Source organism: Sediminicola luteus (assembly GCF_040566555.1).
In the GTDB taxonomy this organism is placed as follows: domain Bacteria; phylum Bacteroidota; class Bacteroidia; order Flavobacteriales; family Flavobacteriaceae; genus Sediminicola.
The window spans coordinates 1-114,061 of record NZ_JBEWYP010000010.1 but is presented as its reverse complement, the minus strand read 5'-3'; the positions used below and the strand labels follow the sequence as shown (position 1 = coordinate 114,061).

115 protein-coding genes and 2 tRNA genes are annotated in these 114,061 nt (G+C 39.9%); 49 read left to right on the top strand and 68 right to left on the bottom strand.

Annotation, left to right across the window (positions count from 1 at the left end):
* Window positions 1-9: 9 nt before the first annotated feature.
* From ABXZ32_RS14870 to ABXZ32_RS14855, 4 genes are all read right to left on the bottom strand, one after another.
* On the bottom strand, window positions 10-183 hold the full coding sequence (locus tag ABXZ32_RS14870; RefSeq protein WP_354619474.1) for a DUF4177 domain-containing protein: 174 nt from the start codon (window positions 181-183) through the stop codon (window positions 10-12).
* Complete coding sequence (locus ABXZ32_RS14865) at window positions 170-682, bottom strand: DUF6141 family protein (protein WP_354619473.1); 513 nt, start codon at window positions 680-682, stop codon at window positions 170-172. Before ABXZ32_RS14865 ends, ABXZ32_RS14870 begins: the two co-directional genes overlap by 14 nt.
* A gap of 3 nt (window positions 683-685) precedes the next feature.
* A complete protein-coding gene (locus tag ABXZ32_RS14860; protein WP_354619472.1) occupies window positions 686-1,546 on the bottom strand; it encodes an SPFH domain-containing protein in 861 nt (286 codons plus the stop codon).
* Window positions 1,547-1,641: 95 nt separating this feature from the next.
* Window positions 1,642-3,894 (bottom strand): transglycosylase domain-containing protein, encoded by a 2,253-nt coding sequence (locus ABXZ32_RS14855; RefSeq protein ID WP_354619471.1) that lies wholly within the window; start codon window positions 3,892-3,894, stop codon window positions 1,642-1,644.
* A 164-nt stretch (window positions 3,895-4,058) separates the two neighbouring features.
* Between ABXZ32_RS14855 and ABXZ32_RS14850 the strand changes: the two genes are divergently transcribed.
* Window positions 4,059-4,829, top strand: coding sequence for a S1/P1 nuclease (locus ABXZ32_RS14850; RefSeq protein WP_354619470.1), 771 nt, complete (start codon window positions 4,059-4,061; stop codon window positions 4,827-4,829).
* Window positions 4,830-4,893: 64 nt separating this feature from the next.
* On the opposite strand, the gene ABXZ32_RS14845 is transcribed toward ABXZ32_RS14850, so the two are convergent.
* Window positions 4,894-5,493 carry an alpha-ketoglutarate-dependent dioxygenase AlkB family protein gene (locus tag ABXZ32_RS14845; RefSeq protein ID WP_354619469.1) on the bottom strand — a complete coding sequence of 200 codons (600 nt, stop codon included), beginning with the start codon at window positions 5,491-5,493 and terminating at the stop codon, window positions 4,894-4,896.
* Window positions 5,493-6,365 carry an AraC family transcriptional regulator gene (locus ABXZ32_RS14840; RefSeq protein WP_354619468.1) on the bottom strand — a complete coding sequence of 291 codons (873 nt, stop codon included), beginning with the start codon at window positions 6,363-6,365 and terminating at the stop codon, window positions 5,493-5,495. Before ABXZ32_RS14840 ends, ABXZ32_RS14845 begins: the two co-directional genes overlap by 1 nt.
* 213 nt (window positions 6,366-6,578) lie before the next feature.
* On the opposite strand from ABXZ32_RS14840, the gene ABXZ32_RS14835 reads away from it, so the two are divergent.
* The gene (locus ABXZ32_RS14835) at window positions 6,579-6,959 is read left to right on the top strand and encodes a hypothetical protein (protein ID WP_354619467.1); all 381 of its coding nucleotides are present in this window, start codon (window positions 6,579-6,581) and stop codon (window positions 6,957-6,959) included.
* A gap of 39 nt (window positions 6,960-6,998) precedes the next feature.
* Here the strand turns inward: ABXZ32_RS14835 and ABXZ32_RS14830 are convergent, their stop codons facing one another.
* The 4 genes from ABXZ32_RS14830 to htpG form a co-directional block, all read right to left on the bottom strand.
* Entirely contained in the window at window positions 6,999-8,795 is a 1,797-nt protein-coding gene (locus ABXZ32_RS14830) for a DUF885 domain-containing protein (protein WP_354619466.1), read from the bottom strand.
* Window positions 8,796-8,913: 118 nt separating this feature from the next.
* Window positions 8,914-9,546, bottom strand: a complete 633-nt coding sequence (locus tag ABXZ32_RS14825; protein WP_354619465.1) for an MOSC domain-containing protein — start codon at window positions 9,544-9,546, stop codon at window positions 8,914-8,916.
* A gap of 63 nt (window positions 9,547-9,609) precedes the next feature.
* Window positions 9,610-9,969, bottom strand: a complete 360-nt coding sequence (locus ABXZ32_RS14820) for a DoxX family protein (protein ID WP_354619464.1) — start codon at window positions 9,967-9,969, stop codon at window positions 9,610-9,612.
* A gap of 73 nt (window positions 9,970-10,042) precedes the next feature.
* A complete protein-coding gene (gene htpG, locus ABXZ32_RS14815) occupies window positions 10,043-11,929 on the bottom strand; it encodes a molecular chaperone HtpG (RefSeq protein ID WP_354619463.1) in 1,887 nt (628 codons plus the stop codon).
* Window positions 11,930-12,289: 360 nt separating this feature from the next.
* On the opposite strand from htpG, the gene ABXZ32_RS14810 reads away from it, so the two are divergent.
* Together ABXZ32_RS14810 and ABXZ32_RS14805 are read left to right on the top strand one after the other, a co-directional pair.
* Entirely contained in the window at window positions 12,290-12,949 is a 660-nt protein-coding gene (locus tag ABXZ32_RS14810) for a TetR family transcriptional regulator C-terminal domain-containing protein (protein WP_354619462.1), read from the top strand.
* A 65-nt stretch (window positions 12,950-13,014) separates the two neighbouring features.
* Window positions 13,015-14,322, top strand: coding sequence for an ABC1 kinase family protein (locus tag ABXZ32_RS14805; RefSeq protein WP_354619461.1), 1,308 nt, complete (start codon window positions 13,015-13,017; stop codon window positions 14,320-14,322).
* Window positions 14,323-14,355: 33 nt separating this feature from the next.
* Here ABXZ32_RS14805 and ABXZ32_RS14800 read toward each other — a convergent pair whose 3' ends face one another.
* Window positions 14,356-16,803, bottom strand: coding sequence for an alpha/beta hydrolase family protein (locus tag ABXZ32_RS14800; RefSeq protein WP_354619460.1), 2,448 nt, complete (start codon window positions 16,801-16,803; stop codon window positions 14,356-14,358).
* Window positions 16,804-17,084: 281 nt separating this feature from the next.
* Here ABXZ32_RS14800 and ABXZ32_RS14795 point away from each other — a divergent pair, with 281 nt between their 5' ends.
* Both ABXZ32_RS14795 and ABXZ32_RS14790 read left to right on the top strand, forming a co-directional pair.
* Entirely contained in the window at window positions 17,085-18,092 is a 1,008-nt protein-coding gene (locus tag ABXZ32_RS14795) for a 3-oxoacyl-ACP synthase III family protein (RefSeq protein ID WP_354619459.1), read from the top strand.
* A 213-nt stretch (window positions 18,093-18,305) separates the two neighbouring features.
* The gene (locus ABXZ32_RS14790; RefSeq protein WP_354619458.1) at window positions 18,306-18,665 is read left to right on the top strand and encodes a CoA-binding protein; all 360 of its coding nucleotides are present in this window, start codon (window positions 18,306-18,308) and stop codon (window positions 18,663-18,665) included.
* 19 nt (window positions 18,666-18,684) lie between these two features.
* Here the strand turns inward: ABXZ32_RS14790 and ABXZ32_RS14785 are convergent, their stop codons facing one another.
* On the bottom strand, window positions 18,685-20,145 hold the full coding sequence (locus ABXZ32_RS14785) for a sodium:solute symporter (RefSeq protein ID WP_354619457.1): 1,461 nt from the start codon (window positions 20,143-20,145) through the stop codon (window positions 18,685-18,687).
* A 66-nt stretch (window positions 20,146-20,211) separates the two neighbouring features.
* Between ABXZ32_RS14785 and recR the strand changes: the two genes are divergently transcribed.
* The 14 genes from recR (at window position 20,212) to rimO (ending at window position 32,590) form a co-directional block, all read left to right on the top strand.
* Window positions 20,212-20,832, top strand: a complete 621-nt coding sequence (recR, locus tag ABXZ32_RS14780) for a recombination mediator RecR (RefSeq protein ID WP_354619456.1) — start codon at window positions 20,212-20,214, stop codon at window positions 20,830-20,832.
* A gap of 95 nt (window positions 20,833-20,927) precedes the next feature.
* Complete coding sequence (locus tag ABXZ32_RS14775; RefSeq protein ID WP_354619455.1) at window positions 20,928-22,277, top strand: dihydrolipoamide acetyltransferase family protein; 1,350 nt, start codon at window positions 20,928-20,930, stop codon at window positions 22,275-22,277.
* A 312-nt stretch (window positions 22,278-22,589) separates the two neighbouring features.
* Window positions 22,590-23,735 carry a hypothetical protein gene (locus ABXZ32_RS14770; protein WP_354619454.1) on the top strand — a complete coding sequence of 382 codons (1,146 nt, stop codon included), beginning with the start codon at window positions 22,590-22,592 and terminating at the stop codon, window positions 23,733-23,735.
* Window positions 23,736-23,831: 96 nt separating this feature from the next.
* Entirely contained in the window at window positions 23,832-24,608 is a 777-nt protein-coding gene (locus tag ABXZ32_RS14765; RefSeq protein WP_354619489.1) for an exonuclease domain-containing protein, read from the top strand.
* A gap of 83 nt (window positions 24,609-24,691) precedes the next feature.
* Window positions 24,692-25,303, top strand: a complete 612-nt coding sequence (locus ABXZ32_RS14760) for a fumarylacetoacetate hydrolase family protein (RefSeq protein WP_354619453.1) — start codon at window positions 24,692-24,694, stop codon at window positions 25,301-25,303.
* Window positions 25,303-25,641 carry an Hpt domain-containing protein gene (locus tag ABXZ32_RS14755; protein ID WP_354619452.1) on the top strand — a complete coding sequence of 113 codons (339 nt, stop codon included), beginning with the start codon at window positions 25,303-25,305 and terminating at the stop codon, window positions 25,639-25,641. The genes ABXZ32_RS14760 and ABXZ32_RS14755 overlap by 1 nt, the downstream gene beginning before the upstream one ends.
* Window positions 25,641-26,888 carry a competence/damage-inducible protein A gene (locus tag ABXZ32_RS14750; protein ID WP_354619451.1) on the top strand — a complete coding sequence of 416 codons (1,248 nt, stop codon included), beginning with the start codon at window positions 25,641-25,643 and terminating at the stop codon, window positions 26,886-26,888. The genes ABXZ32_RS14755 and ABXZ32_RS14750 overlap by 1 nt, the downstream gene beginning before the upstream one ends.
* Window positions 26,889-26,961: 73 nt before the next feature.
* Window positions 26,962-27,198 (top strand): 50S ribosomal protein L28, encoded by a 237-nt coding sequence (rpmB, locus tag ABXZ32_RS14745; protein WP_062053089.1) that lies wholly within the window; start codon window positions 26,962-26,964, stop codon window positions 27,196-27,198.
* A 21-nt stretch (window positions 27,199-27,219) separates the two neighbouring features.
* Window positions 27,220-27,402 (top strand): 50S ribosomal protein L33, encoded by a 183-nt coding sequence (gene rpmG, locus ABXZ32_RS14740; protein ID WP_062053091.1) that lies wholly within the window; start codon window positions 27,220-27,222, stop codon window positions 27,400-27,402.
* Window positions 27,403-27,408: 6 nt separating this feature from the next.
* Complete coding sequence (locus tag ABXZ32_RS14735) at window positions 27,409-27,564, top strand: DUF4295 domain-containing protein (RefSeq protein WP_082591049.1); 156 nt, start codon at window positions 27,409-27,411, stop codon at window positions 27,562-27,564.
* An 88-nt stretch (window positions 27,565-27,652) separates the two neighbouring features.
* Entirely contained in the window at window positions 27,653-28,615 is a 963-nt protein-coding gene (ftsY, locus tag ABXZ32_RS14730) for a signal recognition particle-docking protein FtsY (RefSeq protein ID WP_354619450.1), read from the top strand.
* Window positions 28,612-29,466: a DUF2911 domain-containing protein gene (locus ABXZ32_RS14725; RefSeq protein WP_354619449.1), complete on the top strand. Its 855-nt coding sequence runs from the start codon at window positions 28,612-28,614 to the stop codon at window positions 29,464-29,466. Before ftsY ends, ABXZ32_RS14725 begins: the two co-directional genes overlap by 4 nt.
* A gap of 5 nt (window positions 29,467-29,471) precedes the next feature.
* Complete coding sequence (locus tag ABXZ32_RS14720; RefSeq protein ID WP_354619448.1) at window positions 29,472-31,148, top strand: amidase family protein; 1,677 nt, start codon at window positions 29,472-29,474, stop codon at window positions 31,146-31,148.
* Between the two features lie 140 nt (window positions 31,149-31,288).
* On the top strand, window positions 31,289-32,590 hold the full coding sequence (gene rimO, locus ABXZ32_RS14715; protein WP_062053101.1) for a 30S ribosomal protein S12 methylthiotransferase RimO: 1,302 nt from the start codon (window positions 31,289-31,291) through the stop codon (window positions 32,588-32,590).
* 17 nt (window positions 32,591-32,607) lie between these two features.
* Here the strand turns inward: rimO and ABXZ32_RS14710 are convergent, their stop codons facing one another.
* The gene (locus tag ABXZ32_RS14710; protein ID WP_354619447.1) at window positions 32,608-33,525 is read right to left on the bottom strand and encodes a DMT family transporter; all 918 of its coding nucleotides are present in this window, start codon (window positions 33,523-33,525) and stop codon (window positions 32,608-32,610) included.
* A 139-nt stretch (window positions 33,526-33,664) separates the two neighbouring features.
* On the opposite strand from ABXZ32_RS14710, the gene ABXZ32_RS14705 reads away from it, so the two are divergent.
* Window positions 33,665-35,302, top strand: coding sequence for an ABC-F family ATP-binding cassette domain-containing protein (locus ABXZ32_RS14705; protein ID WP_354619446.1), 1,638 nt, complete (start codon window positions 33,665-33,667; stop codon window positions 35,300-35,302).
* A gap of 20 nt (window positions 35,303-35,322) precedes the next feature.
* Here ABXZ32_RS14705 and ABXZ32_RS14700 read toward each other — a convergent pair whose 3' ends face one another.
* The 23 genes from ABXZ32_RS14700 to ABXZ32_RS14590 all read right to left on the bottom strand — a co-directional run bounded on the left by ABXZ32_RS14700 (window position 35,323) and on the right by ABXZ32_RS14590 (window position 56,494).
* Complete coding sequence (locus ABXZ32_RS14700) at window positions 35,323-36,357, bottom strand: hypothetical protein (RefSeq protein WP_354619445.1); 1,035 nt, start codon at window positions 36,355-36,357, stop codon at window positions 35,323-35,325.
* A gap of 210 nt (window positions 36,358-36,567) precedes the next feature.
* Window positions 36,568-37,371: a 4-hydroxy-tetrahydrodipicolinate reductase gene (gene dapB / locus ABXZ32_RS14695; RefSeq protein ID WP_354619444.1), complete on the bottom strand. Its 804-nt coding sequence runs from the start codon at window positions 37,369-37,371 to the stop codon at window positions 36,568-36,570.
* Between the two features lie 17 nt (window positions 37,372-37,388).
* Complete coding sequence (locus ABXZ32_RS14690) at window positions 37,389-37,664, bottom strand: hypothetical protein (RefSeq protein WP_354619443.1); 276 nt, start codon at window positions 37,662-37,664, stop codon at window positions 37,389-37,391.
* Window positions 37,657-38,142, bottom strand: coding sequence for a MarR family winged helix-turn-helix transcriptional regulator (locus ABXZ32_RS14685; RefSeq protein ID WP_354619442.1), 486 nt, complete (start codon window positions 38,140-38,142; stop codon window positions 37,657-37,659). Before ABXZ32_RS14685 ends, ABXZ32_RS14690 begins: the two co-directional genes overlap by 8 nt.
* Window positions 38,143-38,497: 355 nt before the next feature.
* Window positions 38,498-39,397, bottom strand: coding sequence for an ATP synthase subunit B family protein (locus tag ABXZ32_RS14680; RefSeq protein ID WP_354619441.1), 900 nt, complete (start codon window positions 39,395-39,397; stop codon window positions 38,498-38,500).
* Between the two features lie 238 nt (window positions 39,398-39,635).
* On the bottom strand, window positions 39,636-41,570 hold the full coding sequence (locus ABXZ32_RS14675; RefSeq protein WP_354619440.1) for a hypothetical protein: 1,935 nt from the start codon (window positions 41,568-41,570) through the stop codon (window positions 39,636-39,638).
* Window positions 41,571-41,712: 142 nt separating this feature from the next.
* On the bottom strand, window positions 41,713-42,252 hold the full coding sequence (locus tag ABXZ32_RS14670) for a hypothetical protein (protein ID WP_354619439.1): 540 nt from the start codon (window positions 42,250-42,252) through the stop codon (window positions 41,713-41,715).
* Between the two features lie 376 nt (window positions 42,253-42,628).
* Window positions 42,629-42,766, bottom strand: coding sequence for a hypothetical protein (locus ABXZ32_RS14665; RefSeq protein ID WP_354619438.1), 138 nt, complete (start codon window positions 42,764-42,766; stop codon window positions 42,629-42,631).
* 286 nt (window positions 42,767-43,052) lie between these two features.
* Window positions 43,053-44,021 carry a hypothetical protein gene (locus ABXZ32_RS14660; protein ID WP_354619437.1) on the bottom strand — a complete coding sequence of 323 codons (969 nt, stop codon included), beginning with the start codon at window positions 44,019-44,021 and terminating at the stop codon, window positions 43,053-43,055.
* A gap of 339 nt (window positions 44,022-44,360) precedes the next feature.
* Entirely contained in the window at window positions 44,361-44,675 is a 315-nt protein-coding gene (locus ABXZ32_RS14655; RefSeq protein ID WP_354619436.1) for an HPF/RaiA family ribosome-associated protein, read from the bottom strand.
* Between the two features lie 104 nt (window positions 44,676-44,779).
* Window positions 44,780-44,965, bottom strand: a complete 186-nt coding sequence (locus ABXZ32_RS14650) for a hypothetical protein (protein ID WP_062053117.1) — start codon at window positions 44,963-44,965, stop codon at window positions 44,780-44,782.
* A gap of 292 nt (window positions 44,966-45,257) precedes the next feature.
* Window positions 45,258-46,463 carry an MFS transporter gene (locus ABXZ32_RS14645; RefSeq protein ID WP_354619435.1) on the bottom strand — a complete coding sequence of 402 codons (1,206 nt, stop codon included), beginning with the start codon at window positions 46,461-46,463 and terminating at the stop codon, window positions 45,258-45,260.
* A gap of 173 nt (window positions 46,464-46,636) precedes the next feature.
* Window positions 46,637-47,293, bottom strand: a complete 657-nt coding sequence (locus ABXZ32_RS14640; protein ID WP_354619434.1) for a Yip1 family protein — start codon at window positions 47,291-47,293, stop codon at window positions 46,637-46,639.
* A gap of 149 nt (window positions 47,294-47,442) precedes the next feature.
* Window positions 47,443-48,438, bottom strand: a complete 996-nt coding sequence (locus tag ABXZ32_RS14635) for a TolB-like translocation protein (RefSeq protein WP_354619433.1) — start codon at window positions 48,436-48,438, stop codon at window positions 47,443-47,445.
* A gap of 34 nt (window positions 48,439-48,472) precedes the next feature.
* The gene (locus tag ABXZ32_RS14630) at window positions 48,473-48,889 is read right to left on the bottom strand and encodes an SRPBCC family protein (protein ID WP_354619432.1); all 417 of its coding nucleotides are present in this window, start codon (window positions 48,887-48,889) and stop codon (window positions 48,473-48,475) included.
* A gap of 235 nt (window positions 48,890-49,124) precedes the next feature.
* On the bottom strand, window positions 49,125-49,718 hold the full coding sequence (locus ABXZ32_RS14625) for a hypothetical protein (RefSeq protein ID WP_354619431.1): 594 nt from the start codon (window positions 49,716-49,718) through the stop codon (window positions 49,125-49,127).
* Between the two features lie 40 nt (window positions 49,719-49,758).
* Complete coding sequence (locus tag ABXZ32_RS14620) at window positions 49,759-49,998, bottom strand: DUF1059 domain-containing protein (RefSeq protein ID WP_354619430.1); 240 nt, start codon at window positions 49,996-49,998, stop codon at window positions 49,759-49,761.
* Between the two features lie 37 nt (window positions 49,999-50,035).
* Window positions 50,036-50,551: a RidA family protein gene (locus tag ABXZ32_RS14615; protein ID WP_354619429.1), complete on the bottom strand. Its 516-nt coding sequence runs from the start codon at window positions 50,549-50,551 to the stop codon at window positions 50,036-50,038.
* A gap of 383 nt (window positions 50,552-50,934) precedes the next feature.
* Complete coding sequence (locus ABXZ32_RS14610; protein WP_354619428.1) at window positions 50,935-51,819, bottom strand: hypothetical protein; 885 nt, start codon at window positions 51,817-51,819, stop codon at window positions 50,935-50,937.
* Window positions 51,820-52,016: 197 nt separating this feature from the next.
* Window positions 52,017-52,637, bottom strand: a complete 621-nt coding sequence (locus tag ABXZ32_RS14605; protein WP_354619427.1) for a hypothetical protein — start codon at window positions 52,635-52,637, stop codon at window positions 52,017-52,019.
* A 296-nt stretch (window positions 52,638-52,933) separates the two neighbouring features.
* A complete protein-coding gene (locus ABXZ32_RS14600) occupies window positions 52,934-53,578 on the bottom strand; it encodes a VTT domain-containing protein (RefSeq protein WP_354619426.1) in 645 nt (214 codons plus the stop codon).
* Between the two features lie 81 nt (window positions 53,579-53,659).
* Window positions 53,660-55,372, bottom strand: coding sequence for a gamma-glutamyltransferase (ggt, locus tag ABXZ32_RS14595; protein WP_354619425.1), 1,713 nt, complete (start codon window positions 55,370-55,372; stop codon window positions 53,660-53,662).
* Window positions 55,373-55,621: 249 nt separating this feature from the next.
* On the bottom strand, window positions 55,622-56,494 hold the full coding sequence (locus tag ABXZ32_RS14590; RefSeq protein ID WP_354619424.1) for an AraC family transcriptional regulator: 873 nt from the start codon (window positions 56,492-56,494) through the stop codon (window positions 55,622-55,624).
* Between the two features lie 94 nt (window positions 56,495-56,588).
* On the opposite strand from ABXZ32_RS14590, the gene ABXZ32_RS14585 reads away from it, so the two are divergent.
* Window positions 56,589-56,945, top strand: a complete 357-nt coding sequence (locus ABXZ32_RS14585) for a DUF983 domain-containing protein (protein WP_354619423.1) — start codon at window positions 56,589-56,591, stop codon at window positions 56,943-56,945.
* A 267-nt stretch (window positions 56,946-57,212) separates the two neighbouring features.
* On the opposite strand, the gene ABXZ32_RS14580 is transcribed toward ABXZ32_RS14585, so the two are convergent.
* The 11 genes from ABXZ32_RS14580 to ABXZ32_RS14530 all read right to left on the bottom strand — a co-directional run bounded on the left by ABXZ32_RS14580 (window position 57,213) and on the right by ABXZ32_RS14530 (window position 65,681).
* On the bottom strand, window positions 57,213-57,788 hold the full coding sequence (locus ABXZ32_RS14580) for a hypothetical protein (RefSeq protein WP_354619422.1): 576 nt from the start codon (window positions 57,786-57,788) through the stop codon (window positions 57,213-57,215).
* A gap of 437 nt (window positions 57,789-58,225) precedes the next feature.
* Window positions 58,226-59,440 (bottom strand): dioxygenase family protein, encoded by a 1,215-nt coding sequence (locus ABXZ32_RS14575; RefSeq protein ID WP_354619421.1) that lies wholly within the window; start codon window positions 59,438-59,440, stop codon window positions 58,226-58,228.
* A gap of 72 nt (window positions 59,441-59,512) precedes the next feature.
* Window positions 59,513-59,950 (bottom strand): SRPBCC family protein, encoded by a 438-nt coding sequence (locus ABXZ32_RS14570; protein ID WP_354619420.1) that lies wholly within the window; start codon window positions 59,948-59,950, stop codon window positions 59,513-59,515.
* Window positions 59,951-59,955: 5 nt separating this feature from the next.
* A complete protein-coding gene (locus ABXZ32_RS14565) occupies window positions 59,956-60,393 on the bottom strand; it encodes a hypothetical protein (RefSeq protein ID WP_354619419.1) in 438 nt (145 codons plus the stop codon).
* A 38-nt stretch (window positions 60,394-60,431) separates the two neighbouring features.
* A complete protein-coding gene (locus ABXZ32_RS14560; RefSeq protein ID WP_354619418.1) occupies window positions 60,432-62,063 on the bottom strand; it encodes a sensor histidine kinase in 1,632 nt (543 codons plus the stop codon).
* Window positions 62,064-62,275: 212 nt separating this feature from the next.
* Window positions 62,276-62,665, bottom strand: a complete 390-nt coding sequence (locus ABXZ32_RS14555; protein WP_354619417.1) for a hypothetical protein — start codon at window positions 62,663-62,665, stop codon at window positions 62,276-62,278.
* Window positions 62,666-62,799: 134 nt separating this feature from the next.
* Complete coding sequence (locus tag ABXZ32_RS14550) at window positions 62,800-62,994, bottom strand: cold-shock protein (RefSeq protein ID WP_062053153.1); 195 nt, start codon at window positions 62,992-62,994, stop codon at window positions 62,800-62,802.
* 86 nt (window positions 62,995-63,080) lie between these two features.
* The gene (locus ABXZ32_RS14545; protein ID WP_354619416.1) at window positions 63,081-63,521 is read right to left on the bottom strand and encodes a J domain-containing protein; all 441 of its coding nucleotides are present in this window, start codon (window positions 63,519-63,521) and stop codon (window positions 63,081-63,083) included.
* Window positions 63,522-63,725: 204 nt separating this feature from the next.
* Entirely contained in the window at window positions 63,726-64,241 is a 516-nt protein-coding gene (locus tag ABXZ32_RS14540) for an SRPBCC family protein (RefSeq protein WP_354619415.1), read from the bottom strand.
* Window positions 64,222-65,394 (bottom strand): serine hydrolase, encoded by a 1,173-nt coding sequence (locus ABXZ32_RS14535; protein WP_354619414.1) that lies wholly within the window; start codon window positions 65,392-65,394, stop codon window positions 64,222-64,224. The genes ABXZ32_RS14540 and ABXZ32_RS14535 overlap by 20 nt, the downstream gene beginning before the upstream one ends.
* A gap of 44 nt (window positions 65,395-65,438) precedes the next feature.
* Entirely contained in the window at window positions 65,439-65,681 is a 243-nt protein-coding gene (locus tag ABXZ32_RS14530; protein WP_354619413.1) for a hypothetical protein, read from the bottom strand.
* 136 nt (window positions 65,682-65,817) lie between these two features.
* Between ABXZ32_RS14530 and ABXZ32_RS14525 the strand changes: the two genes are divergently transcribed.
* The 7 genes from ABXZ32_RS14525 (at window position 65,818) to ABXZ32_RS14495 (ending at window position 73,494) form a co-directional block, all read left to right on the top strand.
* The gene (locus ABXZ32_RS14525; protein WP_354619412.1) at window positions 65,818-66,711 is read left to right on the top strand and encodes a peptidyl-prolyl cis-trans isomerase; all 894 of its coding nucleotides are present in this window, start codon (window positions 65,818-65,820) and stop codon (window positions 66,709-66,711) included.
* The gene (locus tag ABXZ32_RS14520; protein WP_408017329.1) at window positions 66,704-68,146 is read left to right on the top strand and encodes a peptidylprolyl isomerase; all 1,443 of its coding nucleotides are present in this window, start codon (window positions 66,704-66,706) and stop codon (window positions 68,144-68,146) included. The genes ABXZ32_RS14525 and ABXZ32_RS14520 overlap by 8 nt, the downstream gene beginning before the upstream one ends.
* A gap of 4 nt (window positions 68,147-68,150) precedes the next feature.
* Window positions 68,151-69,104 (top strand): AAA family ATPase, encoded by a 954-nt coding sequence (locus ABXZ32_RS14515; RefSeq protein ID WP_354619410.1) that lies wholly within the window; start codon window positions 68,151-68,153, stop codon window positions 69,102-69,104.
* Window positions 69,105-69,302: 198 nt separating this feature from the next.
* Window positions 69,303-71,570, top strand: a complete 2,268-nt coding sequence (locus ABXZ32_RS14510; RefSeq protein WP_354619409.1) for an aconitate hydratase — start codon at window positions 69,303-69,305, stop codon at window positions 71,568-71,570.
* 79 nt (window positions 71,571-71,649) lie between these two features.
* Entirely contained in the window at window positions 71,650-72,210 is a 561-nt protein-coding gene (locus ABXZ32_RS14505; protein WP_354619408.1) for a TlpA family protein disulfide reductase, read from the top strand.
* A gap of 2 nt (window positions 72,211-72,212) precedes the next feature.
* Window positions 72,213-72,779, top strand: a complete 567-nt coding sequence (locus tag ABXZ32_RS14500) for a TlpA family protein disulfide reductase (RefSeq protein ID WP_354619407.1) — start codon at window positions 72,213-72,215, stop codon at window positions 72,777-72,779.
* A gap of 4 nt (window positions 72,780-72,783) precedes the next feature.
* Window positions 72,784-73,494, top strand: a complete 711-nt coding sequence (locus ABXZ32_RS14495; RefSeq protein WP_354619406.1) for a DUF3291 domain-containing protein — start codon at window positions 72,784-72,786, stop codon at window positions 73,492-73,494.
* On the opposite strand, the gene ABXZ32_RS14490 is transcribed toward ABXZ32_RS14495, so the two are convergent.
* Genes ABXZ32_RS14490 through ABXZ32_RS14465 form a run of 6 tightly spaced genes read right to left on the bottom strand, consistent with a single transcriptional unit; the run spans window position 73,480 to window position 79,281 of the window.
* A complete protein-coding gene (locus ABXZ32_RS14490; protein WP_354619405.1) occupies window positions 73,480-74,124 on the bottom strand; it encodes a carotenoid biosynthesis protein in 645 nt (214 codons plus the stop codon). The genes ABXZ32_RS14495 and ABXZ32_RS14490 overlap by 15 nt on opposite strands.
* A 3-nt stretch (window positions 74,125-74,127) precedes the next feature.
* Complete coding sequence (gene crtD / locus ABXZ32_RS14485) at window positions 74,128-75,594, bottom strand: 1-hydroxycarotenoid 3,4-desaturase CrtD (protein WP_354619404.1); 1,467 nt, start codon at window positions 75,592-75,594, stop codon at window positions 74,128-74,130.
* A 2-nt stretch (window positions 75,595-75,596) separates the two neighbouring features.
* Window positions 75,597-76,046 carry a sterol desaturase family protein gene (locus ABXZ32_RS14480; RefSeq protein ID WP_354619403.1) on the bottom strand — a complete coding sequence of 150 codons (450 nt, stop codon included), beginning with the start codon at window positions 76,044-76,046 and terminating at the stop codon, window positions 75,597-75,599.
* On the bottom strand, window positions 76,046-76,885 hold the full coding sequence (locus ABXZ32_RS14475; RefSeq protein WP_354619402.1) for a phytoene/squalene synthase family protein: 840 nt from the start codon (window positions 76,883-76,885) through the stop codon (window positions 76,046-76,048). Before ABXZ32_RS14475 ends, ABXZ32_RS14480 begins: the two co-directional genes overlap by 1 nt.
* 10 nt (window positions 76,886-76,895) lie before the next feature.
* Window positions 76,896-78,353: a phytoene desaturase family protein gene (locus ABXZ32_RS14470; protein ID WP_354619401.1), complete on the bottom strand. Its 1,458-nt coding sequence runs from the start codon at window positions 78,351-78,353 to the stop codon at window positions 76,896-76,898.
* 28 nt (window positions 78,354-78,381) lie between these two features.
* On the bottom strand, window positions 78,382-79,281 hold the full coding sequence (locus tag ABXZ32_RS14465) for a MerR family transcriptional regulator (RefSeq protein WP_354619488.1): 900 nt from the start codon (window positions 79,279-79,281) through the stop codon (window positions 78,382-78,384).
* Window positions 79,282-79,458: 177 nt separating this feature from the next.
* On the opposite strand from ABXZ32_RS14465, the gene ABXZ32_RS14460 reads away from it, so the two are divergent.
* Both ABXZ32_RS14460 and ABXZ32_RS14455 read left to right on the top strand, forming a co-directional pair.
* Window positions 79,459-80,811: a Gfo/Idh/MocA family protein gene (locus ABXZ32_RS14460; RefSeq protein WP_354619400.1), complete on the top strand. Its 1,353-nt coding sequence runs from the start codon at window positions 79,459-79,461 to the stop codon at window positions 80,809-80,811.
* 11 nt (window positions 80,812-80,822) lie between these two features.
* Window positions 80,823-81,536 carry a 3-keto-disaccharide hydrolase gene (locus tag ABXZ32_RS14455; RefSeq protein ID WP_354619399.1) on the top strand — a complete coding sequence of 238 codons (714 nt, stop codon included), beginning with the start codon at window positions 80,823-80,825 and terminating at the stop codon, window positions 81,534-81,536.
* On the opposite strand, the gene ABXZ32_RS14450 is transcribed toward ABXZ32_RS14455, so the two are convergent.
* A complete protein-coding gene (locus ABXZ32_RS14450; RefSeq protein ID WP_354619398.1) occupies window positions 81,537-82,787 on the bottom strand; it encodes an NAD(P)/FAD-dependent oxidoreductase in 1,251 nt (416 codons plus the stop codon). It abuts the gene before it with no gap.
* Between the two features lie 787 nt (window positions 82,788-83,574).
* A tRNA-Leu gene (locus ABXZ32_RS14445) sits at window positions 83,575-83,658 on the bottom strand.
* 369 nt (window positions 83,659-84,027) lie between these two features.
* Here ABXZ32_RS14445 and ABXZ32_RS14440 point away from each other — a divergent pair.
* On the top strand, window positions 84,028-84,435 hold the full coding sequence (locus ABXZ32_RS14440) for a response regulator (RefSeq protein WP_354619397.1): 408 nt from the start codon (window positions 84,028-84,030) through the stop codon (window positions 84,433-84,435).
* Window positions 84,436-84,548: 113 nt separating this feature from the next.
* Here the strand turns inward: ABXZ32_RS14440 and ABXZ32_RS14435 are convergent.
* Window positions 84,549-84,621, bottom strand: a tRNA-Lys gene (locus tag ABXZ32_RS14435).
* Between the two features lie 138 nt (window positions 84,622-84,759).
* On the opposite strand from ABXZ32_RS14435, the gene ABXZ32_RS14430 reads away from it, so the two are divergent.
* Window positions 84,760-85,272, top strand: coding sequence for a shikimate kinase (locus tag ABXZ32_RS14430; protein WP_354619396.1), 513 nt, complete (start codon window positions 84,760-84,762; stop codon window positions 85,270-85,272).
* Here ABXZ32_RS14430 and ABXZ32_RS14425 read toward each other — a convergent pair.
* Genes ABXZ32_RS14425 through ABXZ32_RS14415 form a run of 3 tightly spaced genes read right to left on the bottom strand, consistent with a single transcriptional unit; the run spans window position 85,264 to window position 86,712 of the window.
* Entirely contained in the window at window positions 85,264-85,761 is a 498-nt protein-coding gene (locus ABXZ32_RS14425) for a phosphoribosyltransferase domain-containing protein (protein ID WP_354619395.1), read from the bottom strand. The two genes, ABXZ32_RS14430 and ABXZ32_RS14425, sit on opposite strands and share 9 nt — an antisense overlap.
* A gap of 11 nt (window positions 85,762-85,772) precedes the next feature.
* Window positions 85,773-86,354: a methyltransferase domain-containing protein gene (locus tag ABXZ32_RS14420; protein WP_354619394.1), complete on the bottom strand. Its 582-nt coding sequence runs from the start codon at window positions 86,352-86,354 to the stop codon at window positions 85,773-85,775.
* Window positions 86,341-86,712 (bottom strand): RNA-binding S4 domain-containing protein, encoded by a 372-nt coding sequence (locus ABXZ32_RS14415; protein ID WP_354619393.1) that lies wholly within the window; start codon window positions 86,710-86,712, stop codon window positions 86,341-86,343. Before ABXZ32_RS14415 ends, ABXZ32_RS14420 begins: the two co-directional genes overlap by 14 nt.
* 78 nt (window positions 86,713-86,790) lie before the next feature.
* On the opposite strand from ABXZ32_RS14415, the gene ABXZ32_RS14410 reads away from it, so the two are divergent.
* On the top strand, window positions 86,791-87,738 hold the full coding sequence (locus ABXZ32_RS14410) for an FKBP-type peptidyl-prolyl cis-trans isomerase (RefSeq protein ID WP_354619392.1): 948 nt from the start codon (window positions 86,791-86,793) through the stop codon (window positions 87,736-87,738).
* A gap of 68 nt (window positions 87,739-87,806) precedes the next feature.
* Here the strand turns inward: ABXZ32_RS14410 and ABXZ32_RS14405 are convergent, their stop codons facing one another.
* The 3 genes from ABXZ32_RS14405 to ABXZ32_RS14395 form a co-directional block, all read right to left on the bottom strand.
* Complete coding sequence (locus tag ABXZ32_RS14405; protein WP_354619391.1) at window positions 87,807-88,391, bottom strand: outer membrane beta-barrel protein; 585 nt, start codon at window positions 88,389-88,391, stop codon at window positions 87,807-87,809.
* Window positions 88,392-88,611: 220 nt separating this feature from the next.
* On the bottom strand, window positions 88,612-89,565 hold the full coding sequence (locus tag ABXZ32_RS14400; RefSeq protein ID WP_354619390.1) for a transketolase family protein: 954 nt from the start codon (window positions 89,563-89,565) through the stop codon (window positions 88,612-88,614).
* A 61-nt stretch (window positions 89,566-89,626) separates the two neighbouring features.
* Window positions 89,627-90,472, bottom strand: coding sequence for a transketolase (locus tag ABXZ32_RS14395; RefSeq protein ID WP_354619389.1), 846 nt, complete (start codon window positions 90,470-90,472; stop codon window positions 89,627-89,629).
* A 162-nt stretch (window positions 90,473-90,634) separates the two neighbouring features.
* Here ABXZ32_RS14395 and tgt point away from each other — a divergent pair, with 162 nt between their 5' ends.
* The 7 genes from tgt (at window position 90,635) to ABXZ32_RS14360 (ending at window position 99,522) form a co-directional block, all read left to right on the top strand.
* A complete protein-coding gene (gene tgt, locus ABXZ32_RS14390; RefSeq protein ID WP_354619388.1) occupies window positions 90,635-91,765 on the top strand; it encodes a tRNA guanosine(34) transglycosylase Tgt in 1,131 nt (376 codons plus the stop codon).
* A complete protein-coding gene (locus tag ABXZ32_RS14385) occupies window positions 91,765-92,847 on the top strand; it encodes an LptF/LptG family permease (RefSeq protein WP_354619387.1) in 1,083 nt (360 codons plus the stop codon). The genes tgt and ABXZ32_RS14385 overlap by 1 nt, the downstream gene beginning before the upstream one ends.
* Window positions 92,834-93,730 (top strand): DMT family transporter, encoded by an 897-nt coding sequence (locus tag ABXZ32_RS14380; protein ID WP_354619386.1) that lies wholly within the window; start codon window positions 92,834-92,836, stop codon window positions 93,728-93,730. Before ABXZ32_RS14385 ends, ABXZ32_RS14380 begins: the two co-directional genes overlap by 14 nt.
* A 55-nt stretch (window positions 93,731-93,785) precedes the next feature.
* Window positions 93,786-94,739, top strand: a complete 954-nt coding sequence (locus ABXZ32_RS14375) for an acetyl-CoA carboxylase carboxyltransferase subunit alpha (protein ID WP_354619385.1) — start codon at window positions 93,786-93,788, stop codon at window positions 94,737-94,739.
* A 169-nt stretch (window positions 94,740-94,908) separates the two neighbouring features.
* The gene (dnaB, locus tag ABXZ32_RS14370; protein WP_354619384.1) at window positions 94,909-96,456 is read left to right on the top strand and encodes a replicative DNA helicase; all 1,548 of its coding nucleotides are present in this window, start codon (window positions 94,909-94,911) and stop codon (window positions 96,454-96,456) included.
* A 139-nt stretch (window positions 96,457-96,595) separates the two neighbouring features.
* A complete protein-coding gene (locus tag ABXZ32_RS14365) occupies window positions 96,596-98,128 on the top strand; it encodes an amidohydrolase (protein ID WP_354619383.1) in 1,533 nt (510 codons plus the stop codon).
* Window positions 98,129-98,259: 131 nt separating this feature from the next.
* A complete protein-coding gene (locus ABXZ32_RS14360; protein ID WP_354619382.1) occupies window positions 98,260-99,522 on the top strand; it encodes an asparagine synthetase B in 1,263 nt (420 codons plus the stop codon).
* On the opposite strand, the gene ABXZ32_RS14355 is transcribed toward ABXZ32_RS14360, so the two are convergent.
* On the bottom strand, window positions 99,519-100,325 hold the full coding sequence (locus ABXZ32_RS14355; protein ID WP_354619381.1) for an HAD family hydrolase: 807 nt from the start codon (window positions 100,323-100,325) through the stop codon (window positions 99,519-99,521). The genes ABXZ32_RS14360 and ABXZ32_RS14355 overlap by 4 nt on opposite strands.
* 133 nt (window positions 100,326-100,458) lie before the next feature.
* Between ABXZ32_RS14355 and ABXZ32_RS14350 the strand changes: the two genes are divergently transcribed.
* Window positions 100,459-100,881 (top strand): secondary thiamine-phosphate synthase enzyme YjbQ, encoded by a 423-nt coding sequence (locus ABXZ32_RS14350; RefSeq protein ID WP_354619380.1) that lies wholly within the window; start codon window positions 100,459-100,461, stop codon window positions 100,879-100,881.
* Between the two features lie 52 nt (window positions 100,882-100,933).
* Window positions 100,934-101,200: an EF-hand domain-containing protein gene (locus ABXZ32_RS14345; protein WP_354619379.1), complete on the top strand. Its 267-nt coding sequence runs from the start codon at window positions 100,934-100,936 to the stop codon at window positions 101,198-101,200.
* Between the two features lie 57 nt (window positions 101,201-101,257).
* On the opposite strand, the gene rplT is transcribed toward ABXZ32_RS14345, so the two are convergent.
* The 4 genes from rplT to thrS all read right to left on the bottom strand — a co-directional run bounded on the left by rplT (window position 101,258) and on the right by thrS (window position 104,542).
* Window positions 101,258-101,602, bottom strand: a complete 345-nt coding sequence (gene rplT, locus ABXZ32_RS14340; protein ID WP_062053226.1) for a 50S ribosomal protein L20 — start codon at window positions 101,600-101,602, stop codon at window positions 101,258-101,260.
* A gap of 95 nt (window positions 101,603-101,697) precedes the next feature.
* On the bottom strand, window positions 101,698-101,895 hold the full coding sequence (rpmI, locus tag ABXZ32_RS14335) for a 50S ribosomal protein L35 (RefSeq protein WP_082591053.1): 198 nt from the start codon (window positions 101,893-101,895) through the stop codon (window positions 101,698-101,700).
* Window positions 101,896-102,015: 120 nt separating this feature from the next.
* Window positions 102,016-102,570, bottom strand: coding sequence for a translation initiation factor IF-3 (gene infC / locus ABXZ32_RS14330; protein WP_082591054.1), 555 nt, complete (start codon window positions 102,568-102,570; stop codon window positions 102,016-102,018).
* 31 nt (window positions 102,571-102,601) lie between these two features.
* Window positions 102,602-104,542 carry a threonine--tRNA ligase gene (thrS, locus tag ABXZ32_RS14325; RefSeq protein ID WP_354619378.1) on the bottom strand — a complete coding sequence of 647 codons (1,941 nt, stop codon included), beginning with the start codon at window positions 104,540-104,542 and terminating at the stop codon, window positions 102,602-102,604.
* Between the two features lie 519 nt (window positions 104,543-105,061).
* On the opposite strand from thrS, the gene ABXZ32_RS14320 reads away from it, so the two are divergent.
* The 5 genes from ABXZ32_RS14320 (at window position 105,062) to ABXZ32_RS14300 (ending at window position 110,980) form a co-directional block, all read left to right on the top strand.
* Window positions 105,062-105,847: a hypothetical protein gene (locus ABXZ32_RS14320; protein ID WP_354619377.1), complete on the top strand. Its 786-nt coding sequence runs from the start codon at window positions 105,062-105,064 to the stop codon at window positions 105,845-105,847.
* 61 nt (window positions 105,848-105,908) lie between these two features.
* On the top strand, window positions 105,909-106,946 hold the full coding sequence (locus tag ABXZ32_RS14315; RefSeq protein WP_354619376.1) for a substrate-binding domain-containing protein: 1,038 nt from the start codon (window positions 105,909-105,911) through the stop codon (window positions 106,944-106,946).
* 18 nt (window positions 106,947-106,964) lie between these two features.
* Window positions 106,965-108,488, top strand: coding sequence for a sugar ABC transporter ATP-binding protein (locus tag ABXZ32_RS14310; RefSeq protein WP_354619375.1), 1,524 nt, complete (start codon window positions 106,965-106,967; stop codon window positions 108,486-108,488).
* 11 nt (window positions 108,489-108,499) lie between these two features.
* Window positions 108,500-109,468: an ABC transporter permease gene (locus ABXZ32_RS14305; RefSeq protein WP_354619374.1), complete on the top strand. Its 969-nt coding sequence runs from the start codon at window positions 108,500-108,502 to the stop codon at window positions 109,466-109,468.
* A gap of 9 nt (window positions 109,469-109,477) precedes the next feature.
* Window positions 109,478-110,980: a mannitol dehydrogenase family protein gene (locus tag ABXZ32_RS14300; protein WP_354619373.1), complete on the top strand. Its 1,503-nt coding sequence runs from the start codon at window positions 109,478-109,480 to the stop codon at window positions 110,978-110,980.
* A gap of 383 nt (window positions 110,981-111,363) precedes the next feature.
* On the opposite strand, the gene ABXZ32_RS14295 is transcribed toward ABXZ32_RS14300, so the two are convergent.
* A complete protein-coding gene (locus tag ABXZ32_RS14295; protein WP_354619372.1) occupies window positions 111,364-112,854 on the bottom strand; it encodes a mannitol dehydrogenase family protein in 1,491 nt (496 codons plus the stop codon).
* A gap of 213 nt (window positions 112,855-113,067) precedes the next feature.
* Here ABXZ32_RS14295 and ABXZ32_RS14290 point away from each other — a divergent pair, with 213 nt between their 5' ends.
* Window positions 113,068-113,793 carry an NUDIX hydrolase gene (locus ABXZ32_RS14290; protein WP_354619371.1) on the top strand — a complete coding sequence of 242 codons (726 nt, stop codon included), beginning with the start codon at window positions 113,068-113,070 and terminating at the stop codon, window positions 113,791-113,793.
* The last annotated feature ends 268 nt before the right edge of the window (window positions 113,794-114,061 follow it).

Sequence of the window (114,061 nt, the reverse complement as noted above, 5' to 3'; positions counted from 1 at the left end):
TATACATATTTATCTGAATTTGTCCCTTTCCAAATAGGCCTTTACCAAGGTAGAATGGGACATGGAGCAGACACTTACGACTCTCCATCCCTCTCTTGCCAGTTTGTTTAGTTCGTCCTCAAATTCCTGGTCAGGGTTGCCAAACACCTTTCCTTTCTGTTTAACGATTTTATATTCCTTCATTTCTCTTTTTTTGATAACGATCAATAATCATCGTGGCCTCAGATTCCTTTTGTGTTCCGATCAATATTTTCTTTCCGGATTTTAAAATAAGCTGTATGCCTCTATTCCCGGAAACGTTATATGCCTTCCCATTTTTAATAGTTATCCTATAGCCCCAGCCCCCATATTCCATAAGCGGACTATAGGTTCTAACGTAACACTCTTTTATAGCTTCCCAGGGGATGGTTTTATTTTTGAAGTGAAAGGGAAGGAATCTATAGTGTATGCCCCTATCATCGATCTCCGTTTTTAATTGAAGTTGGTAGAACAACATAAGGGTAAGTACAAGAACCACTATGACTATCAATTGCTCTAAAGTATCCTCGGGTAAGACATTGCCCACTGCAGTTTTTGCTACAAACCATTGGTACAAAGAATATAATAGGAATGCCAATAGGCCCAAAGATGCGAGTCGCATGGGCCATTGGTTAAATTTTTGTGTCTCTTGAAAAACCCTCATGTATTAATGGTTTAAGGTGCCGGCATTGACAATGGGAGAGGCGTCTTTGTCCGAACATAATACGACCATTAGGTTACTCACCATGGCGGCTTTACGTTCATCGTCCAGATCCACCACTTGTTTTTTGCTCAGCTGATCCAAGGCCATTTCCACCATGCTTACAGCACCTTCCACGATTTTGTGTCTCGCCGCCACAATCGCTGTGGCCTGCTGTCTTTTAAGCATGGCATTGGCTATCTCCTGTGCGTAGGCCAAATACCCAATCCTAGCTTCCAACACTTCTATCCCGGCCATGGCAAGCCTTTCTTGGACTTCCTTTTCAAGTGCCTCGCTCACCTCATTGACACTGGAGCGGAGGGTGATGTCTTCCTTGTGACCTTCATCGGCAAAATTGTCATAGGGATACATACTTGCCAATTTACGTACCGCCGCATCTGTCTGTACACGTACAAAATTTTTATAATCGTCCACATCAAATGCTGCCTTATAAGTATCGGTTACCCGCCAGACCAAAATGGTGCTGATCATGACCGGGTTACCCAACTTGTCATTGACTTTGAGCCGTTCACTATCAAAATTGCTCGCCCTTAAAGAGATGGCTTTTTTTGTGTAGAATGGTATGACCCAAAAAAGGCCATTTTTCTTAATGGTGCCAATGTATTTTCCAAAAAGCAGTAAAACCCTGGAGTTATTGGGGTTGACCAATACAAAACCGGGCAACATAAAAAGGGCTAGGACAATCCCTATGATATAAATAGGGGACTCCTTAGTGATCAATAAGTATGTGCTCCCTGTAGCAAGAATTAAAAATACCAATAGCATGATATAGCCATTGAACGGAACCAAATTTTTTTCGTGAGTCATGCCAGTAATTTTAAAATGATATTATTATGATATCATAAAGATATTATAATTTAATTAATATCAAAATTAAAATACTGAATTACAGTGTTTTATTATTAATTGCTGTTGTTCTTGAACTTTTTCGTTTTTGTTTTATTGGGGTTTTTGAAGAGGCGTTTAAAAAATCCATCCCTTTTGACTGGTTCACAATCCAATTGATCCAATACTGATCGGCTCGGGTTTTCGAAACGAGCCTGTGTAATACTATTAAATTGTTTTTCCTTGTTCAATTTCTGCAACCACAAGGCAAAAATTGGTAATGCCGCATTGGCTCCCTGACCTAAACTGGTGCTTTTAAAGCCAATTTCATAGGTGTCCAATCCTACCCACGTGATACTTACAAGCTTAGGGGTAATTCCAACAAACCAAGCATCCTTATTGTTTTGGGTGGTACCTGTTTTACCGGCTATGGCATTGGGCAAGTTGTATTTTGATCTAATTCTGGCTGCAGTTCCTTTATCAACAGTTGCTTTCATCATTTCCAACAGCAACATGCCGGTTTCTTTTGAGAAGGCAGGTTGCTTTGCGATGACGGGTTGAAAGTTTGCCAAAATAGAGTCTTTGGTATTGGCAATATGGGTAATGGCAAATGGGGTTACGGATTTGCCAGCGTTTACGTAACTGGCATAGGCCCCGATAAGCTCGTTGATTTTTATTTCAGCGGTACCCAGTGCAAGAGACGGAAGGTGAGGCAGGTTGCTCGTTATTCCCATCTTTTTGGCTTGTCCGATAACATTGGGGATGCCGGTTTCTTCCAACACTTTAACAGCCACCGTATTTATGGAATTGCTCAAGGCCTGTTCCATAGAATAATTGAGATAGGTCTCATCTTCCTTTCCCGAATTGCTGGGAGACCAACCTTCCAAATTATCATAGGCAACCTCTTGGGCGGAAAAATAGGTACAAGGCGCAATTCCTTTTTCTATGGCAGCGGTATAGACGATAGGTTTAAAAGTAGACCCTACCTGTCTTTTACTTTGGGAAATATGGTCGTACTTAAAATATTTAAAATTCACACCGCCGATCCAAGTTTTTACCGCTCCGGTAGTCGGATCTATGGACAAGGATCCGGTATTTAGGAATTTCATATAATGCTGAATACTGTCCATGCTACTTGCCTGGAGGGTCTTTTCTCCTTCCCAGTCCATCAACGTCATCGTATGTTTCTTTTTAAGGCTGTCCAGGATTTGTTCTTTACTCAGTCCCATCCGTTCTAAACTTCTGTAGACAGGGGAATTTTGAATTTTTTTCTGGATCAGTTTGGTGTCTTTTAGCCATGGCGCATTGGATCCATAACTTTTTTCAAAGCTTTGTTGTAACGCCTTCATATGTTCTGTCATAGCCTCTTCTGCCAATACCTGCATTTTATAATCCAAGGTGGTGTAAATTTTCAGGCCAGATGTGTAGATATTGTACTCTTCTCCATTGGCGTTTTGTTCTTTTACCCATTGCAGGAGCTGTTTCCTCACCTCTTCCCTAAAATAGGGTGCTATTCCATCGTTGTGGTCAAATTCCCTGTAATCTAATTTTGTGGGAAGTTCTGAGAGGGAATCTTTTTGTGCTTTGGTCAGATAGGAATTGTTGGCCATGGCCTGTAAAACCAAGTTCCGCCTGTTGAGGCTGTTCTCCGGAAATACCCTCGGATTGTACCCATAGGTGGCTTTGAGCATCCCTACAAGGGTGGCAGCCTCCTCTACCTTTAGGTCTTTCGCTTTCTTATTGAAAAATTTTAGGGAGGCACTTTTAATTCCAAATGTATTGTCACCAAAGGAAACGGTATTTAGGTAAAGGGTAATCAATTCCTCCTTAGAGTAAAGATCTTCCAGCCTAGAGGCTACCATCATTTCCTTTACCTTGTCCACTGCTAAACGCACTTTACCGTTGGGGACTCTTGGATAGAGGTTTTTGGCCAGTTGTTGGGTAAGGGTGCTTCCACCACCTGCCGACTGGTCTTGTAATAGTATGGTCTTAAATATAACCCTCAACAAACTGGTGTAGTCAATTCCGTGATGGCCATAAAAACGTTCATCCTCAATGGCTACCAAGGCATCTATCAGGTGTTGGGGCAGGTCATTGTACGTAATCGGTTGCCGATCAAACAAATAATATTTTCCAATAAGCACACTGTCGGCCGTATACACCTCAGAAGCCCTTTGGTAATTAAATTCTGAAAGGTCTTTTTTGGATGCAACTTTTCCCCATGCGCCTACATAGATGCTTAGGAGAAATATAACTAGAACTAGTGCCAGTCCCACTATAATTCGGACGGCAATTTTAAGCACCTTATTTATTATTGGTTTGGAAATCAATCTATTAAATTTTTATGTCGCAAGATGGCGCAAAAAACGCAAAATCCTTAGACTATTAACAATACCTTAATGTATGATTCTCTATTTTTGTCCAAAGGTATAGTGTCACCTCACATAGATGTGCTACTATTACATATTTTCTTAATTCGATAACAAAACAAAGCATGAAAAAACTCACTTTTTTGGTATTCTTGGTAGTCCAATTCTCTTTTGGTAATGATATCTTCTGGGGTAAAACAGGACACAGAACCGTAGGGGAAGTTGCTTCACAACATCTTACCGGGAAGGCAAAGAGAGCTATAAAGGAGATCTTAAAAGGAGAAAGTTTAGCGCTGGTTTCCAACTATGCAGATGATATTAAATCGGATCGTAGCTATTCAAAGTTTGGACCATGGCATTACGTCAATTTTCCAATGGACAAAAAATATACTGATGTGGTCCCAAGCACCTATGGGGATTTGGTTAAGGGTATAGAAACCTGCATAGCTATAGTTAAGGATGAGAACAGTTCGGAGGAAGATAAGGCCTTTTATCTAAAAATGTTGGTACATTTTATTGGTGATCTCCATCAGCCACTACATGTTGGACGGGAAGAGGATAGAGGCGGTAACAATATTCAATTACAATGGTTTGGAAAAGGGACCAACCTGCACAGGGTTTGGGATAGTAATTTGATCGATGAATTTGGAATGAGCTATACAGAACTGGCAGGTAACCTGCATTCACTTTCCAAAAAGGAGCGCAAGGCTATCCAAGAGGGAGATTTATATGATTGGGTGGAAGAATCCCAAGAATTGGCAAAAGAAGTTTATGGCTCTGTTGAGGTAGGCGAGAAGCTGGGATATGAATACAGTTATAAATATACCAATACCGTCCGCATGCAACTTCAAAAGGGCGGACTTCGTTTGGCAAAAGTATTGAACGATCTATTTTAATGTAGTCCAGCGCTGCGTTTCAGGCAGATCTTGATAATCTTTCTAAGAATATACCTTATGTTTCTCAAATGATCACCCTATAGGTAAGGTTGATGCGTTCTGATACAGGTTTGGCCGTTTTTGGTATTTGATGCAACCAGTGGTGTTGTGTTTCCCCTTTCATCAATAGGAGGCTGCCATGCTCCAATAACAATTTATGCTTTAATTCCTTCTGTCGTCTGTGCTTTAAATGGAAATAGCGTTCTTGTCCCAGAGTAATGGATGCTATTACCGGATTTTTTCCCAATTCCTTTTCGTTATCTGCGTGCCAGCCATTGCTATCCTTACCATCCCGGTAAAGATTTAAAAGGCAGGTTGTAAAACTGTTTTTTGTAATAACTTCTATCCTCTCTTTTATATCCAATAATTCCAAGGTAAAATCATGGGGTTGCATGGTGATATTGGAATAGGAATACGGTTTTCCATTTGTGCTGTATAGTGCAGTAAGCCTAGGCTGGGCGTGGGTCTTGCCAAAGATTTTAATTTCGTCCTGTTGCCATGGAACGCTATTTTTGAACACTTCAAAATAGGTGTCCGCTGCTTTGGAATCTAAAAAGTTGGGATAATAGGAGATGTCCGCATCAGGGAGTACCAGTTTCTGTGGCTCTGAAAACAAATTGCGCATTATTGTAATACGGCTTTTAATTGGTTGCGATACTCAGACGGGTTTTGGCCTGTGAAGGCCTTGAATAGTTTGTTGAAATGGGAAAAATTGTTGAATCCGCTTTCAAAACAGACGTCTGTAATGCTAATTGGTTTTTCTGCCAGTAATTTGGAGGCATGTACCAAACGATATTCATTTACAAACTGTGTAAACGTTTTATTGGTGATCTTTTTAAAATATCGGCAAAAGGAAGGCACGGTCATACTGGCCAAATCGGCCACCTCTTCCAAGGTAATCTCCTCTTTAAAATTAGTTTTAACGTGATTGAAGATGATATTGATCCTGTCATTGTCCTTTACCTCGGTCTCCAAAGAAAATCCTGCGGCATTCAACACCTTGAAATCTTGCGAATTCCCTAATTCATTCAAGATATTTAAAATGGAAAGCAAGCGCTGGAAATCTGACTGGTATTCCAGAATTTCCATTTTTTCCCCAATCTTACGTTTCGTATTGCCATTAAATGCAATACCCCCCTTGGCCATTTCAAATAGCTTTTGGATTTTTTTCATCTCAGGAATGCCAAAAAAATCGGTCCCTAAAAAATCAATTTTCATTTGAACAACAGTTTCACTGGTATTGCCAGTGAGTTTATCCGTAAAACCACAGTGTGGAAGATTGGAGCCAATTAATATAAGGTCGCCATCGGTATAATAGGACACGTGGCTACCTATTTGGCGCTTTCCACTACCCCCATTGACATAAACCAGTTCCATTTCAGGATGATAATGCCAGATATGGTTTTTATTGGAAAGATTGGCATCAAATTTCTGATAGGTAAAAGAATGCCCAAAATCAGGTTCAATAGCTTCGAATGCCGGTTTCTGTTTCATCATAGAATTCACTTTCATCGTAAATTTAGAAAAGGTATTAATTTCAAATCCCGACAAAATTACCTAAAATATGTACTAAATTAACATTTGATATGTTATGCTTGTGTTAAAGGGGTAAAATAGCACATAAATAGGAGAAATGAGGTGTAGTGGGGGGAGGAGTATGGGCGTAAGTTTGCTGTATAAGTGATTTAGTAATCTTAAATCTAAAAAATTATGAAAAAAGCATTGAAAATTACAGCAGTATTGGCCTTTTTGTTAACTACAGTAACAGGTATGGCAAAAGAAGTTAAATCTGGTTTAATTCAAGTTAATGAGGTGAAACCTTTAGTTCTTAATTTGAATGCCAGCGAGATCATTAAGCCAACATTCCGCACAAAAGGAAAGATGGTATATATGAACCACTTAAGCCTTGATGGCAAAAGAGTACAAGTAAAGGTTCAAGATGAATTGGGGAATGTAATCTATGAAACTACGTTCAACGAGTCAATAATTGTAGAAAAGGCATTCAATTTTAAAAAAGCAAATGCTGGTCTTTACACAGTAATCCTTAAGGAAGGCAATAAGACCTATTACGAGAATGTCCTTGTAAAATAGTTTAGTTTAGAGTAAGTTAATTTTATTCCAAAAAAGGGGCTATTCAGCCCCTTTTTTATTGGATGATATCCACCCATTAATTTTGTCTTCCAAGAGGGCCAAAGGAACACATCCTGTTTCCAAAACTTGGTTGTGGAATTCTTTGATGTTAAAATCTTTTCCCATTTCCTTTTCTGCCCTGGCTCGTAGTTCCATTATTTTAAGCTGCCCTATCTTATAGGAAAGTGCCTGACCTGGATTGGCCATGTAGCGTTCTATTTCTGACGTAATCGCTTCTTCAGATTCTGCTTCATTATCCAATGAGTATTTGATGGCCTGTTCCCTGGTCCATCCTTTGGCATGAAGTCCTGTGTCCACAACCAACCTTACTGCCCTATGCATTTCAGCTCCCAACATTCCAAAATACTGGTAGGGATCCTGATATAGCCCTAATTCTTTGCCCAAAGACTCTGTGTACAAGGCCCATCCTTCACCATAGGCACTGTACCAAAGTGTTTTTCTAAACTTAGGTAAATCTTCGTTTTCCTGTGTCAGTGAAATTTGAAAGTGGTGTCCAGGAATGGCCTCGTGTAAGAATAGGTCTTCATCGGAGTACAAATTATACGCAGTTACATCTGGGATGGGGACATAGAAAACCCCTGGTCTGCTGCCGTCCAAAGAACCGGGATTGTATTCGGCACTGGCAGAAGCCTCTCTAAATGCCTCGGTACGGCGTATCTCAAATGGGGTTTTGGGTTGATTATCAAATAGCTGATCTACTTGCGGCTTCATTTTCGCATGGATGGCTTTAAAATTGTCTATGACCTGCTGTGGGTCTGTAAATGGCATCAATTCTTTTTTATTCCTGACATAATCAAAGAAAGCCTTAAGGTTGCCATCAAATCCAACTTGCTGCTTTACTTTCTCCATTTCCATAGAGATACGTTTTACTTCATCCAAACCTATTTGGTGGATTTCTTCGGCTGTCATATCCGTTGTTGTATACAGCTTTATGGAATAATCATAGTAGGCCTTTCCATCTGGGGTAGCTTCAATACCACTGGTATTACGGCCAGCAGCCAGATATTCAGAACCCATAAAGTCATAAAGTTTTTGATAGGCGGGAATAATCTTCTCGTTTATCATAACCGAATACGCATCTGTAAGTCTCTTTTTATCCACATCTTTGAAATCGTCCGGGAAATTCTTTACCGGTGAGAAAAATAAATGTTGGTCAAGGTCCTTGGTGGTTAATGTTTTTAATTGAGGTGCCACCTTTTTGATCAAGGATTTGGGAAGCACATACCCTTTTTCTATTCCTTCTCTCATACGCTCTTCAGCGGTGGCCATCCAAACCACATAACTGTCCAGCCTTTTTAGCCAATTCTCGTAATCTTTGACTGTCTTGAATGGCTGTGCACTTGTACCTCCCGCATATTGGCCCATGGTCAATTGTACGGTCCACATTTGATTGATAGGGGTGAGGTCTTCCCTAAACTCCATTCGTTCCAAATTCCTAGCACATTCCCATTCCAAGATGGCCTTGCTCATTTTTTCGCTATCGGAAAGCTCTGTATCCTTAATAGCGGCCAATGCATCCTTATATTTCTGGTAATAGGCTCTTTCCATGGCCTTATAATCCTCGGTCAGGAAGTTCAGGAAAATATCATTGTATCTATTGTCACCTTCCGAGGTGGCTTTAAGGGGGTATAATTTTAAACCATCTTCATGATAGTCGTTCAGTAAAGTTCCAAATGCCTCATTTTTAGCCATAGCATCTTCTTTTAGGGGTTCCGTTTTGTTTTTACAAGCCGTTAAGGCAAGGGCCCCAAAGAGCAGAATTAGATATTTTTTCATTTTACTATATATTTAGCAGTGGTTTCACATCTAAATTTAAGGATTTTTTAAGGTGTCAAATGCCTCAAACCGAACCTACTTTTAATGCAAAAGAATTTAATTCCCGTTATGGGGAAAGCTATACGTACTTTTCTAAACTTTCTCTCTTTTTTAAGGGTAAAGCCGTGTTATTGATGGCAAGGCGTAAGAGCTCACGGGATTTTTCTTTGGCAAACAAAAGGTCGTAAAACTGTTGGGTAGTTAAGCTGTTTTCAGACTGTTCTACCAAGACCATACTGTCGCCTTGAGAAACCAAGCCTTCCTCCAGAATTCTGACATAGGTTCCGGGATGGGATCTATCAATGAACTGTCTTATAATATTCTGGGTATTGAAACGGATCCCAAGCTTATAACAAGGTTCCCTAGGTTGGGAAATTTGCACCAATGCACCACCAAGGCTATAAATATCACCAATTCGTATTTGGGACTCCTCCAATCCTGCTATGGTGAGGTTTTCACCAAACATCCCCCAATCCCAGTCAAGATTGGGATACAATTTTTTCCAATATTCATATTCTTCTGCAGAAAAAAGGTAGCAGGCCTTATCCAGTCCGCCGTGGTACTTTCTATCCACGACAGTATCCTTTTCCACATCCGTTTTCCCGAGAAAAATGGGTTCTGCCGTTGGCGTTTTGAAAATTCCTGTTTTTTCTTCTTTTCCATTCCATGTAATCATGGTGCCCATACTTATATTGGTAGCAATTACTTTCATTGGAAATAAGTATTCATCCTTCTTGTTAAGGATACGTTTTTTTTTAATATGACCTTAAAGTTATTAAAACTGTAGGTACCACAAAGCCCAAAACATTAATACAAATTGCAGTGGGATACGGAAGACCAAAACCCATACCGGAATACCTGCAGCGGCTTTTTTGCCAGTCAGCATATAGAAATGGACCAGTAAGAATACGGCCAGCATAGCTATTATTCCGAAGATAGCGAGGTCTTTGGTTTCTTCAAAACAGAGTCCAATTGCCAAAATAATTTCAGCTAGTCCACTCAAGAACACCAGTAATTTATGGTTCGGGAGATATCTGGGCATTATTCTTAAATACGCCTTGGGTTTTATAAAATGCATGATGCCCGCAAAAAAGTACATTGCGGACATGAGATATAGATGCCATGGATAAATCATGGTATGAATATAATAATAAAAAAGGGACTGCTTTTCAAAGCAGTCCCTTTTTCCTAATAGAATTAAAATCGTGTTATTTGATGATTTCGTAACTTCTTTTGATGAAGTTGGTAAGTTCCTCACCTTTAAGCAATCCTTTTGACAAACGGGCCAGATCCAAAGATTGATTGATCAATCGCTCTTTCTTCTTTGCCGTTTTGGTATTTAGGATCTCATTGACTAGATCGGAATTGGTGTTTACAATCAGATTGTACATTTCTGGCATATTGCTCATCCCGAACATTCCACCACCACCGGTCTGTTGCATTTCTTTCATCCTTCTTAAAAACTCTGGTTCAGTAATAATGAATGGTGCCGCAGCACTGTCCATTGCCTCTAATTGAACGGTATAGCTTTTATTTTGGATGACCTCTTCCAATACAGTCTTTAATTGCTCTTTTTCCTCTTCGGATAATTTAGAGATTTGGGTATCCTCCTTTTTAATCAGGTTGTCCAAATGATCGGCATCAACCCTTGCAAAGGATACATTTTCTTTGGAAGTCTCTAATTTCTGCATCAAGTGCGATACAATTGGAGAATCTAACAACAAGACCTCAAAACCTCTGGCCTTGGCAGTTTCTATATAACTGTGTTGTGCTTCTTTGTTTGATGCATAAAGGATTACCAATTTATCATCCTTATCGGTATGGTTGTCCTTTAATTTTTCCTGTAATTCTTCAAATGTATAGAAGTTGCCATCCACGGTTGGGTAGAGCGCAAATTTGTCTGCCTTTTCGAAGAATTTATCTTCCGATAGCATCCCGTACTCTATCACGATCTTGATATCGTTCCATTTAGCCTCAAAATCCTCTCTATTGTTCTTGAACAGGGAGGATAGCTTATCTGCCACTTTTCTAGTGATGTAAGAAGCTATCTTTTTAACTGCACCATCTGCCTGTAAGTAAGAACGGGAAACGTTCAAAGGAATATCTGGTGAATCGATAACTCCTCTCAACATGGTAAGGAATTCCGGTACGATACCTTCTACATTATCCGTAACAAATACCTGATTTTGGTATAACTGTATACGATCTTTTTGAACGTTGAGGTCGTTTGTCAATTTTGGGAAGTAAAGAATCCCCGTAAGGTTAAAAGGATAATCTACATTCAAATGTATGTGGAAAAGGGGCTCTTCAAATTGCATTGGATAGAGTTCCCTGTAAAATCCTTTATAATCCTCATCTTTAAGATCGGCCGGCATTTTTGTCCAGGCCGGATTTGGATTGTTGATGATGTTGTCCACCTCTTGGGTAGGAGCCTTGTCTTCTTCTTTTGCACCTTCTGGTTTGGGAAGGGTTTCTGTTTTGGTTCCAAATTTAATCGGAACCGGCATAAACTTGTTGTATTTGCTCAAAAGCTCAGAAATCCTATTCTTTTCCAAGAACTCTGTAGAGTCCTCGGCAATATGAAGGATGATCTCAGTTCCGCGTTCTGTTTTATCACTTGGTTCCAAAATAAAGTTCGGAGAACCGTCACATGTCCAATGGGCCGCTGGCTCATCTTTATAGCTCTTGGTGATGATCTCTACTTTTTCTGCCACCATAAAGGCTGAGTAAAAACCTAGACCGAAATGACCAATGATTCCAGAATCCTTTGCAGAATCCTTGTACTTGTCCAAAAATTCCTCGGCACCCGAAAAGGCCACCTCATTGATATATTTCTGAACCTCTTCCTCGGTCATCCCCAAACCTTGATCGATAATATGGAGCTTTTTCCCCTCTTTATCAATTTTGATTTCAATGATTGGGTTGCCATATTCCACTTTCGTCTCACCTATTGTAGTAAGGTGCTTTAACTTTAAAGTTGCATCTGTGGCATTTGACACCAATTCCCGTAAAAATATTTCATGATCGCTGTATAAGAATTTCTTAATCAACGGAAATATGTTTTCAACGGACACATTAATCTTACCTGTAGCCATATTTTGAAATAGTTTTAAATTTTATGTAGAACCTATGTCAAAAAAAATACCATACTGTGCATTAGTGACAAACTGACACATAGCGAAGGATGAATATGGTCATTCTAAAATATTAACAAATTATTTTGTTTAAATATTTGCATCAATAACTAAACAATTATTATATTTGTAGTGTTACAGGGAAAAAATGCTATGAAAAAGAATTATTTCTGTAACAAGTTTGTTTATTTATTGGTTAGGTTGTTTAAAAAGCGTGTTCACTCGAACACGCTTTTTTTTATGAATTCTAATCATTTCATATATGTTTAACACATTTTTGTTTAAATAATAGTATTTTTGTATAAACAAAATAACATCCCTATGCCAGCAAAAGCGAATACTAAGAAAATAACGGAAGATGCCATTATAGGTGCATATATGGATTATGTCCTGGAGCATGAGGTAGTGCCTAAGTCCATCTATAAATTTTGTAAGGCCAATAAGATAAAGGAAGAAGAATTTTATAAATTTTTCGGATCTGTGGAGGGCTTGCAAAAAGCAATTTGGACCACCTTCTATAATAATACAGAAGCGTTGATCAAAAAGAATGAAGATTTTGATTCCTTTTCTAACAAGGACAAAATGCTCACTTTCTTCTTTACCTTTTTCGAATTGTTGACCCTAAATAGGAGTTATGTGCTTTTTTCGTTAAATGAAAATAAGAACATGCTCAAAAATATGGAACAATTAAAAGGTCTCCGCCAGCATATAAAATCGTTCGCAACGGATTTGATAGAAGAGGGGAATGCCAATAAGACTTCTAAACTAACACAACATCCTCCTAAATTATTTTCTGAAGGGGCATGGTTACAGTTCCTTTTCCTATTGAAATTCTGGATGGATGATTCTTCCCCTGCATTTGAAAAAACAGACTTGGCCATTGAAAAGTCGGTCACCACTATTTTTGATCTTTTTGATAACACCCCCCTGGAAAACATCCTGGACTTTGGAAAATTTCTGTACAAAGAGAACTTTTCATAAATGCACCTAGATTGAAAGTTGTATTCCTAACCCCTTGGCTTTAAAAGGCCTTTAAAACATATTGCATGAAAACATTGGATAGAATTCCTACTGGAAAAATAGAAAGAGCTGGAAAATTGGTTAAAACTGGGGTAAAAGTCGGGGGAAACTACGTGAAGTATTACAGCAAGAAATTGGTGGATCCATCAATGACCAAGGACGAGCTAAATGAAGATAATGCGGGTGATATTTACGATGGTTTAAAGAGCCTAAAGGGAAGTGCCCTAAAAGTCGCCCAAATGTTGAGTATGGAGAAAAGCCTATTGCCCAGTGCGTATGTTGAGAAATTCTCCCTATCTCAATTTTCTGTTCCTCCCTTGTCGGCCCCGTTGGTGAGAAAGACTTTTAAAAAATACCAGGGGAAATATCCCGAGGAGATTTTCGACGAATTTGAAAAGGACTCCATTAATGCCGCGAGCATTGGGCAGGTACACAAGGCGGTAAAGGACGGTAGGAAATTGGCTGTGAAAATCCAATATCCTGGCGTAGCCGAAAGTATCAGCAGTGATCTGGCATTGGTGAAACCAGTAGCGATCCGTATGTTCAATTTAAAAGGAAAGGATTCCGATAAATATTTCAAGGAAGTTGAAAACAAATTGATAGAAGAGACAAATTATATATTGGAGCTGAAGCAGAGCAGGGAAATTACGGAAGCCTGTGGCAATATCCCCAATATGGAGTTTCCAAGATATTATGGAGCGCTTTCAAGTGAGCGGATACTTACTATGGATTGGATGCAGGGCAAACACCTGAGTGAGTTTACAAAAACCAATTTTGATGAAGGATTGGGTAATAAATTAGGGCAGGCCCTCTGGGATTTTTATATGTTCCAAATCCATGGCTTGAGAAAAGTACATGCGGACCCGCATCCCGGTAATTTTTTGGTCAGTGAAAGGGAAACCTTGATCGCCATAGATTTTGGCTGTATCAAAGAGGTGCCCAATGAATTTTACATCCCTTATTTTGAGCTTGCCAAAAAGGAAAATATAGAGAATGATGTCATTTTTATGGAGAAGCTCTACGAATTGGAAATCTTATCGGAGACCGATTCTCCAGAGGAATTGAAATTCTTTAAGGCACTGTTCAAGGAATTGTTGACTATTTTTACATTACCCTTTAATGAAGAGCATTTTGATTTTGGGGCTGATGAATTTTGGACGAAGATCGCTAATTTAAGTGAACGCTATTCCAAGGATCCCCAGATACGGAAAATGAACGGCAACCGTGGTTCCAAACATTTTCTATATCTAAATAGAACCTTTTTTGGGCTGTACAATTTACTTCATGATCTCAAGGCCAAGGTAGTGGTCAATAATTTTAGACAATACATATAAAAAAAAGCCCCGAAAGTATTCGGGGCTTTTTTTTTAATCTTTCCCCATCAGAGGGGCTTCTATAATTTCTTCTTTTTGTTTTACGTATTTCTCCAGCCATTGGTCCTGTTCCCATAGTAGGTGCAAGATGCTTTCTTTGGCCCTGTAGCCATGACTTTCCTTTGGTAGCATCACCAACCTTACTGTTGCCCCCAAACCTTTTAAGGCATTAAAATAACGTTCGCTCTGCATAGGGTAAGTCCCGGAATTATTGTCTGCCTCCCCATGGGTCAAAAGCAATGGAGTTTTCATTTTATCGGCATGCATAAAGGGCGACATGGTGTAATACACTTCTGGGGCTTCCCAATAGTTCCGTTCTTCGCTCTGGAACCCAAAAGGGGTGAGCGTTCTATTGTAGGCGCCACTTCTGGCGATCCCCGCCGCAAATAGATCGGAATGGGAAAGTAGATTGGCCACCATAAAGGCACCATAACTGTGTCCGCCAACGGCCACTTTTGTTCTATCAATATATCCCATCTTATCCACGGCATCTATGGCAGCCTTTGCATTGGCTACTAATTGGGTCCTAAATGTGTCATTTGGCTGTGCGTCTCCCTCACCAATGATAGGAAAGGCGGCATCATCCAAAACCACGTAGCCTTTGGTGACCCAGTATATGGGGGAACTCCAGCTTGGATATGTAAATTCATTCGGATTTTGGGTATTCTGTGAAGCGCTGTTTTTGTCCTTAAATTCTCTGGGATAGGCCCATAAAATCATGGGCATTTTTTCCTTTTTTGCCTTGTCGTATCCAACAGGCAGGTATAGGGTCCCTGTTAATTCCAAGCCATCTTCTCTTTTATAGGTTACAACCTCCTTGTGTACATTTTGGATGCTTTTGAAGGGGTTTTCAAAAGCGGTGAGCTGCTGTGGTGCCTTTTTGCGCAACAGGCTTTTATAGTAGTAGTTTGGATATTCGCTTTTAGATTCAATGCGCACAAGAAGCTGGTCCTTTTCCGGGTGGTATTCCACCAAGGTCTCTTTTTTGTCCGTAAGGGTAGACTGGTAAAGTCGGGATGTTTCTTGGGAAACCAAGTTGATTTTGTCTACGAATGGGAACTGACCTTTTTCGGAAAATCCGTCCCCCATCAAAAAAGCGTTGTTCTTGCTGTCCAAGGCCAGAACATTTACCCCATACTCATTCCTTCTGGTCACAAATTCCCCGGGATCGTTGTATACATCTTGGTAATTACGGTCAGAAATTATAATTGGCTTTTCAGAAGGATTCGAAGGATTAAAAACATAGGCCTTTGTATTTCTGGTATTCCACCAACGGTCATAGGCTATAGCTAGTCCATCATTGCCCCATAGAATTCCACCAAACCTGTTGATGGTCTTTAGCAGGCTCTTGCCTTCTCCCTTGAAAGGGGCTTCTAACTGAAATACCTCGTCCCTAAATGCCACTTCGTTTTCAGGATCCCCTCCATCCAATACCTGGGCATAAATTAAGGAGGCAGGTTTGTCGTTTCTCCAGCTGATATCCCTCATCCCGGTACGTTCTGCCATAAATCCTTGGGGTAGATCCTCAATTAAAGGCACTTTTAGTACTTCCTGTACCAAGCTCCCATCGTTCTTATAAATAGTAGTGGTAGATGGGAATCTGTAATAAGGAACCAAATAGGAAAAGGGCCGGTCTATTGTCTCTGCCATAAGATAAGAACCGTCTGGAGAGAAACTTAAAGAACTGTACATATCTGGACCTTTCCATAAAGAGGCATTTCCGTTGAGGTCTACCTTGTGCAATTCTGATAGGGCCAGTTGTTCAAAGTTAAATTCGTCATTCGGATTTTTCAAAAGATCCTGGTAGGTCCTGTTCTGTGCCTTTTTTCCGTCATTTGAAGAAATGGTAGGTCCGACGGGAACGGCCTCGTTAATATTGACCAATGGCTTTCTGGCGGAAGGCAGCATTTTGACCAAGATAGCATTACCATCCTTGAACCAGTTGATAACGTCCCTCATGTTGGCATTTACATTGGCCTGGGTGATTTTTCTAACCGAAGTTTTCTCCAGATCCAAAACCCATACTTCCACGCCGGTTTTTGTGGTATTGGTCACCGCAATTTTTGACTGGTCCGGAGACCAGCTGAAATTTGCCAGCCTTGGGTTTTCGGGCAATCCACTGACCTGGGTTTCTTGGGAAGCGGAAGTAGGCTTTATTTTGATATTATTGTAGTAATTGGTGCGGCTTCCAATATTCGTTTTTGGGTTGATCCGGAGTCCTGCCAATCGTAATTCGTCTTCAGAAAGTTCTTCGATGGTCTTATAGGCATCCCTGTAGAGCATTACCATATGTTTGCCATTATCGGTAATCAGTACGGTAGGTGCCAAAGGGGCGTCAACTAATTTTAATATTTCCTCTGAAGGTTTCTGGTACGTTAAGCTTTCCTGTGAGTATCCCCAGAAAACAAAGAACATTAAAAGTAAGGGTAAGAATTTTTTCATGTACTAAACTTTAGATTAGTGTTAAATTTAAAGATGGTGAACAGCCACAACGTTTTGTGTGTTCCTCCGACAATTTACTAAATACACCTCCTTTTAAATGTTGTGAAAACGTTAAAACAAAGTAATGCGGTTGAATTTAATGATCGGACTGCGAAACAATTGAAATTTTAATCGACTTTATTTTATTTTTGTCTTTTATATGGAATGCCATCAATCTTTATTATATTGACAAACGGATATAGAAAAGCTTCATATTCCCGAAAAAACTAACAAACCTTAAGATGTACAATTCAAAAATAATAGGATTAGGGTACTATGTACCGGAAAATGTAGTGACCAACGATGATCTGTCCAAGCTTATGGATACCAATGACGCTTGGATTCAAGAGCGTACAGGAATCCAAGAGCGCAGACACGTTATAAAGGGAGAGGATACCACCACCTCTATGGGGGTAAAAGCCGCTAAGGTGGCCATTGAAAGGGCGGGAATTGATAAGGATGATATCGATTTTATCATTTTTGCCACCCTAAGTCCGGATTACTATTTTCCTGGTCCAGGAGTTTTGGTTCAGCGCGACCTAGATATTAAAACAGTAGGGGCGTTGGACGTTCGTAACCAATGTTCAGGTTTTGTCTATGCCGTATCCGTAGCAGATCAGTATGTGAAAACAGGGATGTATAAGAATGTTTTGGTCATTGGATCAGAGCTGCACTCCCACGGTTTGGACATGACTACACGGGGCAGGGGAGTTTCCGTAATTTTTGGGGATGGGGCAGGAGCTGCCATCATCAGTAGGGAAGAGGATACATCCAAAGGAATATTATCTACCCACCTACATTCAGAAGGCCAACATGCCGAGGAATTATCATTGATAGCTCCAGGAATGGGGAAACGTTGGGTCAACGATATCATTGCAGATAATGACCCCAATGACGAATCGTATTTTCCATATATGAACGGACAGTTCGTATTTAAAAATGCAGTGGTCCGTTTTAGTGAGGTGATCAAAGAGGGGCTTGAAAAAAACAACCTAAAAACCACAGATATAGATATGTTGGTGCCCCACCAGGCAAACCTTCGTATTTCCCAGTTTATTCAAAAGAAGTTTGGATTATCAGACGATCAGGTTTTCAATAATATTATGAAATATGGGAACACCACTGCTGCTTCCATTCCTATTGCTCTGACCGAGGCTTGGGAACAAGGCAAGATAAAAGAGGGGGATGTAGTTGTCCTTGCCGCTTTTGGTAGTGGATTTACCTGGGGCAGTGTTATTATTAAGTGGTAAGAATGTCATGGACTATTTGCAGAGAGATATTTAAAAGAAAACCCGAAGCAGATGCTCCGGGTTTCTTCATTGATAAGCCATACTAAACACTAACCATTAACTATAAAAATATAGTCTTATCAATGACTTGATTTCGAATTAGTCCCTCCCAAGGGACGAAAATTTTATTAAAAATTAGGTAACGTTAACATTATTTAACACTGATATTAACATATGAAGAAAACACTTGTTTTTGGTGCCTCGTTGAAACCAAATAGGTACAGTCATGTGGCTGTAAAACGCTTATTGGCCAATCAGATTGAAACAGAGGCTTTTGGACTGAAAGAAGGGCGAATCGATTCAGTTTCGATTAAGACCGACCTTAAGAATATCAATAATATACATACGCTGACCCTTTATATAGGACCGGAAAGACAGGTATCTTACTATGATGGTATTTTGGCCCTTTCCCCAAAAAGGGTGATTTTTAATCCGGGCACGGAAAATCCAGAACTATACGATCTTTTGGAAAAAGAGGGGATAGAGGTGGAAGTGGCCTGTACCTTGGTGCTATTGGGAACTGGTCAGTATTAATTTGAAATACTTGAATCAGTTATTCCTTGATTCGAATCAGCCACAACCCGAAAAAGGTCAATAGGCCATTTATGGGCAGTAATTCGTAACCTACCGCATAGCCTCCCAGGTATTCCATGGGAACATTGGCGATTCCTACAATGATCAGGACAGAGGCAATAGCTACCATCCAAACATACTGATCCATGATTTTGTACTTGGTAAAGATGCCAAAAGCGAATAAGCCCAGAAGAGGGCCATAAGTATAAGTGGCAACCGTAAGCAAGCCGTCTATAACATTTTTATCAAGGACATACTTGAAGATAATGATCACGATGATCAAAAGGATACTCATCCCAATATGGGTTTTCTTACGGATGCTTTTTTGAACGGCTTCCGGACGCTTCTCAATGTTCAAGAAATCCACACAGAAAGAGGTGGTCAAAGCGGTCAGGGCACTGTCGGCACTACTGTACGCCGCTGCAATAAGCCCTAGCATAAATGTGACGGCCACGGTAATTCCCAGGCCGTTGTTGAGCGCTATTTCCGGAAACAGTAAGTCGGACTTAGGAGAGCCGTCCATCAAAGGAATGGCGATGTTGAATTTGGCTGCGTATATAAAAAGAAGGGCACCCAATAGCAAAAATATAAAGTTCACGATAACAAGGACCACCGTAAAGGAGATCATATTCTTCTGTGCGTCCTTCAGGGATTTGCAGGTGAGGTTTTTTTGCATCATGTCCTGATCCAGTCCCGTCATACAAATGGTAATGAACATACCGCCAATGAACGATTTTACAAAGTGGGTCTTATTGAATAATGAGTCGGTAAAGAATATTTTATTGTACTGTTTCAATTCATCCGAAGCAAGGAATTCAGTGAAGGTCCACCCCATTTCCTGATTGATGAAATAGATGCACAATCCCACAGAAACAAGCATAAATAAGGTCTGCAAGGTATCGGTCCAAACAATGGTCTTGATCCCGCCTCTAAAGGTGTAGATCCAGATCAAGAGAATGGATAGGATCACGGTCACTTCAAATGGCACGTTCAGCTCATCAAAAACAAACTGTTGTAGCACAATGGCCACCAAAAAAAGTCGGAATGCCGAGCCAAGTACCCTGGATATAAAGAAAAAGAATGCCCCGGTCTTATAACTCACCTGTCCAAAACGTTGCCCCAAATACTCATAAATAGAGGTGACATTAAGTTTATAATAGATGGGCAGGAGGACATAGGCTATTACAAAATACCCTACGAGATACCCAAATACCACTTGCATATAGCTGAATTGGGAGGCTTCTACCCAACCTGGAACCGAAATAAAAGTAACCCCCGATAAGGAGGCTCCGACCATCCCAAAGGCCACCAAGAACCAAGGGGATTGCTTGCCAGCTTTAAAAAAGTCATTATTGGAATCATTTTTTCCGGTAAGATAGGAGATGAGTAAAAGCACTAAAAAATAACACCCAATGAGGATCAGGATATGCGTGGCGGTCATAAAAATAAATTTGCATCGCAAAGTACAAAAAGATAAAACATAAATCTAAAATCGTAATTTTGTCCTATGGAATTTTCTTCTAAACTTTTGGAAAATGCAGTTTATGAAATGTCACAATTGCCAGGTATTGGTAAACGGACTGCATTACGCCTTGTGTTACATATGTTAAAGCAGCCCAGTGAACAGACCTTAAGACTCACCTCTGCCCTGCAACGTGTAAGGAATGATATTAAGTTTTGTTCCAACTGTCATAACATTTCCGATGTGGTTTTGTGCGAGATTTGTGCCAATCCAAAAAGGGATGAAAGCCTGGTCTGTGTGGTAGAGGATATCAGGGATGTCATGGCCATAGAGAATACAGGACAGTATAAGGGACTCTACCATGTTTTGGGGGGGAAGATCTCTCCAATGGAGGGGATAGGACCACAGAATCTGACCATTTCATCTTTATTGACCAAAGTAAAGGAGGGCATCATAAAGGAGCTGATCTTTGCGCTGAGTTCTACTATGGAAGGCGATACAACCAATTTTTATATTTACAAACAGTTGGAAGGGACAGAGGTAAAAACATCTACTATTGCCCGAGGTATCGCTGTAGGCGATGAATTGGAATATGCAGATGAGGTCACCTTGGGGAGAAGTATTATAAACCGCATCCCTTTTGAGAATTCGTTAAAATCGTCCTAAGAAACAAACTAAAAAATAGGATTAATATAATTGTAAGGTCTTTTTTTTAGTATTTTTGCAAATTATTAAACCAAATAAGCATACAAAGTATCAATATGTCAAGATTCGAATTAAAATTGCCGCAGATGGGCGAAAGTGTTGCAGAGGCAACCCTGACCTCATGGTTAAAGGAAGTTGGTGATACCATTGAAATGGATGAAGCCGTTTTTGAGATAGCTACCGATAAGGTAGATTCCGAGGTTCCTAGTGAAGTGGATGGTGTTTTGGTAGAGAAATTGTTTAATATAGATGATGTGATCAAGGTGGGACAGACTGTCGCCATCATAGAGATCGCTGGGGACGGCCCGGATGATGATGAGGATGGCTCCGCAGCAAGCAAGGAGGAAGAAGTACCGCAACAAGTGGTGGAAGAATTGGAAGACCAAATGGTAGGGGCAAAGGAAACTACGGCCTCTCCTGCAATGGCTTTTGATGAGTCCGATAAATTTTATTCCCCTTTGGTAAAAAACATAGCTAAGCAAGAGGGGATTTCTGTTTCCGAACTGGATACCATAAATGGTACCGGGAAGGACAATAGGGTCACCAAAAATGATATTTTGGAATATGTAGAGAATAGGGCATCGGGCAAACAAGCCCCTGTTTCGGCTCCACAGCCTACAGCTACCAAACAAGAACAACCAGTTGCGGCCAAAATGGCCGAGGAGAAACCAAAAGCCGCCCCAGTACATGTTGGCAGTGGCGATGAGGTCATCCCAATGTCCCGTATGGGGAAACTTATTGCGCAGTATATGACCGCGAGTATTTCTACTTCGGCCCATGTGCAGAGTTTTGTGGAGGTAGACGTTACCAATGTGGTGAACTGGAGAAATAAAATGAAGAATGCTTTTGAAAAGAGGGAAGGAGAGAAACTTACGTTTACTCCTATCTTTATGGAAGCTATTGCCACGGCATTGAAGAAGTATCCAATGATGAATATTTCTTTGGATGGGGACAATGTTATTAAAAAGAAAAACATCAATTTGGGAATGGCAGCTGCCTTGCCAGATGGGAACCTTATTGTTCCGGTGATAAAAAATGCCGACCAATTGAATTTGGTGGGGATGGCGAAAGCGGTAAATGATTTGGCCAATAGAGCCAGGAACAATGCTTTAAAGCCAGACGAGATCAAGGAAGGCACATATACCGTAACCAATGTGGGGACGTTCGGCAGTGTATTTGGAACGCCAATTATCAATCAACCACAGGTAGGGATCATGGCCTTGGGAGCAATTCGCAAAATTCCTTCGGTTATTGAAACTCCAGAAGGGGATTTAATAGGTATCAGGAGTAAGATGTACCTTTCCCATAGTTATGACCACAGGGTGGTAAACGGAGCCTTGGGAGGTATGTTCGTCAAGGCCGTTGCCGATTATTTGGAGGCCTGGGATGTGAATAGGGAAGTATAGTAATTGTTGTTAATATATAATAAAATGCCCCAGTTTACTGGGGCATTTTTTGTTTCCAATACTTTTTATAAAAGCAAGGATTTGGACAGCTATAATTCTTACGTGGAAGGGGTTATTGGAATAATTTAACAAAGTTTTAGGGGGCATTTCGCTTGTCTTCTTCGTTTAAAGGGGCGTCAAACCCTATCTTTAGCGTATAAATAAAATAGTATTACTTTCATGATTTTTCCTCTTCCGATGAAGAAATGGCTCTGCCTTTTTTCAATTGTTCTACTGCCAATTACCCTTTTTTCTCAAAACGAATCCATAAAAATGTTCCTCGACTGCAATTGCGAGAAAAGGTACATTCAGCAGGAGATCGATTTTGTCAGCCATGTACGGGACCAAGGTCTGGCAAATGTGAAATTGTTTATTTACGACATTGCAAATGGGAGCGGGGGACGCACCTATAAATTAGAATTTACCGGAGCCGGTAGTTTTGAAGGTACTACGAATGGACTTTCCTTTGATTCTACGGCAAACATGTCCTCGGATGAGGTGCGAAAAGGTTTGTTGCAGCAAATAAAAACGGGGTTGTTAAAATATGTAATACAGTCTGATGTTGCCGATAAAATTGAATACAATATCTCCGTAGAAGGGATGAAGGATCGTCAAGACATAAATTTTGATGACCCATGGAACAATTGGATTTTTGAGGTTCGTGGCGAAGTGGACGTCAGTAGTGAGGCCAGTAGGAACCAGTTTAGGTACGAACTTGGTTTCGAAAGCGATCGGGTGACCGAAAAATGGCGTATCCGTGGCGATATGGAAATGAGCCGGTTCAGCAGTAGGTTTAAAAATGATGGAGAGGAGTTCACCAGCGAGCGCGAGCGCTACTCCGCAAGGGGTAGTATTGTGCGCAGTCTGTCGGATCATTGGTCTGCGGGTATCTTTGGGGGCGCGGTTCATAATACGTATACCAACCTGAACATCTCAACGGACTTCCGTCCCGCCATTGAGTACAACATATTTCCATATCGGGAGGTTTTGAGACGGGAAATAGTTTTTGCCTATAAAATCGGATTTATCTACAATGATTATATGGAGACCACCATCTTTGGAAAGGACAAGGAGTCTATTTTTAGCCATTCCATAGATGTAGGCCTACGTTTTAGGCAGCCATGGGGCAATGTGTTTACCCGGGTCACGGCCTCTACCTTTTTAAATGAATGGTCCAAGAACCGGTTGGAAATAGATAGTTATTTGTCTGTCCGTATCTTAAAAGGCCTGTCGGTGCGTTTTTCTGGGGATCTAAAATTGATTCAGGACCAGATCAACCTGCCGGCCGGCTCTGCATCCTTGGAGGATGTGTTGCTACAGCAAAAGCAGATAGCCACTAATTTTGAAGTTGGTTTCGGGGTTGGGATAAGCTATATTTTCGGCTCCGCCTTCAATAACATCATCAATACCCGACTGTGATATAAATAGGGGTTAATCTGGTATTGGTCGAATTAAAACGGTAATCTTTTTATCCTCTATTTCTAAAAACTATCTTTGTACAAATCATATAAAGGCATGCAATTAAACCTCACAAGGCCCATCTGTTTTTTCGACTTGGAAACAACAGGAATCAATGTGGCAAAGGACAGAATAGTAGAAATTTCTATTTTAAAAATATATCCCAACGGAAACAAGGAAAGTAAGACATGGTTGGTGAACCCAGAAATGCCAATTCCTGCAGAAGTTGTTGCCGTTCATGGTATTTCTGACGAAAAGGTGGCTAATGAGCCTACTTTTAAGGAGCTGTCCAAGGAAATTTACAGTATGATCAAGGATTGTGATCTTGGAGGGTTTAATTCGGATCGCTTCGATATTCCTTTGCTGGCAGAAGAAATGCTTCGGGCGGAAGTCGATTTTGATATGAAGAGTACTGTTTCTGTGGATGTTCAGACCATATTTCACAAAATGGAAAAAAGAACCCTAGCCGCCGCCTATAAGTTTTATTGTGATAAGGAACTGACCGATGCCCATAGTGCGGAAGCAGATACCAATGCAACCTATGAGGTGCTTTTGTCACAATTGGACCGCTATCCGGAATTGGAAAACAATATTAAAAAATTGGCCGAATTCTCAACGCACAGGCAATTTGTAGATTTTGCTGGTTTTATCGGACTGGATGAAGACGGAGAAGAAATTTTCTCCTTTGGGAAGCACAAAGGTAGAAAGGTGCATGATGTCCTGGAAAAAGAACCGGGGTATTTTGGTTGGATATTGAATGCCGATTTCCCATTGTATACCAAAAAGGTGCTCACCCAAATAAAACTGAGTAAGCTCAATAATAAATTAGGGTAAATAAAATCTTTGTCCTTATTTTGGCCAAAGCCCATTTTAAGATCAAAATGGGATTCCGTATTGTCAAAAATTGAATCAAGAGCATGAAAATCATCTGTATAGGTCGCAATTATGCGGACCATATCAAGGAATTGAATAATGAAAGGCCTTCGGATCCGGTGGTTTTTATAAAGCCGGATTCTTCGGTACTTCCCAAAGAGCAGGATTTTTACATCCCTGAATTTACCAAAGATGTCCATTATGAAGTGGAGGTATTGGTTAAAATCAAGAAGGTAGGAAAGCATATCGAAGAAAAGTTTGCCCATACCTATTATGACGAGGTTGGCCTTGGGATAGATTTTACCGCCAGGGATGTGCAATCGGCCCTAAAGGAGAAGGGCTTGCCCTGGGAAAAAGCCAAAGGTTTTGATGGTGCCGCCGTGGTGGGGAAATGGTTGCCCAAGACCAATATTAAGGATCTGAACAATTTAAATTTTTCGCTCTCCAAAAACGGGGAATTGGTACAGCAAGGGAATACAAGTATGATGCTGTGGAAGATAGATGAGATCATCGCCTATGTGTCTACGTATTTTATGCTTAAAAAGGGGGATATTATTTTTACGGGAACCCCTGCCGGTGTAGGAAAAATTGAAACAAATGATTACCTTTCAGGTAAGCTTGAAAACGAAGAGTTATTTACGGTAAAAATAAAATAATGATATACAGTTTAGACAAATTAAATGAAATGGCAGAAGGGGATGAAGATTTCATCAACTCTGTAATAGCTGTATTCCTAGATGAAGTGCCCACCGATTTGGAGATGTTGGAGCAGGCTATAGAAAAGAAGGATTACAGCAATGTGTATCAATTGGCGCATAAGATAAAGCCAAATGTAGACCTTTTAGGAATGGAGCAGACCCGAGCGAATGCCTTGGAGATAGAAACTCTGGGTAAAAAGGAGGGCAGTGGAGATGCTATAGAGAAATTATTTCCCTTATTGAAAAACGATATCCATCAAGTGGTATCCGAGCTTAAGAAAGACTTCAATTTATAATGCTTGCAGAAATCATCACCATTGGGGATGAAATCCTAATTGGGCAAATTATTGATACAAATTCTGCTTTTATAGCTCATGAGCTGAACCAAATAGGGGTTTCTGTCTATCAGATCACTTCGGTACAGGATGAGCGCAACCATATTCTCAAGGCTTTTGAAGAAGCCGAATCCAGGGCAGATGTAATTATTATCACGGGTGGGCTAGGGCCTACCAAGGACGATATTACCAAACTGACCCTTTGTGAGTATTTTGGGGACACCCTTGTGGAGAGCAAAGAGGTGTTGGAGCATGTAGAAGAGCTTTTTAAAAATTATATTTCCACGCCAATTTCCGATATGAACCGCAGACAGGCATTGGTGCCTTCCAGGGCTACCGTGCTTAAGAATGCCTACGGAACGGCCCCAGGGATGTGGATAAAGCACGGGGGCAAGGTATTTGTATCCCTTCCCGGAGTGCCCTTTGAAATGAAGAGCCTTGTACAGAACGAGGTAATCCCAAGAATCGTTGAGGAGTTCCATAGACCTTTTATCCTGCATAGGACCTTGATCACTTACGGAGTGGGTGAGAGTGCCATTGCAGAAAAGATAGAGGATTGGGAGAACGCACTGCCGCCCTTCATCAGGTTGGCCTATTTGCCCAACCTTGGCAAGGTAAGGTTGCGGTTGACCGCCAAGGGTACGGACAAGGAAGGCATCGGCATGGCCGTTGATGAGGAAATCCGAAAACTTCATGGTATCATTGGGGATATCATCTTCGGAGAGGACCAGAATGGCGCTTTGGAAGAGGTAGTAGGTAAAATACTGGCCAAAAAGAAATATACCCTTGCCACGGCAGAGAGTTGTACCGGAGGAGCTATTGCAGAGCGAATTACTTCTGTACCAGGAGCTTCCGCTTATTTTAAGGGAAGTGTGGTCAGTTATGCCACGGAAGCCAAAATTAAGGTGCTCCAGGTGTCCGAAAAGGTCATAAAAGAGGATTCTGTGGTCAGTGAAGCCGTCGCAAAGGCCATGGCACAGAACGTAAAAGAACTTTTTAATACAGATTTTGCAATTTCTACAACTGGGAACGCCGGACCCACAAAAGGGGATTCTGACGCTGATGTAGGAACGGTGTATATTGCAATTGCCTCACCATCTGGTGTTTATGCTGAGAAATTCATGATGGGAAACCATCGGGAACGCATCGTTCAGAAGTCCGTAAACAAGTCTTTTGAGCTTTTGCAAAAAGAAATTCTAAAATTCTGAAAAAAGAATTTTGCCTTCCCATAAAAAAGATATAAATTTGCATCCTGTTTAAAATCACACTAAAAGTAGCGAAATGTCAAAAGTTTGTGAAATTACTGGAAAGAAAGCTATGTTTGGTAACAACGTCTCTTTTTCCATTAACAAAACCAAGAGAAGATTTGATGTAAATCTTTCTAAGAAACGTTTTTATATCCCTGAAGAAGACCGTTGGGTAACCCTAAAGGTAACTTCTAAGGCGTTGAAATCCATCAATAAAAAGGGGATATCAGCAGTTATAAAAGAAGCAAGAGCAAAAGGATTGGTTAAGTAATCCGTAAATAAAAAGATAACAATGGCAAAGAAAGGTAATAGGATCCAAGTTATTTTGGAGTGCACGGAGCATAAAGAATCCGGCATGCCTGGAACTTCTAGGTATATCACTACCAAGAACAAGAAGAATACTCCAGATAGGATGGAAATTAAGAAATTCAACCCTATCATGAAGAAAATGACAGTTCATAAAGAAATAAAATAATACGTCATGGCAAAGAAGACCGTAGCGAGTTTACAGACAAGCTCAAAAAGATTAACCAAAGCCATTAAGATGGTAAAGTCACCAAAAACTGGTGCTTATACTTTTGTGGAATCAGTAATGGTTCCTGAAATGGTAAACGATTGGATGGCAAAACAGAAATAATACTTGCCAAAATATATTTTAAAGCTACTTTCCATCGAAAGTAGCTTTTTTATTTTCATATCTTTGGGTTATAGAAGTAGTATAACAAATGAGTTTATTCAAAAAGATATTTTCTTCCGAAAAGAAGGAAACCCTGGATAAGGGTTTAGAGAAGTCCAAGACCAGTTTTTTCTCAAAATTGGGAAAAGCAGTTGCCGGGAAAACCAAGGTAGATGATGATGTTTTGGATAATCTGGAGGAAGTATTGGTCACTTCGGATGTCGGAGTGAATACTACCCTTAAAATTATCGAAAGAATAGAGGCCAGGGTATCCCGTGATAAATACCTGGGGACGGATGAACTCAATGTGATCCTCCGTGAAGAAATTGCAGGACTTTTATCCGAAACCAATGTAGGGGAGGAGACCGAGTTTGTAGTTCCCAAGGACAAAAAACCCTATGTGATCATGGTGGTTGGTGTCAATGGGGCCGGTAAGACTACCACTATTGGGAAATTGGCCCATCAATTCAAAAAACAAGGTTATAAGGTTGTCCTAGGTGCCGCGGATACATTCCGTGCAGCAGCGATAGACCAATTACAGGTATGGGCAGACCGTGTTGATGTGCCCATCGTAAAACAGGCTATGGGGAGCGATCCTGCTTCCGTTGCTTTTGATACCCTAAGTTCTGCCATGAAGCAAGATGCCGATGTGGTCATTATAGACACAGCGGGTCGCTTGCACAATAAGGTAAACCTGATGAACGAGCTTACCAAAGTGAAAAGGGTAATGCAAAAGGTGGTTGCCGATGCACCCCATGATGTAATGCTTGTCCTCGATGGCTCTACAGGTCAGAATGCCTTTGAACAGGCAAAGCAGTTTACCAAAGCTACCGAAGTAACCTCTTTGGCCGTTACAAAATTGGACGGCACCGCCAAAGGTGGTGTGGTCATAGGAATCTCCGATCAGTTTAAGGTTCCGGTAAAGTATATCGGGGTAGGTGAGGGGATCGAAGATCTTCAAATATTTAATAAGTACGAGTTCGTCGATTCATTTTTTGGAGGTAAAAATTGAGGTACCTAGTATCCATACTACTCATTCTCTTGGCGCTACCAAGCGCTGCACAAATCACACATCCTAAAGCCAGTCCTTTTTCCCTTGTGGAGCAAGAGGTTGGCCTTTCCAAAATTTCCGTTGCCTATTCACGCCCAGCCGTTAGGGGGAGGACCATTTTTGGTCAACTCGTCCCCTATGACCGTATTTGGCGGGTTGGGGCCAATGAGTCCACCAAGATCACCTTGGATACGGACATGAAAGTACTTGGCAATTCCTTGGCCAAAGGCACCTATGCCCTTTATGCTTTTCCACAGGAGGACAAATGGGAAATAGTGTTTCATACCAATACCACCCACTGGGGCGACGGCAGAACGGCCTATGACCCTGCGGAAGATGCACTTAGGGTGACCGTCATCCCGGAAAGCATCCCTTATTTCCAGGAGAATTTTTTGATCACTTTTGATGCGATGACCCATAACAGTGTGGAAATGATCTGGATTTGGGAACAGACCAAGGTTGTTATTCCAATGACAGTGGATACCCATGGTGCCATGCTCAGTGAAATCAACAAACAGCTACAAGAGAATCCCACGGCACAAACCTATTATGAGGCGGCTCGTTATTATCAGGAACAGGGCATGGAGTATCCTTTGGCCCTCGATTATCTGAATAAAGCCATTGCCCTAGGAGGCGATACCTATTATTTTTATAGGGTTAAGTCCTTGGTGGAGGCAGCTTTGCCCGATTATAAGTCGGCCATAAAATCTGCCCAAAAATCCATGGCCTTGGCAGGGATTGAAGGGAAGGACGAGTTCGTTCGGATGAACCAGGAGAATATTAAGAATTGGAATACAGTAATAAAAAATTAGCACTTATGGGAAGACTCTTTATTTTGGGTTTGGCAGTAGCCATGGGATTTACGTCATGTAAGCAGAAACAAGAAAAGACCCCCGAACCTGTAGTGCTTTGGGAAGCCTATAATGATTCCGCCGAAGTAGCAGCCAATACAGATCATGAGATAGAGAGAATGCGTTATAAGCTGATCCAATCCAAAGTTCTGGACAAAAATGAGGTGTTTTTGCCCCTCTATGATGAAGTTTCCAAATTTTCCGATACCGAATACGAAAGTCTGAAACCTTTGATCCTGGAACAGGATATCCCCACCTTGCAAGCACATATCAAGGAAGGCAAACTGAGCTACGAGAAGTTGGTGCTTTTCTATCTGAAAAGAATTTATAAATACGAACTGGACAATGCCACTACGTTGAATACGGTCTTGGCCTTGAACAAGAATGTGGTTGCGGAAGCCCGTAAAATGGACGAGTTCCGTAAAAAATATCCAAACGAAAAACACCATCCCATCTATGGTATGCCCATATTATTGAAGGACAATATCAATACCGAGGGGATGAATACTACGGCCGGATCTATTGCTTTGATGGACAATGAGACCGGTGATGCCTTTATCGTACAACAATTAAAAAAGAACGGAGCCCTTATTTTAGGGAAGGTCAACCTAAGTGAGTGGGCCTATTTCCTTTGCACGGGTTGCCCTGTAGGCTACAGTGCCTTTGGGGGTCAGACCTTGAACCCCTATGGAAGAAAAGTATTTGAAACCGGGGGGTCCAGTGCCGGGAGTGGTACTTCTGTTGCTGCCAATTATGCAGTAGCGGCAGTGGGGACTGAAACTTCTGGTTCTATTTTATCCCCTTCCAGCCAAAATTCTGTCGTAGGATTAAAACCAACTATTGGACTTTTGAGCCGTTCGGGGATCGTTCCTATTTCCAGTACCCTGGACACGCCTGGTCCTATGACCAAAAACGTAATTGATAATGCCATTTTATTATCGGCCATGTTGGGCCAAGATCCAGCGGATAGTAAATCCGTTGCGGCTACTGCCGATTACATGAATGCGATTGCAAACAACTCCCTAAAAGGAAAGCGCCTGGGTGCCTTTGCCAACCTTATAGAGGAGAACGAGATTTATAAAAATACCGTGGAGAAGCTAAAAAGCCTGGGAGCCGAAATTGTCGTTTTTACCCCGCCAACAGCTAAAATGGAAGGCTTCTTGAGTATTTTGAATATTGATATGAAGAACGACCTGCCAGCCTATCTGAACAGTCAAGTAAGAAACAAGGACGCCGTAAAAATTGGCAGTATCCAGAATGCCATAGCCTTCAACAATATGGATTCTTTGGTGCGGATTCCTTACGGACAGGCCCTGTTTGAAGGGATTGTGGCAGATTCTACCACCGCTGAAGGCTTGGAAGAGATAAAAAACAGGTTGGAAAAAACAGGAAGGGCCTTTTTCGATACGGCCCTGGATTCTAAAAATCTTGATGCTATCCTGTCCATCAACAACTACCATGCGGGCTATGCCGCTGTGGCCAAATATCCGGCCTTAACGGTGCCCATGGGTTATAAGGAAACGGGAGAGCCTATCAGTCTTACCTTTATTGCCAAGCAGTTCCAAGAGGATAAATTACTGGAGCTGGGTCGCGCCTATGAGGCGGGCACCAAAGTGCGCAAGATGCCAGAAAAGTTTCAATAAAAGCAATGGTACTTATGCCTTGAACATTGATCCATAAAGGTGTAATACCAAGGGGGCAATGCCCCGAAACGTTAATATTAGTCTTATTTTGATGCCATTCTTTTATCAAATCGTACTTTTGCACCCTATTTAGAAAAAACATGCGGACAAAAACACTTAAAAAGAATAAAATCAACGTAGTAACCCTAGGGTGTTCCAAGAATGTGTACGATTCAGAAGTACTTATGGGACAGTTGCGTGCCAACGATAAAGAGGTGGTACATGAAGAGGAAGGGAATGTTGTTGTTATCAACACCTGTGGTTTTATCGCCAATGCCAAAGAGGAGAGTGTAAACACCATTTTGGAATATGTGCAGAAGAAAGAAGCCGGACTAGTTGATAAGGTTTTTGTGACCGGATGTTTGAGTGAGCGCTATAAGCCAGACCTACAGAAAGAGATTCCCAATGTGGACGAATATTTTGGGACCAGTGATCTGCCCAATCTATTGAAGGCCCTTGGAGCCGATTATAAGCATGAGCTGATCGGGGAACGTTTAACGACCACCCCAAAAAATTATGCCTATTTAAAAATAGCCGAAGGTTGTGACCGACCTTGTTCCTTTTGTGCCATTCCCCTGATGCGTGGAAAGCACAAGAGTACCCCTATTGAAGACCTTGTTCAGGAAGCTGAGAAACTGGCCGCCAAAGGAGTAAAGGAATTGGTATTGATCGCTCAGGATTTGACCTATTACGGGTTGGATCTTTACAAAAAGAGAAACTTGGCGGAGCTGTTGAAGGAATTGGTGAAAGTGGAGGGGATCGAATGGATCCGTTTGCATTATGCCTTCCCTACTGGGTTCCCAATGGATGTATTGGATGTGATGAACCAGGAGCCAAAAGTGTGCAACTACTTGGACATTCCATTGCAACATATCGCAGACCCTATCCTGAAAAGTATGCGTCGTGGGACCACTAAGGCCAAAACGACCCAATTGTTACAGGATTTTAGGGCTACCGTCCCAGAAATGACCATCCGTACCACTTTGATCGTGGGATATCCTGGGGAGACCGAAGAGGACTTCCAGACCCTAAAAAGTTGGGTAGAGGAAATGCGTTTTGAACGGTTGGGATGCTTTACCTATAGCCATGAGGAAAATACCCATGCCTACAACTTGGAGGACGATGTTCCTGAAGATGTAAAATTGGAACGCGCTGCTGAGATTATGGAATTACAGTCCCAGATCTCTTGGGAGCTGAACCAGGAAAAAGTAGGACAGACCTTCCGTTGTATTATCGACCGTAAAGAGGGACCTTACTTTGTAGGTCGTACCGAGTTCGATTCTCCGGATGTGGACAATGAGGTGCTGATAGATGCTGCAAAACACTACGTAAAAATAGGGGAGTTCACCAATGTGAAGATCACCGAAGCGGCAGATTTTGACCTATATGGGGAACCAGTTTAGGAACAAAACGCTTTAAATTATACTACGGGGTCTATGGCCCCTTTTGATACCAAAGGCTCCTTTTTAAGGAGCCTTTTTATTGTTATAGGCTTATTGTAGAAGGTTACGCGGATCCCGAAAAGGAGAACAATTCCACCCAAGATCATTTGTAGCGTAATGGTCTCGTTCAAAAAGATCCAGGCCAAAAAGGCGGTCAATAAAGCCTGACTCAACATGGCCAGGGATACGCGGGTAGTTCTCATGTATTGCAGGGCATAGCTCACCATCAACCAGGCCAATAATTGGCATACCACTGCCTGTAGGGAGAGCATCATCCAGCCCGTCGTGGAAAATCCGCCAAAAGGCTCGTCCCATACCCAGCTGATGATCCCGAGGAATATTGAGGAGGCCATTAGGCTGTAGGTCATAAAGGTGACAATGGAGATCTTGGCAAGTACTTCCTTGCTGATCAGGAGGTAGGCCGAATAAAAAACACCGGACAAGATTCCACAGACAAAGCCGATATCAAAGGAAAGGGAGACAAACACTTCAAAACCTACCAGGGCCACCATCCCTAAAAGGGAAATGAGGGTGCCGATCCAGAAATTCTTGGTGGGTTTGTTCGTTAAAAACAAAAAGGTGGCAACGCCCACCCACACCGGGGAAAGGTTCGCCAGTAGTGATGCCTGTGTAGCAGTGGATTCCAGAATAGCAATATTCCAAACCGCCACATCCGATCCAAACAAGATGCCGCTCAGGGCGGTCAACAGCAGTATTTTAGTGGAGGGCATGCCCAATTGTTTGGTATACCAGGCATAGGGCAATATCAGCACCAGGGCAATGGCCATACGGTAGAAGGCCGAGATCAAACCGGGGGCCAGTTCCATCTTTATCATGAGCGGAAAAACGGAAACACAGAGGATTCCAATAACTAATGCTAAGCGCGGCTTGTTCATAGCTGTAAAAAACGGCTAATGTAGTAAAAATAGGGATTGGTGCCCTTGAAATTTTAACCCCTAACAGTCTGCATTATAGCGCACTATTTCTTTGTGGTGACCGGCTTTTTTTTAGTTTTGCAGCTCCAAAGAAAAAAGTATGATTTCCGTAGACCAAATTGCAGTAGAATTTAGTGGGGATACACTCTTTAGTGATGTGTCCTTCGTGATCAATGAGAATGATAAAATTGCCCTAATGGGCAAGAACGGGGCAGGGAAATCTACCATGATGAAGATCATCGCAGGGGAGCAGAAGGCCACCCGTGGCCATATCCGTTTTCCCAAGGATGCCGTGATCGCTTATTTGCCACAGCATTTGCTCACCAATGATAACTGCACCGTCTTTGAAGAGGCCTCCAAGGCTTTTAAGGAAATCTTTGAAATGCGGGACGAAATGGACCGCCTGAACAAGGAACTGGAAACCAGGACCGACTATGAGTCCGACGCCTATATGAACATCATCGGCAAGGTTTCCGACCTGGGGGAGAAGTACTACGCTTTGGAAGAGATCAACTATGAGGCCGAAGTAGAAAAAGCGCTGAGGGGACTTGGTTTTAGAAGGGAAGATTTTGGAAGGCTGACGAGTGAGTTCAGTGGGGGATGGCGTATGCGTATAGAGCTAGCCAAGATCTTATTGCAAAAGCCGGACCTGATCCTTTTGGATGAGCCTACCAACCACGTGGATATAGAATCTGTGATCTGGTTGGAAGATTTCTTATTGAACAAGGCCAAGGCCGTTGTGGTCATTTCCCACGATAAGACTTTTATTGACAATATCACCAATAGGACCATAGAGGTGACCATGGGCCGTATCTATGATTACAAGGCCAACTATACCCATTACCTGCAATTGAGGGAAGATAGGCGTGCCCATCAGATAAAGGCATACCAGGAACAGCAAAAATTTATAGCGGACAACCAACAGTTCATAGACAGGTTCAAGGGGACCTATTCCAAGACCAACCAGGTGACCTCACGGGAGCGGATGTTGGAGAAGTTGCAGATCATAGAGATTGATGAGATAGATACTTCGGCCCTAAAATTGCGTTTCCCACCTTCTGTCCGTTCAGGGGATTATCCCGTAACGGTCAACGGACTGACGAAAAAATATGGGGACCATGTGGTGTTCCAGGATGCCAATATGTCCATCAGCAGGGGAGAGAAAGTCTCCTTTGTGGGTAGGAACGGGGAAGGAAAATCTACCATGATAAAGGCCATTATGGGCGAGATCGATTTTGAAGGGGAATGTTCCCTGGGCCATAACGTAAAAGTGGGGTATTTTGCCCAGAACCAAGCGTCTTTATTGGACCCGGACCTGACCATCTTCCAGACTGTGGACGAGGTGGCCGAAGGAGATATCCGTACCCAGATAAAAAATATCCTGGGACGTTTCATGTTCAGCGGGGATGATCTGGAGAAAAAGGTAAGCGTGCTCTCCGGAGGGGAAAAAACCCGACTGGCGATGGTAAAACTCTTGTTGGAACCGGTGAACCTATTGATACTGGATGAGCCTACCAACCATTTGGACCTGAAGTCCAAGGACGTATTGAAAGAGGCATTATTGTCCTTTGACGGTACGCTGATCCTGGTGTCTCACGACCGTGACTTCCTGCAGGGCTTGAGTCAAAAAGTATTTGAGTTTAAGGAGAAGAGGGTGATAGAGCATTTTGAAACTATTGATGCCTTCCTGATCCGTAATAGGATAGAGAACTTAAAAGAGATAGATTTAAAGGCTTAGGAGGCACCACATACTATTTGTTAATTAACCTTTACAAATCTTGGTAAAGGTTGGTTTAAAAAATCGACACCCATAGTTCCTTGTTTGTTTGTGGCTATTTTTACAATAGCCGGATAATTTTGTGCCATATACATATACAGGTCATCATCAATTCTATAGATATCAATTTTCTCATCATAATTATTAATGGAATGCATATAATTATTCTCGAAATATAATTTAAAAGTCAATGGGAAGGAAGCATCAACAGGCTCATAGTTGCCAAGAAGATGTGCCACTTCACTGGAATCTTTAAATTGTCCTAACTGCCGGTATGGGATTTCATTCTCTTTATTATCTAGTAAAGAGTCAATTTTTAAATACGTTTCAATGGCCTTTACACGATAACGCTGACTTTCATCTAATATATTTATCCAATCATTCATGTATTTGATCGCATTTCTTTTGTATCTGTCATCGTTCAGATAATAGTCCAGTTCTTCTTCCGAAACGGTGTTATATCTTAAGCGGTCTAAATTGTAATTTTCATCAAACAAAATATCTAATTGGAAAAAAACAGAGTTTTGAATTCGCTTATTGACTACTTGAATCGCTTCATACCTATCCACATATAATATTTTTAAATCCCTTAATATAGGATTATACTGTATTGGCAACTTATCCAAATGAATCTGCAAGTTTTCATATCCATTTGTATTCACTTTAAAGTTATAGTAAGCATTACCTATTCTCTCGAAAGTGCCGTTCTTAAAATCGTCAACGGTCCATGGGTTTTCAAAATCCAAGGTCTTGTTATATATTGAATCATTTTTTAAATAATTATCGATACTGACAGTAGATGCCTCTATGTCTTCCAATAAATTATCTTGAATTTCTTTAAAGGCTAGTTTTACAGTTTGTTTATTTTTTTTCAGCTCGTTCTGGTTATTTATTTCCAAGGCAATTAATATACCTATCACCACAAGAACTATTTCTCCAATGGCATAAAGAAGATATTTGGCAAATCTATTTTGCGAGAGCAGGCTTTGTCGTATGCGTCTGAAGAATTTGATCATTAGAGACTGGTTTCTCTAAAGATACGATAATAACTAACTTATAAGTTTGAAAAGGAAAGCTAACGGTCTCGGCTATGCGTAGTTAAGTTGGATTGCACTTAATTTAGAAAATAAAAACCGAAAATTTAACCTATGGCAAATTGACCTAAAGTGAAGGATGTACTGCATCCTTTTTGTTAATCAACCTATACGAAGCTGGTGATGGATTTGTTAAAAATCCATCACACTGTCCAGCCCCCTTTGGAGGCCTTTAAAAGTGCCCACTTTTTCTATGGCCAAGAGGGCTCCCTGCACATAGGGTTCCGCACTGGCACCAGAATCGTGCCTCAGGGTAAGTTTCTCGTCCTTGAGCCCAAAGATGGCCTCTATGGAAATAACATGTCCCGGAAGACGCACTGAATGAACCTGTACCCCTTCCAACCGGGCACCCCTACTTTCTTTGATGCCCACCAGATCAGCTTCTGAAACGAATAAGGTAGATTCCTGTACGTTGGACAACCGATGTGCCAATTCCCTGGCAGTACCGCTGGGGGAGTCTATTTTGGACTCGTGGGCATAATCTATGAGTTCGTAATTGGGAATATACTTGGCCGCCATTTCAGAGAATTTTTGCAGGAGGACGACGGTAAGGGCAAAATTCCCAACCGCCAGAACGGAAGTGTTGGCTGTGGTTGCTGCCTCCTCGATTTTTTTATAATCCTGCTCCGTGAGGCCAGAGGTGCCTATGACCGTATTGATGCCTTTTTTTAGGGCCGCCAGCACATTTTTCATGGCACTGTCCGGTTTGGTGTATTCTACCAGCACATCAAATTGTAGCTGTTCCAGGGCAGTATCTATATCCGCAAAAATGGGGATATTCCCAGGGCCGAGATCCAGGACTTCGGCTAGGTTGTCGCCGGCCTTTTTTCTGGCAATGGCCCCGACCAGTTCAAAACCTGGGTGGTTTGCCACCCCTTTGCTCAACGCGGAGCCCGCCCAACCGGTGGCGCCCGCAATACATACTTTGATTGGCATACTACAGTCTTTTTAAATTAATACGGATGTTTTTTCCTGAAGAACAGCTGGAAACCTATGGGGATCCTGATCCGAATTTTATGGGTTGCTTTATAAATATTGTACAAATGGTACATATGCAATATGGAAAACAGGAGTCCGGCCACAAAAATAGGGGTGGCATCAAAGAGGATTCCATAGACCATATACATGAGGTTGGAGGTAAGGTGCCACCATCTAAACGTTTGCATGTTCTTCCTAGAAATTGCAAAGATCCCTGTTGCCAGGGCCAGATAACCCAATACCTCAATCATGGTAATAGTTGTTAAGGGTTCGTTCCTTAAAATTGCTTTCGGCCACTTTTTGTTCCAGTTTCTCCAAAAGTGCCATAAACTGAGGGTTATCTTCCAGGAGATCGTCTATGGTCTGTATGCCCGCTTTCCAATAGGCTTCCAGTTTGGGCAGTTCCTTAAGGGCCTTTTCCGATAATTGCAACTGTTGTTTTCTGCTATCCTCGGCATCGGTAATGGAGGTGATATACCCCTTTTTCTTCATCTTGTTGATCAGCTTTACAATACCCGGATGTGACAATTGCAGGGCTTCCGAAATTTCGGTGATGGTGAGGGTGTCGTTCTTTTGAAACAGCAAAAAGATCATGTGCCAATTGGGCTCAATCTCCAGGCCTTCGGAGTTGTAGAAGTCCCTGGTGCTGTAGAGGAGGGAGTCACTGAGCCGTTTTAGGCGGCTGGTAAGTCCGGAGACCCCTATTTCCATTAAAAAATCATTTTCCATATCCTAATATACGTTACTGGTTACGCAAATGTAATTAATAATGTAACTAGTTACGTAAAAAGTTTTATTTTTTTTAATGAGGTTGATAAAACGGGGGTTAGGGGCAAAGCGGGGGCAGTGAATATAGGGTGTATGGATGCTTACCTGGTCCGTAACTGGATTGGGAATATAAAGGAGATAGATCTAAGGTGTGGGTGGGAATGGATATTTTAAATTTAATTATAGCCATTTAAGAAACCCTCCAGTCAAATATAAACCAAATAGAATTCGGATTTATCTGAAGCGATCCCAGACATTATGTAGTTCATTAGTAGGCTAGAACTATCAGTGAATTAAATGGTGTTAGTACACGGTATTATTTTTCAAATGTAACTGGTTGAGAATCTTTTCCTTCATACATTGTATAATAAGTATATTCACTTTCTTCTTTGTACCAACGATATCTTGCTTGTTTGAATCTAAATATATTCAATATTTCTTGAACTTGTGTTTGAAATTCCTGTTTGTTTTTATTTGCCGCAAAAACTCCACCACTAAAGTTTATGTATTTTTTTCCCGTTCCATTGGCTGTAACTTCAATATCGTTTTCCCACATTTTTTTAGCGGCAATTTTCGCATATTGATTTCTTAAATTTGGAAATTCTTTAATTTGTATTTTAGAGACTTTTGATTTGAGGTTTTCTCCTAACTTTCTAAGTTCCGTATCTTCTGATGCCTCTGCTGCTTTAATAATTTTTGCCCACGTTGCAAAAACAACTATATCCATTTGAAGTTCTTCGATTGAGTTTCCTTCTGCAAATTCAATTCCGTCATCTATGGATTTCAGTTCTCGTTCAAGTTGTTCTTTTTGCTTTAAAACCTCCTCTTTTTTAGCTTTTTCTGCATTAATTCTTTCTGCAACTCTTTTTTCTTCGGCCGTTAAATTGTTTAGACTGTCCGCTTTTTTTATAAGTAATTGAGCCTTATTATATAGACTATCTGTTTTTTCTATTTTTTCCAAAGTCGAAATTGCATTTGAGTAATTTCCTTCTTTAATTTTGTTATTTGCAGTTTGAATACTTGTTTTTGAGTCAATTGTTGTGTCAATAAACATAACTCCTAAAATACCTGTAATAATTATACTCAAAAACCAATATCCAATAACTTTTAAACGAGTAGGTTTATTTGTCCATCTTAAAATTAATGATGGTTTTATAAGTCCGACAATAAGAGCAATCAATAATGCAAAACTTAATAATCCTAAAATTCCAGCCATAGTTTTTTCCGTTTGGTTTTGTATAAAATTTCAAATCTAATTTTTCTGCTAAAAAGAAACTTACGGTTTTCCGTACTTGTTAAAATTTTAGCACGATGTTCGTTTTTAATATGTGCTAACGGTTAGTATATGAAAAGTAGGCGATTTCGAAGCAGTAAACTTTCGGTTACCCACAAAGTTTGATGCGAGCCCCAAGCCTTGATTTTATTACAGTTTCGCCTATTTTTTATACACATTGTTAGGCTTCGTTTTTATTAATTCCCATTATATTATTTAGCCAATTTTCAATTCTGGCACCATATTTCTTATTCAGATAAATCGATGTCGGAACTACTATAATTTGGATTAAAGTGAATATAAATTCAAGTTTTGACCAATTACCGTCATTCACATACGTTAACGGTTCTAAAAACACAAAATCAGGGTTAAGAACTAGCTTTAAAAACAGAATTAGAATTACCGCAGGTAAGGAAAAGAAAGTCAGGTATCGTAAAAGTTTAGAGACAAGACCTGCTATTTTTTTTCTGGTTGAGATTAGAGCGAAATATTTTTCTCTATAAACGCCACCAAAAGTCTCTTCAAATATTTTTACTAGTTCTAAATCTTCTTTCTCTTTGTTCCCGACTTTTTGAAGACGATTCATTAATTCTTCTAAATTGATTTCGTCAAATAAATTAGAAATGTAATAGTCAACATCATATTCGTCATTATTTGCAGTTTCTGCTAATGTAATTACCTTGTCAATTGTCTCAAGTTCTTTTTCTGAATACTGTTCTTCAAAAGCGTTTGAGTAAACCATAAATTGCTTAAAGACTTCAATATAGTCAGCACTAATTTCAGTGCGATTTGATATGGTTCTTAATAGTTCGGTTGGTAAAATACAAACGCTCTTACTATTATCTTCGTTTATAGCCCGAATCTTACCATCAATTTTGAGCGTAGTGTTATCTGTAGTAATTAACCAATATTTGATATCATACAAGTTGTAAGTATTTGATTCTCGAAGTCCTTCGATATATAACAACAACTTGGAAATATGGTCAATTCGAGAGCTAGTTTTTTCGGTGCTAGAAAGTTCACTCAAAAGTGATTCAAGTTTGTCTTTGGAATAGGTTATTTTTTTGTCATCTCTGTCAACTAAATTGGAACCAATTATTGATTTTAGTTTAATTAATACATTATTGAAATGAAGACTAAAATCTTCTCTGTTAACTATTTTTCCTTTCTTTTTAAGTCGAAGATAAAGTTCAACGGTATCACTCTTTTTGTTACTTATTTCATTCAATTTTAATAAAGCCTTATCTGAATGTCCTAAAAGTTTTGAAACTCTGTCAATGAGATTTTTTATGTTAACTTGAGTTTCTGTAATAGTTGAATTATGGACAATGAATTTTACTCCTTCAATTTTATTTAAAATGTTAATCAACTCAAGGGCTCTATGTTCTCGTAATTCATTGTCAAAACCAAATAATCTAATAATGAATGAACTGTCTAAATAAAAAACCTTGTTTTTATATGTTTCATTTAGTGTTTTGTCAATATTGGGATTGTAATGGAGCTGGAGAAATTCAAATATTTTGTATAGTAAAACCCGCAATATCTCATTGAAATCTGCACCTGAAGTCAATATCAGGTTATTGTATATCCCGCAATCTTCATCATCGTAATGCCCATTTTTATCGAGAATTAAGATGCTTTCAAGTTTGTTTGCGTCTTTGGATGAAATAAGTTGTTTAAGGAAACTTAAATTTCTTTTAAATAAGGTTGTCAATAATATTTCCTTGACGATTTCAGCTTTGTCAGTTGATATGTTATTTGATTTTAGAAAATCGGCAACATAATTATCTAATTTTTCATAATAGTTTTTGTACGAGCTTAAATTATCGTAATGGATTTTTTTAAGCCTAAAAGGAGTGTCAATCCTGAATTGTTCTGGAACTTCAAAGTAAGATTTGTAGGATTTTTCACCCACTATTTTTTCTAAAGCTTCGGGCTTTATAGAAATGCCAATTGCGTGAAGTTTTTGAGAAATTTCAAAGAGATTGAAAAAGCTATTTTCATTATTAATGAAAGTGTCTACTACAAGGGAAAAATGAGTGTTATTTGCCTGTTTATTGTTCAGCTTTGAAAACAAAAAATACAGCCTTTTCTCTTTGATATTTTCTTTATTCATTCAGTTTTTTTAATGAAGCCTAACGGTTCGTATAACCGTAGTTACGTGTTTATTTGCATTAATTATTGCTTTAGCATTGACCTTAGCAATTCAGAGTGGATTCGGACGTAGTCGAATCCGCCGTAATTGCGGTTATACATTGTTACCCAACGTTTTTATTTTTCAGAACTATTTTAGCAGCCTCTACTGCTTCTTTTTGATAGCTTTTACTATTGTCCAAAATTTCAATTAATTGCTTTTCGTTTTTGGATTCATATTGCTCTACAAATTTTTCAATTCGAGTTTTTTCTCGTTTTTCTATTAATTCAACTGCTTGTTTAGAATCCGACTTATTAATATAAGTAAACATTCTAAATCGGTATTTTGTTTTACCTAAAAATGGGCTATCGTGTATAAAATCGTGAAGAATATTTGTCAAATAGTATCTATCTCCATTTTTAAATTTTAAATCCCAATATCCAAAGTCAGATACAAGCATTGGAATTCGTCCAGCTCTATCTATTGCATTTTTGTAATAAATTCCGAGATGATAGTTCGATTCCGAAACATCATTTATCGTGTACGTTTTAATTATTCCGTTTTGAGTAATTTCAATTTTTTTCGAGTCAAAGTCCAAAGTAAAAGAAGTGTCTTTGTTTTCAAAATAATAATTGAGATAAATTAATACAGATGGAATGTTCATAATCAGGATTATGACGCTAAAAATTATGAATATTTGTTGGTCAAGAACAAATTCGGTCCCGTTTCTCCATTTCCAACAAAAAGGCAATATGATTACCATAAGAGCTATCATTTTGAGGTTGTCAAAAAGTAGTCCATTCAGAAGTTTGTTGTTTATTTTGTAGTGTTTTTTCAAATGTTGGGTAACTCCTGGATAAAGTCATTTCGTTCACTTTATCCAATAGGGATATTTTAGAAACGGCAATATAGAGTATATTACCTCTAATTTTTGCTAAAAGTCTATGATTTTGTAGGAAGTTATCAACTTGTAGGAATGGTAGAAAGAGCGGTGTAATTTGTTTGTTTTGGGTTACAATTTGCATGTTGTTTATCTGGTATTACAAAGAAGCGGATAACAACTCAATTTTCCTTACGGTTTCCCGTAATGGGGAAGGTACTATTGGGGAAAGGGTAGGAGGCAATAAAAAGGTGGCGGTGCCATTGTCCAGACCTCTCGCCTGCGCTCGAGGGGACATAAAAAAAGATTGCGGTGCCACTGTCCAGACCTCTCGACTGCGCTCGAGGGGACAGAGGAAAATGTTTCGTTGTCAGGTTGAGCGCAGTCGAAACCTCCTAGACACGTAATGATGAATTGAAAGTGTATGACAGTCCAGAAATCTCGACTGCGCTCGAGGGGAAAGAAAAAGATGGCGGTGCCACTGTCCAGACCTCTCGACTGCGCTCGAGGGGACAAATAAAGGTGGTGGTGCCACTGTCTAGACCTCTCGACTGCGCTCGAGGGGACAGTAGACCAGAATTGCCTTATTCGGATACCACAAACGTCTTCAGCATATTTTTACTGCGGGGTTGTGGGACCTCAGAGATAAAGGCATAGTTGCCAGGGGGCAAATCAACCTTAAAATAGCCCTTGGAACCTGCTGGCATATCGTTAACGCCCCCTAGAAAAGTGAAACCCTCGGGTGCCGGATTGATTAGTCCTTTCGGGTCTAGCCAGTTCATCCATGCATCTAGAGCGTCCAAATCACTATTGGCATCCAAACGGACCAAATTGATGTCGTGCCCCACAAAATTTTCATGGGCAATCTGGTCCTTAAATTCTACCGAAAAAGTTTGGGGCCCTTTCCCAATCTCCCCATCATAGGTGATACCTTCCGTACTGGAAATGGATAATGCTACGGTAGCCTCGGGTGGCTGTATGGTACTTTCCTCTTCAGTGACAATAATGGGTTTTGCCATGCCCATAGAGGAATGGAACTTGCCATTGGACATTTTTACATAACACTCCATAATATAATACCCCGGTTCCAAATACATGGTGGTGGTACTGGAATGCCCTGGTGAGACCAAGCCGGACCCTCCGGTAAATACAACATCAAAAAACCAAGCTGGCAGTTTGTTGAATGCTGCAAAACCTTCATCGGTTTTCCCTTCATTGATCAGATCCATCCCGGCATCAAATGCAGGTCCTACCTCTTTTTCGGTGTCTTCTATGGTCTTGCCTTCCGGATACTTGTCCATTAGAAAAAAATGGGGTTCCTTGGACTTGTTGATATATTTAAAGGTGTTCCAACCAGATGGGATGGTATCCACACTTTGAAAATCCATGACCTGGGTGACGATCTCAATCACGGGTTCACTTTTTACTTCAATGGCAGTTTCCTCCTTTTCTACCTTTTTATCCGATTTGCATCCCATTAGTAGGACAAAGGATAGGCACAGTAGGGGTAATTGGCCATATACCCCCTGTAAATACTGTTTTGATGTTTTCATAATAGTTATAGTTAGGACATGCGCATGCATATAGAGCGCATAATGACGCTTTATAGCTGCTTTTAATTAATAAATAAGGGTTATTATACCTTAAATGTAGAAAATAATAGCTAAATATCCAAGATATTTATTTTTTAATACACTCAATAGCAGTGAGTTGTGGTTTGTTTGTTATGTGACGGGGTAGGATCTGTATGGTCCGCTCCAGGGTACAATAAGAAGGTAACGGTGCCACGGTCCAGACCTCTCGCCTCCGCTCGAGGGGACATAAAAAAAAGGCAGCCTGGACATTTAGATGCCCAAGCTGCCTTTTATTTTTTAGAAATTAGTGTTTTGCTATTAGTGCTGTTGCATTTTACCAACAATGGTCCCAACTGCGGATTTTATCTTATCAATTGCACCTATTACTGCCTGATCCACTGAGTCTGCCTGATTGCTGACAGCAATGGGTTGCTTGCCCTCAATTCTGGCTTCTATTAAACAGGAGATATCATTGAAACCATCTTTTTTTCCATTCTCATCTTTTAAGTGTACCTCAATTCTGGTAATATGGGAATCGAACCTTTGCAGGGCTTCGGCAATTAGGGAGGAAAAATATTCTTCATTTCTTTTTTCTCCAGAAATGGTGTTGTCGGTATTAATTTGAATTGTCATATGCTATGTTTTTTGCTTAAATTTCTAAAAGGCTATTTAGCCATGCCAAATAGCCTTTTAATTCTTTGTAAGTTACTCCTTTATCCGTTCTGGATAGGAAGTATTTAGTTTCTTTGGTCATCTCCTGGTCTAGGCGACTTAAATACGTCTAATCCCTCTTTTCTATACTCCATCACTTGTTTTTTGATAAACTCACGGAACTCCTTATTGCTCTGATCGTCCTGTTTGGAGAATTCAGCTACTGTTTTTGTTATCCCTTTTGACTTCGTATTCAAAAAAGTTGTACTCATAAAAAATTGTTTTAATAGTTAGTTTGCAGTATAAAAATTTAATAATGAAATTTTATTAATACCATCTTAAAATCCGGAGAATAAGTTAACAATTGGCATACAGAAAATTGAGGTAACTACCTAAAAATAAGCCTATTGGTTTGTTTTCCAGAGCCTTAGACGGCTGAGATATTTAGTGTGAAGATTTCCCGGAATGGGGAGGGAACTATTGGAGAAGGGGCGAGGTAAAAAAAGTGGCGGTGCCACTGTCCAGACCTCTCGACTGCGCTCGAGGGGATAGGAGGGAATCTTGTTACCCTTTCGGCATTCGAAATTGAATCACCAGAGAGGATAGCACGGTTAGCACCCCTATGGTAAGTACGGCATACTCCACTCCAAACAAATCTGCTATGACCCCGGAAACAATGGCGCCTATGGCATAACCCAAATCTCTCCACAATCTGAAGACCCCAATGCTTTCTGCCCGTTGTTTTGGGGAAGTGGCCTCTGCAATGGCCGATAAAAATGTGGGGTATACCAGGGCTGTTCCTAACCCCAAAAGGGCCGCAATACTGGCCAATTGATAAAAACCGGTGAAATAGGGGATGAGCAAGATAGCCAAGCCCTGTAAGAGCATGCCCCAAAAGAGCATCCCTTTTTTTGAATAGTGATCTGCCATTTTCCCGGTAAAAAGTTGCCCAATACCCCAAACGGCCGGGTATATAGCGGCTATGATCCCAATGCTTTTAGAATCGTAGCTAATGGATAGGAGCAGGATAGGCAGAAGGCCCCAGATCATCCCATCATTTAAATTGTTGACCAGCCCTGCCTGGGTAATGGAGCTCAAAGTTTTGTCCTTAAAGGAGGTTTCCAAGAACACATTCTCCAAGGTGTTGGTTTCGGTCGATTTTTGTTCCTTGTCCACAAATTTTCTTGTATCCTTCACAAAGAATACCGTCAATAACAGCCCAATGATCGCTATCCCTATCCCCAAATAAAATGGGTAGGGGGTTACCCCGTACCGCTGGGCAATGATGCCTGTTAGGAAGGCTACAACGCCCACGGCAAAATAGCCCGCAAATTCATTGATGCCCATGGCCAGGCCGCGATTTTTATCGCCTACCAGATCTATCTTCATCACCACCGTACTGCTCCAGGTCAGCCCCTGGTTGATACCCAAAAGAATATTGGCAAAGATGACCCAGTTCCAGGAAGGGGCATAGATCAATAGTAGAGGAATAGGTAGGGCAATAATCCAACCTAGGACCAATAAATTCTTTCTGCCAAACCTATTGGCCAATTTGCCTGTAAAGTAATTGGTGATCGCCTTGGTGACACCAAAGGCTACAATAAAGGAAAGGATGGCTGTTTTGGAGGCAATCCCAAACTCCAACTCTGCAAATTTGGGAATTATGGTACGCTCCAAGCCTACCATACCCCCTACAAAGGCATTAACGATCACCAAAATGGTGAATTGTGGCCAGTTTTCCTTTAATCCCAGTTTTATGTTGTCTTTCACCCTAAATGCTTTTGCAGCCCCAAAGATGGCAAATAATAGTAAGATTTAAATGGAATGGGCAGCACAATCCCTGTGATGGCATATCAGCAAATCAAATTGCGCTGTTCCAGGTATTTTAAATCTTGACCAAGGGACAACTTTACTGTATACCTATGGAAAAGGGCAATTTGTTTTTAAATGAACTGAAAAAATAAAAAGTACAAGAGTGCAATAGGCACCACTATGATCAGCACAGGTAAGAAGATGTTCAATACGGCATTACCTATGGATAGTTTTTGGACTTCTGAAACGCCCACCACACATAGGACAAATGCCCAGATACCGAGTACCAATTCTAGAATCAAAGCACCATAATAAAAGATGTTGAGAAGCATTCCGGCACTGGTGGTGTCGCCATCAGATTTGAAAATTTCCAACCCATATATCCCAATTTGGGGAACCATCAATAATAAGGCAAGACTTATGGGGATAAAGGCATAGGCCAATACCCTCAAAATAGATGTCGTATTTCCCTGGCCCTTAATCCATTTGCCTGTCCAGCTCAATAAGGCCGCATAAATATAAAAGCTCAGCCAACCCAGGAGTCCTCCCAATACAATACATCCACCAATGATGACCCAAAGGGAAAGGGTGTCCCCCAGATTCTTTGTGGCAGCCCTATCGAACGCCCTGGCAATACCGGCTATAATCAAAAGTATGGCCACGTATTTATCATACTGCCGTTCATTGATATTTTGAAATACCATTCTCGGCGACGTCCATATTTTGGTAAAAATTTCTTTGTCTGATAAGACGTGAACAGAAGGGGTGTTAGTTGGTTGTTGATCCATGAGTTTGGTTGGTTGGTGTATGGAAGACCAATATAGAAAATAAATGGCAGTTTCGTAGAAGTGTTCTTTGGAGCAGTGTTTAGTAATAGGGAGTAGCAGTCGAGACCTCTCAACTCCGCACGAGGGGACAAAAAAGGTGTTGGGCGGGGCTAAGGTCTATTATTTTTGATTACAAAATTAGGGGATTGCTGAAATTGGTAGGTAGTATCGGTCAGGATGGTCATGGCCTTAGTATCCCAGTTGATGAGGGCAATATCGTAGTGCGACTCCTCATTGTCCGAAACATCGGTCACCAACCATTTCCCGTCGGGGGACCAGTCATGGTATACTTCCCAAAGTTCATTGTCCGTTAGTTTCCATTGTTTCTGTCCGTCCAGGGTAACCCCATACAAACTGTACTTGCCATTTTGGAAGCTGGCATAACTTATGAAATTTTCCGTGGGGTGCAGGTTGGGCGGTCCTGCTTTATACGCATACCATGGGGCCGAGTCATCTGTTTCGGGATAGGTGGTGAGTTGTGTTAACCCGGAGCCATCTTCATTGATCAGGTAGAGTTCCTCCTTGTATCCTTCTTCCTTCTTCAATTTTTTGGTGCCGCCCTTAAAGACGACCTGTGTTCCATTATTTACAAATATAGGGTCTGAAGCCAGGGGAAGACCGGTTTTTAGCTTTTGGAGAATTTTGCCCTTTAGATTGATAATATAAAAAACCGAATCTACAGAGGAATGGGGATTTACAATGATCTCCGTCCCATTTTTTCTAAAATCCATCCAACTGTCGGCAAGCCTTAGATCCCCCACCTTTTCTATATCCCTGCCCAAATAATCCGAGGTGTACAAATAGTAGTTACGCTTTTTAGCCTCCTTGTCCGAGATATAATATAGATTTTTTCCATAGGAGGCATACGTCCATTCCACTCCGGGAAGCTTGGTGATATTGATTTTCTGACTTCCATCCATGTTCATGGTGAACACTTCGTAATCATCTTTTTCCTCATTTACCAGTACGTTGTACGCTATGCTCATTTGGGATATGTCCAAAGGCAACTGAATAGCTTGGCCTTTATCTTTTTTTCTAGAATTACAGCCTGCAATTAGGATGGCAAATCCAATAAATAATAGTGCGTTCTTAAGATTGTTGAGCATTGGGAATAGTTATTTGCCAGTTTGTAATTTGGTCTTATGTTGTTTCGGCATAGTGCTTAAAGTTATCTAGGATTGCCTGCCAACCCTTTCTTTGCATTTCTTCGGAATGCATTTTTTCGGCATCAAAGGTCTCCGTAACTTTTGTTTTTCTGATTTCTTTCTTAAACGTAACGGTCACCTGTCTCCCGTCCGCCAAGGAATAGGCGATTTTTTTTTCTGGGATCACTTCATCATAAACCCCTTCAAAATCAAAGCTCATTTCCCCGTCTTTGGAAGCCATGGTATATTTGAATTTTCCACCGGTTACCGGGTTGTTTTCTGCAGCTGGACAGTGCCAATCGTCAGAAGCAAAGTTCCAGTTCACAATATGTGCCGGTTTGGTCCAATAGTCCCAAACTTTAGATATCTCAGCGGCTATGGTAGTTGTTACCCTAATTTTGGTTCTTTCCATCAGTGTTTGATTCTCAAAAGTTGTGCAATGATACACTATTACATCTATTGTGGTACTGTTCAAACAACGGCAGGTTAGAAAAAGTCTTCCCGCAGGCAGTTGGGAATTACTTGTATATAAGTTGATAGGATAGGAGGCTGTCCCTAATTTATGAAATTATAGAGAGTATTCGTCATGTTTTCGGAAGAAATTGATGTCATTTAAATACCTATGAATTGGTTTGACCTATTGTTGTTCAATATAAAAGTCTGTAATGTATTGGTATTCCTTTTTCCATCCATATAATTTCTATATATAAGTTTCCATTTTCATTCAGTTTGCCCAAGGTTAATTTAGGGTCAAGAGGGGAAGAACTATCTGGTAAAAATGTACGCCATTGAAAACCTTCCCAGGCGCTATTAAAAGCATTTTCCTTATCTGAAACTTTTATTTCCTTGATGATGCTGAGGTGTTGGTCATTCAAATAGGCAGAAGTTGAAGAAAGGTCAACACGGATGATGGGTGCAAAACTATCTTGAATAGGTCGAAGGCTCAAAATGGAGTCGTTATAGCTTATGGAGAATACAATAGATCCCGATTTGACGAACTTAAATTCAGGAACAATATGCTCTTGTTCCAATTCTATAATTTGCATATTTCCGTTTTCATCAGTTAGAACCTTTGTTTTGGTTTTAATGGGAACTAACTTGTTCTTCATCAATCTAAAGGAGTATTTTCCATTAACAAACTCATTGCCAATAAACTTATGGAGTTCTATTTTTATTTGCTGGGAAAAGCCATATGACATGTTCAAAAGAAAGACAAGAAGTATTAGTGATGCATGATTCATTGTTTTCCATTTATGGTTAACCTAGCTTTTAATAATTAGCTTATTCGTCCTCGGATAGGGAATTAAATTCTCTTCTTTTAGAAGCGAACCATTCTTTTAAGGCATCAGGGGTTGTCATGAGTTGTTTCATATTTTTCATGGCATTCAGATGTGCCTCATCCCCTTTTTGGAACATTTCCATCCCGTGCCTTTTGCTCATTTCCTCTATTTCCTCAAAGGTATTGGCCTTAAATTCTTTTTCACAGGCTCCTCCCAGTTGATTGCAGGTCATTGTTTTCATAATAGATTATTACCGATTCCTTTCAAGTTATAAAAAATCAATCCATTTTATGTACCTCCATCTCAATTTCTATCATAAATTCTGGAAGCGCCAGTTCTTTTACCCCGAGCCAAGATCCGGTCGGAAAATTTTTGGTATATATCGTACCCCTGTATGCGCCGTGCTCCAACAATAAGGGCATATTGGTGGTAAAAATGTTTTCCACGACCACATCATCAAAGGTGCAGCCATAATGTGTCAATATTTTTTCCAGATCGGCATAGCAATTTTTCATTTGTTGTTCAAAATCTCCCACCGCTGTCGGATTTCCATCATTATCCATGCTTACTGCTCCAGATATTTTGATGTCATTGCCAATTTTTACGGCATGCGTATAGCCATAAGCTTTTTCGGTTTCGGGACGTAGGTTGAAATATTCTCGCTGTTCTATTTTGACCGTTACTTCCTCTTCAACTTCTTTTTCTGCTTCTTTACACCCTTGGAAGGAAATACATACTACGCTAAGGATCATCATCAAGATCAGGTGATGAAAATCGAGATTCACTTTTTTCATAATATTGGTAGATTAGCTATTGCCTACTCTTTCGGTTTTCGGCTTCCCCGTTTGTTTAATAAAGACCAAGGATTTTGGAACTTTTTTAAACTTAGCCACAAGCAACCATGCGAAGGGATTCGCTGATGATTGAAGAATTTTCTAAAAGAGAGGGAATTTTAATTGATTAAATATAGCGAATATTTTCCAAACAATTTAGCTAAGCTGCTCTTTGTGAGTGTTTTATTGGTAGGGGATTTTAGTTTTAGGTAGATAGGGTAAACAACCTCTCAACTCCGTTCGAGGGGACAAAAAAAAGCAGGCTTTGCTACTGTCTGGTTGAGTCTTTCGACTCCGCTCAAGACAGGCTGCGTCGAAACCTAATTGATAAGGTAGCTATGGATTTAGGTAATAGTAAAAGCCTCATAGGTTCTGGACCATTCCGAGGTCTGTCCAGCTGGGAGGGAAATGCTGTGGAACAGTTCCGGACTAATCACATGCGTCCATCCCCATAAATTGATACTATGGGCAGGAAAACTACCCGTTTCTCGAATCCCGATCTTACTATTGCTATTTTGAAGTTCCCATTGTGCCGTAACCTTGTTGCTTCCTGATAGGTTGCTAAAAAAGAATTGCTCCTCAGGTGTTCCTAGGAATGAAAAATCGTTATTACCGACCACCACTTTCCTTTCAGGGTTCACCGTTTCCCCAAAATGGTCGGGCTGCAGGGAAAATGGGAATTTTAAATGATAATTACGACCTATCAATTCTTCGTCCACCATCAAAAAGTTGTGACTGTATTCACTTGTTTCAATGGATTTTTTACCGGTATTCCTTAATTGATAACTAATCCTAAAACCACCTTCCATTAGCGCAATCTCTTTGTGTAAGACGTACCCATAATCATTATGAAGCCTAGAAGAACAGGTAATGGATATTTTAGTATCGTTTTTGGTGACATTAAATTCGGCGGGTTGCACCTCGTAGGCCCTTTGGAAGTCATAGGTGTCCGAATCTTTTCTTAGGAGTCCCACGCCAATCTTATGAAACCAATCTCCAATTTCTGTAGTCTCAAATCCCAAAGGCTGGTCTATCCCAAATTCATTATAAAACCCTTTTCCGCAGTGTTGACTTACCTCAAGATCTGTCCTTTCAATCCCTGTAACCGATTTGTTTTGGTAGGTCACAGCAGTTATTTTTCCCGTCCAATCGAAGCGGGAGCCTTGATATTGTTCTTGTGGAAGGTCTATTTGAACCGTTATGAGCTCATTTTTTAAAATATGGGGCATTGTACGTGTTTGAGAATGCTAAAATAATGGCATTTTTTTAAAGCCGGACCTTCCCCGGTTAAGAATCTTCCTCCGCGTCACATATTAGGGAGTGGTTAATTTGCCGGTCCAAAATTTCGTTGGGATTATAGGTGTTAAAATACTTACTGGGCCCAAGGAAGCAACACCAGTATTCCATTGATAACGTCAATTGATATTTAGATGCCACAATGTTTATCGTAGAATTCCGCTATCTCTTGAGCTCCATTTTTGAGTTTAAAGTCCTTGTTTTCCAATTTTTCCATTAGTTTGGGGCAGTCCGAAAAATAGCGATAAACATTATCTTTAAAAGTATTTATAATGGGATTATAGGCTCCCAAATAGGTCATTTTTTCGTCATCGGTTTTCTTTATATAAAAGGTAGTTACAGTATATGAGGTTGTTCCAAATCCTCCCATCCCCCCTGGAGCCATTGGAATTGCTCCGCTACCGGATGTTGTATAGAGCTTGACTTTGTTCCCGTCAAATGCTTTATGGACCGGATAAAATTTACCGTCATCCATGCGCTGAAGTACTTCATAGATGTTAATATTATCCTTTTCATACTGGATTTGGATTATATCAATTTCTGAGTATGCAATTTTAATATTCTTTCCGCCACTGTAATTTTTATATTTATAGAATTTGGATTTTAATGTCCCGTTAATACCATTTACGGTTTCCCCTGACTTTAAAACCACTTTTGTCAAATTTACTTGTGCAAAACTGACGTTAGAGGTGATTATTAAAAATAATACAAAGAGAATTTGTTTGGTACAGGCTGAATTGGAATGCGTCATTTGATGTTGGTTATGTTTGGTAACTGAATTGTGATACTCTGATGATGTACGTCGTACAGTCAATCGTCACACAGTTCGGCAATATAGAAAATAATAACAACACCGTATTTACCGTTTATCAATTTTACCAATTATTCTTTGAAAGGTACCTTGATGTTTTAAACCTTTGACACGAGTTGATTGGGCAGGGTAGCAGCAATTATAAATTCGACCCCATTTTTGGCTTTTAGGGACAGTTCCAGCTTTAAGTGGTTCAGGTCGGTTTTGGTTGTTGGTTGGTGGTTTAATGGTTGGACTTATGTAGTCAATTTTTTAAATATTTTCATAATAACAGAAAAGAGCAAAGGAAGAACGGTGACTATGGCTAGGCTGACAAAAATAAGCCCATAGTTGTTTTTCACCCAAGGTATTTCCCCAACAAAGAATCCAGTCAAGAGAAACAACATGATCCATATGATAGCTCCCGACACCGTATATTTCATAAAAATAGGTCGTTCCATGCGAACGATACCGGCTAAAAATGGGATATAGGTGCGGACCATAGGAAAAAACCTTCCTATAATAATGGCACGTCCCCCATGCTTGGCATAAAATTCCTCGGCCTTTGGAACATGGGCCATAAGATAGTTTTTAATGATATAATTGTTGCTCTGCTTTAGTCCTGCACCCAACGTTAGTCCCACGTAATAGTTGATGATATTACCTGTAATTGCGGCTATAATGAGCAATACCAATAATACCCAAACGTTCATATCCGTTGAGGCGGCAACCACTCCGGCAGAAAACAACAATCCGTCTCCGGGTAAAAAAGGAAAAACGATCAGCCCCGTTTCCAGCATAATTATTAAAAAAAGGATGAAGTAGGCCTTATAAATATTTTCGGCCACTAGGGAGATGAGGGCATCATCCGTATGAAGGATGAAATCTATGAGTTGATCCATTTAATGATAAATTGCACCACGGAAAAGTACAAAATAGAGGTACTTCACAAGAAAAAGGCAGACATATTTTTTGACAACCTTTTAATAGCCTATTGCAGCCCCGTCCGGACTTGAAGAGTCAGAAGCGCCAATCATGATATTATTTTTTGCGTCTAGTTGAATTCCCATAAGGGTACCCAATGAATTTACTGGAACTAATGTGTGATTCATACCTTCTAGGGCCTTACGGGTATCTGGCGATAGTAGTGTACTTTCATATTCAATTTGATCGGGCAACCACTGGTGATGAATTTTCATAGCTTCGATCGCCTTATCTACCTGCATATCGTAGGCTAAAACATTCAGCACCGTCTGAAACACAGTATTGATAATGGTTCTTCCTCCGGGGCTTCCAATAATTAGATAGGGTTTCCCATCTTTGGCCACTATGGTAGGTGTCATGCTGGAAAGCATTCTCTTTTCGGGTTGAATAAGGTTGGGGTTTGTTCCAATTTGGCCCGAACTTGTGGTAAAACCGGGTTGTGGGTTAAAGTCGCCCATTTCATTATTGAAAATAAAGCCTAGCTTCTCGGCACCCATTCCTGATCCATAGGAATGTTCCAAGGTGTAGGTTAGGGATACAGCGTTACCCTCTTTATCCATCACAGAAAAGTGAGTGGTGCTACTTCCATCGTACATCTGCCCAAATTTGGTTGTGTCACTTATGGAGGCTTTGGTCATATCAATATTTTCGAAACGAGTTTGCGCAAATGATTTGGATGTCAGTTTATCCAAGGGTGTATCTAAATTAAAATCAGAATCCCCTAAATGTTCTGCCCTATCGGCAAAGGCTCTTCGCATAGCTTCGGCTATCAAATGCACGTATGCCGCAGAATTGAATTCTATGGAATCCAGGTTGGCCAATTCCATTAGGTTCATCATTTCTATAAGTGCCACGCCTCCTGAACTTGGTGGAGGCATGGAATAGATATCGTAACCTTTATAAGTCCCTTTGATCGGCTTCCTTTCTATGGCCGTGTAGCGCTCAAGGTCTTTTAGGGAAATAAGACCTCCATTTTCTTTCATAAAACGAACAATCTCCTTGGCAACAGCGCCTTTGTAAAAACCATCTTGACCATGATCCCGGATTTCCGTTAAGGTATTGGCCAGCTCAGGTTGTTTCCACAATTCTCCGAACTGTGTGGGTTCACCATTGGCATTTTTAAAGTAATTTTTCAGAAAAGGAACAGGGGAGTTGGTTTCAAAAAATGTGGCCGCATTAAAGAGGTCCCAGGTAAGCGGAAAACCATTTTTGGCTATATCAATGGCTGGCTGAATCAAATTTTCCCACGGTAGACTCCCATATTTTTGATGTGCCAGATACAGTCCAGCCACTGTTCCAGGTACTCCCACCGATTTAGCGCCAATGTGATTGATATTCGACTCCATTCCGTAGAGGTTCATTCCTTTTGCAAGATTCCCTGCATCATCTAGAAACATATTGGGAGATGCATTTAATGGTGCTTTTTCCCTAAAGTCAATGGTGGTAGTTGTTCCTGAAGAATTCATAAATACCAAAAAACCTCCACCTCCAATATTCCCGGCTGAAGGATGGGTGACGGCTAAGGCAAATGCCGTTGCGACAGAAGCATCAATGGCATTTCCACCCTTTTTAAGTATATCCACCCCAACTTGGGAAGCTATTTTGCTACTGGAAGCAACCATGCCGTTTCTGGCATAGACCTGACCAAACATGTAATTTCCTTGGAGGAAGACTAAAAGGAGAACTATAAAAAAGGGTGCTTTGTATTTCATAATTAGTATTTCTAAAGGGTTTGCACAAGATTTAGTTGCGAGAAAATACGCTTAATTTTTCGGATTGACAATAAGCTATTAAAGCTGTTTTACTTTATAAAGTCTGGTTTCAAACCTGAAATTTTAAAATCATCATTAAACTGCTTTAAAAGCGACTTTCCAAATACAAAACAAGCAAAAGGTAAGCCTTTGGTAGTAATTAATTTTATACGGTGTTGTGCATAGTACTTTTACATCCTCAACGTTTTATCAAAAATATTTTTTCCTAAAATCTAAAGGCGTCATGCCTGTTTTTGATTTAAAAAACTTTGAAAAATAAGCATAGTCCGAGAATTCCAAGGTGTACGCGATATTCGATAAATTGTCGTGAGAATGTACAATCAAGCGTTTTGCTTCTAGAATTATCCTTTCAGAAATTAATTGGCTTGTCGTTTTATTTATTGTTTTTTTTACTACTCTATTAAGATGTTTAGTGGTTATGTTTAATTCATAAGCATAAAATTTGGGAAATTTTTCTTTGTAGAAATGGGTGTTTATTAAGTTTTCGAGAGTTTCAAGTATGCCAGAATAATTAGAAGAATTAAGTTTTTCTAAATTGATATTAACCGTGTAAGCCCTCGTTAATTCTATATAAATGTGGTTTAGGCAATTTACTATTTTTAACTCTCTTAAAAGGTTAGCTTTTAAATATTCGATATAAGCTTCTTGAAACTTAAGATTTAATTCGTAGAGTTGTTTGGGCTCTAATTCTAATACAGGAGGATTTTGATACGAATAAAAAAAAGGAAATGAATTGAGTTTATGTTCTAAAAACTTTAGTTCATAAAATTCTTGTGAATGAAAAATGATAAATCCTTCAGGTTGTGTCTCAAATTTCCAAAAATGTGTTTGACCTGGTTTTAAAAAGAATACTTTGCCAGGGTTTATCCTATATGAATTAAAATCGATTTCGTGTGTACCTGTGCCTTCGGTAAAGAGTACACATAAATAGAAATTATGACTATGAGGATTGTTGATTAAATTCTTGTTGAGCTGAATGTGATTTGAAAAAGAATTTATGTATACATCATTGAGAGGTGTAGATTCTTTAAATTGACTAATATTTAAAACTGGTATTTTCATAGTAAATGTCCTAAAAGTACAAAAAACAGCGTCCATTCTATAGGAACTAAAGTGTTTTATGGTCTTAATTTTGCAGTTTAATAAATACTACGTTATGAGTAAAATTATTGATGCTTTGAATTGTCAGTGTCCGAATTGCAAAAAAGGAAAGATTTTTAAAAATAAAGGAAATATCTTACTGTTGAACATTCCTAAAATGAACGATAGATGTCTTGAATGTAATTATAAATTTGAGAGAGAAACTGGCTTCTTTTTTGGTGCTATGTTTGTGAGTTATGCACTCGCTGCGGCACAAATGATAGCAAGTCTAGTGGTGTTTTGGTATTTTATTGATTTATCACCTTTAAGGGTTTTCGCTATTATTGCTATTATAGCATTTCTGTTAAGTACTATCAATTTCAAATTGTCAAGGTCTATTTGGATTTATTTGTTTTATAAGGATAAGATTTGAAGTCAGCTTTTGTATTATGCAAAACGTTGGTATAAAGTCACTATGTCAATCTTTAGGTGATTGATAATCAGAAAGCAAGACAGACCATATGACCTCATTTTCTTGGGCAGAAATCTATGATTTTGTACGAAGTTATTAACAGTAACGAAAGAGAATTTTAAGGTGCTTTAGACCTCTTTCTTACACTCCATATGACCTTAAGAAGTGGATTAAAGGAACCATTTTAATGCTGAGAACAGACAAAACCTAAAACTCTAAGGACAGCAATTATTGATTCAAAGGAAAGGAAAGCCCTACGGCCAATGCTCCCGAGAACTGGTCTACCGATGGGTGGTAGTAATATGTAAATGCAAAATCAATATTATGATCACGCCCCAAGGCCAAACCAGTACTTATTGGTAAATGCATCAAGAGTCCTTTCTTTTTAATATTTGTATTTGGGGTATAGGTTTCAAATGATCCTAAAGATACACCAAGGCCAGTTTCGATGTAAGGAGCAACCCAGGGAATGGGGGCAGCAAGTCTGATTTTTCCTCCCAATAAAAAGGCGTTCGAAGTAACTTTGTATTGGGAAAGGTCCTCTTGGGTGCTGTTCTTATCGGGTGACGTAAAAATTAATCCAGCATAAGGTTTAACACCGAACCATTTGGTCATTGCAAACACATATTCTCCTAGTGCATAGAAACCAGAACCGTATATATCTACTTCCTCATAGGGGGCACTTACCCCAAGGCCTATGGAAGCATTTATAAATTCTCCTTTTTTTGGTTGGGCCATGACTATGTGGGTAGTAAGAAGTGCCATAAAGGAAATGACAAAAAGCTGACGAAGGGTGGTGGACATATAGGGTATGATTGATAACTTTTGGTAAGACTAAGGTTCAATTATAAAAGGGTTAATTTCCGCAGGGACAATCTATTGTACCGTCTTCCAGAACGTCACAGTCACATTCGTAGGTACAAGACGTTAAGATGAGCAAAAGGCTAAGGAAAGCGAAGGTTTTTTTCAATGTGTAGGTTGATTAAGTTTGATATTCTCCAAGGAAAGAAATAACAGACTATTTTATTCGTCTGATTCCTATCCAATTTCCAAAACGAAGATAGAGAATATTACCTCACAATTTTAGATATAATTCTACAGGCGTGCGAAAAAGTTATGAACATTGGAACGTATCTTTTGGGTGTCATAAACCTCTTGGCCCAGCACATGGGAACGCCAGAGTTTCGTAGAGTTTTTGGTGGAAGTGATCTGTCGACATCACTCGCAGTGACACTAAGGAATCAGTCGTGCTCAGGAACGGGAAGGCCAAAATATTCATTGGTAGTTGCGTCCAGGGTTTCTGATACCTTTAAGAAATTCTCTGCTGTGGGTTTGAGGTCCACATATTTATCTATAATAGTGCGGTATTTGTATACAATGAATGTGTTTTCCACCTGAGGATCCAATTTGTTGAGGTGTATCTCACTGCTCTTATCAGAAAAGGAAGGAACAAACGTCAGTGCCAAATGTTCCAAGTTCAGTTCCTTGCCCACCTCTTCCAGTTCCTTCATTCTTTTTTCTTTGGAATAACCGTTTTCGTTTCCATAGACAAAATAGGCTTTTAGGTATTTGCTTCTATTACGGCTTTCCTGTTCCAAATATGTCAACCATTTTTTAATATCCTGCCAATCGGGATTGTTGCCCACAAAATAAACAATCCCGTGGTAACGGCCGTACTTGCAAACGGGACAGGTTTTGGAGCCTTTATCGGGACCCCAGGCATGGAATGTCGTAAAAGAAGGTTGGTCTTCCCCAATTTCCAGTCCGGATTTGTTTTCCGAAGCTGGTTTTTCAGGATAGTTAGGGATATTCAACCCCAAGACAATATTGCTTTCTGCAATCTGCAGGTCATCGGAAATCATGACCCTTAGTTTGCCACTACCACCCCTATTTTCTGGTGGATTCTTTTTCCAGGCAGGGAGCAGCAAAGGATCATCATCAAATACAAACTCGTCTATATAATATTCATCGGGGATATTGGGCTCCTTGATGGCCGTATGGATATGGGCGGGCATTACATCCTTAGGGTAGGGGGCGGGCCTAATTGTATATATGGAATAATGTCCCTTCTCGTTTGTCTTTACCCAGCCCCTTAAATGCCCATGTCTTCTCGCTTTTGGGTCCATCCCCTCAACAGGGGAGTAGTATCCATCTGCATCGGTTTGCCAGTAATAGATGATTACGTCAGGGGCTGGAATCTTCCCACCAAGCTTATAAACGGTACCTGTAATAAGTAATTTTTGACCCTTTCCTGTCCATCCGGCACTGGTATCAACCGCAGCGATATTTTTGGGCATCCCAACGTACATGAGCTCGCAGCCATCGCAACCTCCGCCTACAATTCCCTGGCTTTGGGATGGGAGGGGAGTCTGGGTATTACTTTTGGGTTGCCCATTGCAACTGCAAAGGGTGGCCAGGAAAATAAGGAGGAAATAAAATGAAGCCGATTTTTTCATAGATGGAAGTTTTGGTTCATTGTACTGTAACTAAATGAGAAAACATACCCTCTAATTTACGGAATTTGAATATTATGCCTGCCCTTCTGCAAAATTTTTAAAGGCTTTAAGGTATTTCATGGATTGCTTTTTAAAGGCCCATGGCATCAGAAAAGCGAAATACTTCATCATGCCCTTGAATTCAAATTCCTGTTCAGTAATGTACTTGGTTTTGGTATCCGAGATTTTCTCGAACTTGTTTTTTACAATATTGAAGACGCCGTCTGCCTCATATGTGCCACTAAATTCCTGTGGTAATTTGCGTACAGTGACCGTCTCTATCATCTCTATATCGCGCTTGCCCATTTTATAAACTAACTTGGATCTTGCCCCTACCTGTCCCGGAGTGCCGCTCAGATGTTCAAAACTCTGAAGGCCTTCCATCCATTTCTTTAAATTGTCCGGATTATCAAAAAGTTCAATGACCTTGTCAATAGGCCTATCAATGTCTATGGAAACGGTATATTTCATGAGTTCTATAGGGTTATGTTACTTCTTTTTCTTTGAAGGCCCAATGCCAATTTCCCTCCAAACCAGGCCATGGGAATATAGGCACCCACCAGATCCGTGACAATAAACCATGAGGGGGCTGGCAGTAGAAAGCTATTGATGATACCGCCCAACATAAAGGCCGCACCAATCCCAAAGGCATACCTCATTTTATAGGAGGCTGCAATTAGTGCCGCTAACAGGGCACCAGCAAATGTCCCCAGCGCATGGGCCAGAAAAGGGAAAATAAAATTTTTGGCCTCAAAGAGGTGCATGGAGGCCTTAAGTCCTTCCATGGTAGAGACATCGGCGCCTTCGGGGGGTGGAATAACATCGCCCCCTGACATAATGAGCCCCATGTTCACGACACTACCAATAACCAGCCCTAACAGGACTGCTAATACATTTCTGATGGCTTTTTTCATAAGAAGAAGATTTTGGTTTATTGGTTGGTACTTTTATGTTATGAGGGTAGCACCACTATAAAGGTAGTACCTTTGCCGGGAATACTCGTAAATTCTATACTGCCTTTTAATAGTTCTACGTACTGAAATACGATATTGAGGCCAAGCCCTGTACCTGCAATATGGGTAGAATTACTCCCTCTAAAGTATTTACTGAAAATCTTCTTTTGGTCCACTAAGGGAATTCCTATTCCTGAATCCACAATAGACAGGACCATATTAGGTCCTTGAAGCTGTGTTTTGATTTGAATATCACCATCGGAATATTTAATGGCATTCGATATCAGGTTTATAAAAATACCGCCGTATAGGTTTACATCAATATTGGTGTCGGTAGATCCTTGATGGGTATAGTTTAAATTTTGCCCCTTTTTGGTTATGACACTAATTTTCGTCATCAGGGCGGTCGTAAGCTTCTTAATATTAGTGGCTATTTTTTGGGTATTAACCTTACCACCCTCTATTTTTCCAATGGTGAGAAGGTCATCCAAGATCTGCACCAGATTTATCACAGAAGATCGTATCTTATCTAATTGTAGCTGTATATGGTCCAGTTTTCCCTTATGTATATATTTCTCTATAAGTGTGGCAGAAAGGCTGATGATGGTCAATGGGGTACGGAATTCATGGGAGGTAATAGAGACAAAATTAGATTTTAGATCACTGATCTTCTTTTCCCTTTCCAAGGAATGCATTAGTTCCGAAGTGCGTTCCTCGACCTTTTCTTCCAAGGATAAATTCAAGTTCTGTAGTTTGTCTTCTGCAATTTTTAAGGTAGAAATATCTTGTATGGTCCCTTTCAAACTGTACATCTCACCGGTTTTTTTAAAATCAGGCTGACAGATGATGATAACCGTTTTATTTGTACCATTTTGGAGATTTAGCTTTACGTTCAATTGAAATGGTACTCCCTCCTGTGTTGCTTTTGAAAGGGCTTTATCAAGTTCCACCCAATCTTTGGGAGACATCATTTTTTTAATGTTCCTAAAAGTAGGATTCTTTTCATCGGAATCCTGGCCAAAAATACGGTACATCTCGTTGGACCATTGAAAGCGTTTGGTTTTGGGTTCATATTCCCAACTTCCAATCATGGATATGCGTTGGGCTTCTTGTAATTTTTTTTCGATCTCTTTTGCATTTTTATTCACCTCCAAGAGTTTATCAAAGGCTTTTTGTTGCTCCGTAATATCCTGTACAGTCCCTATCATACGGACTAGGTTGCCCTCGGAATCCTTAAAACAGCTACCTCGGGAAATAACGGAAATAACCGAGTTGTCTTTTTTAACAATTCTATTTTCCAAATAGTATGATGTCTTATTATTAACCGCCTCCTCCAGAGCCTTAACATAAAATTTTTTGTCTTTTTCATGGACGTGATGGAGTGCGAGATCATAGGAAGGGACTGCTTCATTAGGTTCTAGCCCCAACAATTTAAACATCATATCCGACCACTCTACGGTGTTGGTGCCAAGATCCCAATTCCAACTTCCAATATTGGAAAGTTCTTGGGTATGGTTCAACATATGTTGGTAGTAGCCAACTTGCAAATGGTGTGACTCCGCAGTGACTAGTTGGGCTTCCAGCTCCTTTATCCTATGCTCTAACGAACCAATGTTTGGTTTTATATCCATTTATATCTCTACAATTAATTATAGGGGTATTGATGTTATTCGCGTTGCTTCCATTTGCTGTGAATTGTGGATTGAACGGGATTTTTTTATAGGGGAGGTATTTAAAGATATAAAATAATCTCTATATATGCCTAAAAGCGAGTATTTTCGCTATACATAGATAGGATTCACCCAGAAGATTTAAGTGGTGATTCCATAGTCAATTGCTGTATTTATGAAATGGTGCCGTAGATAATAAATATTCCAAAGAGAAGGGAAAGGGGAGATATGAATCGGATAACCGTTGGGTTTAAAAGCGATGCACATTTTAATGCGTATTGATGGTGCAACCTTCTGGGAACAAAATATAGTACCAGGGAAGTGGCCAACATAAACCATCCCAAGACAAGGAATATCATTGGGTATGTGGAAAAATCGGCATAAAGGACCAAAGCGGCTGCTGGTACCATCCGAAGGGATATTTCCATATAATTGATAAAGGGGGTGCTGCCGGCTTTTCTAATAGTTGCCCTGGCCTTGGTAGGGTATAAAAGCATCAGGAAGGCTACTCCAATTAGGAATATTCCAAATAAAATAAGGACCCATTTAGAAAGAAGCACCATAGTCTATTGCTTAGGTTACTTCAATATAGTCAAAAATGGATCAAGCTTAAACCGGAAAAGCTCACAGTAGCTCATTTTTGGGCATAAAAAAAGCCTATCAATCGATAGGCCTTATTTCTAGAAAAGAAATGAAGTTAGTCGATAACTTTTACGTTAACCGCGTTCAATCCTTTTTTTCCTTGCTCCAATTCAAATTCAACTTCGTCACCCTCACGGATTTCGTCGATCAAACCTGATACGTGTACAAAATGTTCTTTGTTAGATCCTTCTTCAGTTATGAAGCCAAATCCTTTTGCATCGTTGAAAAATTTTACTGTTCCTGTACTCATTATAAAAATTAATTAATTACTAAATAGTTGACAAAGATCGTATTAATAAATTAGATTTCTCTGATTTAAATCATATGATTTTGTTTTTATGCGCTTTTTTTCGATTTTCTATACAAATATGAGTTGAAAATGTTCCTCTTGGCAAAACGCATTTGCTTATCAGAATTGATCATCTTCACATAAATATTCTTGGTCACCCCAAAAAATTCGTAGGTATTGCCGTCCAAAAAGGTGATTTCCATTAACAAGCCTTTATGCGTAAAATCCGCAATGCCAGATTCATTGGTGGTTATCTTGTACTCATCCAAATTGGCTTCCTTGGTTTCTGGCGCAATGCTCACCAAAAAATGGTATCCATCTATGATTTTTTGACTCTTTACCTGAGCCTCTTCAAAAAGGGCATCTTCTTTCTGGAATTTATCCGGATGCCACTCTTTTACTAAATTTCTATAGGTTGTTTTAAGTTGTTTTAGGTCTATATCCTTTTCAACGTTGAACAATTTCTTGTATTCATTAATACGCTTCATGCATTTTCCTTTTATATATCCCAAACAGACCTCTATAAATAATTGGTTATGAGTGGAATACCGACAATTTTTTTTTAAACTGGGCGCAAAGCTAATCCTAATTATTGATCTGACCTATTGCTATTGGAAGATTTATTTTTTGGGGATAATTATTATCTTGAAAAGGTACTTTTTGGAGGATCAATTTGCGTTTTTTTGAAGGGATCACATATTTACAAATTCCAGGCCTGCATTGGGAAATTGGCGTAAATCGTGCTCTGTTTCATTCAGGAGGATGCCATGTTCCAGGTAAGCCTTTAGGTTGGCCAACCAAAAAGTCCATCCATTGCTACACCCATAATGGATTTGCATTTTACTCTTTTCGTCCGTTGGAATGTTGTATTGTTTCAGGGTGACCAATATACTAGAGCTCTTATCTTGCAGTGTTATGGCCACACGACAATCACCGGCAAAGCTGATTTCCAAAAAATCTTTGCCGTTAGCTTTCAGAACGCTCCCTTTTTCCTGTCCGTCCCAATTGTGCCATTCCCAGATATACGTATCCCCTTCTTGAATGAAGTCGGACGGGTTTCTCACTTTTGCATCTGCTCCCAGGTATTCTGCCCTTCTCAAGAACCAGGACATGATGCCCTCCGTAGTGGCCCAGCACCAGTATATTTTTTCCAAGGATGCCTTGATATATATTTTCTTGGTGAAGGAATCAAAGGTCAGTAGTTCCATAGGTTCCATTATTTATGGATAATTGCAGTTGGTAGAGCTCCCTGCCCAATTCGGCGAGAAAAGGGATGCCCACCGATTCATACTCGTATTGGTCATCATTAAAGATGCCATCCTCGTTCACCAAAATGGTGGCCGTGATCAAAAATTCAACATCGTTTTTTGTATCCTTAATATACGCACAATCTGTTAAGGCTCCATAGGCATATCCCACTTTATTGTAAATTTTAGGAGCCTTTGGGATTAGGTCTTTTGTATCCCCGTACATAAAGAACTTCCCATAGCTGTCATAAAATTCCTTTACATTATAGCCCACCTCTCTTGGGAGGACACTCATGGCCTTCAAAAGGCGTTGTCGTTGTTCTTTATTAATATGGAACTGTTCTTTTTTTGAAAATAATTCGGGAAACATGATTCGTTTCAGTACGGCGTGCTGGGCTTCAATAGGGTAATAGTTTTTAAGGCTAAAATCAAAAGGTTCCATAATAAGTTCTCCATCATCATCATAATATCCCCTTCCTTTTTTGATACTGTTCAGGGATAATGGTCTAGGGGCTTTGTTGTAGGATCGCGTCCTATTCATAAGGGTGCTGTCATTCAAATACACCACAAGTGGTCTGGTTGTGGTGCGGTCCGCATTTTCGGTGGATAATCTGTGGGAGATGCGAATAGGTGCGATGCCCTTATTTTCCAATCGGCTATTGATCTCATCCGTGCCCAAAAACTCGAATAACCTGTTATAGGCATCGTTATCGCTTACCGCGAATATTTTGATGATTTCCTCGGCAAAAGTGGTCGTGATGGTATCTCCTTCCACAAAAAAGCGGGTATCCATGGTAAGGGTATCGTTCTCGTTCAGTTTTTCCAATGCCAGGACAGCAATGGGCAACTTGACGGTACTTGCAGGATAAAAATAATTTTCTGCATTAGTCTGAAAATCATGGTCACCTAATATTACGCTATCATTTCTTCTGGTCACCGTAGTTAAACGGATCTGTACTTCGTACTTCGAAATACTATCCATTACCCTTTTTATATTCGGATGATTGGATTGGAGGACATATGCCAAAGGATCCACTGGAGGAGAAGAAGTGTCTTCCTTACAGCTGAAAGTCGTTAATAGTATCCAAAATGCGAAGAGGTATTTGTGGTTCAAGGCGATAGTTTTAAATTTTAAAGGCACCATTGCCAGTGTGTGGATTAGTCTTCATAAACTTCTCCCCTATGTGGTTTTAAGGCATCACGGACCTGTATCATTTTAGATTCGTCAACCACCAAAAAGGCAATACTGTGCATCTCGCTATACGTCTTGCAACCGGTTATGCCCAAATCCAATTTCTCAGCAATGATATAATCCGTTAAGTGTATTTCGTGGTGTTCAGCTGTTTTAGCGGAAGTAGGGCCTCTAAAGTCCCAAATCAATTTTATTCTTCGGTTGCTCATGGGTAATAAGGAACTGGGTCCCAAATGTTTTTTCAGTTTACAATGGCTTAGTGTTTCTAAACATTTGTTAAAAATAGTTGATTTTTGGCAGAAAATCAGAACTTGCACAGCGATGGTTATTTGTTACTTTTGCAGGATGTTTTTTATAACAAGACAATTCATTAAACTTTTCACCCTGCTTCTAGCAGTTGCTCTTCTTTTTTTAGGAGCTTCATGCGAGGGGATCTGGAAAAAAAAGAAGGATAACAGGGCTATTGCCCGTGTTGGGGAAGTCTATTTATATCAGGAGGATATCGCGCCACTTATTACGGATAACATGTCTAAAGAGGATAGTGCTTCCTTTGTTTCCAATTATATAAATATTTGGGCATCCAAGCAATTGCTTCTATCAAAATCAAAAATCAATTTACCGGTAGATAGACTGGCCGAATTTGATAAACTGGTAGACGATTACAGGATAGATCTATACACAAGGGCATACAAAGAGGCCTTGGTGCAACAGGCGCTGGATACTATTGTAAATGAAGAAGAGCTGTTCGCCTTTTATGAGAATGAAAAGGAGAATTTTAAGTTAAGGGAGAAACTCATGATGATCCGTTTTGTGGAAATACCTCCACAGTTTATGAAAAAGGATGCCCTGGCCGAAAAATTAAAACGATTCAATAAAAGGGATCAAGCCTATCTAGACTCTATTAGCGTGCAGTTTAGAAAACTAAACCTCAATGATTCGGTATGGGTAAAGGTGTCCAAGATCGTTAAGGAAATTACTCCCTTAAGCCTTGAAAATGAGAATCAGTATTTAAAAAAATCACAATTTTTTGAAATACAGGATTCATTAGGGGTATATTTGGGCAAGGTAATTGATGTGCTTGAGGTGAATGATATTGCACCATTGTCCTTTATAAGGCCTTCAATTAGACAGGTGCTCATGAATAGAAGAAGGTTGGATTATATGCGGAAGCTGGAAACCGAGATTATTGATGAGGCCGTAAAAGAAAAAGAATTTGAGATATATGTACAAGATGAATAGGATGATCACATTTTTAACCGCTTTACTAGTAACAGTATTGGGGTATGCACAGGATAACAATGAAATGCCCGATACGCAGGTAGAACCACAAGATATTACAGTGGAAGCCAATGAAGGGTACAAAAAAGATACTGTAAACAATTTCAAAAGGATAAAATTGGACGGAGTAGCTGCAGTAGTTGGCGATTACGTTATTTTGGAATCGGATATTGAGAAAACCTTGATCGATCTTCGAAGTCAAGGGGCATCAACAGAAGATATAACCCGTTGCGGTTTGTTGGGGAAATTAATGGAAGACCGTTTGTATGCCCACCAGGCAGTACAGGATAGTATCTTGGTTTCCGATGATGAGGTGAATGCCACCAGTGAAAGGCAGTTGCAATCTCTTGTGTCGCAGGTAGGTTCCATAGAAAAAGTTTTGAAGTTCTACCGTAAGGATGATGAAGAGAGTTTTAGGGATGAGCTTTATAAGATCAACAAATTGAGGATGCTGTCCGAGAAAATGCAGCAGAAAATTGTTGGGGAGATTGAGATTACCCCAGAAGAGGTGCGCCAGTTCTTTAATAAGATTCCGGCAGACGAACGTCCAGTATTTGGTGCTGAATTGGAAATTGCGCAAATTGTAAAGGAACCTAAGGCTCCGGAAGTGGAAAAGCAGAAGGTGATAGATAAGTTGAGAGGCATTAAAGCCGATGTGGAAGATAATGGCGCTAGTTTTAGTGTAAAGGCCATTCTGTACTCCCAAGATCCAGGATCTAAATCCAAAGGTGGTTTTTACAGTATGACCAGACAGACGGGATTCGTAAAAGAATTCAAGGATGTAGCCTTTAGCTTAAGGGAAGGGGAGATATCCGAGCCTTTTGAAACAGTCTTTGGCTATCATATTATCTATATAGAAAAGATAAGGGGACAGGAAGTAGATCTGAGGCATATATTGATTGCTCCGGAAATCCCACAGCATGCTATGGATGCTGCCAAGGTGGAATTGGATAGTATCCGTCAGAATGTAATTGATGGAAAATATACTTTTGCCGAGGCCGCCCAGAATTTCTCTGATGAAAAAGAAACGAAATTTGATGGAGGTCTTTTGAGGAACCCTACCAATTTTGATTCTCGCTTTGAATTGACAAAAATGGACCCTACCCTGTACAATCAGGTACGTAACCTAAAGGATAACGAGATTTCCCAGCCTATTTTAGAGGAAGATCCAAGAGGAGGGGCTCCAAAATATAAGATCATGAAGATTACCAATAGGTATGATGAGCATGAGGCAAACTTTGCGAAAGATTATTTAAAGATCCAGGAGTTGGCACTTCGTGATAAGCAGTTCAAAGCCATTGAAAAGTGGATGGCCGAGCATATAGATGAAACCTATATCAGTGTAAACAAGGACAACAAAGGATGCGATTTTGCGAATAACTGGGTAAAGGAGTAAATGCATGTCAGACGTTGCGTCCATCAATAGGTTAGTAGAAAAACACAAAGCTTTAAAGCAAGAAATTGCTAAGGTGATCATTGGCCAAGATGAGGTGGTCAGCCAAATACTATTGTCCGTCTATACCGGTGGACATTCCCTTTTGATCGGTGTGCCCGGACTTGCAAAGACCTTAATGGTTCATACGATTGCCAAAACTTTGGGACTCGATTTTAAGCGGATTCAGTTTACGCCAGATCTAATGCCCAGTGATATTCTTGGTAGTGAGATATTGGACCAAAACCGTAATTTTAAGTTCATCAAGGGCCCGATATTTTCCAATATCATCCTAGCAGATGAAATTAACCGTACGCCACCTAAAACGCAGGCGGCCCTCTTGGAGGCCATGCAGGAAAGGTCGGTTACCATTGCGGGGAACCAATATAAATTGGCGGAGCCTTACTTCGTTCTCGCCACACAGAACCCTATTGAACAAGAAGGTACCTATCCTTTGCCAGAAGCGCAATTGGACCGTTTCATGTTCGCCATAGAGTTACAATATCCTTCCATAGAGGAAGAGATCGAAGTAGTAAAAACAACGACCTCAGACCATACAGCAACTTTAAATGCGCTGTTTAGCGCCCAAGAGATCGTGGAAGTGCAACATTTGATCCGCAGGATTCCAGTTCCCGATAATGTGGTGGAATATGCAGTGCGACTGGTGAACAGCACCAGACCTAATTTGCCGACAGCATCGGATTTTGTAAAACAATATATCGACTGGGGAGCTGGTCCAAGGGCATCCCAAAACCTTATTTTGGGTGCTAAGGCACATGCCGCGGTCAATGGTAAGTTCTCGCCGGATATAGAAGATGTAAAAGCGGTTGCCTGGGGTATTTTAAGACACAGAATCATCAAAAACTACAAGGCAGAGGCCGAAGGGATCTCCGAAGATGACATAATTCTGCGTTTAGTCTAATCCGAATCCCCTTACTTCAATCGTTATCGTAAGCAAATACGCTTATTTCTTTCTAAAAAATTAACAAATTCATTTTTTTGTGAACCATTCATTGATTTTTCAATTAAAATGATATGAATCGTGCTCTTAAAATTTCGTTTGCCTATTCTATTTTATTATTTTTGTTGAATTGCAATAACTTAAACACAAAACAATATAATGGCATTTGACATCGATATGATCAAGGGATTGTATTCCAATATGGCCGAGCGCGTTGATAAAGCACGCGAGATCGTTGGAAGACCACTGACCCTTTCGGAGAAAATTTTATATTCCCATTTATGGGATGGAAATCCTACAAAGGAATTTAAAAGGGGCAAGGACTATGTTGACTTTGCACCGGATCGTATAGCATGTCAGGATGCGACCGCTCAAATGGCCTTATTGCAGTTTATGCAAGCAGGAAAACCTAAGGTTGCGGTTCCTACCACAGTGCACTGTGATCACTTGATCCAGGCGAAAAGTGGAGCAGCGGCCGATTTAAAGGTTGCCAATAGCACAAGTGCAGAGGTATTCGATTTCTTGGAATCGGTATCAAATAAATATGGAATTGGATTTTGGAAGCCGGGAGCTGGAATTATCCACCAAGTTGTATTGGAAAATTACGCCTTCCCAGGAGGAATGATGATCGGTACGGATTCCCACACAGTAAACGCTGGTGGATTGGGAATGGTTGCCATTGGAGTTGGTGGTGCTGACGCCGTTGATGTAATGGCCGGAATGGCTTGGGAATTGAAATTTCCAAAACTGATAGGAGTAAAATTGACCGGTAATATCTCTGGTTGGACCTCCTCAAAGGATGTTATCCTAAAAGTAGCCGGGATCCTTACCGTAAAAGGGGGAACTGGAGCTATTATAGAATATTTTGGCGATGGTGCCAAAAACCTTTCCTGTACTGGAAAAGGAACCATTTGTAACATGGGTGCCGAAGTAGGGGCAACAACATCTACTTTTGGATACGACGAATCTATGGAGCGTTACCTGAGAGCTACGGACAGAAGCGATATAGCCGATGCTGCCAATGCTGTAAAGGAACACTTAACAGCTGATCCAGAGGTATACGCCAATCCAGAAAAATATTTTGATGAGTTGATAGAGATCAACCTAGATGAACTAAGACCTCACTTAAATGGTCCGTTTACACCGGATTTGGCCACACCAGTGGGTGAATTGGGAGTAAAGGCTAGAGAAAATGGATGGCCTATTAAGGTAGATTGGGGATTGATCGGTTCCTGTACCAACTCTTCCTACGAAGATTTGACCCGTGCCGCCTCTATTGCCAAACAAGCCGTAGATAAAAAAATAAAAGCAAAATCAGATTTTGGAATTAACCCAGGTTCTGAGCAAATTAGGTTTACCGCCGAAAGGGATGGCCTATTGCAGATCTTTGAAAATCTTGGAGCTACAGTATTTACAAATGCCTGTGGTCCATGTATCGGACAGTGGGACAGAAGCGACCTAAAAGGGGATGAGAAGAATACTATTGTACATTCCTTTAACAGAAACTTCTCCAAAAGGGCCGATGGAAATCCAAATACGCATGCCTTTGTAGGATCTCCAGAAATGGTGGCTGCAATCGCAATTTCAGGGCGTTTGGACTTTAATCCAATGACCGATACCCTTTTGAACGAAAATGGGGAAGAGGTAAAATTGGACGAACCGTTGGGAATAGAACTTCCACCGTTAGGATTTGATGTTGAGGATGCCGGATATTTGGCCCCTAATGAGGATGGGTCTAGTGTGGTGGTTAAGGTTGACCCAAAATCAGAAAGATTACAATTATTGGAACCTTTCACTCCTCTTACACCAGAAAGCTTACAAGGCGTAAAATTATTGATCAAAGCCTTTGGAAAATGTACTACGGACCATATCTCAATGGCAGGTCCATGGTTGCGTTACAGAGGACACTTGGATAATATTGCGAACAATACCTTGATCGGTGCTGTAAACGCATATAATAAGAAGACCAATTTCGTAAAGAATCAGCTTACCGGAGAGTATGTTGGCGTGCCAGATGCACAAAGAGCTTATAAGGCAGCAGGTATTAAGACCATTGTTGTGGGTGACCATAACTATGGTGAAGGTTCTTCAAGGGAACATGCGGCCATGCAGCCAAGACATTTGGGAGTGGCAGCCGTATTGGTAAAATCTTTTGCACGTATCCATGAAACAAACCTTAAAAAACAAGGGATGTTGGGGTTAACGTTTGCCAATGAAGCAGATTACGATCTTATTCAGGAAGATGATACTTTCAATTTCGTGGATATAGCAGCATTCGCACCGGACAAGCAATTGACCTTAGAAATAGTCCATAAAGATGGCAGTAAGGATACCATAAAAGTAAACCATACCTACAACCAATCACAAATAGATTGGTTCAATGAAGGTTCTGCATTAAATGTGATAAAAAGGGAAAATGTTTCCTAAATTCATTTTTTAAATAGTTCATAAAAACTCCTGATTATCATCAGGAGTTTTTTAGTTTTGATGGGAAATAAATTCACACATGAAAATTACTAAAAAGACCTTTCTTAATATATTGCTTATTGCCTTTATTGTATCATTTTTTGTAACACCTGTAGGGTATTATGGTAAGGTTTTATTGAATAAAATATTTTCTTTTAGTCCAGATGTGACCGAAGTATCGGATCGGGAACGTATCACAGATTATGATTGGCGACTGAAAGATGAAAACTGGAACTTTTTTAACTTCAAAAAATCCAAGGGAAACGTGGTCCTCATCAATCTTTGGGCTTCATGGAAATTACCTTGTGTAGCAGAATTGGCCAGTATCCAAGATCTTTATGATCAGTATAAGGATAAAATGGATTTTTATATCATTACCAATGAGGAGCGGGAACCTGTAGAAGCCTTTATGGAAGAACACGGTTTTACCTTTCCAGTGACCTATTTGATCATTGGGGAGAAGATGCCGATCAGTGATGAGGTAGTTCCTTCATCCTATTTATTGGATAAATCCGGTAATATTGTGATTCATAAGGAAGGGATCGCAGATTGGGACAATAGTAAGGTAAGGGATATCCTGGACGAACTGATAAAGGAATAGCTATGGCTTTTAAAATAGGCAAAAAACAATGGATAAACGCTGCCTTCATCTTGGCGGTCATCCTTATGTTGTTTACGCCTATTGGTTTTAAACTCAAAGTCATGGCGAGCAGATTACTTTCCAGTAGTGCTGCTATGATGAAAGCGGAGCTGCAAGTTCCCCTGGATTCCTACAAATGGGAATTGAAAGACACCAAAATGGAGCATTTTCAATTTGATACCCAAAAAGGGAAGGTAGTTCTTGTCAATTTTTGGGCCACCTGGTGTGCGCCATGCATTGCCGAAATGCCCAGTATGCAGAACCTTTATAACGATTATGGGGATAAGGTTACCTTTATGTTCGTCACCAATGAGGAGGAGCAAAAGGTATTGGATTTTTTGAACCGAAAAAATTACGATCTTCCTGTGTATTTTCCACAGTCCAAAGAACCAAAGGTATTGAGCTCCAAAGTACTTCCTACGACCTATATCATCAATAAGGAGGGAAAATTAATAGTTGCTGAAACAGGAGCTGCCGATTGGAATAGTGCAACAACCAGAAAATTGTTGGATTCACTATTGGAGGAATAGCCTTATGTCTCAGATCACCACCCTAACATTTTTTAGATATCGTGGTTTACGGCAGAAACTATGGGCTTTTGGCATGATGCAATTTGGTCATGCGCCCATGTCCAAGTTAAACGGCCTGCAATTCTATAAATTGATGGGCAGTGGTAAAGCAGGATTTAACCCCTTGCCAGATTGGTCGGTATACGCCGTCCTTCAAATTTGGGACAATGAAGCATCCGCAGACCTATATTTTAATGCTTCCCCTCTTATAGAACGATACAAGAATCACAGTGAAGAATGTTGGACCCTCTACTTAAAAAATTTTGCGGCCAAAGGGGAGTGGTCGGGGATAAATCCTTTTCAAAAAAACAGCAAACTAGATCCCGACAATCCATTTATTGCCGTTATCACAAGGGCGACCATCAAGAAAAGGCTATTGTACAGGTTCTGGAAGTACGTGCCCACTTCACAAGCCTCCCTGGAGGGGAATGAGGGACTTCTTTTTACCAAGGGCATAGGAGAGGTGCCCATCACCCAAATGGCCACGTTTAGCGTATGGAAGAACAAGGAATCCCTTATGGAGTATGCTTATGGCAGTAAGGAGCATAAAAGCGCCATACAGCAGACCAGACAATTACAATGGTATAAGGAAGAATTGTTTTCCCGTTTTCAGCCCTATCGTTCTTTGGGTAGCTGGAATGGAAAACAGCAGTTGCCCGAACTATCCGAAAAATAGAAAGAAGTAACCAAAAAAGACCAATTGGGCGATGTACAAATGCAGGGAGAATTTAAAGTTCCCTTCCTGTTTTAGAAAATGTAAGATCATCTGAAAGATTACCGCTAAGGCAAACCAGGTCGTATAATTTTCTAAAGGTGCAGCTTGGCCTTCAAACGCCCAAAAGTCGAAAATGGGAGCACTGTGTTCCATAAAAAAATCGAGCAAGACCATCAACCCGGCAGCAAGTACAATTTTAACTGGAGCGCTGGAGGTTATTTTAGTGGCTAGTGTTGCACAAATAAAAGTGAGGATGCCCCAATAGATGCCTATTAAATAGGGAACTCCATCCAACTTGGGACCAAAATTACTGCCGTAGCTGTAGGTTCCGAAAAGAACCCCGTAATTTACGCCCAGCCATTCAGCAAACATTCCCCCTGTAAAAAATAATGAGAAGGCCCCAATTTTCTTGGCAGTGTCCATAGGGTAGACCCAAATAAATAAAAGCAGGCTAATGGAAAGGTTCAGGGTGGTTTTGGATACGAACCATTCCTGGTATCCCATGGTGATTCCTATAAGAGCGGCGATATGGAATAACCATACAACCCCTATGGCCACAGTAGTTTTATTTGTGATGATCTTGTCCCGCATAGATTAAAATTTTGGGACCAAATCCCCTACTATTTTGGCGGATAACAAACACAAGGGAATACCGCCACCGGGATGAACGGATCCTCCGCAGAAATAAAGGTTTTTTATGGAGTTGCTAAAATTTGGATGCCGCAGAAAGGCTGCAAATTTACTATTGCTGGCAGCCCCGTACAAAGCGCCCCTATAAGAGCTCGTATCCCGCTCTATTCCTATTGGATCCAAAATATGTTCTGTGGTGATCAACCCTTCAAGATCAACACCTAGTACGCTGTTGATTTTTGAAATAATCCATTCACGGGCCGCAGTTTTTAGTTGCTCCCAATCCTGCCCGTAGTTTCCTGGAACATTGATCATGACAAACCAATTCTCATGTCCGGCCGGAGCATCACCATGCTCTTCCTTGCTGGTGATATTGATATAGATGGTAGGGTCATTGTAAATGGTCCTATCGTTAAAGATAGCGCTAAACTCCTCCTTGTAATTTTCGCTGAAAAGGATATTATGTAGATCCAGTTCTGGAAACTCTCGGGAGATGCCCCAGTAGAAAATGAGTGCCGAACTAGAACGTTCTTGTTCCAAGACTTTGGTGGGGTGGGGTTGATCCTGGAGCAAATTTTTATAGGTGGGGAATATGTCCATATTGGAGACCGTGATATCGGCCATATAATCTCGTTTATCCGATACTGCTCCCACAGCTTTTTTATCTTCCACCTTAATGTGCTGAACTCTCTCGTTAAACTTAAAAATAACCCCTTGCCTTACGGCCAATTCGTAAAGACTCTTGCTTATTTGGACCATACCTCCCTTGGGAAAGAACGTGCCATAGTGCATTTCCAAATGAGGGATCATAGACATGATACCAGGGGTCTGATAGGGTGACGAGCCGTTATATGTGGCGAACCTATTGAATAATTGCACCAGTTTTCGACTTTGAAAAGTCTTTTCATTAATGGTGTTCAAGGTAGTGTCCACATCCAATTTTCCTATCTGTAAAATGGCTTTGACAGTATCGCTGGATAAGTACGTATTGACCTTATGTAGGGATTTCTCCAAAAAAAGAGCAGCCGTGAGGTCATACTTTTTTGCGTTTCCCGTGATATAATCTTTTAGATGGGTCTCACTTTCTCCAAAAGTTTTTGCAGCTTCTTTGATAAAGACATCACTGTTCCCATTCGCTGAAAAAGTAGTGCCATCTTCCCAAAAATAATTACAGATCACGTTTTTTTTAGAATATTGAAAAAAGGACTGTGGTTCCACTTCAAAGAGTTGAAATAATTCATCCACCAGATGTGGCATGGTAAAAAGAGAAGGTCCTAGATCGAATCGGTAGCCGTTTACATCCTTGGTATGCAATTTCCCGCCAGGATAGCTGTTGGCTTCCAAAACGGTAACCTCATAGCCAATTTTTTTCAAACGGAGGGCAGTGGCTATACCGCCAATTCCTGCACCTATTACGATGGCGTTGGGCATTCCTATTTTTTGAAATATTTGAAGGGTACAAATAACATCCCAAAACATTCGCCATCTCCCTTGCCTAAATGCTTGTGGTGCATTTTGTGAGCTCTTCGCACTCCTTTGGCATACCAGTTATTAGCATTTCTGAATAGCTTGAAGCGTTGGTGTATAAAAATGTCGTGAACCAAAAAATATGCGGCTCCATAGGCCATTATACCAAACCCAATGGGTAGGGCATACCAAAATGTAGTGTTGGCAGCAATATAAAAACAACTCATACTGATCACCGCATAGAAAATAAAGAAGGCATCGTTTCTCTCAAACCAAGAATCATGGTCTTTCTTATGGTGGTCTTTGTGCAATACCCAAAGGAACCCGTGCATTACATATTTATGGGTAAACCACGCCATGAATTCCATGAAGGAGAAGGTGCCTATAAAGATGAGAAATCCTATTAAAATGTCCATTACACTAATTTTAATTTACAGTTGACATAAGATTTGGCCAATAATTGAAACTTTTGATAGTTGGGAACGCTTATTCTGGCATTTTTAATTTCCAGTGGTGGCGTTTTCTCTAGTTTTTGCAATAATTTGGAATAATATCGGTAGGCTGTATACACTCCAAATTTGGCTTCGTTGGGCAGTTGTACAATTCCTGAATATCCAAGGTCAAAATCAGCTCGTATTTCAGCTACAATTTTTGATTTGGAGGATTCGTTCAACTCGTTCAAATTTGTATTTGGAAAATAGGTTCTATTTAGTGTTTCGAAATCAGCTTTTAAGTCCCTGAGGAAATTTACTTTCTGAAAAGCGCTTCCCAGTGCCATGGCCGATATTTTTAAACGCTCATATTCCTGTTCGTTTCCTTGTACAAATACCATCAAGCACATAAGACCAACAACATCTGCGGAGCCATAAATGTATTCTTTATATTCCTCCTCCGTGCGGTAGACATTTTTTGTGAGGTCCATGCGCATGCTTTTCATAAAAGAGGTGACAAGATGCATGGGTATCTTGTATTTATGAAAGGTATATTGAAAAGAGTTTAAAATTGGATTTAAACTTATTTTGTGGGTAAGGGCATGTTCCATATCCTGTTCAAATTTATTGAACAGTTCCGCTTTGTCATAATCATGAAACGTGTCTACAATTTCATCTGCAAATCTCACAAAACCGTAGATGTTGTAGATGTCCCCCCTGATGGAAGTAGCCAACATTTTAGTGGCCAGGGCAAAAGAGGTACTATAGGATTCCGTGACAGTCTTGCTGCATTCAAAGGAGACGTTATCAAAAATGGCTTTCATAATCCGGTTATTAATTTTTCATAGCAATTAGTTCCGAAACAAGTTTTCCTGAAATCAATGCCGGCGGCACCCCTGGCCCGGGAACTGTCAGTTGGCCTGTAAAGTAAAGATTTTCTACTTTCTTACTTTTCAACTTGGGTCTTAGGAAAGCTGTCTGTAATAAAGTATTGGCCATTCCATAAGCATTACCTTTATAAGAATTGTATGCTTCCTTAAAATCATTTACACAAAAGGATTCATGAAATATAATATTTTTTTCCACCTTTTCACCGGTGCGTTTTTCGAATCGTTTTATGATCAGATCAAAAAATTGAGCCCTTAATGCTGGGGTGTCTTCCAAACCAGGTGCAATAGGTACCAGGAAGAATCCGGTTTCACATCCTTCCGGAGCCATACTGGCATCTGTGATCGAAGGTATGTTAACATAGAACAGAGGATCGCTCGGCCACTGTGGGTTATCATAGATTTCCTCTGCATGTCTTTCAAAATCTGTATCAAAGAAGAGGTTATGATGTTCAATATTCTTCAATTTCTTATCAAAGCCAACATAGAACAAAAGAGAGGAAGGGGCAAAAGTCTTGCTCTCCCAATAGGCTTCGGAATATTGCCTGTGCTCCTTTTCCAACAAAGATTCCGAATGGTGATAATCTGCACCGCTAAGGATGACATCGGCTTGTATTTCATTCCCATTCACTCGTATTCCTGTGGCCTTTTTATTGGATACTATAATTTTTTCGACGGGGCTATTGGTGTGTATGCTGACCCCTAGTTCTTCGGCAAGGCTCCTCATGGCCTTTATTATTTCGTACATTCCTCCTTTAGGATGCCATGTGCCCAAACCAAAATCGGCAAAGTTCATGAAGTTATAAAAGGATGGGGTTTTACTGGGTTTGGCCCCTAGGAACAACACTGGAAACTCTAAGGTTGATACTAATTTGGGGTTTTTAAAATCCTTGCGTACCTGCTGACTTATCGTCTTAAAGAATTGATCAACTCTCAAGACCGTTTCTTTGGTTACCAACTCAAATGGAGAAAGTCCTGGCCTTAGGACAATTTTGTTAATGGCAATATCATAATTCTCCTGGGCTGTTTTTATAAATTTTCGCAATCGATCAGAGCTTCCTTTTTCAATTCGCTCAAATTCCTCACAGATTTTGTCCATATGGTCACCAATCGTGATAACATCATCGGAAAAGAATATTTTATAGGCCGGACTCAATTTGTCCAATTGGTAATAATCAGAAGTTTTTTTCTGAAAGTCGTTGAAGAATTTATCAAAGATATCGGGCATCCAATACCAACTAGGCCCAATATCAAAAGTAAAACCATCTCTTACAAGTTGTCTGGCCCTACCTCCAACGGTCTCGTTTTTTTCATATATGGCAACCTCATGACCCTCTTTGGCCAAATAGCAAGAAGCCGATAAGGCGGAAAAACCGGAACCTATGATAATTATCTTTTTACTCATGTCAGGATGTTAGTGGTATGCTCTAGTTTTATAATTCTTGAACTAATTGATCTATGGAATTAAAGGTTCGCAGGGAGGGGGAGAGGTTGGTTTTGTCCAAATTCTGAATTTGATACCCAAGGATCCATAATTTTGACTTCCCATCTTGGTTTACATTTTTGGTGAACTCTTCAAGATACTTATCAATTTTTTCTTTTGAGGGTTCAACAGTAAAATAGGATATGAAATGTAAATTCTCGTAATACTTGGTCAAATCAGTTAAACATTCTGTCGGTACAGTTTGGCCCAAGTAAATAGACTTAAAGCCCCTAAGGGTAATCTCATAATTGACAAATAGAAGACCTAACTCATGGATTTCATTTTCCGGCAAGAACAGCACAAAAGTCTTATCCTTTTGGGTAGGCTCATTGCTATGTAATTTATCGGTATTGACGATGATCTTTTGTTTGATCAAATTGGTGATGAAATGCTCATGGGATGGACTGATCGTATCCGTTTGCCATAAGAGTCCCAATTCATTGAGTAATGGAATAAACACATCGTAAAAGATATCCCTGAATGATTTATCCGCCAATAATCTGTTGTAGGTATTGAAAAACATGGTCTGGTCAAAATTCACCATGGCCAATTTAAAAGCGTTGATTGAGTGGTTTTTAAAACTATTCCTCGCCACAATTTCTTTTACCAATAAGGGAATCTCATCCTCTGGCACTTTGGCTATTTTGGAGATTTTATAGCCGTTGTTATAAAGAAGTGTGATGTTCAGCAGTTTTTGAAGGCTGGCCAAACTGTAATTTCGAATGTTTGTTGAGGTTCTTTCTGGAGATAAAAGGTCGTACCTTTTTTCCCAAATTCTAATAGTATGAGCCTTTATCCCTGAGAGGTTCTCCAAGTCCCGAATGCTAAATATTTTTTTTACGTTGTTCATCATTTATTTAAAATGGTTAAACAAAGTTACAAGAAATATTTAAGCAAGTGTTAAATAGGTCGTTAATTTTTAATAAAATATTTTGGCATCATGAGGATATTGTAAAGGATAGTATGAATTATAAGATAAAATGGATATCTTAATTTGCTGTTAATATATCGCAATAAAATGTAATAAATGTCTAAAAATTCTAAGCACACCCGTAAAGATTTTATTAAAACCCTTGGAACAAGTGCCTTGGCGATTGCCGGAGTTCCAGCTATATTAACGGCAAACTCTCCAAAACAAATCTCGTATTTGACCAGAGAGCGGTATGCGGCCAATTCCAATATACAGATTGCTTTAATTGGGGCAGGAGGAATGGGAAGTCAAGATACGTACACCGCCCTAAAACACAATGGGATAAAATTGGTTGCCGTATGTGATCTCTATGATGGGTATTTGAAAAAGGCAAAGGAAAACTGGGGATCAGATTTGTTTACCACCAAGGACTATAGGGAGATTCTGAACCGTAAGGATGTAGATGCTGTAATTATTGGTACGCCAGATCATTGGCATAAACAAATATCAATTGATGCCATGAGGGCAGGTAAACACGTGTACTGCGAAAAGCCCATGGTCCACTCCTTGGATGAGGGGCATGAAGTCATCCAAACCCAAAAAGAAACCGGCATGGTTTTTATGGTCGGGAGCCAAGGGCTATCGTCTTTGGGCAACGAGAAAGCTAAAGCCCTTCTTGCGGAGGGCGCCATAGGTGATATTAATTATGCAGAGGGATTCTGGGCAAGACGGAGTCCCATAGGAGCTTGGCAGTATAATATTCCCAGCGATGCCTCTTCCCAAACGATTGATTGGGATAGCTTTATTAAAAACACCAATAAAATACCTTTTGATGCTACCCGGTTTTTTAGGTGGAGGAATTATAAGGACTATGGTACGGGAATGTCCGGTGATCTATTTGTACATCTTTTTTCAAGTTTGCATTTTATAACTAATTCCTTTGGCCCCAACCAGATCTATGCTTCGGGGGGACTACGCTATTGGAAGGATGGGAGGGAAGTGCCCGATGTACTTCTCGGAGTGTTTGATTATCCAGACAGTCCGCAACATCCAGCTTTTAACTTGTCCTTGCGATGTAATTTTGTTGATGGCACTTCGGGAACTACCTATTTAAGAATAGTGGGCAGTGAGGGCTCTATGGATGTGGAATGGGACAAGATTACCTTGAAAAGAAATAATGAACAATTTGATGACCCTTTTTTGGCGGCTAAATCGAAAGAACAGGGATTAAAAACAGGAAGAAAGCAAATATTACCACAAGAAGAAATTGTCTATCAAGCAGAAGAAGGGTATCAAGGCGCCCATTATGATCATTTTGCCAATTGGTTCAATGCCATAAGAGGAGGTAGCCCAGTAACGGAGGATGCTATATTTGGGTACCGGGCAGCCGCTCCAGCCCTGGCATGCAACGACAGTTATTTTGAGGATAGGGCCATAAAATGGGACCCAGTGAAAATGAAAAAAATATAACACCAAAAAGGATGAAGATACTAATGGGCATGGCATGTATGATACTAATGGTCTCAGCATGTAAACAAAAAATGAAACAAGAGGTGCAACCTGTTCAGGAGAATACTGAATTAGGAGCAAGCGATTGGGTTTCCCTTATGGATTCTACCAAGTGGCGGGGCTACAATATGGATCATTTGCCAAATAATTGGGTGATAGCTAATGGGGTTATCGAATGTCTGGGGAAAGCAGGTGATATGGGTGGGGATATAATAACCAATGAACAATTTGAAAATTTTGAATTACAATTGGAATGGAAGATCAGCAAAGGGGGCAATAGTGGTGTTTTCTACAATGTAGTTGAGGATACCATTTACCATTCACCTTACCAAACCGGACCGGAATATCAAATCTTGGACGATGTTGGCTTTCCGGAACCCATAGAGGACTGGCAAAAAACTGGGGCCGACTATGCGATGTTTGTTGCAAACAATAAGAAAATCCTTAAACCTGTTGGTGAGTGGAATGCTACCATTATCAAAGTGAACAATGGGAAAGTGGAGCATTGGTTAAATGGGGAGATGATTGTAGCATTTGATAGAGCCTCCGAGGAATGGAAGGAAAAACGCAATAGCGGAAAATGGACCGATTATCCAGATTATGGCAAGAGCAATATGGGCCATTTGGCCCTACAGGACCATGGGGCAGGGGTCTGGTTCAAAAATGTAAAGGTCAAACGCTTGTAACTAAAAGCGGCGATCTGGATGGAATCCATCAATATCCATTGATAATTTTTGATCGGATATTATTTCGGTCACCAATTTTCCAGTAGCCGGACCTAGGCTCCATCCCATCATGGCGTGTCCCGTGGCGATAGTCAAATTATCATATCCCGAGGAGCGTCCTATATAAGGGAGCCCATCAGGAGAAACAGGCCTTAGGCCACACTGAGCTTCACTTCTTTCAGTTTCGGTGATCTCCAGTCCATCGTAATAGGATGTTGCGGCATTGGCTATGGCATGCACCCTTTCGGCCTTGATATCATGGTTGATACCTGAAAGTTCCATGGTTCCAGCGAATCTTGTAAATCCCTGCATGGGGGTAACCGCCACTTTGGCCTCCATAAGTATAGCCGGAAGGAGGATTCCTGTTTTGCGATGTACATTGATCCGATATCCTTTTCCCGGTTGTACCCTAAGTTTTAATTTTAGTTTTTTTGCAATTCCTTCGCTCCAGGATCCTGAGGCCAGAACAAATTCATCCGCCGTATAAGTTTCCTTATTGGTTGTTACTGATGAAATTTTTCTGTCATGAAATGAAAAGTCCAAAGCTTCCTCATTGGTTTTGAACACTACCCCCATGCGTTTAAGGTAGGCCACTAATTTGGGCATCAGCTCTGTTGGGGTGGTATGGGCATCACATTCATAATGTATCGCCCCTAAGATTTCATGGCTTAAATTGGGTTGGAGTATAGAAAGTTCCTTTAGGGTCAGCGTTTTAACCTCCAGGCCTTCATCTTCGGCCCTTTTTGCAACTTCTGCTTCATGCTTTCCTTCTTTTGCTGTTTTATAGAGCATCAACAATCCTTTTTTTTCTAGATGAAACTCACCTAAATCCCCAGAATTGTAAATCTCCGAGTATAAATCCCTGCTCAAAAGATTAATGTCTTTGATCAACGGGATGGCTTTTTCAACATTTTTTTTGGTAGAGGAAGCATTAAAATTCAAGGTCCATTTAAGGAAGTCAAGATCCAAACGGGGTTTAATATAGAAAGGGCTGCTACTATTGAACATCATTTTAATGCCTTTTGCCATCATTCCGGGAGAGGCCAACGGAATAATATGACTGGGGGTAATATACCCGGCATTTACAAAAGAAGCTCCTTTGGAAAGGTCCGACTTGTCTATTAAGGTTATATGATGACCTTCCTTTAAAAGATAATAAGCACTGCTAAGACCAATGATCCCTCCACCAACGATAATGATGTTCTTTCCCATATTTGCAAAATAAAAACTAACATCCCAATAGGATGTGGGTAAAGAAACTAAATTACAAAGAATAAGAATGAGTAAATTATAACTTGAAAATTCTTTTTAGGGTTAATTTATGCGCATAGATTCCAATCCTTGTAGCAGATAATCACTTCTTCCTTCCATATAGTAAGAAATCCAAGGACCCAAGAGTAAACTACTTTGAGTATAAAAGTGGTTTTGTGCCCACGATTGCCCCGATGCTTCGGGGGAGCCAGCACATCAATTCTAACTAATAAGGGTGTTCGCAGGGAAAGCCTTTTATTGACAATGGTACATTCTTCGGTACAATAGGGAACAAAAAAACCGCTATAAAAGCGGTTTTGTGCCCACAACTGCCCCGATGCTTCGGGGGAGCCAGCACATCTATATTAAATAATAAGGGTGTTCGCAGGGAAAGCCTTTTATTGACAATGGTACATTCTTCGGTACAATAGGGAACAAAAAAACCGCTATAAAAGCGGTTTTGTGCCCACGACTGCCCCGATGCTTCGGGGGAGCCAGCACATCAATTATAAATAATTAGGGTGTTCGTAGAAAAGTTTTTGATTTACCATGCTGCATTGTCCGACACAATAGGGAACAAAAAAACCGCCATAAAAGCGGTTTTGTGCCCACGACTGCCCCGAGGCTTCGGGGGAGCCATCACATCAATTTTAAATGATTGGGGTGTTCGCAAGGAAAGCCTTTTTTTGACAATGGTATATTTTTCGCTACAATAGGGAACAAAAAAACCGCTATAAAAGCGGTTTTGTGCCCACGACTGGATTCGAACCAGCACATCCTTGCGAACACCACCCCCTCAAGGTGGCGTGTCTACCAATTTCACCACGTGGGCTCACGTAAGAGTTTGCAAATATAACCATGTTTTTTTACTATACCATTTCACTGGCAAGGTTGTTGAAAATATTTTTTTGTGACAACGAGTATTAGAAAACCTTCTTCTTGGAGATATGGACCAATCGCTATCTTGGTAATATAACCCAAGTCAATAGTAAGACCATAGTTGATCTGTAGGCGGGAATGATTAATCAGATCCAGCTTTAAAACTTCCTGAAAACCGACATAAATAGGAATATTTTTGGTTGTAATATAATAAGAGCAGGGAAGTAGTGCGATCACTGATTCTTCGATCAAATTAATATTTGTAGGAAAATTCTTAGCTTTGTAAAATTATTTTCGTATTTTATTCTCTATATTCAATATTATGAAACTTAATACAGTTTGTATTATCGACGATGACCCGATATTCGTTTATGGTACCAAGGTGTTGCTAAATTATAACAGTAGTTTTTGTTCAAACATTATTGTGTATGAAAATGGCAAGGAGGCATTGGATGATTTAAGGTTTATGTTAAAAACCAATAAGGAAATGCCTGAAGTCATTTTTTTGGATTTGAACATGCCAATTATTAACGGTTGGGAATTTTTGGATGAATTAAAAAAGATGGATCTCAAAAAAAAGATTGGGGTGTATGTTGTTAGTTCCTCTTTAGACAAGATGGATGAAGAAAAATCGAGAAAATATGACATGGTCATCGATTTTATAAGTAAACCTTTAACGGCAAACAAGCTGCAACAATTATTGGTGGCAACTGAAGGGAAATCACTTTAACCTTCATTATATTAGAATCAAAATATAAGAAATACAATTCCAATAGATAGTAGAAGCGAAAAAGCCCATAAACGTGATGTTTATGGGCTTTTTTTTAATCATTTAAGATTTTGTGACCGGGCTGGGGCTCGAACCCAGGACCCTCTCCTTAAAAGGGAGATGCTCTACCAACTGAGCTACCAGGTCATTATTTCAGCGCTAGCGTATTGCTGTTTGCGGGTGCAAATATAAGGGCATTATTTTATTTCACAAGCCTTTTTTCGAATAAATTTAATTTTTTTTGAAATCCCCTTTATTTGAATCATTTTTACTCAAAATTTAAAGATGAAAATTGTTTTGGTGGGTTATATGGGGAGTGGTAAGACCACTGTGGGTAAGGAGTTGTCCAAATATTTGGGTTTCAGGTTTTTAGACTTGGATGCTTACATTGAAGAAAAGACCGGAATGAAAATACCTGCTATTTTTAAGGAAAAAGGAGAGCTTTTTTTTAGAAAATTAGAGCATCAATATTTATCGGAGGTCCTGGAAAAAAATTCCGATATTATTCTTTCCACTGGGGGAGGTACACCATGTTATAGCGGCAACATGGAGGTCATTTCCAGACTTACCAAAAATGTATTTTATCTTAGGGTGTCCATTCCGGAGTTGGTAAAACGTCTTACCAAAGAAAAGGAGTACAGACCCTTGATTGCCCATATAGAAGAAGCGGATTTGCCAGAATTTTTCGGAAAACACTTGTTTGAACGATCCCCTTTCTATTCCTTGGCCGCCCATACAATACCTAGTGATGGAACACCACAGGACATCGCCTTGAAAATAAAATCACTCTTACGCTAAGGAAACTGAGTCGTTCTTAGCCTTAAATTCAACTTTAATATGTTCTTGTAAGGATGTGGAAAGGGAGATCCCCTTATAATCCGCTTTCACAGGATATTTTTTATGGTTTCTGTTTACCAAAACAGCAGTTTTTAACTGTTTTAAAGGGACTCTAAGAAAATGGTGGACCCCATAGATCAATGTAGTTCCCGAATTAAGGACATCGTCTACCAACACTACTGATTTATTGGCGTACTCCTCCTCCGGAATAGAGGTCTGAACCCCACTTGCTACCGGATCTTTTTTATCCATGGAGACCTTGCACAAGGTGATCTCCGCATTCGTTATGTTTTGGAGTACCCTTTTAATTTTTTTAGCAAACAACAGGCCTCCACCTTCGATTCCGGCAATTACGATTTCCGACTCCTCAACATTGGCTTCATAGATCTGGTAAGAAATCCGTTTTATTTTGTGTTGTATCTGTGCGTGTGAAAGAATTTGGTTCTGCATGAGGTGTTCGTTTACTTTTCAAAGATAAAGAACAGTTCTTTATCTTTTCGAGGTTGAATAGAATTATAGGCCCTCTCCAGTATTTTTATTTGAAAAGAGGGTTTGAAAAGATTTTCGTATTCTGTTTTGCTGCCTCCAAATGGTGGTCCTACCTCAGTCAGGGGGAAATCGAAGAACAAGCCTACAATCTTTCCGCCAGGCTTTAATATCGCTTTCATTTTTTGAACATAATCTGCTCGGCGTTCTGGAGCTAGGGCACAAAAAAAGGTCTGTTCCAGGATCAGGTCAAAACCATTCTCCTCAAGATCAAAGAAATCTGCTTGTATCAATCGATCTTTAGGGAAGTCAGGGCAAGCAGTTTTAATACGCTTTAATGGTTGTTCGGCCAGATCTACCACATATACGTTCCTAAAGCCCAACATTTGTAAGTAGGCCACTTCATATCCGTTACCCGCTCCGGGGACCAGAATTTTGATCTCTTTATGTTCTAGTTGGTCAATATATTCCTTTAGAGGAGTGGAGACATGGCCAATATCCCATTTTAGATCCCCATTTTTATATTTTTCCTCCCAAAAATCCTTAGTCAGTTTCATCTTTATAGTCGTCTATATCCCTTCGGTCTTTTTTTGTTGGCCTACCGGTTCCTTTTTTGCGATAATAGTCTTTGGAATATTTTAAAAGTTCGTTTTGGGCGAAGGCTTCTTTTGGGGTTGTGTCTACCCTATAGATATCCACTAGTTTGGCGCCAACGCGACTTGGAGGGATGTCCAGAACGGTAAACTCGTAATTGATCTGATCTTTGCGGACTACAATTTTATCTGTTACATACACCTCTCTAGAAGGTTTGACTGCCTGTCCGTTTATTTTGATATGACCTTTCTTGCAAGCCTCTGTAGCGATGTTTCTGGTCTTGAAATACCTAACACTCCAAAGGAATTTATCTATGCGCATAAACTATTGAAATTCTTTATTGATGACTTCCACAAAAATAAGGGAAAATTGTATCTTGCGGACCTTAAAAAGAGATTCATGAGAGTAAACAGAATATTTTTACTGTTTTTATTGATAGGAATGGTATGGTCATGTAAAAAAGACGACGGACCAGGTTTTGAAACCATTCCACCCAGGGCTTTGGATGAGGTGGTTTTGGAGAATGATGCTGCCATAAAGGAATTTTTGGAGACCCATTTTTATAACTATGAGGAGTTTGCCAATCCTACGGCAGAATTTGATTTTAAAATTAAAATAGATACCATCTCAGGGGATAATGCAGGTAAGACGCCTTTAATGCAGCAGGTACAATCGGAAAAGGTGGTGGTGACCAACGACGATCTTGGGCTAGAGAATGAACAAAGCGTAGAGCATACGTACTATTATTTGATCGCTAGGGAAGGAGAAGGTGAGAGGCCTACTATAGCAGATTCGACCTTTTTGAAATACGAGGGCTCCTTGTTGGATGGAACCGTTTTTGATGGGACTGCAAACTATTCGTGGCAGTATCTTCCATTTTTTCTTAGAGGATATGCCAAAGGGGTAAGCAAATTAAGGGCAGGTAATAATATTGTTGTGAATGATGATGGCACCACTAAAATAACAAACAGTGGAATCGGGTTGGTGATAATGCCTTCCGGGCTTGCTTATTTTAATCAAATTCAGGGTGGTATCGGACAGTATTCTCCGCTAATTTTTAAACTGGATGCGGGGCTAGTGGTCACCAATACGGATTATGATAATGATGGGATTCCGTCTTTTATGGAAGATCTTAATGGGGATGGGAATTTAACCAACGACAATACCGATAGAGAAGCCGAGGTAAAGGCTAGAACTGGTTTAATACCAAACCACTTGGATGCAGATGATGATGGTGATGGAACCCCTACCAGAGATGAAATTATAATTGATGCCAATGGGAATATTACTTTCCCCGATACGGATGGGGATGGTATTCCTGATTACTTGGATAAGGATACAAAATAGTATTCCAATAAACCATATAAAAAAAGCCCGCTACTTGTAGCGGGCTTTTTTATGAATTATAAGTTCAATTACATCTTAAAGGATAAACTCAAGATAAGTTGATCTGGTCTTGTATCAATTCGGTCTCCAGTTGGAACTCCGTTTGCTGAAAATACAGAAACTTCATTTTCACTGAAACCTCTTTCATATCTCAGGTCCAAACCAAAATTGCCAAAGCTCAATCCAGCCCCGATGTTCATTCCAACGGTGACGTCATTTTCCACATCGCCAATGGTAACCCCGTCAAAATCGGTATCCAAAATGTACTGAAAGGCAGGGCCAGCAAAAACATTCAATGGGCCAATGATATTTAATCCTACCAAAATGGGAGCGTCCAATTTGCTCATGGACAAACTGTTGTTCTCGTAGTCCGACTTAGTTTTGGTATACATCAATTCAGGTCTTAAATAAATTTTATCCCCGATTTTACCAAAAAAACCTAGGTGGTAACCCACATTTCTGTCTGGATTTCTATAGGCCTGTTCTGCTGAATCAAAATAATCCCCGTTCCCGGCATAGTTAAGACCTCCTTTGATACCAAATCCTGGTCCATTTTGAGCGAATGCCACAGCTCCGATCAATGCAAAAACTGCTACTAAAAAAGTTTTTTTCATAAGTGTTCTTTTAAATTGAATACGTTGTGCAATTACGGCACAACTTTATTAATTGATTAACTTAAAAAGAATTAATCTTGACACGAAAAGGTGAGGTTATGGCACAAAAAAAACCGCTAAAATATTCCACTATTTCTAGTTGGTAGTTTTAGCAGTTTAGTTGAGTTCTGTACCACAGTTTTCTATGTTTAGAATCCTCATTTCCCTTTAAGGGATTTGATTATTTTCTTTTTAACACAGTCACAACGGCTTTTTCTATTGCTTTATTGTTCAACCCGTATTTTTCCATTAACTCTTCTGGTGTTCCACTCTCACCAAAAGTGTCCTTGGTAGCTACAAATTCCTGTGGTGCTGGATGGTTCAAGGTTAAGGTCCTTGCGACACTCTCTCCCAATCCGCCCAAGAAATTGTGCTCTTCACAGGTTACAACGCACCCTGTTTTCTTCACAGATTTTAAAATGGCCTCTTCGTCCAAAGGTTTTATGGTATGTATGTTGATCACTTCTGCGGAGATCCCTTGGGCCTCCAATGCTTCTGCAGCAATTAGTGCTTCCCATACCAAATGGCCTGTAGCGATAATGGTGACATCTGTTCCCTCGTTGAGCATTATTGCTTTTCCAATTTCAAATTTTTGGTCGGCCGGAGTAAAGTTGGCAACTTTTGGTCTTCCGAACCTCAAATAAACAGGACCTTCATAATCTGCAATGGCTATGGTAGCTGCTTTGGTCTGGTTGTAGTCACAAGGGTTGATGACAACCATGCCCGGAAGCATTTTCATAAGTCCTATATCTTCCAATATTTGGTGGGTGGCACCATCCTCACCTAAGGTTACCCCCGCGTGAGAGGCACAGATTTTTACATTCTTATCAGAGTATGCAATAGATTGTCTGATCTGATCGTAGACCCTTCCAGTGGAAAAGTTGGCGAAAGTTCCAGTAAACGGAATTTTGCCTCCAATGGTCAATCCTGCAGCAATCCCCATCATATTGGCCTCAGCAATCCCAATTTGGAAAAAGCGCTCAGGATTCTCCTCTATGAATTTCTCCATCTTTAATGAGCCTACCAAATCTGCACAGAGTGCAACAACATTGGGATTTGTTCTTCCCAATTCTGTCAACCCGGCTCCAAATCCGCTTCGTGTATCGTTTTTTCCTTGATCTATATATTTTTTCATTTCTGTATTTCTTTAGTGTAATGCCCTAAGGACACCTGTTTGTAAAAGGGTTTGGATAAGATTAGTAGTCACCTAGTGTTTCTGGGTTTTGGGCCAAGGCCGTTTCCAACTGCTCATCATTTGGTGCCTTTCCGTGCCAAGCATGGGTATACATCATAAAATCTACCCCATGTCCCATAATGGTATGTAAAAGAATACAGACCGGTTTTCCTTTACCTGTTCTGCTTTTTGCTTCTTTTAGTCCTTTGATGATAGCTTCCAGATTGTTCCCCTCTACTACTTCCAATACATCCCATCCAAAGGCTTCAAACTTTTTCTTTAGGTCACCCATTGGCATCACATCGTCGGTCGCCCCATCAATTTGCTGGCCATTGTAATCAATGGTCGCTATGATATTATCAACTTTTTTACCGGCGGCATACATTATTGCTTCCCAGTTTTGACCTTCCTGTAATTCCCCATCACCATGTAGGGTATATACTAGTTTAGAATCTTTGTTCAGCTTTTTCGCTTGTGCGGCACCGAGGGCAACGGACATTCCCTGGCCCAATGAACCGGAAGCTATCCTTACCCCAGGAAGCCCCTCATGGGTAGTTGGGTGTCCCTGCAATCGGGAATTTATCAATCTAAAAGTATTCAATTCTTCAACCGGAAAATATCCTTTTCGTGCCAAAACACTGTAGTACACAGGAGAGATATGTCCATTGGATAAAAAGAAAAGATCTTCCCCAATACCATCCATGTCAAATCCTGATTTAAGTTCCATGACTTCATTGTACAAGGCTACCAAAAATTCTGTACAGCCCAAAGAGCCTCCAGGGTGTCCTGAGTTAACCTTATGTACCATCCGTACAATGTCCCTACGTGTTTGTACCGTAATATCCTGTAATTCTTGTGTTGTTGGCATTTCTTATCTTATTTTATAGTTCCCAAAAGTAAACGGTATCTTTTGGGTATACAAGTATGATTTGTTATATTTTGTTAACCATCAGGACAGTGGGTCAACTTTATTTTTTTGTTAAGGACATTTGAGGCTTAGTTGATTATATTTGCCGACTTAAACAGAGATTTGGAATTTACATTATTACATAAAGACCCTAAGAGTAAAGCACGTGCCGGAAAAATGGTAACGGATCACGGTACAATAGAAACCCCGATTTTCATGCCTGTTGGTACGGTTGCCTCGGTAAAAGGGGTGCACCAAAGAGAATTAAAAGATGATATTAATCCTGATATTATCCTTGGGAATACCTATCATTTATATTTAAGACCCAAAACAAGGATTTTGGAAGAAGCCGGGGGCTTGCACAAATTTATGAACTGGGACAGGAATATTTTAACCGATAGCGGGGGCTACCAGGTATATTCCCTTTCCGATAACCGCAAGATCAAGGAAGAAGGGGTAAAGTTTAAATCCCACATAGACGGTTCCTATCATGTGTTCACCCCAGAAAATGTTATGGAAATACAGCGTACCATTGGTGCCGATATTATCATGGCTTTTGATGAGTGTACGCCATACCCATGTGATTACAACTATGCAAAAAGGTCCATGCACATGACGCATAGATGGTTGGAGCGTTGTTTGACCCATTTGGAAAAAACACCTTTTAAATATGGATACTCACAAGCATTTTTTCCTATAGTTCAAGGATCAACCTATAAGGACCTTAGAAGGCAATCAGCAGAATATATTGCCGGTGTTGGAGCAGTGGGGAATGCCATTGGTGGATTGTCAGTTGGAGAACCTGCAGATGAAATGTACGCCATGACCGAGGTTGTGACAGAAATTTTACCCGAGGATAAACCTCGTTACTTAATGGGTGTGGGGACTCCTATCAATATCTTGGAGAATATAGCTTTGGGAATAGATATGTTCGATTGTGTAATGCCAACACGTAATGCCCGTAACGGGATGTTGTTTACGGCCCATGGCACCATCAATATAAAAAATAAAAAATGGGAAGATGATTTTTCCCCTTTGGACGAAATGGGAATCACCTTTGTAGATACAGAGTATACAAAGGCCTATTTAAGACATTTGTTCGCCGCCAATGAATATTTGGGCAAACAAATTGCAACAATTCACAACCTAGGCTTTTATCTTTGGTTGACCCGTGAAGCGAGAAAGCATATTTTAGCTGGGGATTTTTACGAATGGAAAAATATAATGGTAAAACAAATGGATAAGAGGCTGTAATGTTGACCATCTTAGATAAATACATATTAAAACGGTATCTGGCAACTTTTACAGTGATGCTGATGCTTTTTATCCCTATTGGGATCATGGCCAACCTTGCGGAGCAGATAGGGAAAATGATAGACAATGAAGCGCCCTTGAACGAGATCGCTTATTACTATCTAAATTTTACCATCTATATCGGCAGCTTGCTGTTTCCCATCTTTTTGTTTTTATCTGTAATCTTCTTTACCTCAAAACTGGCTAATAACACGGAAATCGTGGCCATTTTAAGTTCTGGGGTTTCCTACGGCCGGTTCTTAAGGCCTTATTTTATTGGAGCTTCAATTATCGCCATCATCATGTTCGTCATGGGGATGTTCATTGTGCCCAATGCCAGTAAAGGGTTCAATGAGTTTAAATACAAATACCTTAAAAAGGGCAAACAGGACAGGGTTACAAGCAATATTTTCAACCAATTGAATGAAAATGATTTTATCTACGTCAGTAGTTTTGACCCGGCCCGGCAACGTGGTTATAATTTTACCTTGGAACATTTTAATGATAAGGACCAATTAGAATATAAAATTTCGGCAGGGAATATCAGATGGAAAGAAAAAGATAGTGTTTATGAGTTGACCTCATACATGAAAAGAACGCTGGTGGGTAATAAGGAAGTGGTTGAGACCAAACGTAAATTGGATACCATTTTTAATTTTCAGATAGATGACCTTACGCCGGTTTCCTATATAGCGGAGACCAAAAATTTATTTGAACTGAATAGTTTTATTAAGGCGCAACGCAAAAAAGGGGCCTCCAACATCAATAGTTATCTATTGGTAAAGTATCGAAGATGGGCATTGCCTGTCACCGCATTTATATTGACCATTATTGCCGTTGCGGTTTCAGCTGCAAAACGCAGGGGTGGCATGGGTGTGAACCTCGCTTTCGGGATTGGGGTGGCCTTTATCTATATCTTTTTTGATAAGGTTTTTGGAACCTTGGCCGAACAATCTGGATTTTCTCCAATGTTGGCAGTCGTATTGCCCAATGTAGCCTTTGGAATTGTAGGATTTTATCTGTTGCAGAATGCCAAACGATAAAATCAAGAATTACCTCCATCTTCATTTTATTGTATTTATCTGGGGATTCACAGCTGTTCTTGGGAAGCTGATAACGGTGGATGCCCTGCCATTGGTCTGGTATCGCATGTTCATGGCTTCCGGATTAATTTTTTTATATATCGCCTACAAGAAGTTTTCACTTCGGGTGCCCACCAAGACATTGATCATTTTAATCATTGCTGGGGTGGTCATCACCTTGCATTGGATTACTTTTTTTAAGGCCATAAAGGTATCCAACGTTTCGGTGGCATTGGCCACCATGTCCACAGGAGCCTTTTTTACCGCATTATTGGAGCCAATTTGGTATGGTAGAAAAATAGTCTGGTACGAGATCCTCTTTGGGATCATTGTAATGCTGGGTCTCTACCTTATTTTCAATGTAGAGTCAAGTTATGTGGAGGGGATTGTTCTGGCCCTTATATCGGCCCTATTGTCGGCAACTTTCTCCCTGATCAACGGGAAACTGATTCAAAAGGAAAGGCCATCGGTGATTTCCATATACGAAATGGCAAGTGGGGTAGTATTCTTGTCTATTTATCTTTTTTTTAGTGGAAGCTTTACGACAGACTTCTTTCAGCTTTCCTCCGATGATTGGATGTATATTTTTATTTTGGCGTCAATTTGTACGGCCTATGCCTTTATAGCCTCGGTAAAGGTGATGAAGTTTATCACTCCATACACTGTAATGCTGACCATTAATTTAGAGCCTGTTTATGGTATTTTCTTGGCTTTTATTATCTTAGGGGAAAGTGAGAAAATGGATCCCATGTTTTACATTGGGGCCCTGGTGATTCTTTCCACTGTAATTGCCAATGGTATTCTAAAAAATTGGACAAGGTTAAAAAGTAAAAGAGTTCGCTAAGGTTCTCCTTTAAAGTTTTATATTTGTCTGCTTTTATAATTTAAACTGTAGTTTCATGGAGTATTTGGATTTTGAACTTCCGATCAAAGAACTTGAAGAACAATTAGATAAGTGCATGGTTATTGGAAAGGAGAGCGACGTTGACGTAACCGAGACCTGCAAACAAATAGAGAAAAAGCTTTCCGAAACCCGAAAAGAAATCTACAAAAACCTTACAGCATGGCAAAGGGTGCAACTTTCGAGACACCCAAATAGACCATATACCCTGGATTATATCAATGCTATTTGTGGCGATACCTGGTTGGAACTTCACGGTGATAGAACCGTAAAGGATGATAAGGCCATGATAGGAGGATTGGGAAAAATTGGTGACCAAACATATATGTTCATCGGTCAGCAAAAAGGCTACAATACCAAAACAAGACAATACAGAAACTTTGGGATGGCCAATCCCGAAGGATATAGAAAGGCTTTGCGTTTGATGAAGTCTGCAGAAAAATTTGGCGTACCTGTAGTATGTTTGGTTGATACTCCCGGTGCATATCCTGGAATTGAAGCGGAAGAACGTGGACAAGGAGAGGCCATTGCAAGGAATATTTTGGAAATGACCAGGTTGAAGGTGCCGATTATCGTATTGATTATTGGTGAAGGTGCTTCAGGTGGTGCTTTGGGGATAGGAGTAGGAGATAAGGTATTGATGTTGGAGAATACGTGGTATTCTGTAATTTCTCCAGAATCGTGCTCTTCCATTCTTTGGAGAAGCTGGGAATATAAAGAACAAGCGGCGGAATCATTGAAATTGACCTCTACCGATATGAAAAAGTTGAAGCTTATTGATGAGGTGGTCAAAGAACCTGCCGGTGGAGCACATGCCAATAGAGAAAAGACTTTTGAAATCGTAAAAAATAAAATTAGCTCCCATTATGAGGATCTAAAAAAGTTATCACCAAAAGATTTGGTGAATGCCCGAATGGATAAATATGCCAACATGGGTGTCTTTAACGGCTAATAAGCCCGTTTAAAAAACTTTCTTAAAATCTGGAGGATTCAAACTCCAGATTTTTTTCGTTATCAACACAATTTCGTAACTTATCAACACCCTTATTGTTAACTAATGGTGAACATCCTATGACCCATATCATTGTTAACTAAAGGTTAAATAGCATACTTTAGCACTCATGGAAAAACCAAGTCCGATTGTCGGTCGTAAAATAGATCAATCTGCTTTAATCAACCTTGAAAGGGGAAAAATACCGCCTCAAGCAATTGATTTAGAAGAAGTTGTGATTGGAGCGATGATGATAGATAAGAAAGGGGTAGATGAGGTAATAGATATTCTACATCCTGATGTGTTCTATAAGGACGCCCATAGATTCATCTATGAGGCCATCTTTAAACTGTTTGAAACCTCGGAACCAGTGGATTTATTAACCGTTTCTTCCCAATTGAAGAAAGACGGAAATTTAGAGGCAGCAGGAGGGGATTTTTATTTGATTAAACTGACCCAAAAAGTAGCATCCTCAGCCCATATTGAGTTCCATGCACGTATTATCCTTCAAAAATATATTCAGCGCAGCCTGATAAAAATTTCAAGTGAGATCATTCAGGAAGCATATGAAGATGCAACCGACGTATTTGATCTTTTGGATACCGCGGAAGCCAAATTATACGATGTTACCCAAGGTAACCTAAAACGTTCTGCCGAAACAGCCCAGAATTTGGTAATTCAGGCCAAAAAGAGGATAGAGGAGATCGCCGGAAAAGAAGGCCTTAGTGGTGTTCCTTCCGGTTTTGATAAGTTGGATAAACTTACCTCTGGATGGCAACCCAGTGATTTGATCATAGTAGCCGCCCGTCCTGGTATGGGTAAAACGGCTCTGACCTTGTCCATGGCAAGGAATATGGCCGTAAACAACAATATTCCCGTGGCTTTTTTCTCTTTGGAGATGTCCTCGGTCCAATTGATCACCCGTTTGATTTCTTCGGAAACCGGACTGTCCTCAGAAAAACTGAGAACCGGTAAACTGGAAAAACACGAATGGGAACAATTAAATGTTAAAGTAAAGGCATTGGAAAATGCCCCATTGTTTATAGATGATACCCCATCCCTTTCTATTTTCGACCTTAGGGCGAAGGCAAGAAGATTGGCCTCACAACACGGGATACGAATGATCGTTATTGATTATTTGCAGTTGATGACCGCAGGGGGGAGTCAAAAAGGAGGAAACAGGGAACAGGAAATATCAACCATTTCCCGAAACCTTAAGGCTTTGGCCAAGGAATTGAACTGTCCCGTTATTGCACTTTCACAATTATCCAGGGCCGTAGAGACCAGGGGAGGAAGTAAGAGACCCATCCTATCGGATCTTAGGGAATCTGGAGCAATTGAGCAGGATGCGGATATTGTGGCCTTTATCTATCGTCCTGAATATTACAAAATTGACGAATGGGATGATGATGAACGCACGCCAACCGCAGGTCAGGGTGAATTTATTGTCGCCAAGCATAGAAATGGTGGTCTGGAGAACATAAGATTGAAGTTTATCGGTAATCTCGGTAAATTTGATAACCTGGACGACTTCGATTCTCCTTTCGAATTCCAGTCAAAGATGAATGCCAATGAGGATAACCCGTTCATTACTAAAAATCTCCCGAATGCCGATGAGGCTTTTGGCAGTTCTATGAACGATGATATGGATATGGATGACAGTGAGGTTCCTTTTTAATTAATCTAAATTTTACATGCCAAAGAATTTCAAACAGTATGGTTTGCTTGTATGGATTTTTTTGGTGGTGACTTCTTGTTCCTAACAAAAGAACAAAGCTGATCTTATTATAGAGAATGCTGTCATTTGGACAGAGAATATGGAACATATCCAAGCAGAAGCTATGGCTATTCGCAGAGATTCTATACTCGCTATCGGCTCTAATGATGATATAAGAAAATACAAAGGAGAACATACAGAGGTTAAGAATATGGCGGGTAAATTTGTTTCGCCAGGCTTCATAGATGCTCATGTGCATTTAATGATGGGAGGCAATGCCCTTTTGAGTGTAGAACTAAGAGATGCCGCTACTCGAGAAGAATTTATCAAACGAATTGCTGATTACGCAAAAACATTGGAACCGGGAAGTTGGATTCTAGAAGGTAATTGGGATCATACTTTATGGGGAGGAGAACTCCCTACAAAAGAATGGATAGACCAATTCACTAGCAAAAATCCAGTTGTTTTGTATCGATTAGACGGGCATATGGCTTTGGCCAACTCCTTGGCTTTGGAAATTGCGGGAATAAATGAGGACACCCCAGATATCGAAGGTGGAGAAATCGTAAGGGATGAAAAAGGCTTTCCCACTGGAATTTTGAAGGATAATGCCATGAGTGGCCTTTTAAACAAAATTCCGCCGATGACAGTTCCTCAAAAAGAAAAAGCATTAAAAGCTGCCATGGCATATTTAGTGTCCAATGGTGTTACCTCGGTGCATGATGTTGATAGCATCGGAACTTATCCCATTGCCAAAAAGCTATTGGATTCAAATGAATTGGTAATCCGTATGTACACCCTTAATCCTTTAAATAATTGGGATACACGTAATACTACATTTAAGACCAGTGATAAATGGTTGAGAACTGGCGGATTAAAAGGTTTTATGGACGGCTCTTTAGGCTCACATACCGCAGTGTTTGTTGATGATTATTCAGACAAGCCTTCAGTTAAAGGTTTCTTTATAAATGATAAAGAGGATTTGTATCAATGGATCTTAAAAGCGGATAACGCAGATTTTCAAGTTGCGGTACATGCTATTGGAGATAATGCAAATCATACCTTGTTAAATATTTTTGAGAAGGTTATTGAGAATAACGGACCAAAAAATCGGCGCTTTAGAGTCGAGCATGCACAACATCTGTTGAAAGAGGATATCGAGCGATTTTCAAAATTGGGTATTGTGGTGAGCGTCCAACCTTATCATGCCATTGATGATGGTAGATGGGCGGAACAGGCCATAGGGCCGGACAGAATAAAAACCACTTATGCTTTTAAATCGTTGTTGGACGCAAATGTTACCTTGGCCTTCGGTAGCGATTGGCCTGTAGCTCCAGCATCCCCATTACACGGTATCTATGCTGCGGTAACAAGAAGAACTTTAGATGGAGTAAATCCTAACGGTTGGGTTCCCAGTGAAAAAATAGCTGTAGAACAGGCATTATTGGCATATACGAGGGATGCGGCCTATTCTTCCTTTGATGAAAATAGGAAGGGCACCCTGGAAATAGGAAAATTGGCAGATTTTGTAGTTTTAGATGGAGACCTACGTAATATTGACCCTGTTGATATTCCCGAAATTAAGGTCTTGCAAACCTATGTAGGAGGTAAATTGGTTTATACAAGAAACTGATCACTTTTTCTAAGTCACTAGATTTTCAGAAACCTAACTTTTGGATTTTTTTAGAAGAACCATTCGTAAGTAGGAGTAATTATCCTACTTATTTCTCTTATCTTTATAATTATATACTAAAGCTGTTTATAATGTCTAAAAGTTTTTGGACTATACTTTTTCTCCTTTTTTCTTTCAAAATATTCGCGTCTGCAATCTTAATACCCATGGATGCGGATAGTCAAAAAAATCACTTAAAAGCTTACGGGATTACCTACTGGGTGCTCACCAAACAACAAAAAGTGCAATGGTTGTTGAACTATAGGGGAGGGTCATTTCTGCTGCCCGATGGGGATAACATCCGCAAGGAATGCCAAATTCGCGGTGTTTCCTTTGAAATAATCTCCGACGCCCAGGCTGAGGCCATTTTATCAGAAATTAGTAGTCCTTCAAAAAACCAGGAAGCCGTAATTTTGGAAAAAGCACCAAAAATAGCGGTCTATTCCCCTAAAGAAAATTTGCCTTGGGACGATGCCGTGACCATGGTACTCACCTATGCCGAAATTCCCTATGAAACCATTTATGATGAAGAGGTACTGAACAATAAACTCTTGTTGTTTGATTGGTTGCACCTTCACCATGAGGATTTTACCGGGCAGTACGGTAAGTTTTATGGAGCCTATAGGGCAGCACCGTGGTATTTGGAGGGAAAGGCGCAGGCAGAAAGCTTGGCCGCTAAATTGGGGTACTCAAAAGTTTCAGAGGAAAAAGGGGCTGTGGCCAATGCCATCCGCAATTACGTGATAGGAGGCGGATTCATGTTCGCCATGTGCTCAGCTACCGATAGTTTTGATATTGCCCTGGCTGCAGATGGGGTGGATATATGTGAACCCATGTTCGATGGTGATCCCTCAGAGGCCAATTACCAAAATAAGTTGGACTATAGCAGGACCTTTGCGTTTACCAACTTTACCTTGGAACGCAGTCCGTTGCAGTATGAGTTTTCTTCTATAGACATGACCACTAAAAGAGGGATGGTGCCCAAGGAGTCCGACTATTTTTCATTGATGGATTTCTCTGCAAAATGGGATCCGGTGCCAACCATGTTATGCCAAAATCACACCTCCCTTGTCAAAGGCTTTATGGGACAGACCACGGCTTTTGCCCGCAATGAAATAAAACCAACGGTAATGGTATTGGGTGAAAACAAAATTAACGGGGAAGCCCGCTATATCCATGGCATCAAAGGAAAGGGATTTTTTACCTTTTATGGGGGCCACGACCCAGAGGATTACCAACATAGGGTAGGGGATCCAAAAACAGAATTAGAGCTACATCCTACTTCTCCAGGGTACAGATTGATCTTGAACAACGTCCTGTTTCCCGCTGCCCAGAAAAAGAAACAAAAAACCTAAACCTTTCTGTGGGCTATGAGTTGTTCCAATATATGCTCTACCCCATTTTCATCATTACTTTTGGTTGTGTAATTGGCTGCCTGGAGCACATTGGGGTGTGCATTGGCCATGGCAAAGCTATAATCTGCCAAAGCCAGCATTTCCAGATCATTGTTGTAATCTCCAAAAACCATCGTTTCTGCTTTGGTAATGTTATGTTTTTTTTGAACCTGTGCTAGGGCAAATCCTTTATGGGCGTTCTGATGGGAAAGGTCCAACCAGTTTTCTCCAGAAATCTTAACCTTTAGATCATCCTCCAAATGTTTAACTGAGGGATATATAAATTTCTCAGAGTTTTCAAAATGATACACAGCTACTTTTAGGACCTCCCCTTCAAAAGTGGATATATCCTCCATGACAGTATATTCGGAATAGTATTCCTTCAATTTATTCAAAAACTCACTGGAATTTCCGTTGAGATATGCGTTTCTCTTCCCGCAAAGTACGGCGTGGGCTCCATGTGCATTTTCAAGGGATTTTAAGATAGTATCAATATACCTTTTATCCATAGGGGTGGAAAGAAGTTCTTGATCTTGATGCATGGCGAAACCCCCATTTTCTGCAATAACGATTATTTCATTTTTAATGGATTGTAGTTTGTGAACAATACTGTTGTATTGCCTTCCACTAGCCGCTACAAAGAGAATGTCCCGTTTTTTGAGCTCCTCAAAGAGTTCAAAGAAACGCGCACTTACTTCATGGTTAGAATTCAGCAGGGTGCCATCCATGTCCGTTACTACCATTTTTATTTTTGATAAATCCATTACTGCATTTTTATTAGGTTACAAAGGTATTTGTTCTTGGGGTAAATGTGGAAACTAGGAAAGTAAAGTTTGTGGTATTTTTGTAATATCAACAACGATCGGCATCTTTGGGGAATAGGAAAAATAGGTCATTATGAAATTTTATCAATCAGAAATAAGTCTACCGCCCTTTAAAAGGGGCTTCCATATTATAACGGACCATATTGTCAAGGCTCTTCCAGAACTAAAAAGTATTGATCTGGGCATGTTGCAGGTTTTTATCAAACATACCTCCGCAAGTTTAACCATTAATGAAAACGCGGACCCTACTGTGCGATTGGATTTTGAGAGCCATATGAATGTGATGGTTCCTGAGAATGCCTCTTATTACCAGCATGATTATGAAGGTTCGGACGATATGCCGGCACATATTAAGTCTTCACTGATGGGAGTCTCGGTACAGGTCCCTATTACCAATGGAGCCTTGAATTTAGGAATTTGGCAGGGCATATATCTATGTGAGCACAGAAACCATGCCGGAGGAAGAAAGTTGGTGGTTTCTGCTTTTGGTCATTAGTGGATAAACCGAATATTCGTAAATTAGGGATACGTTATAAAATTAGTATACTATGGGAGCAAAAGAGGATATCTTAAATAAAATTCAAATCTTGATAACCAATCATTTTAAGACCCCTGAGGAAGCATTTGCATTCTTTGATAAGGATGGGGATGGTAAAATGACAAAGGGTGAGATTGTGGAGCTGTTAAAGAAAGCAGAGATCAATGGATTTATTCGGGGAATGGTGTCTGCCAAATTGGTTGAAGGCTACGATAAATCTGGCGATGAGCTCATAGATTGGCAAGAGTTTAAGCAGGCCATCGCGAAAATCCAGTAAATAAAAAATCCGATTCATATGAATCGGATTTTTAATAAGCGAGATATATTGTTAATGTTACTTTATTTGATTCACAACAGCCTTAAAAGCTTCTGGGTGGTTCATTGCCAAATCGGCTAAAACCTTACGGTTAAGCTCAATGTTGTTGGCTTTTACTTTCCCCATAAACTGAGAATAGGACATTCCGTGTAATCTAGCACCTGCATTAATACGGGTGATCCATAGGGAACGGAAAGTTCTTTTCTTGTTTCTACGGTCTCTATAAGCATATAACATTGCTTTTTCAACCGCATTTTTAGCTACTGTCCAAACGTTTTTACGTCTTCCAAAGTAACCTTTGGCTTGCTTCATCACTTTTTTTCTCCTAGCGCGTGAAGCAACTGAATTTACTGATCTTGGCATAATTTTAAGTTTTTTTGTAGTAGGCGTTCTGAATGTATTTCAAAATCTTTTTAAGGCCTAACTCCAGGGTTAATACTAATTACCGTAAAAAACGATTACTTTAAACGTAATTGTTCTTTAATGCTGTTAACATCCGCCTCGTGTACTAAAGTAGAGTGGGTTAACGCAAGCTTACGCTTTTTAGACTTCTTCGTTAGAATGTGGCTTTTAAATGCGTGCTTTCTTTTGATTTTACCGGTACCCGTAAGCTTAAAACGCTTCTTGGTACTGGATTTTGTTTTCATCTTAGGCATCTTGTTCCTATTTATGGTTTATCTCGCTTATTATCTTTGCTGTTGCCCCAAACATTGGGAGTCTCAACAGGTATATTTTGTTATGCTATATTGCTTTGGAAACTAAAAAGAAATACGTTCTTATTTCTTTGTTTTCGGAGCAAGGAACATCGTCATACGCTTTCCTTCCAATCTCGGCATTTGCTCAACTTTCCCTAGCTCTTCCAATTCGGAGGCCAGTTTCAGCAACAATATCTCGCCTTGATCTTTGTATACGATAGATCTTCCTTTAAAGAAGACATAAGCTTTTAGCTTTGCGCCATCCTTTAAGAATTTTTCAGCATGCTTCTTTTTGAACTCATAATCATGATCATCCGTCTGTGGACCAAATCTGATTTCCTTAACCACTACCTTAGTGGCTTTGGCCTTCATGACCTTTTCCCTTTTCTTCTGTTCGTAAAGAAACTTCTTGTAATCCGTAATCTTACATACGGGTGGATCTGCTTTTGGAGAAATCTCCACTAAATCCAACTCTAATTCTTCAGATTTTGCTAGTGCGTCCTTTAAAGAGTAAACACCCACTTCAACATTGTCACCTACCAAACGTACGTTTTGAGAGGTAATTGCTCTGTTGATATTGTGCGGATTCTTATTTTCTCTTCTAGGCTGTGGCCTAAATCTTTTTCGTATTGCTATGGCTAATATATTTTAGTTAAACATTAATTTTTTAAAACGACTTTAAGGTACTATTTATTTCATTAGTAACCAAGTTGGCGAAGTCTGTTAAGGAGATAGAGCCTAAATCATCGCCTCCATGTCTTCTAACAGAAATCGTGTTTTCCTGTTCCTCATTGTCCCCTACAATCAGCATAAACGGTATCTTGTTCATTTCTGCCTCTCGTATTTTCTTGCCAACAGTCTCACTTCTCTTGTCTACAAGGGCGCGAATTTCGTGATTTTCTAGGGAATTTAAAACTTTTTGGGCATATTTTTCATGCTTCTCACTTATAGGCAATACAATAGCCTGTTCTGGGATCAGCCACAAAGGGAAATTTCCTCCAGTATGTTCCAGTAAAAGTGCAATGAATCTCTCCATACTTCCAAAGGGGGCACGGTGAATCATGACCGGTCTGTGCAATTCATTGTCACTGCCTTTATAGGTAAGGTCAAAGCGCTCCGGTAAGTTGTAATCTACTTGAATTGTTCCCAATTGCCATTGTCTGCCCAGGGCATCCTTTACCATAAAGTCCAGCTTGGGGCCATAAAAAGCGGCTTCCCCACTTTCAACAACAAAATCCAACCCTTTTTCTGTCGCAGCATTTATAATTGCATTTTCTGCTTTTTCCCAATTTTCAACCGATCCAATATATTTTTCAGGGGTATTGAGATCTCTCACGGATACTTGGGCCGTGAAATTTCCAAAACCTAAAGATCCCAAGACATATAGGGTAAGGTCAATAACATTTTTAAATTCTTCCGCCAATTGGTCCGGGGTACAGAATATGTGGGCGTCATCTTGGGTAAAACCACGTACTCTGGTAAGACCGTGCAGTTCCCCACTCTGTTCGTACCTGTATACGGTGCCAAATTCAGCAAAACGTTTTGGTAGATCTTTGTATGAATGTGGTTTGAAATTAAAAATCTCACAATGGTGGGGGCAGTTCATTGGTTTCAACAAAAATTCCTCATCCATTTTTGGAGTCCTGATAGGTTGGAAGCTATCTTCCCCGTATTTGGCATAATGCCCGGAAGTAACATAAAGCTCCTTCTGACCAATATGTGGAGTTACAACCATCTCGTAGCCTGCTTTCTTTTGGGCCTTTTTTAAGAAATTCTCCAAACGCTCCCTAAGGGCTGCTCCTTTCGGTAACCACAAAGGAAGGCCTTGTCCTACTTTTGCCGAAAAGGTGAACAGTTCCAATTCCTTGCCCAATTTTCTATGGTCTCGTTGCTTGGCCTGCTCCAATAGCTCCAGGTATTCTGTGAGTTCCTTTTGTTTTGGAAAGGAGATGCCGTAGACACGGGTCAACTGCTTGTTGTTTTCGTTACCTCTCCAGTAGGCACCGGCAACACTCAATATTTTTATGGCCTTGATGATCCCGGTATTGGGGATGTGTCCCCCGCGACAAAGATCGGTAAACGTATCATGGTCGCAGAAAGTAATGGTACCGTCCTCAAGATTTTCTATCAGTTCTACCTTATATTCATTTCCTTGTGCCTTATATTTATTTAAAGCTTCTGCTTTGGTTACGGCACGCATCTTATAATCATGTTTTCCGCGCGCTATTTCCAGGGCCTTTTTCTCTATTTCTTGAAAGTCCTTTTCGGAAATGCTGCGATCTCCAAAATCAACATCATAATAAAAGCCATTGTCAATAGCTGGACCAATGGTCAGTTTAGCGCCAGGGTACAATTCTTCCAAGGCTTGTGCCACAACGTGGGAAGAAGAATGCCAAAATGCTTTTTTTCCTTCCTTGTCATTCCATGTGTATAGTACTAAGGATCCGTCTTCTAAAAGTGGTGTGGATACTTCTATAACGGTGTCGTTGTATTTTGCAGAAATAACATTTCTGGCAAACCCTTCACTGATACTTTTTGCAACGTCCATTGGAGTGCTGCCTTTTTTGCTCTCCCTAATACTACCATCTGGTAATGTAACCTTAATCATATTTATGCAGAATTATAAGCTACAAAGATAGGGTCATCAAAAATACTTTCAATAACAATTATGATTCTTTTTTGTGCAGATACATGCAAAACTAATTGGGGTTGCATGGATATGTTCTGTTCGGATTGACCATGATTATTTTTTTGTAATCGACTTTGATTAAAATCAGAGCAAAGGTTTATGAATGGTATTTATGCAGTTTTATTGCATTTATAAACGTTTTACTTACGTTATATAGGTTACTAAGAGTTTGTATAAGGATGTCAATCATGTAAAAAAACTGGTTAAATGTTGATATATAGTTAATTAAATGTGTTAAAATTTATGAGGTTCAAATTTTTATTATATATTTGAGCAAACGTAATAATAACGTTTTATAATTAAACTGTATATCCTAAACCGTAATCCATGTATTTGTCCTCTGAAAAAATTCTCGAAGAAAGTGTGATTTATTCTGCAATGCCTTCATTGCGTAATGGCTTAAAAATTTACAGAATCGGGTTGTTATTAATTTTGTTAATGACTGTTGTTCCGCATTTGGCCGCTCAAGAAAATATTTACATACAAGATGAAGCTGATTCTTATAAGGCATTTAATGCAAGTGCCCATCTAAAAAATATGCATATATGGCATGGATTTGTGGTGCATCCAGGAGCTGTTTTTGCAACCAGTTTGGAATATAAGACTAGAAATGAAAAATTTACATTCGGTGCATGGGGCGGAGCAGGATTTTCTAGTATAGATGTCATAAACCAAGATTCAGGAGAATATATAAGTGCAGATTACAAAGAATTCTCATTTTATTCATCCTATAAGTTTTCTGAAAAATTTTTCATAGAGGCGGTGTCCCATAATAATTATACGGGGGTTGAGGAAAGGGGAGATGAGTTGCGCTATTGGAGTTATGATGTAACCCAGGGCTATAATTTTGTGGACCTTAATTTTGGATACACCTTAGGAGATCATACCTTGTTATATCTTGCTACCATTTTAGGAGGAGGGTCTGGGGATTACGAGGTTCTGGAAGATGGTTCCATGGAGAATTCTTGGACACACTACTTTGAAGTGAAAAGTAAGGTGTGGCAAAAGGATAATTATAAGTTATCCCTTTTTGCAGGAGGTGCATGGTCATTTTTTACAGATAAAACCTTCTATACCGAAGGTGCAGGAAATATTATAAATGTAGGGTTGGCCCTTAACAAAGATATTGTAATAGGCAGCTATAAAGTGCCAATAGAGGTTACAGCTATGTGGAATCCTGAAAAGGAGAAAACGGTATTGCAATTAGATATTATGTTGTTCTAATCATTAAAAATCAAACTCAACTAAAACTAGAATCCAAATGAAATTAAAAACCAATTTTCACATGAAGCACCTTATTAGGTCGCTCTTGGTTTGTACGCTGTTAATCCAGGCAATGGGCTGTGCAGAACCAATAGAAAAATCAAACAATAATAATGAGACAATTTCTGCCGAAGATGATCTGATTGTAAGCGCCATCGATCTTAAGGGAAAAACTATTGGCTATTGTACGCCTTCCTTAAATGCCCCTTATTACCAAGCATTATTGCAAAGTATTAAGGAGACTACAGAAAAAAATGGAATGACATTTTTATCTGCGGATGGGCAGGACGATATTAATAAACAGGTCGCAGCCGTGGAAGATTTAATCACAAAAGGCGTGGATGCGTTATTGTTGAATCCTAAAGATCCAGACGCTTTGGTCGGGGTAACAAAACTGGCCAAGGCTGCGGGTATTCCGGTATTTATTATAGACAGTTCCATTAATCCGTCAGCAGAATATGTTACAACGGTCCAATCCAATAACCTGGCAAATGGGGAATTGGCAGGAGAATGGTTGGCTGAAAGATTTGGAAATAAAAAAATGAACATAGCCCTTCTTAGTGGTAATGCCGGGAATCCTGTTGGTAAAACACGCAAACAGGGATTGTTGCAAGGGATTGCTGAGGAGCAATTAAGAAGCTTGGGATATATAGATTTAAATATAAGAACGCAGATGTATACAGATTGGTCCTATGCCGGTGGCCTTAAAGCAATGGAGGATATTTTGGTTGCACATCCAGATATAAATGTGGTAATAACCGAGTCTGATGTTTGTGTTTTAGGGGCTATTAAAGCAATTGCGCAAGCTGGCAAAACAGATGATATTCTGATTGTTGCGGGCGCTGATGGTCAAAAAGAAGCTATCAAATACATAATGGAAACAGATTTTTATGGTTGTACCGCGATGAATAGCCCGGTGCAAATAGGTAAAAACGCGGTGATGTACGCTATACAATATATGAATGGGAAGAGAGATTTTTCGAAAACTTCATATACGGCTCCTTTGCTTATTACCAAAGAAAATGCTGCTGAATATTATAATCCCAATGCCTTGTTTTAATCATTGATGATGACAGATATGAAAAATACAACAAGTGAATATAGGCTGGAGATGACCGGAATATCCAAAAGTTTCGGAATAGTGTCAGTCTTGGAAAATGTCAATTTAAAAGTGAAGGCCGGAGAGATTCATGCCTTGTTGGGCGAAAACGGAGCAGGGAAATCCACTTTAATGAAAATATTAAGTGGTGTGTATCAAAAGGATGCCGGTCAGGTTTTGCTGAATGGTGAGACAATAAATCCAAAAAACACACACGACGGTCAGGTGTTGGGAATTAATGTGGTGTATCAAGAACTATCATTGATAAATGATTTGTCGGTAGCAGAAAATATTTACCTACATAAACTTGGTGCCAGTAAGTTTTGGATGAATTGGAAACAAATTACCAAGGACGCACAAGAATTGATTGATTCCCTTGGTTTTGATATAAATGTTTCGGCCAAGGTTAGGAATTTGAGTATCGTCCAAAAGCAAGTGGTGGAAATAGCCAAAGCGATATCCGAGGATACTAAGGTCTTGGTTTTGGATGAGCCTACCACTGTATTTGATCCTACAGATACCCAAAAGCTTTTTGATAATTTATTCAAACTAAAGGAGCGTGGAATTTCTATCATTTATATATCACATCATCTTGAAGAAATTTTCAAGATTGCCGATACGGTAACAGTACTTAAAGATGGGGTTGACACTGGTAGTTTGCCTGTAAAAGATACAGATACTGATGGTGTTATTAAACTTATGATTGGCAGGGAACTAAAAGATTTGTATCCAACGCGCAATGTAAAAATTGGTGATGTTCCCGTATTTGAAGTACACAATCTAACGGCCAAAGATACTTTGGTTCACGATGTGACCTTCAATGTGAAACCAGGAGAGGTGCTTGGTATTGCAGGTTTGGGGGGTAGTGGCAGAACAGAAACGGCCAAACTTATTTTTGGTGCCCACAAGAAGAAATCTGGCAGTATTATTTTAAATGGAAAAGAGATTAAAACCAATACCCCGGTTGATGCTGTTGGCTATGAGATTGGTTTAGTGTCTGAAAATAGAAAGGAAGAGGGTGTGTTCTTACCATTGTCCATTCGAAAAAATATTAGTGTTACCAGTTTTAAGCCAATTTCAGGAAGGTTCGGATTTATAAGTGTTGATAAAGAATGCAAAAACGTTCGAAGTTTAATAGAGAAGTTAAACATAAAAACGCCCAGTTCTGAGATTGATGTGAAAAATTTGAGTGGTGGGAACCAGCAAAAAGTAGCCTTGGCAAAATGGCTTAGTATTGATAGTAAGGTAATTATTATTGACGAACCTACGCGTGGGGTTGATGTTGGTGCTAAAATAGAAATTTACCACCTTATCAATGAAGTGGCAAAAAAAGGTGTTGGTGTAATTGTGATATCGTCAGACATGCCAGAAATAATGGGTATTGCTGATAGGATATTGGTAATGCACGAAGGTACTATTTATGGGGAGCTACCTAAAGAAAAATTCTCCGAGGAAAACATACTTCGATACGCCATCGGAAAACCCTTAAAAATTAACTCTTAAAATATACAACAATGGCTTTAACTTTAAAACAACAACTAAGTAGTCCGGGAGGTGTGCTTCAGTTTTTAATAAAATACAATACCATATTCATATTCCTTTTGCTGGTGATATTTTCAGCAATAATTTCAGATGTCTTTTTTACATCTGTTAACCTAAGTAATCTTCTAAAACAAGTTTCCGGCATAGGTATTATTAGTATTGGGATGCTTATCGTAATCCTATCGGGAGGAATAGATTTGTCCGTAGGGTCCATGGTCGCTTTATTGGCCGTGACATTTGCAATACTTGTAAATATTTTCGCCCTACCACTGGCAATTCTTATGACCATAGCTATCGGCTTTAGTTTGGGAAGTGTATCTGGTTATTTGGTAGCATACCAGAAAATGGCCCCCTTCATTGCCACCTTGGCATTGATGACCGTTGCTCGTGGTATGGGATTTATCTATTCAAAGGGTTCTCCTATCACCTTCAAAACATACGGAGGTTTGTATATGTCGGACTTTGCGAACAATTCATTTTTAGGTATTCCAAATATTGCAATTGTATTCCTTGTCATTGTTATTCTCACTATGGTTATGCTGCGGTACAATGTCTTTGGCAGAATTATCATAGCGATTGGAAGTAACGAGGAGGCATCGCGCTTGTCGGGTATAAAGGTCAATAAATATAAATTTTTGGTCTATGCTATTTCCGGTTCTTTGGCGGCCATTGCGGCAATTATTGTAGCATCCAGAACAAATCTGGGATCTCCCAATATGGGAATGGCCTGGGAATTGGATGCTATTGCAGCTGTAGTTATTGGTGGTGCAAGTTTGAGCGGAGGTAGAGGTACAGCCATAAATACACTAATGGGTGTGTTGATTTTGGGGTTGATTGGTAATATTTTAAATCTTTTAAATGTTCCTTCCTATCCACAGCAAGTGGTAAAAGGGGGGATAATAATCTTCGCTGTTTTGTTACAACGTTTTGAAAATAAATAATAATATTTTATGGAAAGTATAAAGTTAAACACAGAAAATCTGGGCAGGATTGCGGATAGCGTGGCAATTCCATTATATGATAGGTCAAAGATCAAGGCTGGAATTGTCCATGTGGGTATTGGCGGATTTCACAGAGCACACCAGGCGTTGTACACAGATCAGCTGTTACATAAAAAAGGTAATGAAAACTGGGGGATATGTGGGGTGGCCTTATTGGATTTTGACAGAAAGATATACAATACGTTAAAGGAACAAGATGGGTTGTACACCTTAATAGTGAAAGAATTGGATGGGTCACTTACTACCACTGTTATAGGCTCCATTGTAGATGTTTTATATGCGCCTGAGGATCCTAAAGCTGTAATTGAAAAAATGGCCAGTCCTGAAACAAAAATAATTACACTTACCATTACGGAAGGTGGTTATAATTATAATGAGGCTACCAAGCAGTTCGATTTTTCAAACCCTTTGGTGCAGCACGACTTAAAACATCCTTCTGAGCCTAAAACAATATTTGGCTATTTAACCCAAGCATTAAAATTACGTAAGGAAAGAGATCAGAAAGGTCTAGCGTTACAGTCTTGTGATAATGTACAGGGTAATGGACATATATTGCAAAGCATGCTGCTCAGCTTTGTTGAAAAAGCAGAGCCTGGTTTGGTAGATTGGATCAAAAAAGAAATATCCTTCCCTAATAGTATGGTAGATAGAATTACTCCGGCAACAAGTTCGTTGGATGTTACTGCATTAAAAGATACCATGGGGGTCGATGATGAGTGGCCGGTTGTTTGCGAGCCATTTAAACAATGGGTTATAGAAGATGATTTTATAACAGGAAGACCAGCCTGGGAAGATGTTGGGGCGCAATTTGTGAATGATGTGGTTCCTTATGAAAAAATGAAATTGGCATTGCTTAATGCAGGGCATTCTGTACTGGGGATTTTGGGCGCATTAAAAGGGTATTCCACAATAGACCAAGCTGCCGGAGATATAAATATTGCTAGATTCCTTGGTTTATATATGGATAATGAAGTAACGCCAACCCTGGGAGATTTGGAAGGTGTAGATTTAAAGAAATATAAACACTCCCTAATTCAGCGCTTTGGAAACATATATATAAAGGATCAGATAGAAAGAATTTGTTCTGAAAGTTCCGCGAAACTTCCAATTTTTTTGCTCCCTACTATAACTGCTCAATTAAAAACAAGAGGTAATATAGATTTCGCTGCTTTTGTAATTGCGGCTTGGGCTATTTATTCGTTGGGATTGGATGAAAATGGCAATAAGATTGTTATCAAAGACGCTATTTCGGAGGTTTTACAAAAAAGAGCTATTGAGGCTAAGGAAAATCCAAAGACGTTTATAGAAATTGAAGGAGTATTCGGTGATTTAAAGAATGAAGCTTTGTTTGTGGAATCCTATACTACTTCCTATTACAATATAAAGAACAAAGGTTTGGAGGCGTGTATTGTAGATTTAAATAGCAAAATCTTAAATAAAATAAATGAGTAGTACAGTATGTTTTGGAGAGGTGTTGTGGGATAATATTCAAGTGTTGGAAATTGCTGAAAAGTTAATTCGATCATCAAATGCTTTTGTATTGGGAGTTTGGTAGCCAGGAATTAAACTTCTAAGGAAACTTTGTTCGCACTGTTGGAAATCTCAAAGTAAATTATTTTGTTGTTAACTTAAGGAAGCCATACTACCAAAAGGATGTCCTCCTTAATTTGATGAACAAGGCAGAGTTGATCAAGTCAAAGAATGAAGAAATATATAAGATAAGTCCAATGATAGCTGAAAACCAAGTAGAGCTTACGACGACTTCCTAAGATTCAATTCTAGTTGCATAGGGTAAACGTTCTTGAAAAATAAGTAATTCAAGAACGTTTATTATGTTATAACCTGCCTGAACTAAGTTGTTGAAGACTTTCTTTAATAGTTAAGGTTCTTAGTTTAGTTGTGTAGTATTTAAATCGATCAACCAAAGATTGGTGTTTGTGCAAGTCACCGAATATAGTAGATACTTCTAAAAAAGCTTCTGGTTTTACATGGGATTTCGCAGCAGCCCTTACAAGTTGATTGCTTAGTGAATCCATTATCTCATATGTATTTCCTTGATCATCTTCCCCGTCATAATATTTGCACCATGCCGCAATAAGGAAAGCAGAATTCTCGATATGGTCCTTTTTAGCCAATTGATCTTGAGTGGTGGGCAGAATAAATAATGGTATTTTAGAAGAACTTTCTTTGCAGATCCTAGAAAGTCTATCCTTTATATGTGCATTTTTAAACCGTTGTATGACTTCTCTTTTGTATGATTGAATATTCTGCTCCGAGGAGCCTACTAAATTATTAGCAACTTCTTTGTCAATAAACGCATTCAGAAAAAGAACAAAGTCTTCATCATTTGCAACTTCGTGTACATATTTATAACCATGGAGAGTCCCTAGAATCCCCAAAATTGAATGTCCGGCATTCAAGATGCGAAGCTTCATGTTTTCAAAAGGTTCAATATTTTTCACGAACTGAATTCCTGCTTTTTCCCAATCAGGCCTATCAAAGAGAAACTTATCCTCGATTATCCAGCTGCTGAAGGTTTCGCAAACAACTGGCCATTGGTCATAAATGAGATACTTTTTTTTAAGTAATTCAATATCTTCAGAGCTGGTAACCGTTGTAATTCTGTCAACCATGGAATTGGGAAAGCTGGTATTTTGCTCTAGCCAGGGAAGTAAGGAGGGTTCTGTTTTGGCTACATAATTGAAAAATGAGGATTTTATGGTATCTCCATTTTTTTTTATGTTGTCACAGGAAAGAATGGTGCATCCTGGTATTCCCCGGTTTTTGCGCAGCTTAAAAGCTTGGGTTAAATAACCAAAAACTGTCTTTGGGTTAAATTTGTTAAGAATGTCTTGTTCAACCTCAGGATGCGTCAAGTTAAATTCACCTGTAATTTCATTTAAATGATAGCCATCCTCTGCTATTGTAAGGGAAATAATTTTTATGTCCGGTTGTGCCATTCGTTCAATTGCTGCTAGCGGATTCTCTGGCCCGTAAAAGTATTCGACGATGGCGTCAATAATTTTGTACTCATGAATGCCATTGGTATTTTTAAAGATGGCGGTATAGAGTCCGTCTTGATCTTTTAGGATATTGTATATTTTTCTATCAGACTCTAGTAAATCAATCCCACAAATACCAAAGTTCAATTCATGGTGTTTTTCAATAAGTTCTTGCATGTAGGCAGCTTGGTGTGCTCTGTGAAAGTTGGTAACACCAAGATGTACAATGCTAGTTTTTATTTTATCACGATCGATGTTGGCTTTTAATGTACCACTAGGTAAGGAATATGTGTTTTCAGTATTTAAGTAGAGTAAATTGGGCATAGAAGCGTGTGGTAAATTAAAGTGTAAAATTATATCTTCCTTTTTTCTGTTTTTATATAAATATAGGTTGATAGGATCAATGGTTAAAATTACTAAAAAGAAAGTAAACATAATAAGGACAAGGGTAATTAGAAGTTAATATGATTCTATAGATTGATGTTGTATTCCTAGATTTTATAATGTATATATTTGTTTATCGCAGCCTAGTGTAAAATGGATTTTAGAAAAAGAGATAATGTAACTGTTGATTGTGTAATCTTTGGTTTGGATACCAATGGCCTGAGTGTTTTACTCCGAAACCGTACATTAAATATGTACGATGACGATTTTTTGGTAATTAATGATTGGGTGTTGACTGGTTATTATGTTTTTAAAAGTAAAACCCTTGAAGAATCTGCTGATCTCATATTTAAAGAGATTTCTGGGATACAAAGTGCAGATAAAATACAATTCCGCACCTATGGTAACCCCGGAAGGATTAAATCAGAGAAAGATTTATTGTGGGTCAGAAGTAGGGGAGTGCAAGCACAAACAATGACCATAGCCTACTACTATGCCTTGCCGTTGGAGAAGGTTGGTCTTAAGCACGAAGGATTTAGGTGGTTTCAATACCAGTCCTTGCCAGAATTAGGTTTTGATCATCAATTGATAATCCAAGACGCTTACGAAGATTTAAAGAAGAGGATCATGACCGAACCTATCATCTTTAACTTTCTTCCCATGAAGTTTACCTTAAATGATTTGCAGTTTGCCTTTGAGTCGGTTCTTAATATAGAGATAGATAATCGTAATTTCAGGAAAAAGGCAATGGGTAAGCCATATATAGTGCCCTTGAATGAAAAAAGAAAAGGGGTATCTAAAAAGCCGTCTAAGCTATATGTCTTTAGTAGGGATGTATATGATGCGGTCAAAGAAAAGGATTATATAATCAGTGTGTAGTCCTGTATTAGTTTCCATATACAATTCTTCCGAATTTAATTGAACCTGTAAATCCTTGTATTATAAGGTGTTCTGATGGGCACAAAAAAAAGTTGAAAAAAAGGCAAAAAAAAGTGTTGTGTTATTGTGGAAAGGTTGTAGGTTTGCAGCCCGAAACAACGCAGGTTGCGTAGGGAAAAGCGGTCGAGAGGCCATGTTCATTGAAGGTTCTGGAGCAGCGAAAAAGAAAAGGAAAAAGTTTTTCATTTTTTATTTGCGGGGAACAAAA

What these genes read in the sequence shown, in the direction of transcription:
- ABXZ32_RS14415 (WP_354619393.1), bottom strand. Translation starts at nt 86,712, where the DNA reads ATGCGCATAGATAAATTCCTTTGGAGTGTTAGGTATTTCAAGACCAGA.
- ABXZ32_RS14320 (WP_354619377.1), top strand. Translation starts at nt 105,062, where the DNA reads ATGACTGTTGTTCCGCATTTGGCCGCTCAAGAAAATATTTACATACAA.
- ABXZ32_RS14345 (WP_354619379.1), top strand. Translation starts at nt 100,934, where the DNA reads ATGGGAGCAAAAGAGGATATCTTAAATAAAATTCAAATCTTGATAACC.
- ABXZ32_RS14395 (WP_354619389.1), bottom strand. Translation starts at nt 90,472, where the DNA reads ATGCCAACAACACAAGAATTACAGGATATTACGGTACAAACACGTAGG.
- ABXZ32_RS14685 (WP_354619442.1), bottom strand. Translation starts at nt 38,142, where the DNA reads ATGGAAAATGATTTTTTAATGGAAATAGGGGTCTCCGGACTTACCAGC.
- ABXZ32_RS14590 (WP_354619424.1), bottom strand. Translation starts at nt 56,494, where the DNA reads ATGAAAATACCAGTTTTAAATATTAGTCAATTTAAAGAATCTACACCT.
- ABXZ32_RS14350 (WP_354619380.1), top strand. Translation starts at nt 100,459, where the DNA reads ATGAAATTTTATCAATCAGAAATAAGTCTACCGCCCTTTAAAAGGGGC.
- ABXZ32_RS14700 (WP_354619445.1), bottom strand. Translation starts at nt 36,357, where the DNA reads ATGATCAAATTCTTCAGACGCATACGACAAAGCCTGCTCTCGCAAAAT.
- ABXZ32_RS14675 (WP_354619440.1), bottom strand. Translation starts at nt 41,570, where the DNA reads ATGAATAAAGAAAATATCAAAGAGAAAAGGCTGTATTTTTTGTTTTCA.
- thrS (WP_354619378.1), bottom strand. Translation starts at nt 104,542, where the DNA reads ATGATTAAGGTTACATTACCAGATGGTAGTATTAGGGAGAGCAAAAAA.
- ABXZ32_RS14500 (WP_354619407.1), top strand. Translation starts at nt 72,213, where the DNA reads ATGGCTTTTAAAATAGGCAAAAAACAATGGATAAACGCTGCCTTCATC.
- ABXZ32_RS14585 (WP_354619423.1), top strand. Translation starts at nt 56,589, where the DNA reads ATGAGTAAAATTATTGATGCTTTGAATTGTCAGTGTCCGAATTGCAAA.
- ABXZ32_RS14355 (WP_354619381.1), bottom strand. Translation starts at nt 100,325, where the DNA reads ATGGATTTATCAAAAATAAAAATGGTAGTAACGGACATGGATGGCACC.
- ABXZ32_RS14505 (WP_354619408.1), top strand. Translation starts at nt 71,650, where the DNA reads ATGAAAATTACTAAAAAGACCTTTCTTAATATATTGCTTATTGCCTTT.
- ABXZ32_RS14665 (WP_354619438.1), bottom strand. Translation starts at nt 42,766, where the DNA reads ATGTCCCCTCGAGCGCAGGCGAGAGGTCTGGACAATGGCACCGCCACC.
- ABXZ32_RS14510 (WP_354619409.1), top strand. Translation starts at nt 69,303, where the DNA reads ATGGCATTTGACATCGATATGATCAAGGGATTGTATTCCAATATGGCC.
- ABXZ32_RS14635 (WP_354619433.1), bottom strand. Translation starts at nt 48,438, where the DNA reads ATGCTCAACAATCTTAAGAACGCACTATTATTTATTGGATTTGCCATC.
- ABXZ32_RS14650 (WP_062053117.1), bottom strand. Translation starts at nt 44,965, where the DNA reads ATGAGTACAACTTTTTTGAATACGAAGTCAAAAGGGATAACAAAAACA.
- ABXZ32_RS14835 (WP_354619467.1), top strand. Translation starts at nt 6,579, where the DNA reads ATGAAAAAAGCATTGAAAATTACAGCAGTATTGGCCTTTTTGTTAACT.
- ABXZ32_RS14820 (WP_354619464.1), bottom strand. Translation starts at nt 9,969, where the DNA reads ATGATTTATCCATGGCATCTATATCTCATGTCCGCAATGTACTTTTTT.
- ABXZ32_RS14520 (WP_408017329.1), top strand. Translation starts at nt 66,704, where the DNA reads ATGAATAGGATGATCACATTTTTAACCGCTTTACTAGTAACAGTATTG.
- ABXZ32_RS14710 (WP_354619447.1), bottom strand. Translation starts at nt 33,525, where the DNA reads ATGAACAAGCCGCGCTTAGCATTAGTTATTGGAATCCTCTGTGTTTCC.
- ABXZ32_RS14770 (WP_354619454.1), top strand. Translation starts at nt 22,590, where the DNA reads ATGTTCCTCGACTGCAATTGCGAGAAAAGGTACATTCAGCAGGAGATC.
- ABXZ32_RS14540 (WP_354619415.1), bottom strand. Translation starts at nt 64,241, where the DNA reads ATGGAACTACTGACCTTTGATTCCTTCACCAAGAAAATATATATCAAG.
- ABXZ32_RS14465 (WP_354619488.1), bottom strand. Translation starts at nt 79,281, where the DNA reads ATGAACAACGTAAAAAAAATATTTAGCATTCGGGACTTGGAGAACCTC.
- ABXZ32_RS14630 (WP_354619432.1), bottom strand. Translation starts at nt 48,889, where the DNA reads ATGGAAAGAACCAAAATTAGGGTAACAACTACCATAGCCGCTGAGATA.
- rpmB (WP_062053089.1), top strand. Translation starts at nt 26,962, where the DNA reads ATGTCAAAAGTTTGTGAAATTACTGGAAAGAAAGCTATGTTTGGTAAC.
- ABXZ32_RS14805 (WP_354619461.1), top strand. Translation starts at nt 13,015, where the DNA reads ATGAAAACATTGGATAGAATTCCTACTGGAAAAATAGAAAGAGCTGGA.
- ABXZ32_RS14410 (WP_354619392.1), top strand. Translation starts at nt 86,791, where the DNA reads ATGAGAGTAAACAGAATATTTTTACTGTTTTTATTGATAGGAATGGTA.
- dnaB (WP_354619384.1), top strand. Translation starts at nt 94,909, where the DNA reads ATGGAAAAACCAAGTCCGATTGTCGGTCGTAAAATAGATCAATCTGCT.
- ABXZ32_RS14365 (WP_354619383.1), top strand. Translation starts at nt 96,596, where the DNA reads ATGGAACATATCCAAGCAGAAGCTATGGCTATTCGCAGAGATTCTATA.
- ABXZ32_RS14760 (WP_354619453.1), top strand. Translation starts at nt 24,692, where the DNA reads ATGAAAATCATCTGTATAGGTCGCAATTATGCGGACCATATCAAGGAA.
- ABXZ32_RS14480 (WP_354619403.1), bottom strand. Translation starts at nt 76,046, where the DNA reads ATGGACATTTTAATAGGATTTCTCATCTTTATAGGCACCTTCTCCTTC.
- htpG (WP_354619463.1), bottom strand. Translation starts at nt 11,929, where the DNA reads ATGGCTACAGGTAAGATTAATGTGTCCGTTGAAAACATATTTCCGTTG.
- ABXZ32_RS14385 (WP_354619387.1), top strand. Translation starts at nt 91,765, where the DNA reads ATGTTGACCATCTTAGATAAATACATATTAAAACGGTATCTGGCAACT.
- ABXZ32_RS14360 (WP_354619382.1), top strand. Translation starts at nt 98,260, where the DNA reads ATGTCTAAAAGTTTTTGGACTATACTTTTTCTCCTTTTTTCTTTCAAA.
- ABXZ32_RS14550 (WP_062053153.1), bottom strand. Translation starts at nt 62,994, where the DNA reads ATGAGTACAGGAACAGTAAAATTTTTCAACGATGCAAAAGGATTTGGC.
- rplT (WP_062053226.1), bottom strand. Translation starts at nt 101,602, where the DNA reads ATGCCAAGATCAGTAAATTCAGTTGCTTCACGCGCTAGGAGAAAAAAA.
- ABXZ32_RS14840 (WP_354619468.1), bottom strand. Translation starts at nt 6,365, where the DNA reads ATGATGAAACAGAAACCGGCATTCGAAGCTATTGAACCTGATTTTGGG.
- ABXZ32_RS14420 (WP_354619394.1), bottom strand. Translation starts at nt 86,354, where the DNA reads ATGAAACTGACTAAGGATTTTTGGGAGGAAAAATATAAAAATGGGGAT.
- ABXZ32_RS14670 (WP_354619439.1), bottom strand. Translation starts at nt 42,252, where the DNA reads ATGAACATTCCATCTGTATTAATTTATCTCAATTATTATTTTGAAAAC.
- ABXZ32_RS14775 (WP_354619455.1), top strand. Translation starts at nt 20,928, where the DNA reads ATGTCAAGATTCGAATTAAAATTGCCGCAGATGGGCGAAAGTGTTGCA.
- ABXZ32_RS14400 (WP_354619390.1), bottom strand. Translation starts at nt 89,565, where the DNA reads ATGAAAAAATATATAGATCAAGGAAAAAACGATACACGAAGCGGATTT.
- ABXZ32_RS14495 (WP_354619406.1), top strand. Translation starts at nt 72,784, where the DNA reads ATGTCTCAGATCACCACCCTAACATTTTTTAGATATCGTGGTTTACGG.
- ABXZ32_RS14305 (WP_354619374.1), top strand. Translation starts at nt 108,500, where the DNA reads ATGGCTTTAACTTTAAAACAACAACTAAGTAGTCCGGGAGGTGTGCTT.
- ABXZ32_RS14605 (WP_354619427.1), bottom strand. Translation starts at nt 52,637, where the DNA reads ATGACGCATTCCAATTCAGCCTGTACCAAACAAATTCTCTTTGTATTA.
- ABXZ32_RS14720 (WP_354619448.1), top strand. Translation starts at nt 29,472, where the DNA reads ATGGGAAGACTCTTTATTTTGGGTTTGGCAGTAGCCATGGGATTTACG.
- ABXZ32_RS14865 (WP_354619473.1), bottom strand. Translation starts at nt 682, where the DNA reads ATGAGGGTTTTTCAAGAGACACAAAAATTTAACCAATGGCCCATGCGA.
- ABXZ32_RS14765 (WP_354619489.1), top strand. Translation starts at nt 23,832, where the DNA reads ATGCAATTAAACCTCACAAGGCCCATCTGTTTTTTCGACTTGGAAACA.
- ABXZ32_RS14850 (WP_354619470.1), top strand. Translation starts at nt 4,059, where the DNA reads ATGAAAAAACTCACTTTTTTGGTATTCTTGGTAGTCCAATTCTCTTTT.
- rpmI (WP_082591053.1), bottom strand. Translation starts at nt 101,895, where the DNA reads ATGCCTAAGATGAAAACAAAATCCAGTACCAAGAAGCGTTTTAAGCTT.
- ABXZ32_RS14795 (WP_354619459.1), top strand. Translation starts at nt 17,085, where the DNA reads ATGTACAATTCAAAAATAATAGGATTAGGGTACTATGTACCGGAAAAT.
- ABXZ32_RS14870 (WP_354619474.1), bottom strand. Translation starts at nt 183, where the DNA reads ATGAAGGAATATAAAATCGTTAAACAGAAAGGAAAGGTGTTTGGCAAC.
- ABXZ32_RS14515 (WP_354619410.1), top strand. Translation starts at nt 68,151, where the DNA reads ATGTCAGACGTTGCGTCCATCAATAGGTTAGTAGAAAAACACAAAGCT.
- ABXZ32_RS14530 (WP_354619413.1), bottom strand. Translation starts at nt 65,681, where the DNA reads ATGAGCAACCGAAGAATAAAATTGATTTGGGACTTTAGAGGCCCTACT.
- ABXZ32_RS14290 (WP_354619371.1), top strand. Translation starts at nt 113,068, where the DNA reads ATGGATTTTAGAAAAAGAGATAATGTAACTGTTGATTGTGTAATCTTT.
- ABXZ32_RS14750 (WP_354619451.1), top strand. Translation starts at nt 25,641, where the DNA reads ATGCTTGCAGAAATCATCACCATTGGGGATGAAATCCTAATTGGGCAA.
- ABXZ32_RS14655 (WP_354619436.1), bottom strand. Translation starts at nt 44,675, where the DNA reads ATGACAATTCAAATTAATACCGACAACACCATTTCTGGAGAAAAAAGA.
- ABXZ32_RS14580 (WP_354619422.1), bottom strand. Translation starts at nt 57,788, where the DNA reads ATGTCCACCACCCTTCGTCAGCTTTTTGTCATTTCCTTTATGGCACTT.
- ABXZ32_RS14570 (WP_354619420.1), bottom strand. Translation starts at nt 59,950, where the DNA reads ATGAAATATACCGTTTCCATAGACATTGATAGGCCTATTGACAAGGTC.
- ABXZ32_RS14405 (WP_354619391.1), bottom strand. Translation starts at nt 88,391, where the DNA reads ATGAAAAAAACTTTTTTAGTAGCAGTTTTTGCATTGATCGGAGCTGTG.
- ABXZ32_RS14785 (WP_354619457.1), bottom strand. Translation starts at nt 20,145, where the DNA reads ATGACCGCCACGCATATCCTGATCCTCATTGGGTGTTATTTTTTAGTG.
- ABXZ32_RS14660 (WP_354619437.1), bottom strand. Translation starts at nt 44,021, where the DNA reads ATGAAAACATCAAAACAGTATTTACAGGGGGTATATGGCCAATTACCC.
- ABXZ32_RS14705 (WP_354619446.1), top strand. Translation starts at nt 33,665, where the DNA reads ATGATTTCCGTAGACCAAATTGCAGTAGAATTTAGTGGGGATACACTC.
- dapB (WP_354619444.1), bottom strand. Translation starts at nt 37,371, where the DNA reads ATGCCAATCAAAGTATGTATTGCGGGCGCCACCGGTTGGGCGGGCTCC.
- ABXZ32_RS14860 (WP_354619472.1), bottom strand. Translation starts at nt 1,546, where the DNA reads ATGACTCACGAAAAAAATTTGGTTCCGTTCAATGGCTATATCATGCTA.
- ABXZ32_RS14470 (WP_354619401.1), bottom strand. Translation starts at nt 78,353, where the DNA reads ATGAGTAAAAAGATAATTATCATAGGTTCCGGTTTTTCCGCCTTATCG.
- ABXZ32_RS14600 (WP_354619426.1), bottom strand. Translation starts at nt 53,578, where the DNA reads ATGGATCAACTCATAGATTTCATCCTTCATACGGATGATGCCCTCATC.
- ABXZ32_RS14620 (WP_354619430.1), bottom strand. Translation starts at nt 49,998, where the DNA reads ATGAAAACAATGACCTGCAATCAACTGGGAGGAGCCTGTGAAAAAGAA.
- ABXZ32_RS14615 (WP_354619429.1), bottom strand. Translation starts at nt 50,551, where the DNA reads ATGAAAAAAGTGAATCTCGATTTTCATCACCTGATCTTGATGATGATC.
- ABXZ32_RS14295 (WP_354619372.1), bottom strand. Translation starts at nt 112,854, where the DNA reads ATGCCCAATTTACTCTACTTAAATACTGAAAACACATATTCCTTACCT.
- ABXZ32_RS14300 (WP_354619373.1), top strand. Translation starts at nt 109,478, where the DNA reads ATGGAAAGTATAAAGTTAAACACAGAAAATCTGGGCAGGATTGCGGAT.
- ABXZ32_RS14490 (WP_354619405.1), bottom strand. Translation starts at nt 74,124, where the DNA reads ATGCGGGACAAGATCATCACAAATAAAACTACTGTGGCCATAGGGGTT.
- ABXZ32_RS14310 (WP_354619375.1), top strand. Translation starts at nt 106,965, where the DNA reads ATGAAAAATACAACAAGTGAATATAGGCTGGAGATGACCGGAATATCC.
- ABXZ32_RS14525 (WP_354619412.1), top strand. Translation starts at nt 65,818, where the DNA reads ATGTTTTTTATAACAAGACAATTCATTAAACTTTTCACCCTGCTTCTA.
- ABXZ32_RS14375 (WP_354619385.1), top strand. Translation starts at nt 93,786, where the DNA reads ATGGAGTATTTGGATTTTGAACTTCCGATCAAAGAACTTGAAGAACAA.
- ABXZ32_RS14575 (WP_354619421.1), bottom strand. Translation starts at nt 59,440, where the DNA reads ATGAAAAAATCGGCTTCATTTTATTTCCTCCTTATTTTCCTGGCCACC.
- ABXZ32_RS14430 (WP_354619396.1), top strand. Translation starts at nt 84,760, where the DNA reads ATGAAAATTGTTTTGGTGGGTTATATGGGGAGTGGTAAGACCACTGTG.
- ABXZ32_RS14545 (WP_354619416.1), bottom strand. Translation starts at nt 63,521, where the DNA reads ATGAAGCGTATTAATGAATACAAGAAATTGTTCAACGTTGAAAAGGAT.
- ABXZ32_RS14680 (WP_354619441.1), bottom strand. Translation starts at nt 39,397, where the DNA reads ATGGCTGGAATTTTAGGATTATTAAGTTTTGCATTATTGATTGCTCTT.
- ABXZ32_RS14460 (WP_354619400.1), top strand. Translation starts at nt 79,459, where the DNA reads ATGTCTAAAAATTCTAAGCACACCCGTAAAGATTTTATTAAAACCCTT.
- ABXZ32_RS14610 (WP_354619428.1), bottom strand. Translation starts at nt 51,819, where the DNA reads ATGCCCCATATTTTAAAAAATGAGCTCATAACGGTTCAAATAGACCTT.
- ABXZ32_RS14455 (WP_354619399.1), top strand. Translation starts at nt 80,823, where the DNA reads ATGAAGATACTAATGGGCATGGCATGTATGATACTAATGGTCTCAGCA.
- crtD (WP_354619404.1), bottom strand. Translation starts at nt 75,594, where the DNA reads ATGCCCAACGCCATCGTAATAGGTGCAGGAATTGGCGGTATAGCCACT.
- ABXZ32_RS14640 (WP_354619434.1), bottom strand. Translation starts at nt 47,293, where the DNA reads ATGGATCAACAACCAACTAACACCCCTTCTGTTCACGTCTTATCAGAC.
- ABXZ32_RS14790 (WP_354619458.1), top strand. Translation starts at nt 18,306, where the DNA reads ATGAAGAAAACACTTGTTTTTGGTGCCTCGTTGAAACCAAATAGGTAC.
- ABXZ32_RS14830 (WP_354619466.1), bottom strand. Translation starts at nt 8,795, where the DNA reads ATGAAAAAATATCTAATTCTGCTCTTTGGGGCCCTTGCCTTAACGGCT.
- ABXZ32_RS14735 (WP_082591049.1), top strand. Translation starts at nt 27,409, where the DNA reads ATGGCAAAGAAGACCGTAGCGAGTTTACAGACAAGCTCAAAAAGATTA.
- ABXZ32_RS14450 (WP_354619398.1), bottom strand. Translation starts at nt 82,787, where the DNA reads ATGGGAAAGAACATCATTATCGTTGGTGGAGGGATCATTGGTCTTAGC.
- ABXZ32_RS14825 (WP_354619465.1), bottom strand. Translation starts at nt 9,546, where the DNA reads ATGAAAGTAATTGCTACCAATATAAGTATGGGCACCATGATTACATGG.
- rpmG (WP_062053091.1), top strand. Translation starts at nt 27,220, where the DNA reads ATGGCAAAGAAAGGTAATAGGATCCAAGTTATTTTGGAGTGCACGGAG.
- ABXZ32_RS14380 (WP_354619386.1), top strand. Translation starts at nt 92,834, where the DNA reads ATGCCAAACGATAAAATCAAGAATTACCTCCATCTTCATTTTATTGTA.
- ftsY (WP_354619450.1), top strand. Translation starts at nt 27,653, where the DNA reads ATGAGTTTATTCAAAAAGATATTTTCTTCCGAAAAGAAGGAAACCCTG.
- ABXZ32_RS14810 (WP_354619462.1), top strand. Translation starts at nt 12,290, where the DNA reads ATGCCAGCAAAAGCGAATACTAAGAAAATAACGGAAGATGCCATTATA.
- rimO (WP_062053101.1), top strand. Translation starts at nt 31,289, where the DNA reads ATGCGGACAAAAACACTTAAAAAGAATAAAATCAACGTAGTAACCCTA.
- recR (WP_354619456.1), top strand. Translation starts at nt 20,212, where the DNA reads ATGGAATTTTCTTCTAAACTTTTGGAAAATGCAGTTTATGAAATGTCA.
- ABXZ32_RS14440 (WP_354619397.1), top strand. Translation starts at nt 84,028, where the DNA reads ATGAAACTTAATACAGTTTGTATTATCGACGATGACCCGATATTCGTT.
- ABXZ32_RS14845 (WP_354619469.1), bottom strand. Translation starts at nt 5,493, where the DNA reads ATGCGCAATTTGTTTTCAGAGCCACAGAAACTGGTACTCCCTGATGCG.
- ggt (WP_354619425.1), bottom strand. Translation starts at nt 55,372, where the DNA reads ATGAAATACAAAGCACCCTTTTTTATAGTTCTCCTTTTAGTCTTCCTC.
- ABXZ32_RS14560 (WP_354619418.1), bottom strand. Translation starts at nt 62,063, where the DNA reads ATGGATATAAAACCAAACATTGGTTCGTTAGAGCATAGGATAAAGGAG.
- ABXZ32_RS14475 (WP_354619402.1), bottom strand. Translation starts at nt 76,885, where the DNA reads ATGAAAGCCATTTTTGATAACGTCTCCTTTGAATGCAGCAAGACTGTC.
- ABXZ32_RS14755 (WP_354619452.1), top strand. Translation starts at nt 25,303, where the DNA reads ATGATATACAGTTTAGACAAATTAAATGAAATGGCAGAAGGGGATGAA.
- ABXZ32_RS14425 (WP_354619395.1), bottom strand. Translation starts at nt 85,761, where the DNA reads ATGCAGAACCAAATTCTTTCACACGCACAGATACAACACAAAATAAAA.
- ABXZ32_RS14800 (WP_354619460.1), bottom strand. Translation starts at nt 16,803, where the DNA reads ATGAAAAAATTCTTACCCTTACTTTTAATGTTCTTTGTTTTCTGGGGA.
- ABXZ32_RS14690 (WP_354619443.1), bottom strand. Translation starts at nt 37,664, where the DNA reads ATGATTGAGGTATTGGGTTATCTGGCCCTGGCAACAGGGATCTTTGCA.
- ABXZ32_RS14565 (WP_354619419.1), bottom strand. Translation starts at nt 60,393, where the DNA reads ATGAAAAAAGCCATCAGAAATGTATTAGCAGTCCTGTTAGGGCTGGTT.
- ABXZ32_RS14555 (WP_354619417.1), bottom strand. Translation starts at nt 62,665, where the DNA reads ATGGTGCTTCTTTCTAAATGGGTCCTTATTTTATTTGGAATATTCCTA.
- ABXZ32_RS14625 (WP_354619431.1), bottom strand. Translation starts at nt 49,718, where the DNA reads ATGAATCATGCATCACTAATACTTCTTGTCTTTCTTTTGAACATGTCA.
- ABXZ32_RS14315 (WP_354619376.1), top strand. Translation starts at nt 105,909, where the DNA reads ATGAAGCACCTTATTAGGTCGCTCTTGGTTTGTACGCTGTTAATCCAG.